The 113480-nt window shown below is 59.1% G+C and carries 108 protein-coding genes, 1 tRNA gene, 1 other RNA gene and 2 pseudogenes (2 of these 112 cut by a window edge); 50 read left to right on the top strand and 62 right to left on the bottom strand.

The window, feature by feature from the left end:
- The 3 genes from ACXHRN_RS20085 to ACXHRN_RS20075 form a co-directional block, all read left to right on the top strand.
- Positions 1–78 carry the 3' portion of an adenylate/guanylate cyclase domain-containing protein gene (locus ACXHRN_RS20085; RefSeq protein WP_488638069.1) on the top strand. The gene continues 1761 nt to the left of window position 1, outside the view, so the window shows 78 of its 1839 coding nt (coding positions 1762–1839); the start codon falls outside the window, past its left edge; the stop codon is at positions 76–78.
- Between the two features lie 323 nt (positions 79–401).
- Complete coding sequence (locus ACXHRN_RS20080; protein WP_488638068.1) at positions 402–1169, top strand: tetratricopeptide repeat protein; 768 nt, start codon at positions 402–404, stop codon at positions 1167–1169.
- Positions 1170–1177: 8 nt separating this feature from the next.
- Positions 1178–2179 carry a D-alanine--D-alanine ligase family protein gene (locus ACXHRN_RS20075; protein WP_488638067.1) on the top strand — a complete coding sequence of 334 codons (1002 nt, stop codon included), beginning with the start codon at positions 1178–1180 and terminating at the stop codon, positions 2177–2179.
- A 113-nt stretch (positions 2180–2292) separates the two neighbouring features.
- On the opposite strand, the gene ACXHRN_RS20070 is transcribed toward ACXHRN_RS20075, so the two are convergent.
- Complete coding sequence (locus ACXHRN_RS20070; protein ID WP_488638066.1) at positions 2293–2886, bottom strand: TetR/AcrR family transcriptional regulator; 594 nt, start codon at positions 2884–2886, stop codon at positions 2293–2295.
- 110 nt (positions 2887–2996) lie between these two features.
- On the opposite strand from ACXHRN_RS20070, the gene ACXHRN_RS20065 reads away from it, so the two are divergent.
- The 3 genes from ACXHRN_RS20065 (at position 2997) to ACXHRN_RS20055 (ending at position 7482) form a co-directional block, all read left to right on the top strand.
- Positions 2997–3683 (top strand): PspA/IM30 family protein, encoded by a 687-nt coding sequence (locus ACXHRN_RS20065; RefSeq protein WP_488638065.1) that lies wholly within the window; start codon positions 2997–2999, stop codon positions 3681–3683.
- Between the two features lie 32 nt (positions 3684–3715).
- A complete protein-coding gene (locus ACXHRN_RS20060; RefSeq protein WP_488638064.1) occupies positions 3716–3997 on the top strand; it encodes a YiaA/YiaB family inner membrane protein in 282 nt (93 codons plus the stop codon).
- Between the two features lie 95 nt (positions 3998–4092).
- Entirely contained in the window at positions 4093–7482 is a 3390-nt protein-coding gene (locus tag ACXHRN_RS20055) for an acyl-[ACP]--phospholipid O-acyltransferase (RefSeq protein WP_488638063.1), read from the top strand.
- Positions 7483–7724: 242 nt separating this feature from the next.
- Here the strand turns inward: ACXHRN_RS20055 and ACXHRN_RS20050 are convergent, their stop codons facing one another.
- The gene (locus tag ACXHRN_RS20050) at positions 7725–8768 is read right to left on the bottom strand and encodes a zinc-dependent alcohol dehydrogenase family protein (protein ID WP_488638062.1); all 1044 of its coding nucleotides are present in this window, start codon (positions 8766–8768) and stop codon (positions 7725–7727) included.
- Positions 8769–9013: 245 nt separating this feature from the next.
- On the opposite strand from ACXHRN_RS20050, the gene ACXHRN_RS20045 reads away from it, so the two are divergent.
- Positions 9014–10603, top strand: coding sequence for an EAL domain-containing protein (locus tag ACXHRN_RS20045; RefSeq protein ID WP_488638061.1), 1590 nt, complete (start codon positions 9014–9016; stop codon positions 10601–10603).
- On the opposite strand, the gene ACXHRN_RS20040 is transcribed toward ACXHRN_RS20045, so the two are convergent.
- Positions 10600–10941, bottom strand: a complete 342-nt coding sequence (locus tag ACXHRN_RS20040; RefSeq protein ID WP_488638060.1) for a hypothetical protein — start codon at positions 10939–10941, stop codon at positions 10600–10602. The genes ACXHRN_RS20045 and ACXHRN_RS20040 overlap by 4 nt on opposite strands.
- Positions 10942–11146: 205 nt before the next feature.
- Entirely contained in the window at positions 11147–13195 is a 2049-nt protein-coding gene (locus ACXHRN_RS20035; RefSeq protein WP_488638059.1) for a hypothetical protein, read from the bottom strand.
- 228 nt (positions 13196–13423) lie between these two features.
- Between ACXHRN_RS20035 and ACXHRN_RS20030 the strand changes: the two genes are divergently transcribed.
- From ACXHRN_RS20030 to ACXHRN_RS20020, 3 genes are all read left to right on the top strand, one after another.
- Complete coding sequence (locus ACXHRN_RS20030; protein ID WP_488638058.1) at positions 13424–14614, top strand: TMEM43 family protein; 1191 nt, start codon at positions 13424–13426, stop codon at positions 14612–14614.
- Positions 14615–14669: 55 nt separating this feature from the next.
- On the top strand, positions 14670–15455 hold the full coding sequence (locus tag ACXHRN_RS20025; RefSeq protein WP_488638057.1) for a YdcF family protein: 786 nt from the start codon (positions 14670–14672) through the stop codon (positions 15453–15455).
- A gap of 72 nt (positions 15456–15527) precedes the next feature.
- Positions 15528–16160, top strand: coding sequence for a trimeric intracellular cation channel family protein (locus ACXHRN_RS20020; protein ID WP_488638056.1), 633 nt, complete (start codon positions 15528–15530; stop codon positions 16158–16160).
- A 4-nt stretch (positions 16161–16164) separates the two neighbouring features.
- Here ACXHRN_RS20020 and irrA read toward each other — a convergent pair whose 3' ends face one another.
- Positions 16165–16584 (bottom strand): iron response transcriptional regulator IrrA, encoded by a 420-nt coding sequence (gene irrA / locus ACXHRN_RS20015; RefSeq protein WP_488638055.1) that lies wholly within the window; start codon positions 16582–16584, stop codon positions 16165–16167.
- Positions 16585–16806: 222 nt separating this feature from the next.
- Here irrA and fabA point away from each other — a divergent pair, with 222 nt between their 5' ends.
- Genes fabA through fabI form a run of 3 tightly spaced genes read left to right on the top strand, consistent with a single transcriptional unit; the run spans position 16807 to position 19401 of the window.
- Positions 16807–17322, top strand: coding sequence for a 3-hydroxyacyl-[acyl-carrier-protein] dehydratase FabA (gene fabA, locus ACXHRN_RS20010; protein ID WP_488638054.1), 516 nt, complete (start codon positions 16807–16809; stop codon positions 17320–17322).
- Between the two features lie 47 nt (positions 17323–17369).
- Complete coding sequence (gene fabB / locus ACXHRN_RS20005) at positions 17370–18590, top strand: beta-ketoacyl-ACP synthase I (RefSeq protein ID WP_488638053.1); 1221 nt, start codon at positions 17370–17372, stop codon at positions 18588–18590.
- A 4-nt stretch (positions 18591–18594) separates the two neighbouring features.
- Entirely contained in the window at positions 18595–19401 is an 807-nt protein-coding gene (fabI, locus tag ACXHRN_RS20000; protein ID WP_488638052.1) for an enoyl-ACP reductase FabI, read from the top strand.
- Between the two features lie 612 nt (positions 19402–20013).
- Here fabI and ACXHRN_RS19995 read toward each other — a convergent pair.
- From ACXHRN_RS19995 to rbfA, 7 genes are all read right to left on the bottom strand, one after another.
- A complete protein-coding gene (locus tag ACXHRN_RS19995; RefSeq protein ID WP_488638051.1) occupies positions 20014–20295 on the bottom strand; it encodes a response regulator transcription factor in 282 nt (93 codons plus the stop codon).
- Between the two features lie 282 nt (positions 20296–20577).
- Positions 20578–21606: a helix-turn-helix domain-containing protein gene (locus ACXHRN_RS19990; RefSeq protein ID WP_488638050.1), complete on the bottom strand. Its 1029-nt coding sequence runs from the start codon at positions 21604–21606 to the stop codon at positions 20578–20580.
- Positions 21607–21940: 334 nt separating this feature from the next.
- Entirely contained in the window at positions 21941–22957 is a 1017-nt protein-coding gene (locus tag ACXHRN_RS19985) for a class I SAM-dependent methyltransferase (protein WP_488638049.1), read from the bottom strand.
- A 104-nt stretch (positions 22958–23061) separates the two neighbouring features.
- A complete protein-coding gene (pnp, locus tag ACXHRN_RS19980) occupies positions 23062–25197 on the bottom strand; it encodes a polyribonucleotide nucleotidyltransferase (protein ID WP_488638048.1) in 2136 nt (711 codons plus the stop codon).
- Between the two features lie 260 nt (positions 25198–25457).
- Positions 25458–25727, bottom strand: coding sequence for a 30S ribosomal protein S15 (gene rpsO, locus ACXHRN_RS19975; RefSeq protein ID WP_488638047.1), 270 nt, complete (start codon positions 25725–25727; stop codon positions 25458–25460).
- A gap of 211 nt (positions 25728–25938) precedes the next feature.
- Positions 25939–26868, bottom strand: a complete 930-nt coding sequence (gene truB, locus ACXHRN_RS19970) for a tRNA pseudouridine(55) synthase TruB (protein ID WP_488638046.1) — start codon at positions 26866–26868, stop codon at positions 25939–25941.
- A 2-nt stretch (positions 26869–26870) separates the two neighbouring features.
- Positions 26871–27281, bottom strand: coding sequence for a 30S ribosome-binding factor RbfA (rbfA, locus tag ACXHRN_RS19965; protein ID WP_488638045.1), 411 nt, complete (start codon positions 27279–27281; stop codon positions 26871–26873).
- 230 nt (positions 27282–27511) lie between these two features.
- Here rbfA and ACXHRN_RS19960 point away from each other — a divergent pair, with 230 nt between their 5' ends.
- Genes ACXHRN_RS19960 through ACXHRN_RS19950 form a run of 3 tightly spaced genes read left to right on the top strand, consistent with a single transcriptional unit; the run spans position 27512 to position 30102 of the window.
- On the top strand, positions 27512–28477 hold the full coding sequence (locus tag ACXHRN_RS19960; protein ID WP_488638044.1) for an aliphatic sulfonate ABC transporter substrate-binding protein: 966 nt from the start codon (positions 27512–27514) through the stop codon (positions 28475–28477).
- 11 nt (positions 28478–28488) lie between these two features.
- Positions 28489–29331 carry an ABC transporter permease gene (locus ACXHRN_RS19955; protein ID WP_488638043.1) on the top strand — a complete coding sequence of 281 codons (843 nt, stop codon included), beginning with the start codon at positions 28489–28491 and terminating at the stop codon, positions 29329–29331.
- A 3-nt stretch (positions 29332–29334) separates the two neighbouring features.
- A complete protein-coding gene (locus tag ACXHRN_RS19950) occupies positions 29335–30102 on the top strand; it encodes an ABC transporter ATP-binding protein (RefSeq protein ID WP_488638042.1) in 768 nt (255 codons plus the stop codon).
- Positions 30103–30105: 3 nt separating this feature from the next.
- Here the strand turns inward: ACXHRN_RS19950 and ACXHRN_RS19945 are convergent, their stop codons facing one another.
- The 5 genes from ACXHRN_RS19945 to rimP form a co-directional block, all read right to left on the bottom strand.
- Positions 30106–30777 (bottom strand): hypothetical protein, encoded by a 672-nt coding sequence (locus ACXHRN_RS19945; RefSeq protein WP_488638041.1) that lies wholly within the window; start codon positions 30775–30777, stop codon positions 30106–30108.
- A 251-nt stretch (positions 30778–31028) separates the two neighbouring features.
- A complete protein-coding gene (gene infB / locus ACXHRN_RS19940; RefSeq protein ID WP_488638040.1) occupies positions 31029–33758 on the bottom strand; it encodes a translation initiation factor IF-2 in 2730 nt (909 codons plus the stop codon).
- 69 nt (positions 33759–33827) lie between these two features.
- Positions 33828–34478: an RNA-binding protein gene (locus ACXHRN_RS19935; protein WP_488638039.1), complete on the bottom strand. Its 651-nt coding sequence runs from the start codon at positions 34476–34478 to the stop codon at positions 33828–33830.
- A 20-nt stretch (positions 34479–34498) separates the two neighbouring features.
- Positions 34499–36127 (bottom strand): transcription termination factor NusA, encoded by a 1629-nt coding sequence (nusA, locus tag ACXHRN_RS19930; RefSeq protein ID WP_488638038.1) that lies wholly within the window; start codon positions 36125–36127, stop codon positions 34499–34501.
- 62 nt (positions 36128–36189) lie between these two features.
- Positions 36190–36783, bottom strand: a complete 594-nt coding sequence (gene rimP / locus ACXHRN_RS19925; protein ID WP_488638037.1) for a ribosome maturation factor RimP — start codon at positions 36781–36783, stop codon at positions 36190–36192.
- Positions 36784–37027: 244 nt separating this feature from the next.
- Here rimP and ACXHRN_RS19920 point away from each other — a divergent pair, with 244 nt between their 5' ends.
- Complete coding sequence (locus tag ACXHRN_RS19920; protein ID WP_488638036.1) at positions 37028–37363, top strand: ArsR/SmtB family transcription factor; 336 nt, start codon at positions 37028–37030, stop codon at positions 37361–37363.
- Entirely contained in the window at positions 37356–37802 is a 447-nt protein-coding gene (locus tag ACXHRN_RS19915) for an SRPBCC family protein (protein WP_488638035.1), read from the top strand. The genes ACXHRN_RS19920 and ACXHRN_RS19915 overlap by 8 nt, the downstream gene beginning before the upstream one ends.
- A 452-nt stretch (positions 37803–38254) precedes the next feature.
- Here ACXHRN_RS19915 and ACXHRN_RS19910 read toward each other — a convergent pair whose 3' ends face one another.
- The 3 genes from ACXHRN_RS19910 to ACXHRN_RS19900 form a co-directional block, all read right to left on the bottom strand.
- Complete coding sequence (locus tag ACXHRN_RS19910; protein WP_488638034.1) at positions 38255–39496, bottom strand: lytic murein transglycosylase; 1242 nt, start codon at positions 39494–39496, stop codon at positions 38255–38257.
- 26 nt (positions 39497–39522) lie between these two features.
- Positions 39523–40128 carry a recombination mediator RecR gene (gene recR / locus ACXHRN_RS19905; protein ID WP_488638033.1) on the bottom strand — a complete coding sequence of 202 codons (606 nt, stop codon included), beginning with the start codon at positions 40126–40128 and terminating at the stop codon, positions 39523–39525.
- 161 nt (positions 40129–40289) lie between these two features.
- The gene (locus ACXHRN_RS19900) at positions 40290–40901 is read right to left on the bottom strand and encodes a LysE family translocator (protein ID WP_488638032.1); all 612 of its coding nucleotides are present in this window, start codon (positions 40899–40901) and stop codon (positions 40290–40292) included.
- A 260-nt stretch (positions 40902–41161) separates the two neighbouring features.
- On the opposite strand from ACXHRN_RS19900, the gene ACXHRN_RS19895 reads away from it, so the two are divergent.
- Positions 41162–43189 carry a mechanosensitive ion channel family protein gene (locus tag ACXHRN_RS19895; RefSeq protein WP_488638031.1) on the top strand — a complete coding sequence of 676 codons (2028 nt, stop codon included), beginning with the start codon at positions 41162–41164 and terminating at the stop codon, positions 43187–43189.
- Between the two features lie 16 nt (positions 43190–43205).
- Here ACXHRN_RS19895 and ACXHRN_RS19890 read toward each other — a convergent pair.
- From ACXHRN_RS19890 to ffs, 5 genes and pseudogenes are all read right to left on the bottom strand, one after another.
- Positions 43206–43395 (bottom strand): annotated as a pseudogene (locus tag ACXHRN_RS19890) (hypothetical protein); the annotation flags it as partial.
- A gap of 48 nt (positions 43396–43443) precedes the next feature.
- Positions 43444–43866 (bottom strand): YciI family protein, encoded by a 423-nt coding sequence (locus tag ACXHRN_RS19885; protein WP_488638030.1) that lies wholly within the window; start codon positions 43864–43866, stop codon positions 43444–43446.
- Between the two features lie 140 nt (positions 43867–44006).
- On the bottom strand, positions 44007–44330 hold the full coding sequence (locus ACXHRN_RS19880) for a YbaB/EbfC family nucleoid-associated protein (protein ID WP_488638029.1): 324 nt from the start codon (positions 44328–44330) through the stop codon (positions 44007–44009).
- Between the two features lie 18 nt (positions 44331–44348).
- Positions 44349–46211, bottom strand: a complete 1863-nt coding sequence (locus ACXHRN_RS19875) for a DNA polymerase III subunit gamma/tau (protein ID WP_488638028.1) — start codon at positions 46209–46211, stop codon at positions 44349–44351.
- Positions 46212–46334: 123 nt separating this feature from the next.
- An RNA gene (gene ffs / locus ACXHRN_RS19870) (signal recognition particle sRNA small type) lies at positions 46335–46432 on the bottom strand.
- An 80-nt stretch (positions 46433–46512) separates the two neighbouring features.
- Here ffs and ACXHRN_RS19865 point away from each other — a divergent pair.
- From ACXHRN_RS19865 to ACXHRN_RS19855, 3 genes are read left to right on the top strand one after another with little or no spacing between them, the layout of a single operon-like run.
- Entirely contained in the window at positions 46513–46965 is a 453-nt protein-coding gene (locus ACXHRN_RS19865) for an HIT domain-containing protein (RefSeq protein ID WP_488638027.1), read from the top strand.
- Positions 46958–47932 carry an NAD(+) diphosphatase gene (gene nudC / locus ACXHRN_RS19860; RefSeq protein ID WP_488638026.1) on the top strand — a complete coding sequence of 325 codons (975 nt, stop codon included), beginning with the start codon at positions 46958–46960 and terminating at the stop codon, positions 47930–47932. Before ACXHRN_RS19865 ends, nudC begins: the two co-directional genes overlap by 8 nt.
- A 1-nt stretch (position 47933) precedes the next feature.
- Positions 47934–48431, top strand: a complete 498-nt coding sequence (locus ACXHRN_RS19855) for a heme-degrading domain-containing protein (protein WP_488638025.1) — start codon at positions 47934–47936, stop codon at positions 48429–48431.
- A gap of 6 nt (positions 48432–48437) precedes the next feature.
- Here ACXHRN_RS19855 and ACXHRN_RS19850 read toward each other — a convergent pair whose 3' ends face one another.
- The 4 genes from ACXHRN_RS19850 to ACXHRN_RS19835 all read right to left on the bottom strand — a co-directional run bounded on the left by ACXHRN_RS19850 (position 48438) and on the right by ACXHRN_RS19835 (position 51242).
- Positions 48438–48683, bottom strand: coding sequence for a DUF982 domain-containing protein (locus ACXHRN_RS19850; RefSeq protein WP_488638024.1), 246 nt, complete (start codon positions 48681–48683; stop codon positions 48438–48440).
- Positions 48664–48963, bottom strand: a complete 300-nt coding sequence (locus tag ACXHRN_RS19845) for a hypothetical protein (protein ID WP_488638023.1) — start codon at positions 48961–48963, stop codon at positions 48664–48666. Before ACXHRN_RS19845 ends, ACXHRN_RS19850 begins: the two co-directional genes overlap by 20 nt.
- Positions 48964–49695: 732 nt before the next feature.
- Positions 49696–50694, bottom strand: a complete 999-nt coding sequence (locus ACXHRN_RS19840; protein WP_488638022.1) for a DUF4062 domain-containing protein — start codon at positions 50692–50694, stop codon at positions 49696–49698.
- Positions 50691–51242, bottom strand: a complete 552-nt coding sequence (locus ACXHRN_RS19835; RefSeq protein ID WP_488638021.1) for a recombinase family protein — start codon at positions 51240–51242, stop codon at positions 50691–50693. Before ACXHRN_RS19835 ends, ACXHRN_RS19840 begins: the two co-directional genes overlap by 4 nt.
- 194 nt (positions 51243–51436) lie before the next feature.
- Between ACXHRN_RS19835 and ACXHRN_RS19830 the strand changes: the two genes are divergently transcribed.
- Positions 51437–52384, top strand: a complete 948-nt coding sequence (locus tag ACXHRN_RS19830; RefSeq protein ID WP_488638020.1) for a lysozyme inhibitor LprI family protein — start codon at positions 51437–51439, stop codon at positions 52382–52384.
- A 237-nt stretch (positions 52385–52621) separates the two neighbouring features.
- On the opposite strand, the gene ACXHRN_RS19825 is transcribed toward ACXHRN_RS19830, so the two are convergent.
- The gene (locus ACXHRN_RS19825; protein ID WP_488638019.1) at positions 52622–52954 is read right to left on the bottom strand and encodes a hypothetical protein; all 333 of its coding nucleotides are present in this window, start codon (positions 52952–52954) and stop codon (positions 52622–52624) included.
- A 95-nt stretch (positions 52955–53049) separates the two neighbouring features.
- Positions 53050–53559 carry a hypothetical protein gene (locus ACXHRN_RS19820; protein WP_488638018.1) on the bottom strand — a complete coding sequence of 170 codons (510 nt, stop codon included), beginning with the start codon at positions 53557–53559 and terminating at the stop codon, positions 53050–53052.
- A gap of 882 nt (positions 53560–54441) precedes the next feature.
- Here ACXHRN_RS19820 and ACXHRN_RS19815 point away from each other — a divergent pair.
- Positions 54442–54657: a helix-turn-helix domain-containing protein gene (locus ACXHRN_RS19815; protein ID WP_488641957.1), complete on the top strand. Its 216-nt coding sequence runs from the start codon at positions 54442–54444 to the stop codon at positions 54655–54657.
- Here ACXHRN_RS19815 and ACXHRN_RS19810 read toward each other — a convergent pair.
- Positions 54596–55345 carry a Rha family transcriptional regulator gene (locus tag ACXHRN_RS19810; protein ID WP_488638017.1) on the bottom strand — a complete coding sequence of 250 codons (750 nt, stop codon included), beginning with the start codon at positions 55343–55345 and terminating at the stop codon, positions 54596–54598. The two genes, ACXHRN_RS19815 and ACXHRN_RS19810, sit on opposite strands and share 62 nt — an antisense overlap.
- A 193-nt stretch (positions 55346–55538) precedes the next feature.
- Between ACXHRN_RS19810 and ACXHRN_RS19805 the strand changes: the two genes are divergently transcribed.
- Together ACXHRN_RS19805 and ACXHRN_RS19800 are read left to right on the top strand one after the other, a co-directional pair.
- The gene (locus ACXHRN_RS19805) at positions 55539–56072 is read left to right on the top strand and encodes a hypothetical protein (protein ID WP_488638016.1); all 534 of its coding nucleotides are present in this window, start codon (positions 55539–55541) and stop codon (positions 56070–56072) included.
- 126 nt (positions 56073–56198) lie between these two features.
- Positions 56199–56438 (top strand): hypothetical protein, encoded by a 240-nt coding sequence (locus ACXHRN_RS19800; protein WP_488638015.1) that lies wholly within the window; start codon positions 56199–56201, stop codon positions 56436–56438.
- Between the two features lie 675 nt (positions 56439–57113).
- Here the strand turns inward: ACXHRN_RS19800 and ACXHRN_RS19795 are convergent.
- The 3 genes from ACXHRN_RS19795 to ACXHRN_RS19785 all read right to left on the bottom strand — a co-directional run bounded on the left by ACXHRN_RS19795 (position 57114) and on the right by ACXHRN_RS19785 (position 59165).
- Positions 57114–57476 carry a hypothetical protein gene (locus tag ACXHRN_RS19795; protein WP_488638014.1) on the bottom strand — a complete coding sequence of 121 codons (363 nt, stop codon included), beginning with the start codon at positions 57474–57476 and terminating at the stop codon, positions 57114–57116.
- A 112-nt stretch (positions 57477–57588) separates the two neighbouring features.
- Complete coding sequence (locus tag ACXHRN_RS19790; protein ID WP_488638013.1) at positions 57589–58989, bottom strand: site-specific integrase; 1401 nt, start codon at positions 58987–58989, stop codon at positions 57589–57591.
- A gap of 89 nt (positions 58990–59078) precedes the next feature.
- A tRNA-Leu gene (locus ACXHRN_RS19785) sits at positions 59079–59165 on the bottom strand.
- Positions 59166–59562: 397 nt separating this feature from the next.
- Between ACXHRN_RS19785 and ACXHRN_RS19780 the strand changes: the two genes are divergently transcribed.
- Positions 59563–59970, top strand: coding sequence for a BA14K family protein (locus ACXHRN_RS19780; protein WP_488638012.1), 408 nt, complete (start codon positions 59563–59565; stop codon positions 59968–59970).
- Positions 59971–60031: 61 nt separating this feature from the next.
- On the opposite strand, the gene ACXHRN_RS19775 is transcribed toward ACXHRN_RS19780, so the two are convergent.
- Positions 60032–60340, bottom strand: coding sequence for an Rdx family protein (locus tag ACXHRN_RS19775; protein WP_488638011.1), 309 nt, complete (start codon positions 60338–60340; stop codon positions 60032–60034).
- An 82-nt stretch (positions 60341–60422) separates the two neighbouring features.
- On the opposite strand from ACXHRN_RS19775, the gene ACXHRN_RS19770 reads away from it, so the two are divergent.
- Positions 60423–61154, top strand: a complete 732-nt coding sequence (locus tag ACXHRN_RS19770) for a sulfate transporter family protein (protein ID WP_488638010.1) — start codon at positions 60423–60425, stop codon at positions 61152–61154.
- On the opposite strand, the gene nth is transcribed toward ACXHRN_RS19770, so the two are convergent.
- Positions 61126–61878 (bottom strand): endonuclease III, encoded by a 753-nt coding sequence (gene nth, locus ACXHRN_RS19765; RefSeq protein ID WP_488638009.1) that lies wholly within the window; start codon positions 61876–61878, stop codon positions 61126–61128. The two genes, ACXHRN_RS19770 and nth, sit on opposite strands and share 29 nt — an antisense overlap.
- A gap of 21 nt (positions 61879–61899) precedes the next feature.
- On the opposite strand from nth, the gene ACXHRN_RS19760 reads away from it, so the two are divergent.
- From ACXHRN_RS19760 to ACXHRN_RS19750, 3 genes are all read left to right on the top strand, one after another.
- A complete protein-coding gene (locus ACXHRN_RS19760; protein ID WP_488638008.1) occupies positions 61900–62400 on the top strand; it encodes a DUF2244 domain-containing protein in 501 nt (166 codons plus the stop codon).
- A 91-nt stretch (positions 62401–62491) separates the two neighbouring features.
- The gene (locus ACXHRN_RS19755) at positions 62492–63370 is read left to right on the top strand and encodes a methylated-DNA--[protein]-cysteine S-methyltransferase (RefSeq protein ID WP_488638007.1); all 879 of its coding nucleotides are present in this window, start codon (positions 62492–62494) and stop codon (positions 63368–63370) included.
- 96 nt (positions 63371–63466) lie between these two features.
- Positions 63467–63826, top strand: coding sequence for a hypothetical protein (locus ACXHRN_RS19750; RefSeq protein ID WP_488638006.1), 360 nt, complete (start codon positions 63467–63469; stop codon positions 63824–63826).
- A gap of 50 nt (positions 63827–63876) precedes the next feature.
- On the opposite strand, the gene ACXHRN_RS19745 is transcribed toward ACXHRN_RS19750, so the two are convergent.
- The 5 genes from ACXHRN_RS19745 to ACXHRN_RS19725 form a co-directional block, all read right to left on the bottom strand.
- Positions 63877–64512 (bottom strand): 2,3-bisphosphoglycerate-dependent phosphoglycerate mutase, encoded by a 636-nt coding sequence (locus ACXHRN_RS19745; RefSeq protein WP_488638005.1) that lies wholly within the window; start codon positions 64510–64512, stop codon positions 63877–63879.
- A gap of 29 nt (positions 64513–64541) precedes the next feature.
- Positions 64542–65366, bottom strand: a complete 825-nt coding sequence (dapB, locus tag ACXHRN_RS19740) for a 4-hydroxy-tetrahydrodipicolinate reductase (protein ID WP_488638004.1) — start codon at positions 65364–65366, stop codon at positions 64542–64544.
- Positions 65363–67093, bottom strand: coding sequence for an ABC transporter ATP-binding protein (locus ACXHRN_RS19735; RefSeq protein WP_488641956.1), 1731 nt, complete (start codon positions 67091–67093; stop codon positions 65363–65365). Before ACXHRN_RS19735 ends, dapB begins: the two co-directional genes overlap by 4 nt.
- Positions 67094–67225: 132 nt before the next feature.
- Positions 67226–68242, bottom strand: coding sequence for a glucokinase (locus tag ACXHRN_RS19730; protein WP_488638003.1), 1017 nt, complete (start codon positions 68240–68242; stop codon positions 67226–67228).
- A 30-nt stretch (positions 68243–68272) separates the two neighbouring features.
- Positions 68273–68653: a methylglyoxal synthase gene (locus ACXHRN_RS19725; protein WP_488638002.1), complete on the bottom strand. Its 381-nt coding sequence runs from the start codon at positions 68651–68653 to the stop codon at positions 68273–68275.
- Between the two features lie 208 nt (positions 68654–68861).
- Here ACXHRN_RS19725 and ACXHRN_RS19720 point away from each other — a divergent pair, with 208 nt between their 5' ends.
- The 6 genes from ACXHRN_RS19720 to ACXHRN_RS19695 all read left to right on the top strand — a co-directional run bounded on the left by ACXHRN_RS19720 (position 68862) and on the right by ACXHRN_RS19695 (position 81076).
- Positions 68862–70250 (top strand): M20/M25/M40 family metallo-hydrolase, encoded by a 1389-nt coding sequence (locus ACXHRN_RS19720; protein WP_488638001.1) that lies wholly within the window; start codon positions 68862–68864, stop codon positions 70248–70250.
- A gap of 335 nt (positions 70251–70585) precedes the next feature.
- Positions 70586–72913: a transglycosylase domain-containing protein gene (locus ACXHRN_RS19715; RefSeq protein WP_488638000.1), complete on the top strand. Its 2328-nt coding sequence runs from the start codon at positions 70586–70588 to the stop codon at positions 72911–72913.
- A gap of 269 nt (positions 72914–73182) precedes the next feature.
- Positions 73183–75093 (top strand): molecular chaperone DnaK, encoded by a 1911-nt coding sequence (dnaK, locus tag ACXHRN_RS19710; RefSeq protein ID WP_488637999.1) that lies wholly within the window; start codon positions 73183–73185, stop codon positions 75091–75093.
- Between the two features lie 151 nt (positions 75094–75244).
- On the top strand, positions 75245–76390 hold the full coding sequence (gene dnaJ / locus ACXHRN_RS19705) for a molecular chaperone DnaJ (RefSeq protein ID WP_488637998.1): 1146 nt from the start codon (positions 75245–75247) through the stop codon (positions 76388–76390).
- 172 nt (positions 76391–76562) lie between these two features.
- Positions 76563–77735 carry a glycosyltransferase family 4 protein gene (locus ACXHRN_RS19700; RefSeq protein ID WP_488637997.1) on the top strand — a complete coding sequence of 391 codons (1173 nt, stop codon included), beginning with the start codon at positions 76563–76565 and terminating at the stop codon, positions 77733–77735.
- 29 nt (positions 77736–77764) lie between these two features.
- Positions 77765–81076 (top strand): oligosaccharide flippase family protein, encoded by a 3312-nt coding sequence (locus tag ACXHRN_RS19695; protein ID WP_488637996.1) that lies wholly within the window; start codon positions 77765–77767, stop codon positions 81074–81076.
- Between the two features lie 236 nt (positions 81077–81312).
- On the opposite strand, the gene ACXHRN_RS19690 is transcribed toward ACXHRN_RS19695, so the two are convergent.
- Positions 81313–82476: a glycosyltransferase family 4 protein gene (locus ACXHRN_RS19690; RefSeq protein ID WP_488637995.1), complete on the bottom strand. Its 1164-nt coding sequence runs from the start codon at positions 82474–82476 to the stop codon at positions 81313–81315.
- 248 nt (positions 82477–82724) lie between these two features.
- Here ACXHRN_RS19690 and ACXHRN_RS19685 point away from each other — a divergent pair, with 248 nt between their 5' ends.
- A complete protein-coding gene (locus tag ACXHRN_RS19685; protein ID WP_488637994.1) occupies positions 82725–84620 on the top strand; it encodes a GumC family protein in 1896 nt (631 codons plus the stop codon).
- A gap of 16 nt (positions 84621–84636) precedes the next feature.
- On the top strand, positions 84637–85908 hold the full coding sequence (locus tag ACXHRN_RS19680; protein WP_488637993.1) for a hypothetical protein: 1272 nt from the start codon (positions 84637–84639) through the stop codon (positions 85906–85908).
- A gap of 211 nt (positions 85909–86119) precedes the next feature.
- Here the strand turns inward: ACXHRN_RS19680 and ACXHRN_RS19675 are convergent, their stop codons facing one another.
- From ACXHRN_RS19675 to ACXHRN_RS19645, 7 genes are all read right to left on the bottom strand, one after another.
- Positions 86120–87169, bottom strand: a complete 1050-nt coding sequence (locus ACXHRN_RS19675) for a glycoside hydrolase family 5 protein (protein ID WP_488637992.1) — start codon at positions 87167–87169, stop codon at positions 86120–86122.
- A 107-nt stretch (positions 87170–87276) separates the two neighbouring features.
- Positions 87277–89745 (bottom strand): beta-mannosidase, encoded by a 2469-nt coding sequence (locus ACXHRN_RS19670; RefSeq protein ID WP_488637991.1) that lies wholly within the window; start codon positions 89743–89745, stop codon positions 87277–87279.
- A 68-nt stretch (positions 89746–89813) separates the two neighbouring features.
- Positions 89814–90782: a DUF1839 family protein gene (locus ACXHRN_RS19665; RefSeq protein ID WP_488637990.1), complete on the bottom strand. Its 969-nt coding sequence runs from the start codon at positions 90780–90782 to the stop codon at positions 89814–89816.
- A gap of 7 nt (positions 90783–90789) precedes the next feature.
- Positions 90790–91698, bottom strand: coding sequence for an amino acid--[acyl-carrier-protein] ligase (locus tag ACXHRN_RS19660; protein WP_488637989.1), 909 nt, complete (start codon positions 91696–91698; stop codon positions 90790–90792).
- A gap of 6 nt (positions 91699–91704) precedes the next feature.
- A complete protein-coding gene (locus ACXHRN_RS19655; RefSeq protein WP_488637988.1) occupies positions 91705–92886 on the bottom strand; it encodes an acyl-CoA dehydrogenase family protein in 1182 nt (393 codons plus the stop codon).
- A complete protein-coding gene (locus tag ACXHRN_RS19650) occupies positions 92886–93137 on the bottom strand; it encodes an acyl carrier protein (protein WP_488637987.1) in 252 nt (83 codons plus the stop codon). The genes ACXHRN_RS19655 and ACXHRN_RS19650 overlap by 1 nt, the downstream gene beginning before the upstream one ends.
- A gap of 173 nt (positions 93138–93310) precedes the next feature.
- The gene (locus ACXHRN_RS19645; protein ID WP_488637986.1) at positions 93311–94678 is read right to left on the bottom strand and encodes an energy transducer TonB family protein; all 1368 of its coding nucleotides are present in this window, start codon (positions 94676–94678) and stop codon (positions 93311–93313) included.
- A 176-nt stretch (positions 94679–94854) separates the two neighbouring features.
- On the opposite strand from ACXHRN_RS19645, the gene ACXHRN_RS19640 reads away from it, so the two are divergent.
- Genes ACXHRN_RS19640 through ACXHRN_RS19620 form a run of 5 tightly spaced genes read left to right on the top strand, consistent with a single transcriptional unit; the run spans position 94855 to position 98958 of the window.
- The gene (locus ACXHRN_RS19640) at positions 94855–95061 is read left to right on the top strand and encodes a hemin uptake protein HemP (RefSeq protein ID WP_488637985.1); all 207 of its coding nucleotides are present in this window, start codon (positions 94855–94857) and stop codon (positions 95059–95061) included.
- 37 nt (positions 95062–95098) lie between these two features.
- On the top strand, positions 95099–96145 hold the full coding sequence (locus tag ACXHRN_RS19635; RefSeq protein WP_488637984.1) for a hemin-degrading factor: 1047 nt from the start codon (positions 95099–95101) through the stop codon (positions 96143–96145).
- A gap of 8 nt (positions 96146–96153) precedes the next feature.
- Positions 96154–97035: a heme/hemin ABC transporter substrate-binding protein gene (locus tag ACXHRN_RS19630; protein WP_488637983.1), complete on the top strand. Its 882-nt coding sequence runs from the start codon at positions 96154–96156 to the stop codon at positions 97033–97035.
- 53 nt (positions 97036–97088) lie between these two features.
- Positions 97089–98162, top strand: a complete 1074-nt coding sequence (locus ACXHRN_RS19625) for a FecCD family ABC transporter permease (protein WP_488641955.1) — start codon at positions 97089–97091, stop codon at positions 98160–98162.
- A 7-nt stretch (positions 98163–98169) separates the two neighbouring features.
- Positions 98170–98958 (top strand): heme ABC transporter ATP-binding protein, encoded by a 789-nt coding sequence (locus ACXHRN_RS19620; protein WP_488637982.1) that lies wholly within the window; start codon positions 98170–98172, stop codon positions 98956–98958.
- Between the two features lie 73 nt (positions 98959–99031).
- Here the strand turns inward: ACXHRN_RS19620 and ACXHRN_RS19615 are convergent, their stop codons facing one another.
- The 9 genes from ACXHRN_RS19615 to ACXHRN_RS19575 form a co-directional block, all read right to left on the bottom strand.
- Positions 99032–99907: a calcium-binding protein gene (locus tag ACXHRN_RS19615; protein WP_488637981.1), complete on the bottom strand. Its 876-nt coding sequence runs from the start codon at positions 99905–99907 to the stop codon at positions 99032–99034.
- Positions 99908–100062: 155 nt separating this feature from the next.
- Entirely contained in the window at positions 100063–100641 is a 579-nt protein-coding gene (locus tag ACXHRN_RS19610; protein ID WP_488637980.1) for a hypothetical protein, read from the bottom strand.
- An 80-nt stretch (positions 100642–100721) separates the two neighbouring features.
- The gene (locus tag ACXHRN_RS19605) at positions 100722–101348 is read right to left on the bottom strand and encodes a sugar transferase (protein ID WP_488641954.1); all 627 of its coding nucleotides are present in this window, start codon (positions 101346–101348) and stop codon (positions 100722–100724) included.
- 538 nt (positions 101349–101886) lie between these two features.
- Positions 101887–102735: a DUF937 domain-containing protein gene (locus tag ACXHRN_RS19600; protein ID WP_488637979.1), complete on the bottom strand. Its 849-nt coding sequence runs from the start codon at positions 102733–102735 to the stop codon at positions 101887–101889.
- 119 nt (positions 102736–102854) lie between these two features.
- Positions 102855–104228: a glutamate--cysteine ligase gene (locus ACXHRN_RS19595; protein ID WP_488637978.1), complete on the bottom strand. Its 1374-nt coding sequence runs from the start codon at positions 104226–104228 to the stop codon at positions 102855–102857.
- 120 nt (positions 104229–104348) lie between these two features.
- Positions 104349–105086: a 16S rRNA (uracil(1498)-N(3))-methyltransferase gene (locus ACXHRN_RS19590; protein ID WP_488637977.1), complete on the bottom strand. Its 738-nt coding sequence runs from the start codon at positions 105084–105086 to the stop codon at positions 104349–104351.
- A gap of 9 nt (positions 105087–105095) precedes the next feature.
- Complete coding sequence (locus ACXHRN_RS19585; protein WP_488637976.1) at positions 105096–106652, bottom strand: inorganic phosphate transporter; 1557 nt, start codon at positions 106650–106652, stop codon at positions 105096–105098.
- Positions 106653–106715: 63 nt separating this feature from the next.
- Entirely contained in the window at positions 106716–107159 is a 444-nt protein-coding gene (locus ACXHRN_RS19580) for an NUDIX hydrolase (protein WP_488641953.1), read from the bottom strand.
- A gap of 192 nt (positions 107160–107351) precedes the next feature.
- Positions 107352–107750: a DUF930 domain-containing protein gene (locus ACXHRN_RS19575; protein ID WP_488637975.1), complete on the bottom strand. Its 399-nt coding sequence runs from the start codon at positions 107748–107750 to the stop codon at positions 107352–107354.
- 275 nt (positions 107751–108025) lie between these two features.
- Here ACXHRN_RS19575 and ACXHRN_RS19570 point away from each other — a divergent pair, with 275 nt between their 5' ends.
- Positions 108026–108646 (top strand): hypothetical protein, encoded by a 621-nt coding sequence (locus ACXHRN_RS19570; RefSeq protein ID WP_488637974.1) that lies wholly within the window; start codon positions 108026–108028, stop codon positions 108644–108646.
- A 171-nt stretch (positions 108647–108817) separates the two neighbouring features.
- Here the strand turns inward: ACXHRN_RS19570 and ACXHRN_RS19565 are convergent, their stop codons facing one another.
- Positions 108818–110176, bottom strand: a complete 1359-nt coding sequence (locus ACXHRN_RS19565; protein WP_488637973.1) for a sensor histidine kinase — start codon at positions 110174–110176, stop codon at positions 108818–108820.
- Positions 110163–110840, bottom strand: a complete 678-nt coding sequence (locus ACXHRN_RS19560; protein ID WP_488641952.1) for a response regulator — start codon at positions 110838–110840, stop codon at positions 110163–110165. The genes ACXHRN_RS19565 and ACXHRN_RS19560 overlap by 14 nt, the downstream gene beginning before the upstream one ends.
- Before the next feature lie 215 nt (positions 110841–111055).
- On the opposite strand from ACXHRN_RS19560, the gene ACXHRN_RS19555 reads away from it, so the two are divergent.
- The 3 genes from ACXHRN_RS19555 to ACXHRN_RS19545 are packed head-to-tail and all read left to right on the top strand — an operon-like array spanning position 111056 to position 112517.
- Positions 111056–111415 (top strand): hypothetical protein, encoded by a 360-nt coding sequence (locus ACXHRN_RS19555; protein WP_488637972.1) that lies wholly within the window; start codon positions 111056–111058, stop codon positions 111413–111415.
- Between the two features lie 45 nt (positions 111416–111460).
- Positions 111461–111712: a hypothetical protein gene (locus tag ACXHRN_RS19550; protein WP_488637971.1), complete on the top strand. Its 252-nt coding sequence runs from the start codon at positions 111461–111463 to the stop codon at positions 111710–111712.
- Positions 111713–111725: 13 nt separating this feature from the next.
- A complete protein-coding gene (locus tag ACXHRN_RS19545) occupies positions 111726–112517 on the top strand; it encodes a COG4705 family protein (protein WP_488637970.1) in 792 nt (263 codons plus the stop codon).
- Here ACXHRN_RS19545 and ACXHRN_RS19540 read toward each other — a convergent pair.
- Positions 112504–112702: pseudogene (locus ACXHRN_RS19540) on the bottom strand (NADPH-dependent FMN reductase); the annotation flags it as partial. The gene ACXHRN_RS19545 and the pseudogene ACXHRN_RS19540 sit on opposite strands and share 14 nt — an antisense overlap.
- Positions 112703–112912: 210 nt before the next feature.
- On the opposite strand from ACXHRN_RS19540, the gene ACXHRN_RS19535 reads away from it, so the two are divergent.
- Positions 112913–113059 carry a DUF1127 domain-containing protein gene (locus ACXHRN_RS19535; RefSeq protein WP_488637969.1) on the top strand — a complete coding sequence of 49 codons (147 nt, stop codon included), beginning with the start codon at positions 112913–112915 and terminating at the stop codon, positions 113057–113059.
- Between the two features lie 206 nt (positions 113060–113265).
- Positions 113266–113480, top strand: partial view of a hypothetical protein gene (locus ACXHRN_RS19530; protein ID WP_488637968.1) — the 5' portion only. It continues 70 nt past the right edge of the window; only the first 215 of its 285 coding nucleotides appear in the window; it begins with the start codon at positions 113266–113268; its stop codon lies beyond the right edge, outside the window.

The raw sequence follows: 113480 nt of genomic DNA, 5'->3' as shown, positions 1-113480 counted from the left end.
GGATACTATTACCGGCGGGACAGTGATCGCCAGCAATGGTTGAAGGGGCTGCGAATGGCCGGCCTGCGAGAGAAATGAGATCTGGCAGCCAAAGTCGATAAACGCCGCGCGTTCCGTTGCTATTGCGGTATTCTTGACAAAAATGCCAATTTTATTGACTTTTTGAAATATTCAGGCAAAATTTGAGAAGCTTCAGGTAGATTTGTTGCGGAAATTGGTGCGCCACAATCATTCGTGCTGCGGTGTGCTGAGGCGTTTACATATATCCAGGTCGCCGATCATTGTGGCCCGCTGGCGAGATACTGTTCGAATTCAGTGTCGCCCTGCTTAAGCCGGCAGCTTTTTTTGTCGTGCGCTTTCAAGCGATGTAATTCCAATCGTGTGGACCAAGGGAGGATATCATGCCAACCGCTCGTGATATGTGCCGTGAGGGGCGTCAGCAGCCGTTGACGCGCGCTGGAAACGATACCGCCAAGAACTGGTATGAGCAGGCGAAGTCGGCCGAAAACGTCTACATGCCGGCCTATGCGGAATATTCGTATGTCTTTGTGCGCGAATATCAGAATGCTTGGGGCAGCGATCGGGCCACGTCTCTCGCCAAGGCGCTGGATCTGGCAGAGGAAGCCGTGACCCTGGCCGGGCAGTCGAGCAACAGCTTTTATCAAGACTTCAGGGCGCGCTGGTATCGCGCGATTGTTTACTGGAACCAGGGGGACTTTCAGAAGAGTTTCCAAGAGTATGAAGTAGCGCGAGGGCTGATCTCGAAAGAAAGATATGAGGTCGATACCGCCGATCTCGACGCCGATCTCGCCGAAGCTTACATCTATTTTGGTGACCCACAGAAGGCAATCAAGCTGATCATCGACGCGATGAAGCTCCATCCCGAGCCTCCTTACTGGTATAAGTGGAATCTCGCCCGGGCCTACTACATGGCCGGGCAGTACCAGGCCGCGATCGATACAGTCAACGAGATCAAGGACCCGCCTAACGATGTCCGGTTGATCCTCGCTGCGAGCATGGCGCGACGTGCCGAAGAGGTTATGCAGGCGTTCATGAACGAGGACCCGGATTGGACTGTCCAAAAGTCGGAGCAATACCATTACGGCAACAATACCCAGAAGCAGCATTGGCTTACGGGATTGCGAAAAGCGGGGCTAAGGGAAAGTTAGGGCCGGCGATGAAAATCGGCCTGACATTCGATTTGCGCCAGGATTATGCGGATGCGGGCTACGACGAAGAGCAGACGGCAGAATTCGACGAGCTCGAAACGATCGTAGCCATTGATGATGCCCTGCAATCGCTCGGGTACACAACCGAACGCATTGGAAATGCGCGCGCTCTTTTAGGTCAGCTTGCTGATGGCGCGCGCTGGGAACTGGTCTTCAACATCGCCGAGGGAATGTACGGCTTCGGTCGTCAGTCTCTGGTTCCTGCACTCCTCGAAAACTATCGGATTCCCTATACATTTTCTGATCCGCTTGCTCTCGCGGTCACGCTGCACAAGGCAGCGGCGAAACGCGTTCTTCGCGATCACGGCATGCAAACGGCCGATTTTGCAGTCGTCGAATCCGATCGGGATATCCTCGATGTAGCGCTGCCTTTTCCGTTGTTTGCCAAGCCGGTTGCGGAAGGCACGAGCAAGGGGATCTCTGTGGCATCGATCATCATCGATCCGCAGCAACTGGCCTGTAAATGCAGGCGCTTGCTGCTGCGCTACCGGCAGCCGGTGCTTTTGGAAACATATTTGCCGGGCCGGGAATTTACAGTCGGGATTCTGGGCACCGGCAACACGGCTCGTGCATTGGGCGTCTTGGAAATGACTGTACGCAGCGGCCCGGAACCGACGGTCTACTCCTACGACAACAAGAAGAACTTTGACGAACGCATGTCTGCCAGCCTCGCGACTGACGACCAGGCAAGCGAAGCGATGACGTTCGCCCTGGCAGCATGGCGACACCTTGGCGGCCGGGATGCAGGGCGTATCGATCTGCGATGCGATGACAAGGGGTGTCTGAATTTCCTCGAGGCCAATCCTCTCGCGGGTCTGCATCCTAGAAACTCGGACCTGCCACTTCTGGCGCGCCTGAAGGGAATGGGCTACGTCGAACTCATGGAGCAGATTGTCGCATCGGCATGCGACCGTCTGGCGAATGGCCCGGACAGCCACGTTCCGCGGTGATCGCTGCCAGTCCGAAATTTTGATGGGTTCGGGCCGCTTGCATCAATGCTCACGTACCGGCGTTTTGTCATGCCAATTGCTAGTCGTTCCGCGATGCAGTCAGCACCCGGACGTCAGGCCGTGCCCGCGCCCCGCGCGATCAGCATGACAAAATCATCAATCTCCTGCTCCAGCCTTTCGAGCGGTAGCCCGACGAAGCGGCCTTCGAGACTGATCGAGATCACGCCATGCACCGCGCCGAACAGGGTGCGAGCGCGGATCAGCCGATCTTCAACGGCAAGCGCCGGCTGAAGCTCGGCAAGCGGGGTGGCTATCAAGCCGATCAGGAAAAGGTGCTCGTTGAGGTGCCATTCCGGCGTCGTTGGTCGCTGATGCTCGAACAGCGCCCGCCAGAGATTGCGGTTGGCGACCGCAAAGGCGAGGTATCCGCGCGCCAGATGCCGCAAGGCGTCGGCCGGGCCGTCTATTTCAGCTGCAGTTTCCTCCAGCGATTGTTCCAGTGCCGCCAGCGTCGAGGAATTCACATATATGATCAGCTCGTCAAGGTCGGCAAAGGCCGTGTAGAGTCCGCCCAGCGCACAGCCGGCATCCTGCGTCACATCGCGCGCGCGCAGATTGGCGAGGCCATCTGCCGCGATGCGGTTGCGCGCCGCCTCGATCAATCGCGCCTTCAGGTCTTCGCGCTTTTCTTCCCGTTTCCCGGCCATTAACCATTCCGTTTCAATTTATGAACGCCGTTCAAAATAATTCTTGAACAATGTTCATGATTCTGGCATAACTCATTTCATGAACAACGTTCATAAACGGGAGAAAGCAAATGTTCAAACAAATTCTAACATTGCTGCGGGGCAGGGCATATGACGCGGAGCAGGCGTTTGCCGACCGCAACGCCGTTCCCCTACTCAATCAGCAGATACGAGATGCGGCTCAGGCTATTCAATCTGCTCGCCGGGCCGTGGCTGTTGCCATTGCCCAGAACGAACAGGAAAAGGGCCAGCATGCAACGATCGTCGGCCGCCTCGCCGATCTCGAAATCCGCGCCATGGTGGCGCTTGAGAAAGGCAATGAGGGCCTTGCACGAGAGGCCGCCGACGCGATCGCCTTCCTGGAAGCCGAGCGCGATGCATCGCAGGCGGCACAGGCGCAATTCACCACCGCAATCGACAAGCTGAAGACTGTTGTTCGCACCGCGGAAGCCCGGTTGCGCGACCTGCAGCGTGGCGAACGGCTTGCCCGCGCCACCGAAGAGGCCCAACGGCTCGACGTTTCGGTTGCAGGGCCGGGCCTCGCCACGCTCGACGACGCCGAGGAGACGCTCGCCCGTCTTCGCATTCGCCAGAGCCAGAATGAAACGACCGCTGCGGTGCTCAAGGAGATGGAGCATGGCTCCCGCCCCGTGGGCATAGTCGAGAAGCTTGCCAATGCCAGCTGTGGTGCGCCGCTTAGATCGTCCGCCGACGATGTGCTTGCGCGCCTCAAGAGCCGGATGAACACGCCAGCCTGAACCGTATAACCATTTAACGAGGGATCACGACAATGAACGACAGTTTCCAGAAGCATTCATCGAGCTGGGTTAGCTTCTCCTACCTCTCCTTTGGCGCAGCCGCCGTCATGCTCGCCGGCGGGCTGTACATGATGCCACTCGATCTCTGGGGGAAGGGCTATCTCGCCATGGGCATCGTGATGCTCGTGCAGACCACCGTCAACATCACCAAGACCCTGCGCGACAATGCGGAATCCGAAAAACTCATTCGCAAGGTCGAGGATGCCAAGACTGAAAAGCTACTCGTCAACTTCAATCGCAGTTCTGATAGCTAAGATTTCTTAACCACACCATAGGGTTGTTTTTGCGCATTCAACCATTGCGTAACAACTCTATGGCTTGCTCTTCCGCACACGAGAGGGAAGCCGCCATGTCACGCAATCTGATGACGACGAAGAAATTCGCGCCGCTGTTCTGGACCCAGTTCCTCAGCGCGTTCAACGACAATTTCCTCAAGAATACGCTGATCTTCCTGATCATGGCGCAAATGGCGGCCGAGGGCGGAACCCTGGTGACCGTCGCGGGCGGTATTTTCATCCTGCCGTTCCTGCTGCTTTCGGCCATCGGCGGCGAACTCGCTGACAAGCATGACAAGGCGAAAATGGCGGAGATCTTGAAGCGCTCCGAGATCGGCGTCGCGGCGATCGCAGTCCTCGGCATCGGTTTCTCCTCCATCTGGATCCTGATGCTGGCGCTGTTCGGCTTCGGCGTCGTCTCGGCGCTGTTCGGACCGATCAAATACGGCATCCTGCCTGACCATCTCGAACGCAAGGAACTGCCGCAGGCCAATGCCTGGATCGAGGGCGGCACCTTCATCGCCATCCTTACCGGCACCATCGTCGCAGCATTGGCCTTCAGCAAGGGCGACAATGTCTGGGTCTTCGGTCCGATGATGATGGGCCTGGCCGTGCTCTGCTGGCTGGCAAGCCGCATGATCCCGCCCACAGGCTCCAAGGCGCCCGATCTGATCGTCGACAAGAATGTCTTCCGTTCGAGCTATACGCTGGTCAACGAAATCCGCGCCGACAAGCGCATCTGGCGCTCGGCGCTGATGAACTGCTGGTTCTGGTTCGTCGGCGCCTTTGTCATGACGATGCTGCCGATCATGGTCAACGAGATCCTCGGCGGCTCGGAAATCGTCGTGCCCGCCTATCTCGCCATTTTCGCGATTTCAATTGCGGTGGGTTCTGCCATTGCCGGCTGGATGTCGGCCGGCCGCGTCGTGCTGCTGCCGGCGCCGGTGGGCACTGCCATCATCGCGCTTTTCGGCCTGCATCTCGGCTGGAATCTCTGGGGTCTTGAGTCCACCACACGTGCGACGACGATCACCGGCTTCTTCGCCGGCCCCAATACCATTCGCGTCGCCATCGACCTCGCCGGCATGGCCATCGGCGGCGCCTTCCTTGCCGTGCCCACCTTTGCCGCCATGCAGACCTGGGCGCATGAGGATCGGCGTGCCCGCGTCATCGGTGCCGCCAACGTGCTCTCGGCGCTGTTCATCACCGTTGGCCTTGCTTCGGTCGCCATCCTGCAGGCGGTCGGCGTTTCCATCCCGATGATCATCCTTGGCTTGTCGGTGATCAATCTCGGTATCGCCTGGCTGATGTTGAAGACGCTGCCGACCAATCCATTCCGCGATTTCGTCTCCGTCCTCTTCCGCGCCTTCATGCGGCTTGAAGTCGATGGTCTAGAGAACATGAAGAAGGCGGGCCATGCGCCGATCATCGCGCTCAACCATGTCAGCTTCCTCGACGGTGCGCTGGCACTCGCCATCACCGAGGAAGAGCCGGTCTTCGCGGTCGACTACAAGATTGCCCAGGCATGGTGGGTCAGGCCGTTCCTGAAAATGTGCAAGTTCCTGCCGCTCGATCCGACCAAGCCCATGGCGACCCGTTCGCTGATCAAACTGGTCCAGGACGGCAATCCGATCGGCATCTTTCCGGAAGGCCGTATCTCGGTGACCGGTACGCTGATGAAGGTCTATGACGGCGCCGCAATGGTCGCCGACAAGACCGGCTCCATGGTCGTGCCCGTCCGCATCGACGGCTTGGAAAAGAGCTACTTCTCGCGGCTCTCCGGTGGCCAGGTGCGTCGCCGGCTGTTTCCCAAGGTCAAGGTGACTATTCTTGAGCCGGTGAAGCTCGATGTACCTGCTGAGCTCAAGGGTCGCAAGCGCCGCGTTGCTGCCGGTGCAGCGCTCTACCAGGTGATGTCGAGCCTGATGTTCCGGACGACTGACACGTCAACGACTTTGCTCGAGAAAATCATTGTCACCGCCAAGGAGCGGGGCATGGGCAAGCTCGCGGTCGAGGATCCGGTCACCGGTGCGCTTTCCTATGGCAAGTTGCTGACCGGTGCTGCCGTGCTGGGCGCCAGGTTCCGGACGATGTTTCCGGAGAAAAATCTCGGCGTCATGCTGCCCAACGCCAATGGCGCTGCCGTGACCCTTCTTGCCGTGATGACGGCGGGCAAGGTGCCGGCGATGCTGAACTTCACCGCAGGCGCGGCCAATATTCTCTCTGCCTGCAAGGCGGCCGAGGTCAAGCATGTGCTGACGTCGCGCGCCTTCGTAGCACAAGGAAAGCTTGGCCCGGTTATCGAGGAGATGGAAAAGCACGTCAAGATCGTCTGGCTGGACGACCTCCGCACGCAGATCGGCCTCATGGACAAGCTCAAGGGCTACCTGCACAAGGCAAAGCCGCTTACCAAGCGTGTGGCTGATGATCCGGCGGTGATCCTGTTTACCTCCGGCTCGGAAGGATCGCCCAAGGGTGTGGTGCTGACACATCGCAACATCCTGTCGAATGCCGCCCAGGCCGCCTCGCGCATCGATTTTCACTCGGGCGACAAGGTATTCAACATCCTGCCGGTGTTCCATTCCTTCGGGCTGACCGCAGGCACTGTGCTGCCGCTGATCTCGGGCGTGCCGGTCTATTTCTACCCGTCGCCACTGCACTATCGCATCGTGCCGGAATTGATCTATGCCTCTAATGCCACGATCATCTTCGGCACCGACACCTTCCTCAGCGGCTATGCCCGGACGGCCCATCCCTACGACTTCCGCTCGATCCGCTACATCTTCTCCGGCGCCGAGCCGGTCAAGGCCTCGACCCGCGAGACCTATATGGAGAAATTCGGACTGCGCATTCTCGAGGGCTATGGTGTCACCGAGACGGCTCCCGTCGTGTCGATCAACACGCCGATGTTCAACAAGTCGGGCACTGTCGGCAAGATCATGCCGGATATGGAGTGGAAGCTCGAGCCGGTACCGGGCATCGATGAAGGCGGCCGCCTCTATCTGCGTGGACCCAATGTCATGGCCGGCTATCTGCGCGCCGAAAATCCGGGCGTGCTGGAAACGCTCCCCGACGGCTGGCACGACACCGGCGATATCGTCACTATCGACGATGAAGGCTTCGTCAAGATCCGCGGCCGCGCCAAGCGCTTCGCCAAGATCGGCGGCGAGATGGTGTCGCTGGCAGCGGTCGAGGCATTGGCAGGCCAGCTCTGGCCCGCCCAGCTATCCGTCGTCTCGTCGGTACCGGATGCCAAGAAGGGTGAACGGCTCGTGCTGCTAACCGACGCACCGGGTGCCACGCGCGCCGAGTTCCTGGCCTTTGCCAAATCCAGGGGCGCCATGGACATGATGGTGCCGGCGGATGTCGTGATCGGCAAGGTGCCGGTGCTCGGCTCGGGCAAGGTGGATTTTGTTGCGGCGCGGAACTTGGCGTTGGAGGCAGATAAAGCCAAAGCAGCGTAAGGCTGTTTTTAGCCTGAAGGAGGATCGACATCAGGGCCGGTCCTCTTCCCTCAAAAAGCCCCCTCATCCGCCCTTCGGGCACCTTCTCCCCGCTGGGGAGAAGAGGAAACGCGCTGCACCGGCGGCGCAGGTTCAGCAGTCGAACATGTGGCGAGCTGGCATCGTCGAATTCCCCTCTTCTCCCCAGCGGGGAGAAGGTGGCCGCAGGCCGGATGAGGGGGTCTTCGCCACAAGCACGAAGCCTACGCGAACTTCGTAATCACATTAATCCCGATGTCGCTCGATCCATCCATTGCCATCAGCGCCGGAACGGCCTCCTCAAGGCTGACATGCTTGCCGATCAGCTTCTGCGGAACGAGTTTGCCGGTCTCCAGCATTTCCATCATCGCGCTGTAGCGCCAGGCCTGCATGCCGTGGCTGCCATAAATCTCCAGCTCGTGGCTGATGACCGGACCCATCGGAATGTTGGGCGTTGCGTGCTTGCCGAGCATCAGGCCGACCTGCACATGCCGGCCGCGGCGCCGAAGATTGAGGATCGAGTTGACACAGGTCACCTCATGACCGAGCGCATCGATCGACACATGCGCGCCGCCCTTGGTGATTTCCTTCACCGCCTCAGCGACATTAGCAACCCGGGCGCCGTTGATCGCGGCTACCGCGCCAATCGACTTGGCAAATTCCAACTTGTCGTCGGCGACATCGATGGCGATGACATTGGCGCCGAGTGCGGTGGCAATCATGATAGCCGACAGGCCGACGCCACCGCAGCCATGCACCGCCACCCATTCGCCGGCGCGCGTCTTGCCCTGGTCGACGATGGCGCGGAACGACGTGGCGAACCGGCATCCCAAGCTGGCGGCGGTGGCGAAATCCAGGCTGTCGGGAAGATGAACGAGGTTGGTGTCGGCGTAATCAATCGCCACATATTCGGCAAATGAGCCCCAATGGGTGAAGCCCGGCTGCATCTGGTGCGAGCAGACATGCTGGTGGCCTGAATGGCATTCCTCGCAACGGCCGCAGCCCGATACGAACGGCACCGTGACGCGTTGCCCGACCTTGAAGCGCCGAACGTCCTTGCCGACTGCCGCAATCACGCCCGCGAGCTCATGCCCCGGCACATGCGGCAGCACGATATCGGCATCATGACCCATCCAGCCGTGCCAGTCGCTGCGGCAAAGACCGGACGCCTCGACCTTGATCACCACGCCGTCATTGCCCGGTGTCGGATCGGCGACCATGCGGATTTCAGGGGTTTCGCCGAAGCGCTCGTAATACATCGCCTTCATGATCGTCACCTTTCATTGCGGCACCCACACCGCTTTCTACCCCAGACATGCCACGGCCCACTCGGTCGATAAAGGAGGCGAGAACATGATTTTTGCTGATGCACCGATCAGGCTGATCCATTCCCGGTCATTTGGGCGGCGCTTGCGAACAAATGCGAACATTTATGTTAGGGAATCTTAATGCAAGCATTGCATGTTGCCTTGGGTAAAGCAGGCAGTTCGGCTCACGTCAAAAGGGCAGGTATTTGAGGCGTTCCCGCATCATCGTCCTCGGCATAATACTGGCAAGCATCGGCGCGATCATTCCGATTGTCGCGGTGCTTTACGTCTCATGGATGCTGGCCGTGCAGAAGGAGCAGGACCGGCTCTCTGCCTTTGCCGAGCGCGTCATCATCCGTGCCAATATCTCCGTAGCGGGTGCGGCCGATGCCTTGAAGCAGATCGCGACGTCGAAGGCAGCGCCTTGCTCGGATGAACATATCAGCGAGATGCGCAGGCTGGTGATCGATGCGCCGACGGTCGAGGAAATGGGCTATTTCGAGCACGGCCTGCTGAAATGCACCTCGTGGGGAAGGGTCGATCTACCGATCAGGCGCGTTTCCGGCGACTACGTTACAGACGATCGCATGGAAGTCACGGTCAGCATGCGGCCGATGGTCACCAAGGGCAGGCCGAAAATGGCGCTGCAACTTGGCTCCTATAACGCATTGGTCGAGCCGTCCCGCTTCGTGGATGTGATCGCCGACGAGGGGATAGGTTTTGCTATCGCCGGCCAAAACGGGGCGCTCATCAGCCAGAAGGATATCAGCGATCCAGAATTGCTGGCGAGTTTTCAGACCAAGCCGAAAACCGGCCTTGATCAGAACAATCTCTTCGCGGTCGCGCGTGGCAACGGATGGACCGCGCTGGCCGCCGAGCCGCGCGAAGACATGCTCTCCAATCTTCGCCGCGAGCAGATGCTGCTGTTGCCGGTCGGTCTTTTCATTGCGGCCTTCATTGTTGGCCTCGTCATCTGGGCGTCGCGAAAGCGGCTGTCGCCGCTGGCCGAACTGTCGCTGGCGGTACAGAAGCGCGAATTCATCGTCCACTATCAGCCTATCGTCGAACTGAAGACGGGGATCTGCATCGGCGCCGAAGCACTTGTGCGCTGGCGGCGGCCGGATGGATCGCTGGTGCGACCCGACCTGTTCATTCCACTCGCCGAGGAAAGTGGACTGATCATGCCGATCACCGATCAGGTCATCGAATGCGTCATCCGTGACCTCGGGGAGACACTGGTTGCCGACCGCTCGCTGCATATCGCAATCAATCTCGCAGCTGAAGATATCAAGAGCGCACGCATTCTTCCCGTCGTGAGCCGGATGCTGCTTGGCACGGGCATTCAAACGAACCAGATATGGCTTGAGGCCACCGAACGCGGTTTCATGGATATCGAGTCTGCGCGCGCGACGATTATCCAGGCCCGCGAAATGGGACATGCCGTTGCGATCGACGATTTCGGCACCGGCTACTCCAGTCTGCAATATCTGCAAGGCCTGCCGCTCGACGCCTTGAAGATCGACAAATCGTTCATCGATACGATCGGTCGGGACACGGCAAAAGGCCTTGTAGTGCCGCACATCATCGGCATGGCAAAAGAGCTCAATCTCTTCATCGTGGCGGAGGGTGTCGAAACCCCGGAACAGGCGAGCTATCTCGCCGACCACGACGTCGAATTCGGCCAGGGATGGCATTTCTCCAAGGCGCTGCCCACGGAAGAATTCATCACTTTCCAGCGCGAGCGCCGGGCGAAGTATGGTGCCGCGACGGAAATTCTGAAACGGGTGGCAGCCTAGAAACCGCGCTTGGACTTCTTCTCCAGCACGACCGAGATGTCCTTCCAGCCGTCATCAAGCCTGTTGTAGGCCGCCTGGACGATATCGACATCATTGGCAAGGCCGACGCCAGCGAGGCTGTTCATCACGTCGCCGATCTCGACAACCACTTCACCAGCCGGCTTGGCATACACCTCCACCGTCTTGGCGCGAATCGTCTCGACGGGGCCGCCCATGGCGCGAAACAGTTCCAGCGCTTCTTGCAGGAAATGGCTCCGGCGCTTGTCCTTGTCCATGACCGACTGCTCACCGTAGCGAGCATACAGCAGTTCAAGTGCTCTATTTTGAAATTCACTCATAATAACCTCAAGCTAAAACTTGCCGAAGGGGCAGTGCGGTCACGTTTACAATCATCATCAAAGGCTACGATTCTCGGGAGATGTGTACGCGTATTTAGTCGCAAGTTTCTTAACATTTGACTTAATCGGCCACCTGAAAAATGTCCTGATTTCATAGCATTTGCTGCATCTTCAGGATCCAGCAGATTTTCGCCAGCAGTGCAAATCAATAAGGCCTGACGTCTTCCGGCTTGCCATCGCGGATATGGTCGTCGTCTTCCGGCTTGTCGTCCTCGAATTGCGGCTCGCGGCGTTCCGCTGGCTTTTGTTCGGCGATGACATCATCGCGCATTGGACGTTCGACGACGGGCTCGGGCTCGAATTCATCCTTGCTGTCGATGAGGTCGTCGAGGTCGTTCCGCACCGGATCGACTGGTTCGAATGGCTCTGCCGCCCGCACCGGTTCTACGGGCGTCGCGGCGCGAGCGGGCTCGGCCGCACGACGGATGGCGGGCGCAGGCTCCGGCTCATCGACGGGAGCCCATTTCTCCAAGCGCTTGGCCCAGAAATTGTCCCAGGCGCGCCCGAGCCGCGTGCGGCTGCGCGGGAACGGCGCCAGCAGCGCAAACAGCAGGCCCAGCACGGCAGGCGAGAAATCGAGCGCCAGCTGCAGCGCGATGTAACCCATTAGGCTGCCAGCATAGGAAACCACCGCCCAGAAGGGGCGCAACGGCACGAACACCGGCACGCTGTTGGCATCCTGCGCCTGTTCGGCCGAAGCCAACGGCGACTGCCGTTCGCCATGGAAATAGCGATCGATGAAGGGAATGGTCTCGATGCGGTTTTCGACCGGAATTCGGAATTCGGGGCTGTTCTTCTTGGCGTTGATATCGACCTCCGCGCTTTCGGCGGCGTCGTCGATCGAGGCGACCAGCGTGTTGATCTGGGTGAGGATGACATCCTTCTTGGAGAGCGTGCAGGCAGACCAGCCGGAGAAGAACGCATCGGAATTGACCGTGGCGCTGGTTTCCTTGACGAAGGTCTTGACGCTCGGAAGCGCCGAGGAATTGTCCGTCTCGACGATCTTGCGGCGGATCTGGTCCGCTTGTGCTGCGAGTTCCGGCTGGATGTCCTCGAGTTTGCCCTCCGGCTTGCGGATGCGCGCACGCAGTTGCTCGATCTCGGACTTGATGTCCTGGTTGGCGTTCTTGCGCGTCGTGACAATGTCGAGAATCGTCGCCGTACGGGATGCCGAATCGGTATAGAAGGTCCAGAGCGAGCCTTTGCCAGCGCCGCAGCCCTGGCCGGTCTTTTCCTCGCTCAGCGCCGCAGCATTCAATTGATTGGACATATATTGCAGCGCGCCGGAAAGCCGGTTCGCCTCGATCGCACGGATACCGTCGACACGGCGCTCATAGGCGTCGAGAACGTCGGCATACCAGAGATTATGGGCGCGGATGCCCTCGGTACCGCCGACGCCGATGATGCCGAACACGGTGTGGATGGCGAGCGTCAGCGGCACAAGCACGATCAGGCCGGCGATGAAGCCGAACAGCCGTGAGATCATGTTCGTTGCAAGCCGGATGCGCAGGAAGACGAAGTTCCAGCCCGCCCAGATGATCAGTGCTGCCAGCGCCGAAAGCCCGATCGGAACGCCGTATTGTACCAGCGGCGGATCGAGCGGATCGACGATCTCATGATGAAAGCCGATGGCCGTGGTGGCAAATGAACCGACCATCGCGGCACCGGTGACGAAGGAGGCAATCTGGTACCAGCCGTGCGAGGGCAGGCTGCGGAGTTCGGCCTTGCGATGGGTGGCCGCCGCGCGCACCTCGAGATAATCCAGCCGTTCTTCCGGCGTCATGCCCTCGAGGCGCTTGTAGGGCGAAAACCAGACCATCAGGGCGCGATAAAGCGCTAGAAAGATCGCGGTGAAGATCAGCCAGACCTGCCACTCGGCGATCGCATTGTCCTCACCCTTGATCGTGTCGTAAATGGCGACTGCGGCAGCAAAGCCGCCGGCATACATGCCGAGAATGGTGAGCACGTTCAGCAGACGCATTTCGCCGCCGCGCATCCACAGCCCGATTGCCAGACCGGCGAGGCAGAGGATGATCAGCAGGATCTGAATGGTCGCCAGCGGGGTCACGAGCGACAGGACGTGCCATGCGATGAAAACGCCGAGAACGAAAGCGCAGACTGCATAGATGCGCCCGTGCCAGGCTGCCAGGAATCCTCCGGCTGCCTCGAACCAAGTTTCGATCGTATTTTTCATGGATTTCCCGTCTCTTTGACCCTGATTCGGCGTCCCCACGCTGAATCTCTCGACTATTTGTGGGTCTTTCCCTGCAATGCAAGGGTTTTCGCTTGCGCGCGGCATGCGACTCCCAAATATCTCTGCTGCAGCGCCGAATAACCAATAGTTCATCCACGTTTTGTAAGAACAATAAGACCGGCTTTGTGCTATTTCGGCTGCAAACAGGGCACGCTTGGGGAGAGGGACATGAGCTACACAGAAACGACAACGACATCCTGGTTCACGCGCATCAAGAACGCGCTGGTCGGTATCCTGATCGGGATCGTCCTGATCCTGGCTGCCATCTATTTCCTGTTCTGGAATGAGGGCCGGGCGATCCAGACATACCGGGCGCTGGTCGAAGGTGCCGGGCTCGTCGTCTCTGTCGACAGCGCCAAGGTCGATCCGGCCAATGAAGGCAAGGAAATTCACATCACCGGGCCTGTGAAGGCGCAGGGCACGATCGCCGACGACCAGTTCGGCATCCAGGCCGATGGCGCGCTGGCGATCAGCCGCGACGTCGAGATGTACCAGTGGGTGGAAAAATCCGAGAGCAAGACCGAGAAGAATCTCGGCGGCAGCGAAGAAACAACCACGACCTACTCCTATTCCAAGGAGTGGAGTTCCCGCCAGGTCGATTCGTCTGATTTCAAGGTACCGGGCGGTCACGAAAATCCCGGCTTCGTTGTCGACGCCTCGCGATACGTCGTTGATTCAGCCACTGTTGGCGCCTTCACCCTGCCGGGCAACCGCGTTGCCAATCTCGGCGATGAAAAGCAGATCCGCCTGAGCGATGCCGATGTCTCGCGCATTTCCGGCAACATTGCCACCGGCAAGCCGGTCAAGCTCAACCAGGGCGACATCTATCTCGGCTCTTCCGCGACCTCGCCACAGATCGGCGACATGAAGATCCGCTTCGAACGTACCGACCTTGCCGAAGCAAGCTTCGTCGGCGCCCAGAAGGGCGATATGATTGTCGCCTTCACGACCAGCAACGGTCGGGAAGTCTTCCTTGGCGCTGCCGGCAAGCAGGACGCGGATGCGATGTTCAAGCAGGCACAGCTGGAAAACACCATCATCACCTGGCTGATCCGTGCCGGCGGCCTGCTTGGCCTGTTCATCGGCTTCAAGCTGATGACGATGATCCTTCCCGTGCTGGGCGACGTCATCCCTTTCATCGGCTCGATCGTTGGATTCGGCACGACGGTTCTGGCGCTGATCTTTACTGTCATCGTCGGCCCGGTCGTTATCGCCATCGGCTGGTTCGCCTACAGGCCTTTGCTGGCGATCTCGATCATTGGGGTGGGCGTCTTGCTGGCAGTGGCTTTCATCTACCTCCGGCGCAAGTCGCTGTCGGCAGCCGCGCCGACGCAGCCGACACTCGGCCGAGCAGGTTAGAAACTGGAAGGCCGGATGACCCCATCCGGCCTTTTCGATTGAGCGAGAGGCGCATTTGACATTCTTTGCGGGTAAGCTGATCTGGTTGGTACTCCAGCCATTGTCGCTGGTATTTTTCCTCCTCATCGTCGCAGCGTTCGTACGGTTCATCGGGCGGCGAAAGCTTGCGGCGGCAATGTCCTTGCTGGCTACATTGCTCCTGTTTGTGACGTTGTTCACGTCAACCGGTGCCTGGGCGCTGCAGGTGCTGGAGGACCGACACACCCGCCCGGCAATGCCGGAAAGGCTCACTTGCATGGTCGTCCTCGGCGGCGCCTTCGATCTCGAAGTGACGGCCGGCCGCGGTGGCATGGAGATGAACCAGTCCGCCGATCGCTTCATTGAGGCAGCGCGGCTCGCCCGGCTCTATCCGGACGCCAAGATCCTTGTCTCAGGCGGCGATGGCTCGTTCTCGGGCGACTACAAGGGCGATGCCGAGCTTGCCGGCGATTTCTTCTCGGCAATGGGCGTCGATCCCAACCGCGTCATCCGCGAGACGGCATCGCGCAACACGGCGGAAAATGTCTCCGAGACCAAGGCGCTACTCGAAAAGAACGGCTTGGCGGATTGCCTGTTGATCACCTCGGCCTATCATATGCCTCGCGCCAGGGCTCTGTTCGACGCGGCGGGCGTGACGACGAGCCCGTGGCCTGCCGATTACAGATCGAGCGGCAAGATCAAGCTCGGCCTCGATTTTACCCAACCGACGCTCAACAGCCAGCTGATCTCGACCGCCGCGCGCGAATGGCTGGCACTGCTCAATTCATATCTGACAGGCAAGACGTCCCGGCTGGTGCCGTAGCGGAACGTTTCCGACTGGCATGCGATTGACAAGCCTGCCGATGCGGCGTTGCCTGACGGAAGGGGGAATGCCATGACGATTCGCGAGTATCTTGACTACCTGGCCATTTTTTTCTTTGCCTGTACGGGTGCGCTGTCGGCAAGCCGCAAGCAACTTGACCTGATTGGCTTCATATTTCTTGGCGCGATAACAGGCATAGGCGGCGGCACCCTGCGCGACGTACTCTTGGACCAGCCGGTCTTCTGGGTGAAGAACACCAACTACATTGTCCTCTGCGTCATCGCCGGCGTCGTCGTCTTCTTCACGGCGCACCGTTTCGAGTCGCGATACAGGCTGCTGCTGTGGCTCGATGCGATAGGGATGTCGGCTTACGCCGCACTCGGGGCATTCAAGGGGTTGACGGCGACGGGTTCGCCCGTAGTTGCCATCGTCACCGGCGTGCTGACAGCAACTTTCGGCGGCATCCTGCGCGATATCGTGGCAGGAGAGCCTTCCGTGCTGCTGCGTCCGGAAATCTATGTCTCGGCGGCGCTGGCCGGTGCGGCAGTCTACACGGCGGCGGACTCGCTCGGGCTGAGCCAGCCGGTCTGCTTTGCGCTCGCTATGTTGACGGCATTCATCATCCGCGGCGGCGCGTTGCGCTATGGCTGGACATTCCCGGTCTACAAGGGCAGGCCGGGGAGGGATCCCAAGGATATTCGTTGACGTTTCAGCGCTTTTCGCGCAGCCGGATCACCACGTCGACATGGGAGATTTCCATTCCTTTGGGCGGTTCCGGCAGGTTCTCGATGGTGATGTTCGAAAGCGGAATATCGAGGACCTCGTTGCGGCCTTCGATGAAGAAGTGGTGATGGTCGGACACGTTGGTGTCGAAATAGGTGCGGTTGCCTTCGACGGCAAGCACGCGGATCATCCGGGCTTCAGTGAACTGGTGCAACGTGTTGTAGACGGTGGCAAGCGACACATCGATGCCGGCATCCGCCGCTTCTTCGTGCAGCTCTTCCACGGTCAGGTGGCGATCACCCTTGGCATAGAGCAGGCTCGCAAGCGCCATGCGCTGGCGCGTCGGCCGCAATCCTGCGTGCCGCAATCTTGCCTCGGTCTTTGTCGAATGTTCACCAGCCGTCAATGCTGAGCTCCACGTCCATAAAATAGGAGTATTTTGGTCAACGATATATAGGCTGCCGCCAGCGCTTTCAACAGATTTTCGCCTTTCGCGCGATTGCAGGCGCTTGAAAACACCGATTTGAGTTGGCTTTTTGCAGACGCATCCTATATTGGCGGCACTGAGATGCCTCGGCATGGCCGCCGGAGCGATAAAAAATTTCAAGAAAAGGGGGGATAGCCTTTTATGGCCGTTCAACAATCAAGCTACTCCTATGATGAGATTCTAACCTGTTCTCATGGGAAAATGTTTGGACCGGGCAATGCGCAGCTACCATTGCCGCCGATGCTGATGTTCAACCGGATCACCGAAATCTCCGAAACCGGAGGCCCCAATGACAAGGGTCTGATCCGCGCCGAATTCGACATCACCCCTGATCTCTGGTTCTTCGCGTGCCATTTCGAAGGCGATCCCGTCATGCCCGGCTGCCTCGGCCTCGATGCCATGTGGCAGCTGACTGGCTTCTATCTGGGCTGGCTGAACGAGCCCGGCAAGGGCCGCGCCATCTCCACCGGCGAAGTCAAGTTCACCGGCATGGTGACGCCCAAGACCAAGCTCGTCGAATACGGCATCGATTTCAAGCGCGTCATGCGCGGCCGTCTCGTGCTCGGTATTGCCGACGGCTGGATGAAGGCCGACGGCGAAGTCATCTACAAGGCAACCGACCTCAAGGTCGGACTGTTCCAGGAAAAGGCGGCCTGAGGCACAACAGCCTCGGCCCAAATTCTAACCATTGAAGGTCTGATATCATGAGACGTGTCGTCGTCACCGGTCTGGGGATCGTGTCTTCCATCGGCAATGATGCCGCCGAGGTCACCGAATCCCTGCGCAACGCCAAATCCGGCATCTCGCGTTCCGAGGATTTCGCAGAGCATGGCTTCAAGTGCCAGGTCTGGGGTTCGCCCAAGCTCGACGTGACGGGCATGGTCGATCGCCGCGCCACGCGGTTCCTGTCACAGGGCGGCCAGTGGAACCACATTGCCATGCTGCAGGCGATTGCCGATTCCGGCGTCGAGGAGAGCGATATCTCCAACGAACGTACCGGTATCATCATGGGCTCCGGCGGACCGTCCACCCGGCAGATCGTCGAGGCCGCCGACCTTACCCGGCAGAACAGCAGCCCAAAGCGGATCGGCCCGTTCGCTGTACCGAAGGCGATGTCTTCGACGGCATCGGCGACCCTTGCCACCTGGTTCAAGATCCACGGCGTCAACTATTCCATCTCGTCGGCCTGCTCGACTTCGGCCCATTGCATCGGCAACGCAGCCGAAATGATCCAGTGGGGCAAGCAGGATATGATGTTCGCCGGCGGCCATGAGGACCTCGACTGGACGATGTCGAACCTCTTCGACGCCATGGGCGCCATGTCCTCGAAGTACAACGATACGCCATCGACCGCTTCGCGCGCCTATGATGTCAGCCGCGACGGCTTCGTCATCGCCGGCGGCGCGGGCGTCGTCATTCTCGAAGAATTGGAACACGCCAAGGCGCGTGGTGCCAAGATCTATTGTGAACTGACCGGCTATGGCGCGACCTCCGACGGCTACGACATGGTGGCTCCGTCCGGCGAAGGCGCCATCCGCTGCATGCGTCAGGCACTGTCGACCGTCAAGACCAAGGTCGACTACGTCAACACCCATGGCACATCGACACCGGTGGGCGACTCCAAGGAAATCGGCGCGATCCGCGAAGTGTTCGGCGCTGAGATGCCGCATATCCAGTCGACCAAGTCGCTGACCGGCCATTCGCTGGGCGCGGCCGGCGTTCAGGAAGCCATCTACTCGATCCTGATGATGCAGAACAAGTTCATCGGCGAAAGCGCCCACATTGAAACGCTCGATCCGGAATTCGAGGGCGTGCCGATCGTTCGCAAGCGCGTCGACAATGCCAAGATCGACACCGCGCTTTCGAATTCCTTCGGCTTCGGCGGCACCAACGCCACGCTCGTGTTCGAGCGCCTTAATGGGTAACGCAATGACGGGCATCATGCAGGGAAAACGCGGCCTGATCATGGGGGTCGCCAACAACCACTCTATCGCCTGGGGCATTGCCAAGACGCTTGCCGCCCAGGGTGCCGAACTTGCCTTCACCTATCAGGGCGATGCTCTGGAAAAGCGGGTGCGGCCGCTGGCGGCCGAGGCCAACTCGGATTTCCTCCTCGAATGCGACGTCGAGAATCTCCAGTCGGTCGATAACGTTTTCTCGTCGCTTGAGGCGCGTTGGGGTGGCTTGGATTTCGTCGTCCATGCCATCGGTTTTTCCGACAAGAACGAGCTCAAGGGTCTCTATGCAGACACCACGCGCGACAACTTCACGCGTACCATGGTGATCTCCTGCTTCTCGTTTACCGAAGTTGCCAAGCGCGCGGCCAACCTGATGGGCGAGGGCGGCTCGATGCTGACGCTCACCTATGGTGGTGCCGTTCGCCTGATGCCGAACTACAATGTCATGGGTGTCGCCAAGGCGGCGCTCGAGGCTTCGGTGCGCTATCTCGCCGGCGATTACGGCCCGCGCGGAATTCGCGTCAACGCTATCTCGGCAGGCCCGATCCGTACCTTGGCCGGCGCCGGTATTTCGGATGCCCGCGCCATGCTCAATTGGCAGCAGAAAAACTCGCCGCTGCGTCGCACGGTGACGATCGACGATGTCGGCAATTCCGCCCTTTACCTGCTGTCCGGCATGTCGGCCGGCGTGACCGGCGAGATCCATTACGTGGATTCGGGCTACAACATCACCTCGATGCCGACGCTGGAATCGCTCGGCAAGGGTGACGCCGACTAAGGTTTTCGACCGACATTTGAAGATAGAAAAACCCGGCAGACGTTACCGTCGCCGGGTTTTTTAATGGTGGTGCCGCAAGTGGTCCGCCGCCTTCTTGTATTGCCCCAGCGCCGGAAGGCGGCGCATAGAATTCCTTTAGAAGGCACCTGCGGCACCTGGCCGGAAACGGCCCTGCAAGGAACCAAGCGGCTCCTAACGTTCCCGGCCAAGTGCGCTTGCCCAATGGATGCGGGCAAGTGTGCGTTCCAACTGGCGACAGGCGGAGGTCGGAGGTGACCGCCGCACGTCGTCGCGCTGTGGTGAGAAAAGTACCGGGTGCTGCAAATCGTCCGTCGCCTCGGATGCCATCGGATACACGCGCCGGGAGGGAGTGGCGCAAAAACAATTCCTGGCTTCGATCTGCAGCACCCTATCGAGGTCAGCACATCATGTGCGACCCCGATAAAGCATTTCCGGTTTGGAGTTTCCGCCTGCTCGAAAGCCACGGAACCACCGGAGATAAAATGGGTGCTGCAAGCAATCCGCCGCCCACGGACATCCGGAATTTTCTGCGTCGGGAGGGAGAAGACGCATCGAACCCCGTAAACACTTGCAGCACCTAACCGGGAAGGACTATTTACCTTCGATCCCGATCAGGCCTTGCGAGACTGCGATGCCGATCGCATGCAGCCTGTTGCGCGCACCAAGCTTGCGCTCGGCGCAGTAGAGGAGAATTTCGATTTCTTTCTCGCTGACGCTCAATTCCTGGCCGATATGGGTCGACCGGTGGCCATTTGCGGCGAGCTTCAGGCAATCAATTTCCATACTTGTGAGTTCAATTTCATCGTCGGTGGAACTCAGCTTCAGGCCATTCTGGTTCATCGTCATACCGTTTCGTGTTGCGTACAGCGCCATTCCTCCTTGGACTGCGGATATATTTGAAATGCACTTCATTATTCCGGTATGAAACGTTTACGGGCTTCCGTCAGATATCGCCGCTTCGGAGAAAGTCCTCTCGAAGCGGTTTACAATAACCAGTCTCATTGCGGATTGACGCTGTAATAGATTGAAAGATGTTGCAGCGCATTCACCGGGGGCGCCATTATTTTGAACAGATGCTAAAAGTTTTGGCGTCAAATGTGAATTTGACTGGACAAGCGGGTGCGTCCGTCAGCCATTCTGACGCAAATTTGATCGTTAGACCGCTGTCTTGCGATAATCCCGCGGTGTCTTTCCGAACCACCGGACAGTGGAGCGCGTAAAGGCGCTGGAGGCAGAATATCCCAGGCGTTGGGCAATTTCTCCGGCACTCAGGTCGGTTTCGCTCAATAGCTTGTCGGCGAGATCACGGCGCACTTCGTCGCGCAGATCGTTGAGGCTCGTGCCTGCGTCCGCCAGCCTTCGCTGCAGGGTGCGTTCGGAAACCCTAAAGTATTCAGCAGCTTCGGTTAGATTGACATTGTTGGCGGCGACGTGAAGCAGCAGGTACTCCTTCAGATCGTCGGAGAAATTGCGGTCCTGGGGCAGTTCCGAGCGCAGCGACCGGCATTGCAGGTCCATGAGCCGGAACAGCCGAGCATCGCCGCGCGGATTGCGCACCGAGTAGAGTTCGGGCGGCAAGCGAACGCTGTTGACGTTGCGGTCGAAGCTGATCTTGCGCGAGATCTTCTCGCGATAAAGCGTGGGATTCTTCGGCTTGGGCCGCTCCAGGCCAATGTCGACAAGGTCGATCTGGCTGCCGAGAATGACGCGAAGGGTTTTCATGAGCAAGCCCGCGCCCATATCAATGTACTGATTACGCTTAACAATCAGTGGAGAGTAGGAGAAGAACACCTCAATGCCGTTCTCGTTGATGGTGAACTTGCTGTAGCTTTTGGCGGACACATATTGCTGGTGTTCGCCGAAGAACTGGAAGAAGTCGAATGCTGTGGGCGCCGTCATCAGCCCATATCCATAAGGACCCGTCGATCCAGATTTGAAGTAGTCGCAACTCTTCAGGCCGAACGTATCATCGTTGGCTATCAGCGCGCAGGTCTCAAGCAGCCGGCACAGCCGCTCAAGCGCGATGCGGCCGGTCAGGTCGCTGAAGGTGGTGGGGTCAATATCCAGCGCCCGACAGATCGGCACTATGTCGATACCGTAGCCAGCCGCACACTCACCTATCGCGGATGCCAGTCCGGAAGGCGCGGTATAGCGGTCAACTTCGGTTTCTCGTCGGACGGGCATTGGCGGCCAAGGGTAAGATTATGGCATGGAATGTTAACACGGATTTTCTGAAATGTCTTGCTTGTAACAAGTCTAAGATTTTTTAAGCTTAAAATACATGGTAATATACTGAATTAATAGAGAAAAATTCATTTTTCCTGTGAAAAGACTTGGCGATCTTAAAGATCGAAATCAGGTTTTCTGGAACGAACCGTACAACTTCTGCGGCAGAAATCATGCCTCTATGCAGAATCTTCACGCCAGCCTTGCGGAACTGAACGGCCTGTTTCACTGCTGCCATATTCCCCGCGACGCAAAGTGGCGTCGCATCGCCAGGATAACTTCTCGCCGCCGATTACTTCTTGCCCGACAGCACTTTATAACGTGCGTTGCGGGCAACTTCGCCGCTGGTCTTGAAGTGTTCTTTCAGGAATGGTTCGTAGGGCAGGCCGCGATTGGCGACCAGCAGCAGCTCTCCACCTGACTTAAGCGCGTTGGAGGCGGTCTTGATCATTGCCTGGCCAAGCTGCGGTTCAGCGGCGTGGCCCTCGTGAAAGGGCGGGTTCATGACGATGAGATCATACTTGTTCTTGACCTCTTCTCGTGCCAGATCCTGCCAGAAATACCGGGCGCTGAGTTTTGGCGCCAGGCGGTTGATATTGGCGCGGGCGGCCTCCATCGAGGCGTGGTCGGCTTCATAGAGGTCGATACCCTCGATCTCGGGAGACGCAGCATGGAGTTCGGCTGTCAGGAAGCCCCAGCCGGCACCGAAATCGGCCGCCAGCTTCTTGAAACCCTTGGGAAGGTAGCGCGCCAGAAACACCGAGCCGGCATCGGCTTCGCCATGTGAGAACATGCCTGGATTGGTCAGGAACTTGCCGGCCACGGATTCGGCCGGATTGCTCAACGCCTTGATAGCATCGCCGGCGTCCGACGGATGGGTGAACCAGAAGACCTGCGCATGATACTTGGCGAGGTGCTCGGTCTCGAGACCGAGCGCGCCGACCCGCTTGCGCAGCGACTGAATGCCGTCTTCCTTGGAGCCGGCGATCAGGATCCGCGCGCCGACCTTGGTGCGCTTGATCGCATCGGCAATGAAATTCTCGTTCTGGCCGCGGTGACGCGTGAGCATGATCAGCGCCATGTCGTAGTCATCGCCCTCGACGAAAGGCTGGGCCTCGATGCCGCGACGGACCAGGCCGTTATAGAGCGGACGGAACGCCTGCACTGCCGTGATCGCGCCCTCGAAACCCTCCGGCAGATCATAGCCTGCCTCGGCGCCGAGAAAGAGCACGCGCTCGTCCTTGGGGGGCGGGGTGAGCTCCATCGTCACGAAGGGATGAAAAAGGGTCTTTACGGCGTCGCGGGTCATGGTGCGGTCTTTTCTAACGGAACTTCGATCAAATAGAAGATTTGAAGGAATGAAAAAAGGCGCGGGATTTTCTCCCGCGCCTCATATTGATGGAGCGAGAAGGCTTATTCGCCGTCGTCGTTCTTCTTGTCCTGGGCAATTTCCTTGCCGGTGGCCTGGTCGATGATCTTCATCGACAGGCGAACCTTGCCGCGCTCGTCGAAGCCGAGCAGCTTGACCCAGACCTTCTGGCCTTCCTTGACAACATCACCGGTCTTGGCGACGCGCTCGGAAGCCAGCTGCGAGATGTGCACAAGGCCATCGCGCGGGCCGAAGAAGTTCACGAAAGCGCCGAAATCGGCGATCTTGACGACCGTGCCTTCATAGATCTGGCCGATTTCCGGCTCGGCGACGATCGAATGGATCCACTTGCGGGCCGCTTCGATTTCCTTGCCCGAGGCCGAGGCGATCTTGATCGTGCCGTCGTCTTCGATGTTGATCTTGGCGCCGGTCTTTTCGACGATCTCACGGATCACCTTGCCGCCCGAACCGATGACTTCACGGATCTTGTCGACCGGGATCTGCATGGTTTCGATGCGCGGGGCAAATTCGCCGAGCTGGCCACGGCTCTCGGAGAGCGCCTTGGCCATCTCGCCGAGAATGTGCAGGCGGCCGTCCTTGGCCTGGCTCAGCGCCACCTTCATGATCTCTTCGGTGATGCCTTCGATCTTGATGTCCATCTGCAGCGCAGTGATGCCGCCATCGGTACCGGCCACCTTGAAGTCCATGTCGCCGAGATGATCTTCGTCGCCGAGGATGTCAGAAAGAACGGCAAAGCGTGCATCTTCCTTGATCAGGCCCATGGCAATGCCAGCAACCGGCTTGGCAAGCGGAACGCCGGCATCCATCAGAGCGAGCGAGGTGCCGCAGACGGTTGCCATCGAGGACGAGCCGTTGGACTCGGTGATCTCGGAGACGACACGCAGCGTGTAAGGGAAGGCTTCAGCGGTCGGCAGCATCGGGTGCACAGCGCGCCATGCGAGCTTGCCATGGCCGATTTCACGACGACCCGGGGAACCCATGCGTCCGGTTTCGCCAACCGAGTAGGGAGGGAAGTTGTAATGCAGCATGAACTTTTCTTTGTACATGCCGGTCAGGGAATCGACATACTGTTCGTCGTCGCCGGTGCCGAGCGTAGCAACCACGATCGCCTGGGTCTCGCCGCGCGTGAACAGCGCCGAACCATGGGTACGCGGCAGGATGCCGACTTCGGAAACAATCGGGCGAACCGTTTCCAGATCGCGACCGTCGATGCGGCTCTTGGTGTCGAGGATGTTCCAGCGAACGATCTTGGCCTGCAGTTCCTTGAATACGGAGCCGATAACGTCGGACGGATAGGTGCTGACACCTTCGGCATCGACGAAATGCGCCTTGACCTTGGCCTTGACGGCATCGACAGCAGCGTAGCGAACAGCCTTTTCGGTGTTCTTGTAGGCGGCGCGCAACTCGGTCTCGGAGATCTTCAGCATTTCAGCTTCGAGAGCCGAATGGTCCGGAGCAGTGAAGTCACGCGGCTCCTTGGCGGCAGCTTCGGCAAGCTTGATGATCGCGTCGATCACCGGCTGGAAACCACGATGGCCGAACATGACGGCGCCGAGCATGACTTCTTCGTTCAGTTCCTTGGCTTCGGATTCGACCATCAGAACGGCTTCGGATGTGCCGGCGACGACGAGGTCGAGGACGCTTTCGTCCATCTCGTCGTGATGCGGGTTGAGCACGTATTCGCCGTTGATGTAGCCGACGCGCGCGCCACCGATCGGGCCCATGAACGGAACACCGGAAAGGGTCAGAGCTGCGGAAGCGGCTACCATCGACAGCACGTCCGGATCGTTCTCGAGGTCATGCTGCATGACGGTGACGACGACCTGGGTGTCGTTCTTGTAGCCGTCCGGGAACAGCGGGCGGATCGGGCGGTCGATCAGGCGGGAAACCAGCGTTTCCTTTTCCGACGGACGGCCTTCGCGCTTGAAGTAGCCGCCCGGGATCTTGCCGGCGGCATAGGTCTTTTCCTGGTAGTTGACGGTCAGCGGGAAGAAATCCTGGCCGGCCTTCGGCTCCTTGGCGGAGACGACAGTGGCGAGCACGACGGTTTCGCCATAGGTGGCGAGCACGGCGCCGTCAGCCTGGCGGGCGATCTTGCCCGTTTCCAGGATGAGCGGGCGGCCGGCCCATTCGATTTCGACCTTGTGGGTTTCAAACATGTTTTGTCCTTTGTGTGCGCGAATATGCGATCGCAAGGCGATCCACATCCGCTTTCATTTGGGCACATCACGGGCAAGACAGCGGGATGTTTCATTGACGGTCCGGCCAAAGCCTGCCGGGAAACATTCTGCAATCCTGCCCCATGATGAGCGGGTGGCAGTTCCTGAAAATGCCGGCCTATCCGGCTCTCAGGTTTCCGGCGAGATGCCGGAGAAATGAAAACGGCGGAAAGGCCCGAGGCCCTTCCGCCGAAGAGTTTTTAGCGGCGAATGCCAAGAGCACCGATCAACTTGGTGTAACGGCTTTCGTCCTTCTTCTTGAGATAATCAAGAAGCGAACGACGGCTCGAAACCATCTTGAGAAGGCCACGGCGGGAATGGTTGTCCTTTTTGTGGGCCTTGAAGTGATCGGTCAGGGTGTTGATCCGCTCGGTCAAAATCGCGACCTGCACTTCCGGAGAACCAGTGTCACCGGAAACGGTTGCGAATTGGGCGATGAGTTCAGCTTTACGCTCTGTAGTCAGCGACATCGAGCAATCCTTTCGAATTTTGGATTTTTAAGACGCCCAAAGCCGGGATGTCGTCCAGCTCTGGCCAGTGAAAGCAACGAGTAATCGTGTGCTGGCGCGGCCTATAGACGAATTTTAGACAAAAGGGAAGGGGCGGGGGGATTTAACCAAAGTGCAGGCTTTCACGGTGTGTAATGCCAGACCGATATCCATCGGCCCGGCGCCTCGCGCCTCAACCAAACACCCGTCTCGGCCGGAATTCGCCTTCCTCGATCGCGCCGATGGCGATCAACTCGCCCTTGGCGGTCGCATAGGCTTCCGGCGCAGGCAGCGGGGCATCGCGGCCGCGCAGGATGATCGGGTTGCCCGAACGCAGGCGCTGGGCCTGGTCGTCGCTGATGGCGAGATGCGGCAGTGCCGACAGCGCTTCCGACGTGCCGATCAGGAATGCGTCGAGCGCAGCGAGCCGTTCATCCATATCCTCGATAGCTTCCAAGGCCACCAGGTCAGAAAGCGGCACCATCTTGTCTTCGTCGAACGGCGCAACGAAGGAGCGGCGCAGCTCAGAGATATGGCCGTAGCAGCCGAGTTCGCGGCCGAAATCGCGGGCCAGCGACCGGACATAGGTTCCCTTGCCGCATTCCACCGCAAACCAGGCGCGATCGGGCTCGGTCTTGAGCAGCATCAGGCTATGGATTTCCACTTCACGGGCAGGGATCTCGACGGTCTCGCCGGCGCGCGCCATGTCATAGGCGCGCTCGCCAGCGATCTTGATCGCCGAGAACTGCGGCGGGATCTGCTCGATCACCCCGGTATAGTTCGGAAGCAAGTTCCGGATCGCTTGTTCGGTGGGACGATTCTCGGTGGACTGGGTGACTTCGCCCTCGAGGTCGTCGGTCGACCGTTCTTCGCCCCAGGCGACGGTGAATTCATAGATCTTGCGGCCGTCCATGACGTAGGGCACGGTCTTGGTGGCATCGCCAAGTGCGATCGGCAGCATGCCGGAGGCCAGCGGATCGAGCGTGCCGGCATGTCCTGCCTTCTGCGCCTTGAACAGCCACTTGATCTTGGAGACGGCTTCCGTCGAGCCGAAATCCACCGGCTTGTCGAGAATGAGCCAGCCTGAAATCGGCCGGCCTTTGGGTTTTCTGGGCTTCGACATGCTCAGTCTTGGTCTTCCTGTTCGTCGCGCACGAGGTCGCGCTGGACTTCCGGCGATTTCAGCAATTCGTCGATCTTGCGGAAATTCTCGAAGCTGGTGTCGTCCTTGAAACGCACTTCCGGCATGTACTTCATCTGGCGCAGCGCGCCGCCGATCCTGCCGCGGATGAATTTCGTGTGGCGGTTAAGCGCCTTGACGATCTCGTCGTGGTTTGTCGCACCGAGCGGGGTGACATAGGCGGTGGCCACCTTGAGATCCGTCGACATGCGCACTTCCGAAATCGATACGACAGCGCTCTCGAGCACGGGATCGTTGATCTCGCGGCGCTGCAGCACCTGTGTGACTGCGGAACGGACTTGCTCGCCCACCCGCAGCATGCGCTGCGACGGAGCGGAATTTGTTGGTTTAGACATGGTGTTTCCAATGGGCCGAAACGGCCGACAATCAAGCGCGGTCCAATGAACCTTTTGCGGCCAAAGGTCAAGTCCGGAGCGGAAAACGGCGGAAGAAGCCGAGCCGTCCGAAATTAAAATCTATTATATCCATATACAATATGATAATTGTTGTTTACCTGCCTTTGTTCGCTGCTAGGATGCTGTCGATTTCAAACACGGGGCCACCCCGATACTGAGGAGATATAGTGATGACCCTGTTTCGCCGCACATTTCTCGGCCTTGCCGCTGCGCTGACACTCGCCGTGCCGGCCTTTGCCGCTGATCTCTCCGAGATCCGCATCGATTTCGCCACCTATAATCCCGTCAGCCTGCTGCTCAAGAAGCAGGGCCTGCTGGAGAAGGAATTCGCCAAGGACGGCATTTCGATCCGCTGGGTGCAGTCGGCCGGTTCCAACAAGGCGCTGGAGTATCTCAAGTCCAACTCGATCGATTTCGGTTCGACCGCCGGTGCCGCTGCTCTCATCGGCCGCGTCAACGGCAATCCCATCAAATCGATCTACACCTATTCGCGGCCGGAATGGACGGCACTTGTGACACGCGCCGACACCGGCATCACCAAGGTCGCCGATCTCAAGGGCAAGACCGTCGCGGTGACCCGTGGTACCGACCCGCACATTTTCCTTGTCCGCGCGCTCGCCGATGCCGGCCTGACGGAGAAGGACGTGACGCTGGTCCTCCTGCAGCACGCCGATGGCAAGCTGGCGCTGTTGCGCGGCGATGTCGATGCATGGGCAGGCCTTGATCCGCTGATGGCGTCCGCCGAAGTCGAATCCGGCGCCAAACTCTTCTACCGCAAACCTGAGAACAACAGCTGGGGCATCCTCAACACCCGCGAGGATTTCGCCGCCGCCCATCCCGATATCATCCGCCGTGTCCTGGCGACCTATGAAAAGGCTCGCGCCGAGGCGCTCAAGGATCCAGCAGCCCTTCAGACCGCCTTGGAAGAGGTGGCCAAGCTGCCGGCGCCGGTAATCGCCAAGCAGCTTGAGCGCACCGATCTCTCCTATTCCAAGATCGGCGATGAGCAGAAGGCGACCATCCTTGCGGCAGGCCTTGCATTGCAGAAGGCCGGCGTGTTTCCGCCGGAGACGGATGTGAAGGGAACTGTCGATCAATTGGTTGACCCGTCCTTCTCGCAGGACCTCGGGCAGTAAGGTTATCGTCGATGGCCGTCGCGGATACGCCGTCAAAAGCTGAACAGGGTGCGCGCGTAGCAAGCGTGAGGCGCGGTGGAACCAACGCCGCGCTCTCGTGGATACCGCGATCTCTGATCGTCCCGGTGATTCTCATCGCACTGTGGGAACTGGCGGTCCGCCTCGGCATCGCATCGGGCGAATTGATGCCGCCGCCCTCGGCCGTGCTCAAATCGGTGTGGTCGCTTGCCAAGTCGGGCGACCTCACCACGCATATATCAGCGACTTCGATCCGGGTGTTTGCCGGCTTTCTGTTCGGCGCCGCTGCCGGTACAGTTCTAGGTGCGCTGACCGGTTACTTCCGGCCGCTGCGTGACCTGCTTGACCCGTCTATCCAGGCACTGCGCTCCATCCCCTCAATCGCATGGGTGCCGCTGTTCATCCTGTGGCTTGGCATCTTCGAGGCGTCGAAAGTGACCTTGATTGCCGTCGGCGTATTCTTCCCGGTCTATCTCGGCGTCTCCACCGGCGTTATCGCCGCTGATCGCAAACTGGTCGAAGTCGGTCGCATCTTCAATCTCTCCGGCTTCCAGCTCGTGCGGCGCATCCTGCTGCCGTCGATGATCCCAGGCTATGTCGTGGCGCTGCGCAGCGGCCTCGGCCTTGGTTGGATGTTTGTCGTCGCGGCCGAGTTCATGGGCGCATCCGAGGGACTGGGTTACCTGCTGGTCGATGGCCAGCAACTCGGCAAGCCCGACCAGATTCTTGCCGCAATCCTGATCTTCGCCATTATCGGCAAGCTCAGCGATGCGGCGCTGGTCGCCATATCAGCACCCTTCCTGCGTTGGCAGGACAACTTTCAGCCGGGAGCCTGACCGATGCTGAACCTCAAACACGTCGGCAAGCATTTCGGCAACGGCACGCGCGCACTCGACAATTTCTCGCTGAATATCGGCGACGGTGAAATCGTCGTGCTGATTGGCGCTTCGGGGTGTGGCAAGAGCACGCTGCTCCGGCTTACCAGTGGTCTCGACAGACCGAGCGAAGGCGAGATCCTGATCGATGGCGATCTGGTCAGGGGACCGGATTCGCGCATCAACCTGATCTTTCAGGAGCCGCGACTGTTTCCTTGGCTCAAGGTGCGCGACAATGTCGGCTTCGGGCTTGATACACAAGACCGCTGGGACAAGGTCGCGCGCGTCGATGAGGTGCTGGCGAAGGTCGGACTGGAAGGGCTGGGCGGTCGCTGGCCCAAGGAACTCTCCGGCGGACAGGCGCAACGCGTGGCGATCGCCCGGGCTCTGGTCACCAATCCGGAAGTCATCCTGCTCGACGAGCCCTTCTCGGCGCTCGATGCCTTCACCCGTCGCGACCTGCAGCAACATCTGCTGGCGCTATGGCAGGAAAGTCGGCCGACCATGCTGATGGTCACCCACGACATCGACGAGGCATTGATCCTTGCAGACCGTGTCGTCGTCATGAAGCCGTGGCCGGGACGCATCCTTGAGGAATTCACCATCGATCTCAAGCGCGACCGCGATCCCGCGTCACCTGAATTCGAGGTGTTGAAGCGCAGGCTGCACGCCTCGCTGGGAAGCTCCATCGCACCCCAGCCGGCCACCGCCTGCCAGCAGACCGCCGCCTGACCCTTACGCTGCCAGCAGATCGGGGTTCAGGTCTTCGATCGCGTCGATTATCCGGCTCTGGCGCTTGAGTTCGGCCAGCCGGATTCCTGCCTTGTGGAAGATCTCCTTGTCGGGAAAGGCCCGCTCCGGGAGGTAGGCGACGAAGGCGTCGCCGAGGATCTCGATGCGTTTGTTGGCAACCACGACGTCCCGGACCGTGTGCCAGGGCATCCAGACAGTGACGTCGCCGGACGTCGTCTCGATACCGTTCTGATAAATGTCGGTATCGATGAACTGGCGTCTCGCAAGCTGCCCTGCAAAGGCCTTACGCCGGAGGCGCTCAAGCGTGCGTGCGCGGGTGAGGATCAGACCCCCAATCAGCAATACGAATGGCAGGAACTGGAAAAGCACCATCGACAGCGTCGGCACATTGTCCACTCCGAGCACGAAGGGCAGCACATAGCGCCGGTAGACCTCCATGACGAAGCCGATGGCAGCGCCGGACATGATGGCGCCGATGAGAATCAGCCAAGTGTAGCGCGGCCGCGACGTTGCCATGAACCGGCGATTGGCCGAAAGGACGACATCGACATGTTCCTCGGGGTCACGTTCAAAAGAAATGGAAAGGATCCGGTTGACTGCTTCATAGCGATTGGTCTTCGCGGAGAGAGAAGGTGGCACTGCAATTCGGAGCATCTATCAATCCGTCTGTCGGAGAGTATGGAGCGTTTCAAACACTGCCGTTTCTATAGGTGCAGGCTTGTTAGAAACTTACGCCTCGAACGAAAAAATGCAAAAAATTCAATAGCCTCCGACTAAACCTTGTTGAAGTCTAAATCACCCGATTCATGTTCTTCACCGTAGAAGCATCGATCGATGCAAGTGGAGCCCAAATAAAAATGGCGGCCGAAGCCGCCATTTCAGAGATTAGGATGGTACGTTGCGCATCAAAGCGTGCGCGTGATCATCTCAACGCGGAAGCATTCGATGACATCGCCTGCGCGGATGTCTTCATAGTTCTCGAACGCCATACCGCATTCCTGGCCAACCTGCACTTCGGAGACTTCGTCCTTGAAGCGCTTGAGGGTCTTGAGCTTGCCTTCGTGGATGACCACGTTGTCGCGCAACAGGCGAACGCCGACGCCGCGTTCGACCTTGCCGTCGGTGACACGGCAACCGGCGACCTTGCCGACCTTGGTGATGTTGAAGACTTCCTGGATCGATGCGTAACCGATGAAGGTTTCGCGGCGCTCCGGCGGAAGCAGACCCGACATCGCTGCCTTCACGTCATCCGTGAGGTCATAGATAATGTTGTAGTAGCGGATCTCGATGCCATCGCGCTCGGCGGCTTCACGGGCCTGCGGATTGGCACGCACGTTGAAGCCGATGATAGCGGCATTCGACGCTTCGGCGAGCGAAATGTCCGATTCGGTGATCGCGCCGGCACCCGAGTGCACGATGCGAGCCCGGACTTCGTCGGTCGAGATCTTGTCGAGCGCGCCGGCAATGGCTTCGATGGAGCCCTGCACGTCGCCCTTGATGACCAGCGGGAATTCCTTGACGCCGGCAGAAGTCAGCTGCGTCATCATCTGTTCCAGCGAACCGCGCTGGCCAGCATGACGGGCAACAGCCTTCTCGCGGGTCAGGCGCTGACGGTATTCAGCGATTTCGCGAGCACGGCTCTCATTCTCGGCAACAGCAAAGCGGTCGCCTGCCTGGGGAGTGCCCTGCAGGCCGAGGATTTCGACCGGAGTCGCAGGACCCGCTTCCTTGATGTGTTCGCCGCGATCATTGACCAGGGCGCGCACGCGGCCCCACTGGTCGCCGGCAACGATGATCTGGCCGGGACGAAGCGTACCCTTCTGGACGAGAACGGTGGCGACGGAACCGCGACCGCGGTCGAGCTTGGCTTCAATGACCGAGCCTTCGGCCGTCCGGTTCGGATTGGCCTTGAGGTCGAGGATTTCGGCCTGCAGATTGATCGCTTCCAGCAGCTTTTCGAGGCCGACGCCGGTCTTTGCGGAGACTTCGACGTCGAGGACTTCACCGCCCATCGATTCGACGAACACCTCATGCTGCAAGAGTTCGGTGCGGACCTTCTGCGGATTGGCAGACGGCTTGTCGACCTTGTTGATCGCCACGATGATCGGCACGCCGGCCGCTTTGGCGTGGTTGATCGATTCGATTGTCTGCGGCATGACGCTGTCGTCAGCGGCAACCACCAGGATGGCAATGTCGGTCACCTGCGCACCACGGGCACGCATGGCTGTGAACGCCGCGTGGCCTGGTGTGTCGATGAAGGTGATCTTGTGACCGTCCTGCTCGACCTGGTAGGCGCCGATGTGCTGGGTGATGCCACCGGCTTCGCCGGACACCACGTTGGCATGGCGGATGGCGTCGAGCAGCGAGGTCTTGCCGTGGTCGACGTGGCCCATGATGGTCACGACCGGTGCACGCGGCAGCAGTTCCTCATCTTCGTCATTGCGGTTGAAGATGCCGATTTCGACGTCGGATTCCGAAACGCGCTTGACGGTGTGGCCGAATTCGACGGCGATGAGTTCAGCGAGGTCGGCATCGATGATGTCGCCCGCCTTCATCATCTGGCCTTCCTTCATCAGGAACTTGATGACGTCGACCGAACGCTCGGACATACGCTGCGAAAGTTCCTGGATCGAGATGGTCTCGGGCAGAACGACTTCGCGCAGAACCTTTTCGCGCACTTCCTGCATCTGGCTGCGGCGGAATTTTTCCTGCCGGCGGCGCATGGCCGAAAGCGACCGGCCGCGACCGGGATTGCCGTCATCGTCGCCATCGGTCACGACGACCTTGGCAGGAGCACGACGGTTGTCCTCGACCTTGCGCACGGGCTTTGCGACTTCGACGCGGGCGCCGACCTTGCCACGTGCAGGGCCGCCACGACGATCGCTTTCTTCTTCCTGTTCGGTGCGACGGCGGCCTGGCGGCACGAGGCCGGGCTTGCCCGGCGCTGCCGGCTGTGCGGCGGGAGCAGGGCGGCCATCGGGACGGCGTGCCTGCGGTGCACCTGCATCAGCACGGCGAACAAGTTCCGCCGGTGCCGCAACGGGGCGCTCAACAACGGGTTCGGGCGTTGCTTCAGCGACAACGGGTTCGACGACGACGACGGCCGGGCCGTGGATGGCTTCATGTGCTTTGCGCTCAGCCTCTTCGGCGGCGCGGCGCACAGCTTCTTCGGCCATTGCCTTTTCGCGGCGCACAGCTTCTTCTGCGCGCGCCTTGGCTTCGGCTGCGTCACGTACCTGCGCTTCGGCAAGTGCACGGCGGCGAGCTTCCATTTCTCCAGCGGAAAGGTCGTTCAGCACAGCCGATTGGCGCTGCGGCTCGGGACGACGCTGTGGCTGCTGCGGCTCGGGGCGACGTGGCTGCTGCTCGGGTCGGCGTTGCGGTTCCGGCTGATGGATACGCGGCTGCTGCTGAACCGGCTGCTGCGGCTTGGCAACCACCGGCGTCACGATAGCCGTGATCGGTTTTTCATCATGACCTGAAGGGCGGCGCTTCCGGGTCTCCACGACAACAGCCTTCGTGCGGCCGCGCCCCATATCCTGGCGCACCGTGCCCTGTGCAAGGCCCGACGGCTTAAGCGTCAGCGTCTTCTTGCCTGATACATGCAGTGTCTTGTCGTCGTTGTTGTCCGTCATTCCGGTCCCGTTTTTCCAGAGCTTCCTACATCATCAGCAGGCGCCCTTCGCCTTCAAAAAATCGCGGCATCAGTTGCCTGATGCCTTATTTGCGTTGCCGCCACGATAGCTCTCAAGCAGTTTCGCGCGCTTCACTACACCCTCACCGGCCTGCCCTGCAAGCGCTACAGCGTGGATAAATGCATTATCGCCCATCAGTTCCTGCATTTCCTCGTAGGAAAGCAGCTGGAACGCGGGCACCTCTTCCGGCTCTTCCATGGCCATGGCCCAGGCCTTGCGAGCCTGGCTCACCTTGCGCACGCCATCTGGTGCCGCATCGGTGGCATGGAAGACTGCGAGCGCTCCGCCGGAGCGAACCGCACTGTCGACTTTGGTGCTGCCTGAGACGAATTGCCCGGCCTTGCGGGCCATGTTCATCATCCCGGTCATATTGACGACCAGCAGACGATCAACCTGAGCGCCAAGATCTGGCGCCGGCTTCACGTCTTTTTTAAGGGCTCGTGCATATATGTTCTTTTGCACGGCTTTTTCAATAAGCTGGCGTTCGGCCTTTACCGAACATCCTCTTCCCGGCAACACGCGCTTCAGGTCCGGCACCACCGAACCGTCGGGGCCGGCGACGAAACGGATCATTTCGTCCGCCGCCAGCGTTTCGCGCGTCACGATGCACATGCGCTCATTCATCAGTTCGTCCTGATCCGTGTCGTCTTCGGACTGCATGAATGACCGCCGTTCCTGCCTCAGGCTTCTTCAGCTTCGCCGGCTTCGTCAGCCTCGTCGCTGCTTTCTGCCGCCAATGCAGCGGCTTCCTTGGCGAGATCCTCTTCGGTGATCCAGCCGGCGGAGAGACGTGCCTGCACGATCATCGCTTCGGCATCGGTGCGCGAAATGTCGAACTTCTGCAGAAGACCTTCGAAACGCTTGGTCTCGCCGTTCTTCTTTTCGGTCCAGCCGACGAGATCGTCGGAAGCGCAACCGGCAAAGTCTTCGATCGTCTTGATGCCGTCTTCGCCGAGCGCTACCAGCATGCCGGCCGTCAGGCCTTCGATCTGGTAGAGTTCGTCCTCGACGCCTAGTTCCTTGCGCTTGGCATCCATCTCGGCTTCGAGCTTTTCGAGATAGTCCTTGGCGCGGGTCTGGATTTCGAGGGCGGTTTCGTCGTCGAAGCCGTCGATCGAGGAAATTTCGGAAGCATCGACATAGGCGAGCTCTTCGACCTGTGCAAAGCCTTCCGAAGCCAGCACCTGGCCGACCATTTCGTCGACGTCGAGCGCATCCATGAACAGCTTGGTGCGTTCGTTGAATTCCTTCTGGCGGCGTTCCGATTCCTCGGCTTCCGTCAGGATGTCGATATCCCAGCCGGTCAGCTGCGAGGCGAGGCGGACATTCTGGCCGCGGCGGCCGATGGCCAGCGATAGCTGCTCGTCCGGAACCACGACTTCGATGCGTTCTGCATCTTCATCGAGCACCACCTTGGCGACTTCAGCCGGCTGCAAGGCATTGACGATGAAGTTTGCCGGATCGTTGGACCACGGAATGATGTCGATCTTTTCACCCTGCAATTCGGCCACGACGGCCTGAACGCGGCTACCGCGCATACCGACGCAGGCGCCGACCGGATCGATTGACGAATCGTTGGAGATGACAGCGATCTTGGCGCGCGAACCCGGATCGCGGGCAACCGAGCGGATCTCGATGATGCCGTCATAGATTTCCGGAACTTCCATGGTGAAGAGCTTGACCATGAACTGCGGATGGGTGCGCGACAGGAAGATCTGCGGGCCGCGCTGTTCGCGGCGGACGTCGTAGACGAAGGCGCGAACTCGGTCGCCGGGACGCATGGCTTCACGCGGGATCATTTCGTCACGGCGGATGATGCCTTCGCCACGGCCGAGATCGACGATGACATTGCCATATTCGACGCGCTTGACGGTGCCGTTGATGATTTCGCCGATACGATCCTTGTATTCGTCGAACTGCCGGTCACGCTCGGCTTCGCGCACCTTCTGTACGATAACTTGCTTGGCCGACTGCGCGGCGATGCGGCCGAAATCCATCGGCGGCAGCGGATCGGCAATGAAATCACCGATCTGCGCATCGGGGTTGCGGTCGCGGGCCAGCAGAAGCGGGATCTCGCGGGAATAATCTTCCGCGTGATCGACCACTTCGAGCAGCCGCTGCAGCTTCATCTCACCCGTCTTCGGGTTGATGTCGGCCTTGATGTTGGACTCGGTGCCATAGCGCGAGCGTGCGGCCTTCTGGATCGCATCGGCCATCGCGGCGAGCACGATCTCGCGGTCGATGGACTTTTCGCGGGCAACCGCATCGGCGATCTGGAGAAGTTCCAGCCTGTTTGCACTCACTACCATCGTCTTAAGTCTCCATTCTGATGGTCAAGTCATATGAGAATGAACTGATGCCTCCCGGGCAATCAGCCTTCATCCTCGTCCTCATTGTTCTGGTTTGCCGCGGCGGCGCGCGCATCCTTGTCGGCCTTCAGCGCATCGCGGATCAGGTCGTCGGTCAGGATCAGCCGTCCCTCGGCCAGTGCCGCAAACGGGATCGCCACCTGCGGCTCCTCGCCATAGGCCGGCGCATCGCGCTCAAGGATAAAGCCTTCTTCGGTGACGCCGAGAATCTTGCCGCGAAAACGCTTGCGGCCATCCACCATCACCGATGTCTCGCATTTCAGCAGATGTCCACTCCAGCGCGAGAAATCTCCCTTGCGCACCATCGGCCGGTCGATGCCGGGCGAAGACATTTCCAGGTGATACATCTTGTCGATCGGGTCCTCGACATCGAGCACCGGCGAAATCGCCGTCGACAGAATCTCGCAATCCTGGACCGTCATCGTGCCATCGGGACGCTCGGCCATGATCTGCAGTGTCAGGCCGTTCTGGCCGGAAAGCTTGACGCGCACCAGCTGGTAGCCCAGGCCGTTGATAACCGGCTCGACAATCGCGGCGACGCGGGCGTCGATGCCTGTTTCGGTAATCAGTCTCGGTTCGATAACCGTATCGTTCATCGTCTCTCGTTTCGTTCCAGCTGTGCTGGAGGTAACAAAAAAGAGCGGGTCCTTGCGGCCCCACCCTTCATCAAATGATCAAGAATTTGGAAAGCTATATACGCCGCCCGGTGGCAAATAGCAAGCTTGCAGCAAAACGCCTGTGGAAGTTTCAGTGGAAGGCCCAGTCTGTGTCTTTGAAAACATTCACCCATATGGTTGACTAATGGCGCAAGATGAGATATTCAACCATCCAGGTGAATAAATGGAAGACAATGCGCTGTCACGTATCCTGAAGGCCGTTGGCGACACGACCCGACGCCATATCCTGACGCTTCTCGTCCAGGAGGGGCCGCTGAGAGTGACAGCGCTCGCCGCCCATTTCGACATGTCCCTGAACTCCGTTTCCAAGCACATCAAGGTGCTGGAGGAGGCGGGACTCGTCACTCGCCGGACTTTGGGCCGCGAGCACTTTATCGCAGCCGAGTTCGAACCGTTGAGACATACCGAGAAATGGTTCGGGCAACTGAAGTCGATCTGGGAACTGCGCCTCATGGCGCTCGATCAACTGCTTGCCGCAAAGGAAGACGATCATGAGTGACGCCGATACGATGAATCAATTGGAACTGACGCTGAACCGGCGCTTTGCCGCCTCCCGCGAGCGGGTTTTCAAGGCTTGGCTGGAGCCCAGGACGCTTGCCAAATTCATGAAGCCTACCGATCTTGAGCACTTGGATGCCGTGGTCGCCACTGACCCGGTGAAGGGCGGCCGCTTCTCCATCCTGATGAAGATGGAAGCTACGGAAATCCCGCATGAGGGGACCTATCTCGAAATAGACCCCTATTCGCGCCTGCAATTCACGTGGGAATCGGACAATTCGCTGGATGACAGCGTCGTGACGATCGACTTTGTCGAGGTCGACGCCAACACCACCGACCTCACGCTTCACCAGGTCAAGTTCAAGGACGAGAGCAAGCGAGACGGTCATATCATGGGCTGGACGCGCATGCTCGACGTGCTCGCCAGAGTGCTCGTCTGATAGGATTGCTGAAGGCCGGGTGGCCAACCGCCCGGCCTTCACAACTGCTGAGGGGAGGCGTCGATCATCTTTGAATCGCGCCCGAGAATTTCAGCGCTTTTTCAGAACTTGCTCATGACCCGATCCGGGATAAGGCGCAATATCGAACTCAACATACGTGTGATGACAGCAGCGTCCGAAAATTCAACGCGAACTGGAGTCTGGCGATGAGATTCGATCTTTTGGACGAGTTTGCCTCGGTTTATGCGCCATTTGACCGGGCAGGCCCCCCTCGCCACTCTCAAGAGCAGGGTGAGGACATGGCCGCAACACCTGACGAACTACGCCCGCCGCGTTTCGCCGTTCGTCGGCCTCCCGTTGTCCTCGTGCTTGGGCTTTTTGCACTGGCGACCGTGGTTACGTCCTCCTTGCTCGCTTACGCGTAAGGGTGCAGCAGGCCGAGGTTGGGTTTCTCAAATCTTGCCGAGCAGCGCCTCATCCGGATAGCAGGTCGGCTTCATGCTGTTCTTTTCCTGCCAGCGGCCGATTGAACGCCGGGTCTTGTAGCCGGGCAACCCGTCGATCTTGCCGACGTCGTGTCCCATCTTGCTGAGCCGCTTCTGCATCGCCTCGACATCCGAGCGCAGCATATGGCCGACCTGGCCCCACTGCGCTCTGAATGGCCCCGATCCATAGGTAATGCGGTCGGCGAGATTGCCGATGAACAGCGCGTAGAGATCGGAGTTGTTGTACTCCTTGATCACATAGAAATTCGGGCTGACGATGAACTCAGGACCATGACGGCCAGCCGGCACCAACATCATGCTGTCGGCCTTCAATTCGTCGGACGGAAACGCCTTGCCGGAAATACGGGTGATTCCGAGCGCCGCCCATTTCTTCAGTGGTTGGGCGAGATCCGGCCCCTCCTGTGTGCAGGAAACATTGTCCGGAATCATCGCCTCGTAGCCCCAGCCGCGGCCGCGCTGCCAGCCCTTGGCGACGAGATAATTGGCGATCGATCCCAGCGCATCCGGCACCGAATTCCAGATGTCCTTCGTGCCGTCGCCGTCGAAATCGACGGCGTATTTCAGATAGGACGATGGCATGAATTGCGGTTGGCCCATGGCGCCGGCCCATGAGCCCTTCATCGCCTTGGGGTCGATGCCGCTTTCGACCATCTGCAGGGCTGCCAGCAATTCCTTGTGGAAGAGTTCCTTGCGGTCGCCCATGAACGCCATGGTGGCGAGCACGTCCATCTCGGACGAGGTGATCTTCGCCTGCCCGTAACCGGTCTCGCGGCCCCAGATGGCGAGTACTATCTCGCCGGGAACGCCGAATCGCTTCTCGATATTCTTGAGCAACCGCGCATGCGACGATGCGTAAGCCTTGCCGGTAGCCGCCAGCCCCGCCAGCCGCTTCTCTGCGAAATATGGGCCGGGCGTGGAAAACTCCGCCTGGCTCTGCTTCTTCTTTTTCTTCGGCTTCTCGCCGGGGGCAACGAGATCGGGAAGTTTCCAGTTGATCGCGACATCGGCAAAGGCCCGGTCGAACGCCTTGCGCGAGATCCCGTTGGCCTGTGCTGCCGGCCAGATGTCACTCTCTATCCAGGCATGGAACTGCTTTTCGACCGCCGCTTGCGATGCGGCATGGGCGGGCAGGGCGAGTGTCAGGAGCATCGCGATTGCACACAGGAAAGAGAGTGGTGAATTCCGCATGAATGCTCCCAGAAAATAGCTTAAACTCAAATCGCCGTCCTGGCGCGCATCGCGGCCGTCAGCGTCCCCTCGTCGAGATAGTCGAGTTCGCCGCCGACCGGGACGCCATGTGCCAGACGCGTAATCTTGACGTCGAGGCCCTGCAATTGCCCTGTGATGTAGTGCGCGGTTGTCTGGCCCTCGACTGTGGCGTTGACCGCAATGATCAGCTCGCGCACATTGCCTTGCGTCACCCGCTCGATCAGCCCCTTGATGTTCAGGTCGTCGGGGCCGACGCCATCGAGCGGCGACAATGTGCCGCCCAGCACATGATAGGCGGCATTCATCGCGCCGGCGCGTTCGAGTGCCCAGAGATCGGAGACATCCTCGACGACGATGATGGTGGAATGGTCGCGCCGATCGTCAGTGCAGACGGTGCAGGGATCGATCGTATCGACATTGCCGCAATTGGAGCAGACCCGCACCTTCTGGTGCGCTTCCGACATCGCAGATGCCAGCGGGCCGAGAAGCTGTTCCTTCTTCTTGACCAGATGCAGTGCCGCGCGCCGCGCCGAACGAGGCCCGAGACCGGGAACCTTCGCCAGCAGCTGGATGAGTTTTTCGATTTCTGGGCCGGTGACTCGTTTTGCCATGTCGTGCTTTTATCTCATGTTCCTCCTATTTGTGAATCACATGATGACAAAGAAAGGCCCACGCATGAAACTTTTGGCGGTTTGTATCGGCGCAGAGCGCCCGACACCGGGACGCATCTCGTCAAAAACCGGCATCTACAAGCAGCCGGCCGTCGGTAAGCTTACTTCGCTGCGATTGCCGCCGCGGCACCAGCCATCAGTCCAGCGCTGGTGCGGTTGGCAATCATCATCGCCCGGCTGCTTTTGAGAAACAGTCTGGCCCTTGACGCCGCCAGCACCCATGCAAGATCGATGGCGACAAGCACGGCAAACATGACGGCGACGAGTTCGGCCCAGCCGGCAACATTGACGGCATTCAGATCGATGATCGTCGGCAGCAGCGCCACGTAGAACATCATGATTTTCGGGTTGCCGAGCGTCACGGTCATGCCGGCAAAAAACAGTTTTGGTGCCGAGCCCGCTTCGGGCAGGGTGCTGCCTTCGGTACCGACCGGCGCAGACCACATTTTCCAGGCGAGATAGAGCAGATATGCAACGCCGACCCATTTGATCGCCACGAAGACATAGTGGAAAGACTCGGCGATCGCGGCCAGTCCAAGCACAGCAAAAGAAAGCCAGATCGCCTCGCCGATCCACATGGCTGCGAGGAAAGGCAACACCTCGCGCGCGCCACGTGTCAGCACGCGGGCGATCAGTGCGGCGACGCTCGGACCTGGTGAACCAGCCGCGATTGCCAGCGCCCCTGCGAAGATGGCAAGTGATGCAAGTGTCATGTGGTCCCTCCCATGGATTTTTTGATCATACATACACGATCTCTTTCGGCAACATGCCTGGATGTTCGCTTTTGTCGAGTAACATTGTCGAACTGGGATTTTTGTGGTTGACTGCTATTGTCCGGCGTGCGGGGGGAAATTGCACCACGGTTGTAGGCGATGTCCAACGCCAACGGGGGAACACTGGCTCTTGCCCAGTTTTCGAGATTGACTGAACGTCCTTTATCAATTGCCAAAACCACATTCTTTGGATGATCGCGATGTTCCGCACTAGCTTCGTTGTCCTCGTTGTATCTCTCATACTGGGCTTGTCGGGCACGGTTGCCCTGGCGCAGCAGGCTCCTGCACCCGCACCTCCACCCGAGAAAATCTCGGAACTCATCCGGATACTGGATGATCCAGCGGTCCGCGAATGGCTGAAAGGCGCGGAAAAGACCCAAGCCAAGCCTGCGGCAACGGCTGTCGAGGCCGGTGTCCAGCAGTGGGAGGCCAATGCGAGATCAAATTTTCGGAAATTGTTAAGGGCGATCCCGACAGTGCCCGCCGAGCTTGCCGCGGCTACCGAACGTGTCCGCAGTGAAGCCAGAGCGAGCGGGTTCATGCCGGTTGGCATTTTCATAGCCATCGTAATGCTGGTAAGCCTCGTTGGCGAATGGGTCGTACGCAAGATTATCCATCGCACGCTGCCCGAAAACATGTTGTTGAAACGGACGATGCTGGAGGTCGTGCCGCTCGTGGCCTTCACGCTCGTAGCTGCAGCGGCCTTTTTCGCCATAGACTGGCCACCACTGCTTCATTTCGCCATTCTCTATTATCTTCTTGCGGCAGTTGCCTTCAGACTTGTTGTCGCAATGTCAGCCATGGCGCTTTCTGCTGGCAGCCTGTCGCGCTTCGTGTTTCGAAGAATACTCGTGTTCAGCGCGATCCTGGCGCTCTCGATCGCGACCGTCGCGCTCGCTGGCCCGCTATCCATGTCTCCTGATGCAGGCCGAGCATTGTCCTTTCTTGTTTCGATTGTGCTTTTGGCGATCTGTCTCGAGGCAGTCTGGCGCCAACCTGATGCGACAGACCGGTCATTCCGCACCAGGATGCTTCACACCGCGTATTTCGTCTTGTTGTGGCTGCTCTGGTCCATGGGCCTTCGGGTCGCGTTCTGGATTGGGCTCTATGTCGTTGCATTTCCGAAAATCATGCCGGCAGTGGATCGGTTTGCGAAAGCCTTCGCCGCGACCCGCTGGCCAGATGAGCCGGAGACCAACCTGCGCACGGTTCTCTTGATACGCGGTGTCAGGGCGGTGATTATTGCCGCCGCCATCGCTTGGCTTGCCGTCGTCTGGGAATACAATCCCAACAGTCTCGCCCGTTCGAATTCAATGCTCGATTCGCTGACCCGCGGCCTCTTCAAGAGCCTCATCGTGCTCTTGGTCTTTGATCTGGGCTGGAGCCTTGCCAAAGCGCTGATCGACCGCAAACTTGCATCCGTCAGGGAAGAAGCCGGCCCTCAGCCGCCTGTAGAGTTAGCTCGCAGGGCCAGACTCAGGACGCTTCTGCCAATTTTCCGCAACGGGCTTGCTGCGCTCGTTCTCGTGATGGCCGGCCTTATGGTCCTCTCCGAGTTGGGGGTCCAGATCGGACCGCTGATTGCCGGGGCGGGGATCTTCGGTGTTGCGATCGGCTTCGGTTCGCAGACCCTGGTCAAGGATGTGATCAGTGGTGTCTTCTACCTGATGGATGATGCCTTCCGCGTTGGAGAATATATCCAGAGTGGCAGCTACAAGGGAACAGTGGAGTCCTTCAGTCTGCGTTCCATCAAGCTTCGCCACCATCGCGGTCCGGTCTTCACCGTCCCGTTCGGCGAACTCGGCGCGGTGCAGAACATGAGCCGCGACTGGGCAATCGACAAGTTCCTGCTGCGCGTCACCTTCGACGCCGACATCGCCAAGGCAAAGAAACTTACGAAGGCGGTAGGTGCAGAATTGAAGCAAGACGAGGAGATCGGGCGCTACATTATCGAGAACCTGAAGATGAAAGGCGTCGAGCAGATCAGCGACTATGGTGTCGAGCTGGCCTTCGCCTTTACCACCACCCCGGGCTGGCAATCAGTCGTTCGCAGGCGTGCCTATGTGATGCTGCGCAAAACGTTTCAGGAGAACGGCATCAACTTTGCACAGCCCACGGTTCATGTTGGTGGCGACGAAAAAACCGACTCTGCCGCTGCGGCGTTGTCCATAATGGCGCAAAGGAAACAGGCAGAGGCGGCGGCGGCCGCCGCTCCGCCAGAAGAATGACACGTGAAGTCAGTCGTCACAGCCAGGAGCACCGTCCGGATGCTTGAAACCTGATTGTTCGCAGACCCTGGAACGGGAACTTCATGCCCGGGGGCAGCGGCAGGCCCGCGGTCAGCGCCGGCGTTTTTTCGGCGGCCTGGACCTACCCCGTCCTTGGCGTCCCTGTGGGCAGCGACCGTCAGGCCGAGGATCTCTACATCGCCTTCCTGACGACTGAAGGATTGGCGACGTGTCGCCCCAATAGAGCCTCGACCCTAGGACTCGCCAAGCTTTTCCCGGGTGCGCTGTTCGAGTTCCGAAACCTCAGGTGTGAGTGCATCGCCGAAATCCTCGGCCTCGAAGAGGGGGCGGATTTCGATTTCGCTCGGTCCAAGCATCGGATTGGGGCAGCGTTTCACCCACTCCACAGCCTCGGCCATATCCTTGACTTGCCAAATCCAGAAACCGGCGACGACTTCCTTCGTCTCGGCGAAAGGGCCGTCGATGACTATTCGGCCCGGTCCATCGAAGGCAATGCGTTTGCCGCGCGACGAAGGGTGCAATCCATCGCCTGATAGCATGATGCCCGCATCAACGAGGGCCTCGTTATACTTGCCCATCGCCAGCAGAAGCTCGGTGGAGGGCATGATACCCGCTTCGCTGTCTTTGGTCGCCTTGACCATAACCATTACACGCATCGTATCTCTCCTTTGATTGCCAAGGGCGTTTCAACCCTCTGAGGTAACGACGCCCGAAGGGTATCAAAGCCGACATGTCAGCCAAGATTTTTTTCAGCGGCCGCGAAAGGGAGGGAGATCATCCGAAATGAAGGATGTCCTCAGAACGGGAACTTCATGCCTGGAGGCAGCGGCAGGCCCGCTGTCAGCGCCGACATCTTTTCGGCGGCCTGGGCCTCGCCCTTGTCCTTGGCGTCCTTATGGGCGGCAACGATCAGGTCTTCAAGGATCTCGACATCGTCTTCCTTGAAAAGCGATGGATCGATCTTGATCGAGTTCATCTGGCCCTTGCCGTCGAGCACGACGGTCACGAGCCCGCCACCGGAACGGCCTTCGATGCTCAGCGCGGCGATCTCGGCCTGGGCCTTTTCCATCTTGGCCTGCATTTCCTTGACCTTGCCCATCATGCCCATGAGGTCTTTCATCGCAGTACTCCTTGAACCTTACTCGTTGTCTTCGCCGATATCGGCTTCGATGGTCGTCTCGTCGGCCTCATCGCTGTCGGCCTCAGTTGCGCTGATCCGCACGTCGATGATCTTGGCGCCGGGAAAGCGAGAAAGAATTGCAGCCACATCCGGGTCGGCGCGGGCGTCAGCGACGCGGTCGTCGCGCTCCTTGGCATCGTTCTCAATCAGCGTCAGGCCGCCGGCTTCGCGGCTGACGATGACCAGCCAGTTGATACCGGTCCATTCCTTGAGGCGGGTCGACAGATCGGTCACGAGCGACTTCGGCGCATCGGGCGACAGCGCGATTTCGAGCTTGCCCGGTTCGATGCGCACCGGCCGCACGAACTGGCGGATCTGCGCCTTGAGCTTCATGTCACGCTTTTCGCCGGCCAGATTGGCGACATCGGCGAGCGAGCGGATATTGACGCTGGGCTCCGGCTTCTGCTCGACCTTGGGCACGAGAACGGGCGAAGCAGACGGCACGGCAATGGGTGAAGCCGACGGAGCGACATCGGGTACCGCGCGCAGCATCGCGCTCGGGCCGCCCTGCGGCCGGCCGGTCGGCATGTCATAGCCGCGTGCCTCTGTGCTTCCTTGCGGCGCATAGGAGGAGCCATTGCCGTTTCCGGAGCGCCCGCCGCTATTCGATGGGCCGGCATCCTCGCCATTCAGCAGCGAAGCCATACGCCGTGCTGCATCTTCCGGCGAAGGCAAGCTGCCTGCATGACCCAGACGGATCAGCACCATTTCGGCGGCGCCGACCGGGCGTGACGCGTTCTCGGTTTCGGGAATACCCTTCAGCAGCATCTGCCAGATGCGCGACAGCGTGGTGACTGCGATCGAGCTTGCAAATTCCGCGCCCTGCACGCGCTCGATCTCGCTGAGCGAAGGGTCATTCGCCGATTCCGGAATATACTTCAGCCGTGTCACCAGATGGGTGAAATCGGCGAGGTCGGTCAACACAACGACTGGATTGGCGCCGGCCTCGTACTGTGCTGCGAATTCCTTGAGCGCCGAACTGACGTCCCCCTTGGCGATATGCCGGAAGAGATCTGCAATGCGAGCGCGGTCGGCCAGACCCAGCATGCCGCGCACGGCATCGGTCTCGACATGGCCGCTGCCATGCGCGATCGCCTGATCGAGCAAAGAGAGGCCGTCGCGAGCCGAACCTTCGGCCGCGCGCGCGATCAACGCCAACGCCTCGGGGTCGGCAGTGATGCCTTCCTTCTCGGAGATTGTGGTGAACAGGCCGGTGAGATCGGCAGCCGAAATGCGACGGAGATCGAAGCGCTGGCAGCGTGACAGGACGGTCACCGGCACCTTGCGGATTTCGGTCGTGGCAAAGATGAACTTCACATGTTCCGGCGGCTCTTCCAGCGTCTTCAGGAGGCCGTTGAACGCAGCCGTCGACAGCATATGCACTTCGTCGATGATGTAGACCTTGTAGCGAGCCGAGGCCGGCTTGTAGCGGACCTGCTCGATGATTTCTCGGATGTCGTCGATGCCGGTATGGCTGGCGGCGTCCATCTCGATGACGTCGACATGCCTTCCGTCCATGATCGCCTGGCAGTGAATGCCAAGCTCGCGAAGCTCGATGGTCGGCTTGTCTGTTGTGTCGGTCTTGTAGTTGAGCGCGCGGGCAAGGATGCGGGCGGTCGTCGTCTTGCCAACCCCGCGGACGCCGGTCAGCATATAGGCCTGGGCGATGCGGCCGGTCTCGAAAGCATTGGTCAGCGTACGGACCATGGCTTCCTGGCCGACCATCAGGTCGGAGAAATCCTTCGGCCGATACTTGCGCGCAAGCACGCGGTAACCGGTCTTGTCGGTCTTCTCTCCGGATGGAATGAGCTCGTCTGCCATCGTACCTGCTGTCAACTGGACCTTCGTCGCGGCCAAACTATCCGTTCCGGCCGGAAATGGAAATTCCGACCCACGAGAAATAATTTCAGTCCACGGGAAAAGCGAGCCTAGCGAGGCTCTGGGGTGGGAGGCCGGCACGATGACCCGTACCGAAGCTCGTTGGGGCTGCTTCCTTCCGGACCTGACCCGGTTGGCGAGTGGCGCGTCCACCACCAGCCTCCCACTGTCCATATCGTCAATATCGCTTGCGATTGCAAGCCAAACTTCAAATAATCTGGTATGAAAAATAAAAAGCGGCAGAATGAAAAAGCGCACGCGAAAAATCAGTTGGGGGAGGCACGCCTTGGGTCCATTCAAACTCGATGACCGGCTGGAGCGGGATTCGGTCCTCGTCACGCGGATCGGCCTTTGCCAGCTGCGCCTGATGAACGACAGCCGCTGGCCGTGGCTGATTCTCGTGCCGCAGCGTCCAGATGTTGAAGAAATGTTTGATCTGCGGCCGCTCGATCAGGCGATGCTGACCTTCGAGACCAATCTGGTTGCCGACCTGTTCAAAAGGCTGAAGGGGGCAGACAAGATCAACATTGCCGCCATCGGAAACATTGTTCGCCAGTTGCATGTGCATATCATTGCCCGCTATGAAAACGATGCCAACTGGCCCGGCCCCGTCTGGGGATTCGGCGAACGGCAGCCTTATTCGGAGGCCGACAGGAAGGCGCTTGTGAAATTGATACTGGATGCCCTGAATGGCTGAACATTCCATTTTCGACGTGCTCGCCCCCCATCCGGAAGCATCGAGCCTCGTCGCCTTCGCGAGTAACCGGCTGGACCGGCAATCCGAAAACAGGCCGGCCGATTGCCTGGAAAAAGCATTCAAGCACGACGGCGTGCATCTCTATGCCTTCGCCCGCGGCAAACTGGTGCTGAAGCATGAGGAGCAATTGCTCGACCCGCTATTCGCACCCTATGAGCTCGAAGACCTCGAGCCGGACTACGACAACGCCATCCTGCTGGGCTTTGAAAGCACCGGCGAGCCGCGTATCGCGGTGCCGGTCGGCATCGATCCGGAAATCGCCGTCGATCATCTGAAATTTGCCGATGGCAGGTCGCTGATGCGCGAGGCGCTGATCGGCGAGGAACTGCTCGGCGAATTCGCCCAGGCCTCCTCTCTGATGACCTGGAACCTCTCGTCACGCTTCTGCGGCAAATGCGCCGCACCGACTCTGAGCGAGGCTGGCGGCTATCGGCGCAAATGCACCGCCTGCGGAACTCTTTATTTCCCACGCACCGATCCGGTGGTGATCATGCTGACCATTGATGTCGCCGGCGATCGCTGTCTGATGGGGCGCTCGCCGCACTTCAACGAGGGCATGTATTCGTGCCTGGCGGGTTTTGTGGAGCCCGGCGAAACGATCGAAAACGCTGTCCGCCGCGAGACGTTCGAGGAATCGGGCATCGAGACCAGCGCGGTCCACTATCATGCCAGCCAGCCATGGCCGATGCCGCATTCGCTGATGATCGGCTGCTACGCAAAGGCCGAGTCTGCGACCGTGAAAATGGACGAAAGCGAACTCGAGGATTGCCGTTGGTTCACCCGTGCCGAGGTGCAGGCGATGGTCGAGGGCGTGCATCCCGATGGAATTTATGTGCCGGTCGGCGGCGCGGTGGCCTACCGGCTGATCCGCGACTGGCTCGATTGGCCCGAAGCAGAGGAAAAGTGAGATGAGCGAACTGGAAACAGACCGCGAGGGCCGCGTCGCCATCGTCAAGAAACAGGAATCGCTTGCGCAATTCCAGATGTTTGCCGAGGAAACTGCATTCGATCTGGGTTCGGCGCTCTATGGTATTGCCCGCGCCAAGCGCGCCCCCGTCGCCGTCGATATCCGCACGCCGGATCGCATCCTGTTTCATGCGGCCATGCCCGGCGCCACGCCCGACAACGACAACTGGATCCGCCGCAAGAGCAATGTCGTGCTGCGCTATCACCAGTCCTCGCTGCTGTTCGGCGATTCGCTCGCGCTCAAGGGCCGTGCGATCAACCCCGACATGGGCATCGGATTTGAGGACTATGCCAGCCATGGCGGCAGCTTCCCGATCCGCATCAAGAAATCCGGCGTCATCGGGGCGATTACCGTCTCCGGCTTGCCGCAGCTCGACGATCATCGCATGGTCATCGAGGCGCTAGCGCAGTTCCTGAAGATTGATCTGCCGCAGTTCTGAGATCCATCAGTCCTTGACGTGGATGCCCGCTTCGGCGGCTGCGTACAAGAACGCTCGGCGCGCATCCTCGGCAGACTTCTTGCCAATGGCGACGGCTGCACAGACTTCGAGCGCACGGTCGAGCGCCGTGCCGTCTTCTTCCGGCCAATCCTCGATCATCGCCCAGGAGGCTTCCTGCGGCGTCGAGATCGTCGTGTATTTGCCCGGCGCCTCCAACGCGAGGACCACCGGCTTACTCCAGGGCTTGTCCATCGTCGCCGCCTTCGGTTTGCTTGTTGGACCCGCTCTGCTTCGCAAGACGCTCTGCCGCATCGATCAGCATCCGCGTCTTGTCCGAGCCATAGGCAATGTCTTCACGCGGCAGATGCACGGTGATTTCCACGTCGGTCCACTTGCCGCCCTGCTCCTTGGCGTAGGCGACAGCGTCCCGCAGCGAGCGAAATTGCACCGCCGGAGCGTCCGCGACCCACATCTGCACGGAACATTCCGTGTTGGCATAGGTGGTTAGTGTCTTGATCGGATCGAAGGCCATGCAGAGTTCCTCATTCGATTCGATGAAGATCAGACATTGAACGCAGAGGCAAGCGCGGCGTGACGCCGACAAGGAGGCCGCGTCCAGCCGCTAGCGTCGTCGCGGCGGAAATAGTCATCGGGGCGGCCCAAAGTATAGGCTTGTTTCGAGGTTCGTCCAGTCCGGTCGCTCAGTTCCGCGCCGCTGTCGAACGCATGCCGAAGCCGAGGACGGCGATAAAGGCGAATGTTACGAGGATGGTCATGGCACTTGCTCCCGATTATGCGGGTGTTGTGCCATGGGTAGGTCGATCGGGATGTTTCGGAGGGAACAGCCGCAAGATCCGTTGCGAACGGACGTGGTGCCAACGGCGGGCGCACCTTCCCGAGATACAATCAAGTATCTGAACTTACATCACTATAAGTGGGAATGGTGCCCAGAAGAGGCGAGGCCAGTTCGCTTTGGGCATCTTTTTTACTTGCAATGTATCGCGATTTCAATGGCTTGGGTTGTCAGTCATTCGCAGGCACTTCACGTCTTGTGTACCACGACGAGGTGGATTTGTGTACCGGAAATTTGGCTGCGGCAGAAACGGTATAAGAAATCTTATCAGGGCCGTGAGACTAGGCGATGGATCAAAGGCCCGCTGTGCACAGGAAGGTGGTTTCCACGTTCAAATAAAGGGGATGACACTGCTGCGAAAAAGTCGAAAGTCATCCCTTTTTGAAACCGGTCAGATTAAGGTCTGTTGTCCTAGGAATTTCCATCCCTCGAAGGTGCCAACGTTTGTGTAAGCCCGAACAAGGCGGCAACGGCCCCCAGCTTTTTCTTTGAGAAGCACCACGCATAGAACCCGTACCTAGTTTTCGTCCAGCTCGCACCGATGCCCTTTATCTCGTCCTTCCAAGCGAGCGTATTGCCAACCGCTATGAACGATCTCTCGGTATAGTCCTCAAGAGAGACCGGCTTGTCCGTTTCGATAACACTTTCAGTTGCATCCGCCGCCTTGATTGCATCCTTTACAGCTTTAGGATCGACGACCGAGGTGACGTTTATCTCCCGCATCATGATCGTTACCTGTCGGGTAAGCTTCTGGGTCAGGTCATTGGGATCAAGGTACTGTTCTAGCAACCCTTTTGCCTTAAGGCTCTCTCGGAACTTTTTTAGCTCTTCCCATTGATCCATGTCGAGAGCATCTGGGTCCACCTTTTCCTTTGAGAAGTAGAGCATCACTGGCTTCTTCTGCTTTAGGAACCAATTGATTTCTTCGACAGTGCCGCTCGCTGCTCTACCAGTAGGCGAGCCGAGGCGCGTCCAGAACGCTCCAATCAGCATGTCACAGCCACGAACGAGCTGCTCGTTGATCACACCCTGAGGCCGGTCCCCCATGGAGGGAGCGCTGTGAGACTCCCACATTACCGGCAGCAGAACCTTGCCAGTGTCTTTGGAATTGAGTGCGTTCCACGAATGAAGGCTTTCCGCAATCGCCGCACGTTCTTTGGGAACATCAGATGGTGAAGCTATCAGTACGTTAAAGACCGTGGCTGGAAATGACATTTGCTCGCTACAATTGAGGGTGATGGAAACTCCGGGCTTTCGAAGATAGCCGAAGTGGTGTTCGCTTATCAACTCAAATTTGGATTGTATCGACGTGCATCGTGCGCCCAACCCGAAAGCGCCGTTGTGGTGCCGCGAAAAGACATAATCAGTGACGGAGACAGACGCAGAAACACCCGCAAACCTAATGCTCATTGTCTCTCAAGGTGCCGATACACACTGGCACGTCCAATGCCCAACTCCTTGGCAATCTCAGAGGCACCCTTACCGGCAGCCGCAAGGGCCTTCACGTGATCAGCGCTAATCGAAACCTTGCGGCCCTTATAGACGCCCTCCTTCTTGGCCTTGGCGATACCGTCCAACTGTCGCTCCTTCCTGATCGCCGTCTCGAACTCAGCGAACACACCTAGCATCTGGAGGAAGGCGCGGCCTGCTGGCGATGAGGTGTCGATGGGCTGCTCAGTAACCTTCAGTGCAACGCCCTTTTCCACGAGCTGATTGACGATAGTGAGGAGGTCACCTAGTGAGCGGGCGAGGCGGTCAATACGGGTAATCATGATCGTGTCCCCCTCGCGAATGAAATCGAGGAGGTTCTGTAGCTCGGTGCGTCCCTTAGTCGTAGTGCCGGACTTCTTCTCGGCAACCACGCGGGTACAGCCAGCGGCGATCAGCGCTGCCTCTTGAATGGCGGTATCCTGATCAGTGGTCGATACCCGTGCATAGCCGAAAATCTGGTTGCCCATGTCGCTCTCCTGTGTCTCATTTGGCTCTAGACCCTTCCTCCTTACTGTCTCGTAATTCAGAAAGCAATCCTAATAAGACGAGAAAAGTGTCTCAGGGCAACGTCTCGCTCCCGTATACCGAAACGAGGCGGTGCTCACGTCTCGACTTATCACGGTCGGCGCGCCAATGTGTTTTCTCTCAGCCGGGGGCTTAGATGGCAAATCACCGCATCGCACTAATCACTGACACGAAGATGAGGCAGGGCAGGTTCCCTCCCACATTTCACTATCCCAGCCTTATCCAACACCTGTTCCAAGGCTGGGCAAGAATGGGCGAAGGGGAAAGGCAGGTCTTTGTAAACTTCCTGCCTATGCGGTTGGTGACACTGATTGAGGTTTGTAGCCGCGATTGGATGAAGATGCTCGTCGACTTTAATGACGAACTCACACGATCGGCAAAGAAGGTTTTGAAGGAGACGCCCTTTGATTACGACACGGTCATAGGCTTGGTGGGGCGCGCAATCACTATAGGTGACCTAGCGTCCCGTTCGATGTCCGTGAACACGCCCGGTAGAATAGTGAGCGCCTTTGACGGCGTACAGGAGACCTTCAGTCAGAAGCTTAAGCTAGCGCACCCACGGTGGATTGAGGAGCGGGAAGCGTGGCCCATCCCGCCACTGATGGACCCTTACGACGAGACCTTCGCCACCCTGCAGCGGATGTTTGAAGCGAGGCATGTTGTGACGCATGAACTTCCTGCGGAACAGCCCTTCGCTGCAGATGACATAGAGCGGTTCTTTTCAGCCACCCACGCGTTCTTGGATGCTATAAACTGGACGGTGGTGGAGCTGACCTCGGGACATCTCGCCGCTACCCAAACCGAAATGACAATGGCGGCGGTAGGAGAAGCGCGTCACTTGGAGGACGGCCTCTATGAGATGTTGGCAGCAATAAGCAGGCTGGAAGAGGTCGATGTTGACAAGCTGACAAATAGTCAGGACGCATGGGACCAATATGCGGACATGCAGTCAAGGCTCCACGCCTCAGTGGTAGAAGGTGGTTCGCTCTACCCAATGGTCCAAGCTTCTGAAAAGGCAAGACTTCTGAAACTGCGAATGGAGGAGCTTCGATGGTGGCTAACGCGAAAGGAAGGCGACGTCTAACCCCGCCGTCGCGAACGAAGCGTCCTTGGCCCGCGTGAGGGGCCACGGGGGGATGCCCAGCTTTCCCTATATATGATTGCCGTCTCGGATTTTTGCTACAGATTATTCCTGGGGCCTCCGGGAAGGTGGCAGCCATAGAGAGTCGTTCAGGTCAGGTTGATGTACGACACCGGCCAAACCCCAAATGCTCCTCCACGGCCACCACCTCACACGGCAAACGCATATCTAGGGGCTGCCTTACGCCGCTTCTTGCGTCTCACGATAGAGCGCCGTTTCATTGAACGGGACGTAGCGACGGAAGCGGGCGCTCGTTGAGGCGTTCTCCTCGACGGTCCACCTAGCGGCCTTCTCGATATCCCTTACACGCAGGCGCGGGCTGACTTCCCCGACAGCCCAGACCTCAAGCGAACCGGCATAGCCATGTTCAACCAGATAGCGGCAGGCATCGTGAGAAGGCACGAAGGCCTTGGCGATGATGGTCTGGCCTTGGAAGGACACGGAATAAGGCTGCCCCCGATTGGTGGCCTTCAGGGGAGCGATGGTAATTTTGTGGGTAGTTCTATTGGTCATGGATGATCCTTCACGCCTTGCTGCCGAAAATTCAGCCACAAGCGCCTGCTGTTTTTGATGGTGATGTCAGGTAGTTGGGACTGAGGGACGACGGCTCAGGACTTGGTGCCGATCTTGAACAGGCCCCCGAGGCCGAACGGGCCAACCTTCTTCTTCGGCTTGGTGTCGGTGACAGTGATCGGCTTCTTCTTCGGCGCGACATAAGCCGAGGGGGAGTATTCAGCGGCAGTCATGTTGCGGCCCGTGCTCTTCGAGGTGACCGCCTCATAGGCGTTGCCGAGGGCACGTTTGACGCGGGGAATAGCAACCTTGCGGTCGGGCAGTGTCGTGGTGGTGCTGCTGACAGGAACGCTTCGTTCAGCGGCCCTCGCTGCGGCCATGTCGGCATTCGTTGCGGCAACACGATCACGCTGCGTAGTGGCGACCTCACTGGAAGGACGCTGGCCGGGAACGGGGACGTTCTTGGGGTTCTTGGCGTAGGACGTGGACGAGGCCTTGGCCTTCGTCTCTTCCTTCAGCTTGGTCGTGTAGAGCTTGCCTTGAAAGCTGAAGGTCTTCTTGCCAGCGGCGCGGGCTGCTCTGAAGGCTTTACCAAATTCGGTCATGGGTGTTCCTTTCGATGCTGGAGAGGTCAAGCTCCAGTCGGTCTGTTCTGTCGTTGGTGATGATGATGGATGTGGACTGTGGACCAGCTCTGATCAGACGAAAAACCCCAGCCACCTGTCATGAGGACAAGGACCGGGGTGATCGACGACTGAACAGAGAAGGAATGTCATCCACGAACATTCTCGATAGTCGAGCGCCAAGAAGGCCATGTTCGGGGGAGACGGTAGGGCAGCCCTATAGGTTATCGTTAAGGGGCTACCTTAAGGGGGATATGAAGGTGATACTGATGATGATTATCACCATCAATCCATCATAGAGATTTCTTCCTTCAGTGGTCTCCTTCAAAGGGGATTTTGAAGTCTCCCTGAAGTCCACCTCTATTCCCCTTTATCCTAAGGTGGGGGGTAATTCCTTGTTCTCCCTTAGGTGTGGGGTAATTCCTCGGGTCTTTACATAAGGGGGTGGTAATTCCAAACTTCTCTTTTCATAAGGGAGGGGTAATTCGTGGTTGTCTATTCAGGCGCACACACCCTATCCATTTTCTTGTCCAAGCACCAATGACGGTCCTTCCCACTCCCGCCCTCAAACCACCATTCGCGGCTATAGAAGAACTCGTGTCTGTTGGTCTCGATGTAGATATGGCTCGGTCCAACGGCTTCAATGAATAGCTTGAACCCCATGATGTTCATGTTCAGTCGCAATGATCGTCTCCCTATGGTGCTGACGTTCAGACAAACCTTCGGCGGTTGCCAGAACGGGTTCGTTTGGCATATTCTGAACACTGTAATGATTTCGTAACGGGATAACTGTTAGCGAAGCAGGACGATATCTGTCAACCATTTTCGTAACGAGGTTATGATTTGAACGCGATCCAAAGTAAGATGGCCCGTGCAGCACTGGGGCTGGGGGTGCGTGATCTAGCCGCCCTCGCTAAAACATCGCCCGACACGATTGCACGTCTTGAGAGAGGCGAGGAGCTGAAGGAACGGACCATCGACGCAATCCGCACCGCTCTTGAGGATGCAGGCGTGATCTTCATTGCGGAGAACGGCGAGGGGCCGGGGGTGCGACTTCGGAAGGACCATCAATCTCTCTGATCACCTTCCTGCCAAGGAGCGCGTTCAGGCCCTTCGATGGGGTCGATGTAGCGGAACACCGAGAAACGCGCCGTAGGGCCGATACGCGCACGAAGACAGACAGCACCTTCAAGCCCTTGAAGGCACTCGGCTGAATTTTCAGCTCAGTGCTCGCGGCGGGACCTTCGAGTTCCTTCGCCTTGGCCTCGGCGGCGAGACGCTGTTCGAACTGCTCAGCCCACGCACGGGCAGCGGTAGCGGGGTTCGAGAAGTCGGGCAGAGCGGTCACCTTCACCTGTTCTTCAAGTTCCATCCAGCGGCCCACGATGCGGGCGCGGAGTTCGACCGAGTAGCCTGAGACGAGGATGGTGGTCTCCCGCTTCGGCAAGAGGTACTCTGTTTGCTTGCGGTTCAGGGAGTCACGATAGATATGAGCAAATCTGCTCACATCGATTTCAAGCTGGTCGAGCATGCCTTCAATGTCTCGCGTCACATCAGGGTGGCGCTTACTGGTCAGCTGTGCGATCTCGCGGCTGGACATGGTGATCGTGGAGGAGGCGTTGAGGTTGGTCAGTGCGGCAAACCGGCAGGAACGGGGGAAGGGGCAGCCAAGGAGCGCGTTTTGGTGACGAACTGGGGTAACGCAGCCGGGGCCGAGAAAAGCGCTGTATGGTGGTTTTTGGGGCCACACCTTCAGTGTCGCTTCCATCTCATTGCACTGACGATGTAGTCGAGCTTGAAAAGCAACGCCTTCTTTTCGGTGAAGCTCCTCGGAGGTTTCCTCCAACGGAAGGCGCGTAGTGTTGGTCTGAGAGATTATTGACGGTGTCCTGCAATTGGCCGCGATTGACTCTTGTGAGCATCTGCGATTTCAGTTGCTAGTTGTATTGGGGGGAGAGGTTATGCGGGCTATGACTACAGCGGACTGGGCGCTTATGATTAGCATATGCTCAGCCTTTGTTTCGCTTGCTGGTTTTGTCTGGAATGTTTGGTCGAAATTCATCTATCCAAAGGCGAAACTGCGAGCACGTCTCGTTATCCGTCAGCGGGCCGGTAACGGAGAGATATCGCCGCCGTTCATCTCATTTGAAGCTTCTAATCACGGCCCGGGAAGCGTGGTCCTAATCAACGTGATAGGCCATGCGCGAAAGCACTTCCTAAGTCGCAGGGTGCAGATGATCTTCCTCACTACCAGCAACATCGATCACGCATTAAACCCTGCACCGGGCTTCGCGCAGGCGATGCCAAGAAAATTGGACGTTGGGGAGCAATTTAGTTGCTACTCTTCGTTACGTAACGAAGGGTTCCGAGACAACAAGATCTACGCCGTAGGGCTGGCCGACTCGTTCGGGCGTATTCATTGGGTGCCTCGCAAGGAAGTGAGGGAGGTCCGAAAGCATGTGCTTGAGGAATATGCTGATCGACCTCGTGGATAAGTAAAGAAACCCAGCCGCTTAGCCATATCAGTGCCGAGAAAGTGGCCTTCGTTGGCGGCGGTGCCGGGGCAACCGCCCTCGACTTTTCAGATAGCCTTGGTAATCTCGCGCAAATGGGGGGATCAAATGCGCATTGCAATCGTGATTTTCATGGGACTGTTGGTATCAGCCTGCAACAGTGCATCATCCGGCAAGTGGCATAAGGCCTCGTCGAGCGAGCAGTCACAGCTTCAGCGGGCGCAGGCCATTTGCAAAGGTCGTTCAGCTGAAACAGAGGTGGCGGCAGGTCGTCTTTGGATCATGGGAGCGATTGAGGCGGACAGCACGTTTAAAGCGTGTATGGCGGAACAAGGATACGTCCAATAACTTGATCCGCCTCTTTCTTTTCAGGCCTCGGCTCGGGGCAATGTAGGTTGCAGGGAGATGAACACTAGACGGACACCTCGCGGCTGCTTGCAACATCGATGGTGTTCTTGAGGGTGACGACAGGGGTGGACGAAGGGGTCTCCCGACAATCCGTGACACCCTGCTTAATTTTCAGCAGGGGTCTGTCCAAACTTGGAGACACCCTACCGCCCCCTCCTCTTCAGCCGCCCTTAATGGCAGACTTCAGGAGCGCCTCACCGAAGGCGTTCAGAGGGTGATCACTAATGCCAACCAAGAGGGGTTCAGTGCGGCTGAGACTTTGGCTATCCTTCGTCAGGTGGTCGAGGGCGAGGAGGACCCGCTTGCCGCTGACTCCGGTCCACCTAATGCCCCCTCGAATAGCTCCCCCTAAGCGCCACATAGACCAGCTTGATCGTCACATTGAAGGACAACAGGCGCTGGCTGAAGTGGTGTCTCGGCTCATTGACGACGCAGGGAAAGCAGGCTGGTCGCGACAGGAGGCACTTGCCGCCGTGATCGCCCTGGCTGAGAACATGGCGCTACAGGAGGCGGACATACGCGAACTTAATGGCCTGATAGGCTCGTATCTCACCCGACGCTAGACCAGCCTGAGTTTCGGCCTATGCCCCGCAAGTGGCTTGCTCAGGTCTACAGTCAAGAGTTCGTCGGTGGAACTCGTAGTTCCTCGACTTCACCCTCTTCGATGTCGGGCGCGGCGAGCGTGGCAAGCGCGGCAGTCGCCTGATCAATGCCCTGCCTAAGGGTCGAACTGATGCCCGAGCCGGTGTTTCGGTCGCGGCAGTTGGTGAAGACGTAATCAGTGAAGCCGCTCAGCTCGTTAACGGCATCCTTGATCTTGTCCGGTAGCTCATCCCGAAAGGTCACCTCGGAGGCCACCAGCTCGGGCATCAGGTCATAGTCGAAGTTGGCCGACTTGATGGTGTAGCCTCTCAGCAGCGCATTGGCTTGCTCATCGCCCTGATCGGCACGTTCCGTCACAAACCGCAACGCGGCCACGATTTCCCGTGTGCCGGTGTGAGCAAGGAACGCGTTTACAGGACCGGAGGCTCTACCGATGCCTGAATGAATAGACAGTCGCTGTAGGTGCGAATTGGCACCAACGGCTATTCTATTCCACCGTGAGACCGAAAGCCTTCTTCATCGCAATCGTGGTCACGATTAGCTTAGCTGGTGTACCACCGTAGGTCCGGTTTCCCACGCCACCGAGCGAGTGCCCAAGGATGATGTTCTGATCCAACTCGGGAACTCCTGCAATTAGAAGTCTGTCCTTCAAGTTGTGTCTAAGAGAATGCACTACCAGCCGGGGATTATCGGTGATATCACGAACACGCTTCATCAGCATCTGAGAGACGTTTGTAGGCCCATTCTCGTTGCCGTATTGACTGAACAGCATGAACCCTTTCCCCGCGACTGTGAGGGCTTCCTTAGCCGCAGTCAGAGCGTCACCGACGAGCGGCACATACCGTTTCGAAGCGGTCGTCTTGATCCGCCTGTCTTCGTGCCACGTCACACGAACGTTTGGGGTGTCCCCATCAATAGTCACGTCTTCGACGCGGAGGCCTGAGACCTCAGCGACCCGGCATCCTGTGCCTTCCAGCAGTCGCCAGATAAGCTGCAGTTCCGGGATGGCATGGCTGAAGACATTGGCCCTGACCCTTCCAAGCATATCATCCGGGAACGGGTCACGCTTGTCAGCTTCGCTATCTTCATCAAGCCCGTCGATGTCCAGCTTCCTGAAGGGGTTGTTGCAGCCTCCTAGCTCGAACTCTGTGATCGCATGAGTGATGATTGCCTTCACGATGTTCAGCTCACGCTTGACCGAAGCAGGGGACAAACTCGGAAGCTCCAGCATGAAGTCGCGAACCTTCCTCGCGTCCTCGCGTGTGATCTTGTCAATCTGAGGTGTCTTCCCTAAGGCCTTCTTAAGGCGCGCAACGACGCGCTTCACCCGCTGGGTCTTCTTCTTCACCTCCAAGGCTCCGCCTGTAACCTTGTCCTTGAGGTAAACCTTGACGGCATCGTCAAGCGACGGTGTGGGCTTTGCGGGAGCCTTGGCCGTAAGTGCCCTGATAAGGAAGGCGTCGGCCTTGTCGGTGATGATCGGGTTCCCCGTGTGGGCGTCCTCAGGGTACCTGGAGGCAATCCCCTCAGCGATAACGCCCCGCTGGAATGCCTCGTGGTCGTTAGAGGCGACAGAGGATGGATCATCGACACCCATCTCTTTCAAGCGCGCAATGAGAAGCTCATAACGTTCTCGCTCGGACAACTCGCTGAAGGGGCGCTTCGTTTGGTCGGCCTTCAGCGCCTTGCGGGCAAGTTCAAGCTCTTTCTCAAAGCCGTCATGAATGCGGGGGTACGCCTTGAGGGCTTCGCCTCGCGACTCACCCAGAGCAGCAATGAGTTCACCCTTGCCTGTATACGGCTTGAGTTCAGCGGGCACTCTACGACGATACCGATATTGATCACGGTCTTTCGTCGGCTCTTGGACGTACTTCAACACTAGCCCCATAAATGTACCTTCCTATGTACCGATCTGTGTACCGGTCGAAAGGCTAACATCCTGAGAACATTGATAATGTTCAGCATTATAAGTGGGAATGGTGCCCAGAAGAGGACTCGAACCTCCACTCCCTTTCGGGAACCAGCACCTGAAGCTGGCGCGTCTACCAATTCCGCCATCTGGGCAGCGAGGGTGCATGTAAGTGGGTCGCCGTTTCCTGTCAACAGGCTTTTTGAAAAATCGGAGTGAAAAGCTGGGGATCGTCATATGAGCGTCGCGAAGCGAATGCCCGAGCGCCACGGAACCTTGACGTCCTTGGTCTGCTTAACAGAATGAACGGAGTAATGTCGGAAACGGCGATACAGAAGTCACTGCAAGATCAAGAGCAAGCAGGCCTTCATTTTGCCCAAAAAGCAAGAAATTGCTGACACCGATGAGTTCAGCCAAGCATCTCGACAATTTTTAAGTTGCAGAAAGTCGGATGGATGTGGTTACTCCAATGAATAAGAACAAAAGATAATACGTCTAGCGCAAGGGACACCGTCGGGCGAAAGCCCTGGATAACTTGAGAGGATTAGAAGAATGTCGAGAATTCGCAGCTACATCATGGCCGGTGCGCTTGCATTTGCCACTGTTGTACCGGTTACGATGGCGGAAGCTGGCCCGATGGCGCCTGCACCGATCAAGATAGAGAAAAGCTCGGATGTCACCCAGGTTCGCTGCGGTCGCTGGGGTTGCCGTGGTCGCTACTATGGTCGTGGTCGCTATTGGGGGCCGCGCTATGGGCGCTACTGGGGCCCGCGCTATCGCTATTGGGGTCCACGCCGTGTCTGGGTCGCCCCGGTCATCATCGCGCCGCGCGTGGTCGTCCGTCGTGGCTACAATGCCCACGTCAATTGGTGCCTGAACCGCTACGGCTCATACAATCCGCGCACCAACACGTTCCTGTCCTATGACGGCTATTACAAGCGTTGTGTCTCGCCGTACTGATCGGCAGGACGATTCCAGGATCATCAAGGGCAGGCTGCATCCGCAGCCTGCTTTTTTGTTGTCAGGGTTCGGACGAACCGCGATCGGTGTGGCCGAGATCGCGGTCGGGCTCGATGATGTCGCGCACCCGCTGCTTCAGCTCCTTGGGGCCGGGAAAGCCGCCATCGCGCTTTCGCTCCCAGATGAGTTCGCCATCGACGCGAATCTCGAAATTGCCGCCGGTGCCGGGCAGCAACGCCACCTCGCCAAGCGTCTGGCCGAATGTCTGCAGCAGCTCTTGCGCCATCCAGCCGGCGCGCAGCAGCCAGTTGCACTGGGTGCAATAAAGAATGGTGATGCGGGGTTTTGTCTCAGGGATTTTTTCGCTCATGTGGCCAATTATCACTCTGCTTCGATCTTGCAAAGGGCGCTGGCCGCGCCGACATGCGCCATGACCGCTTTTGGAGAACCTGATGATTGTTGACGCTGCGTCGCGTGCCCTCGGTGAAATCTTTTCTCCGTCCATTCGCTCGGTGTTCTGGAAAGTGCTTGGGCTGACGCTGCTGGCGCTCGCGGCCCTGTGGCTTGCCGTGCGCGAAGCATTCTTTGCCTGGGTGATGCCTTGGATCTCGGGCTACATTCCCGACCTGCCGGATTGGGCGGGATGGCTGACCGTGGTGGCGATGTTGCTTTCGGCGGTCGGTCTTGCCGCGGCGCTCGCCATGCTGATTGCACCGGTCAGCGCTGTGGTCGCAGGGTTCTTCCTCGACGATGCCGCCGATATTATCGAAAAGACCGATTATCCCGGGGACGTACCAGGCACTGCGCTGCCGCTCGGCCAGTCCCTGATGTCGAGCCTGCGATTCTTCCTGGTGGTGATAGCAGCCAATCTCGTCGCGCTGCTGTTCCTGCTGGTGCCGGGCGTCAACCTGGTCATCTTCTTCGTCGTCAACGGCTACCTGCTCGGCCGTGAATATTTCGAGTTCGCCGCCAGCCGCCATCTGGGTGTTCAAGGCGCCCGAGCCTATCGTCGCGCCAATCAAGGCAAGGTGACATTGGCCGGGCTGCTGATCGCGCTCTTCCTGTTCGTGCCCATTCTCAACCTGCTGACGCCGCTGTTTGCCGCCGTGACTATGATCCATCTGTTCAAGGGACTGCGGAACAGGGAACTGGGCGTTAGAACACCTGCGCGGGCAACTCCTTGAGCTCTGCCGGCATTTCAGCAGTTTTTTCCGGCGATTTGCAGATATCGGCAATCACGCAATGCTCGCATTCCGGACGCCGCGCCTTGCAGGTATAGCGCCCGTGCAGGATCAGCCAGTGATGGGCGTGGTAGAGATAATGCGGCGGAATGATCTCGAGGAAATGATCCTCGACCTCGTCGGTCGTCTTGCCTGGCGCGATCTTTAGCCGGTTGCCGATGCGGAAGATATGCGTGTCAACTGCCAGCGCCGCGATGCCGAAGGCCATCGACATCACGACATTGGCGGTCTTGCGGCCGACGCCGGGCAGCGTCACGAGCTCCTCGCGGGTTCGAGGCACTTCGCCGCCGAAATCGGTGATCAGCTTCTGTGAGAGCGCGATGACGTTCTTGGCCTTGTTGCGATAAAGGCCAATCGTCTTGATGTAGTCGCGAACGGTGTCTTCCCCGAGTTCGAGCATCTTCTCCGGCGTGTCGGCGATGGCAAACAGCGGCCGCGTCGCCTTGTTGACCCCGACATCTGTCGCCTGGGCCGAAAGCGCCACCGCCACCAGCAGCGTATAGGGATTGGTGTGGAAAAGCTCGCCCTTGGGCTCCGGCCGTTGCACCGAGAATCGCCGGAAGATCTCCTCGATCTCCTCAGTGGAGTAGGGACAGCGGAAGGATGGTTTCCGGCGGGGGCTTTTTGTCGCTGCAGGCTTGGCGGCGGAAATATTGCGCTTTGTCATGATTGTCCTATAGTTCGTGGCATGACGATAGGGAACGATCACGATGCGATCAACAGCCGGCCCGTTTTCACGGCGGAGCTGAAACCTTATCGTTCGCTTGGTCGCACAGGCTTTCGCGTGCTGATGGCGCTGACCTTCGTTTTCTGCTTCTTCAATGCCATCTTCTTCGTGATAACCGGCGCGCTGCCGGTGGCGATGTTCTTCGGTGCGGATTTCGTGCTGCTCTATGGTGCCTTCTGGCTGAGTTACCGGTCGGCCAGGGCCCGCGAGGAGATCACTCTGTCGCGAACGGAGCTGCAGATCCGCAAGGTGTCGCCGGCCGGCCGCGTCCGCCAGAGCCGCTACAATCCGTTCTGGACGCGCTTCGATGTCGCCCGTCACGAGGAATTCGGCATCACCGGGATGGCCGTCGTGGGCGAGGGGCATCGCACGCAGCTCGGCATGTTCCTTGGCAGGGAAGAACGAGAGAGTTTTGCTAGCGCATTTACGTCGGCGCTCGCCACCGTCAGGCGACGGCTGTGATACTTCGTCGGCAGGACACCGGGTCGGCAGGAATCGGGTGGCGGCCCCACGTCTTTCATGCGACTCTCCCTGACAATCAAGGATCAGACGTATGACCATTTCACTCAATCATGCAAAAGACATCACACCTGCCGGCGAAGACTACGCCGTCGTCTCGGGCGTCATCGAGCTGTTGACCGAAGACTACCAGAACCAGCCCTCGCTCGACCGCATCGCCGGCGAGATGGGCCGCGACCCGCTCGAGCTGCAAAAGACGTTCACGCGCTGGGCCGGCCTGTCGCCCAAGGCGTTCCTGCAGGCGGTGACGCTCGATCACGCCAAGCGGCTGCTGGGCGAGGAGCGGCTGCCGCTGCTCGAAACCTCGCTCGAACTTGGGCTATCCGGACCCGGCCGCCTGCACGATCTTTTCGTGACGCATGAGGCGATGTCGCCCGGCGAATGGAAGGAGAAGGGCAGGGGCTTGGCGATCCGCTACGGATTCCACGATTCGCCGTTTGGTCGGTCGCTGCTGATGGTCACCGAGCGCGGCCTGTGCGGCCTTGCCTTCTCGGATGAGGCCAAGGGCGGTGATACCTTTGCGCTCCAGGACATGACCCAGCGCTGGCCCGAGGCGGTCTATACGCGCGATGACGAGGCGGTTCGACCTCTTGCCGACCGCATCTTCGATCCGGAACGCTGGAATGCCAATGAGCCGCTGAGGGTCGTGCTGATCGGCACCGATTTCCAGATCAGGGTCTGGGAGCAGTTGTTGGAAATCCCAGTCGGTAAGCTCTGCTCTTACTCGGACATCGCCCGCAAGATCGAGGCACCAAAGGCCTCGCGCGCCGTTGGTGCTGCGGTCGGCCGCAACCCGGTGTCCTTTGTGGTGCCCTGCCACCGCGCCATCGGCAAGTCCGGCGCGCTCACGGGCTATCACTGGGGCCTGACCCGCAAGCGGGCCATGCTGGGCTGGGAAGCGGCGAAGGCTTAGGCCGACAAACCGTCTTAACCAAGCGCTCTTATCGTGGTTGCAGCGCGCTTCGTCCTAAACTAACGATGGTGCCATGAAGGCAGCGCGGGACGGAGCATGTTCGAACATCCCTATTCTTCTCTCGAAAAAATGAGTTTCGGGAAGCTTCCAACTCCACCGTTGTTTTCTCATCCTTTAAGTCAAATCGGCTATTGGCTTGCCGGAGCCTATTTGATTATTGCGATGCTATCGCAGATGTTTTTCGTTTTCTTTTTGATTTTCATGTGCTTCAGCATGCCTGACTTGTTTTTCTATAGCCGCGGTAGTTACGGACCGCCACTGGCTTTGAGCGCTGCGGTGGTACTTATTCTTCTGGGTATCAGCATCCGCGCTGGCCAATCCCTTTACGGGTGCCTCAAGAAACGCACTGACGTGTCGCCTGCCTGTGGGGAGGAAAATCGAGATGTCGGGCGATAGCAACCGTCTATTCAGAAAGGCGGGTTTGCACCCGCAATTCTGACTTTTCCTCAATGAGCGCCCGACATATCGCCGAGCACTTCCTTCGACTTGACCGTGGAATCCGCATTCAGCTTGTAGACCATCGGCACGCCGGTCGCGAGGTTGAGCGCGAGGATCTGCTCCTTGGAGAGCTTGTCGAGCACCATCACCAGCGAGCGCAGCGAGTTGCCGTGGGCAGCCACCAGGACATTCTTGCCCGACAGCACCTGCGGCAGGATATCGGTGAGGTAGTAGGGCCAGACGCGGGCACCGGTGTCGCGCAAGCTCTCGCCGCCCGGCGGTGGGATGTCGTAGGAGCGGCGCCAGATATGCACCTGCTCCTCGCCCCACTTGGCGCGGGCATCGTCCTTGTTCAGACCTGAAAGATCGCCGTAGTCGCGCTCGTTGAGCGCCTGGTCGCGGATCGTCTTGAGTTCCTGCTGGCCGACGCAATCGAGGATGATCTTCAGCGTATTCTGCGCGCGGACCAGTACCGACGTATAGGCGATATCGAACTTGATGCCGTAATCCTTCAGCGCCTCGCCGCCGGTCTTGGCTTCGGTGATGCCGAGTTCGGTGAGGTCAGGGTCTTTCCAGCCCGTGAACAGGTTCTTGAGATTCCATTCACTCTGGCCATGACGAACCAGCACCAACGTTCCGCTCATATTGCATCTCCTGATATAAGATCAAAGTGTCAATCGTTCAGCCCGAGCACGTCGAGCATGCTGTAAAAGCCGGGCTTCTTGTCGAATGCCCAGCGGGCGGCCGTCAGCGCCCCCTTGGCAAACAGCGACCGGTCCATGGCCCGGTGCGAAAGCGTGATCATTTCCTCGTCGCTGGCGAAGGTCACCGAATGATCGCCGATCACACCGCCGCCACGCAGGGTGGCAAAGCCGATCGAGCCCGGCTCACGTGCGCCAGTATGGCCGTCGCGCACCTTGACCGCATTGGCCAACAGGTCGATCGCACGTCCCTTGGCGGCTTCGTTGCCGAGCAGCAAAGCTGTGCCCGACGGCGCATCGACTTTTTTGTTGTGGTGCATTTCCAGCACCTCGATATCCCAGTTCGCAGCGTCAAGCGCCGCCGCTGCTTGGCGCACCAGCACGCTGAGCAAATTGACGCCCAGGCTCATATTGCCGGACATGACGATGCGCGCATGCCGGCCGGCGGCCTTGATCTTTTCGACATCCTCGGGCGAGCAGCCGGTCGTGCCGATGATATGGACGATGCGGGCCTGCGCGGCAAGCGCCGCAAACTGGATCGTCGAAGCCGGCGACGTGAAATCGATCACCGCATCGGCCTTGACGAAGGCCTCGAGCGGATCTGACGTGATCGGCACGCCGATGGGACCGATGCCGCAGATCTCGCCGGCATCCTTGCCGATGGTCGGCGAGCCCTCGCGTTCGATCGCAGCATGGATGGACATGCCGGGCGCGGCGTGGATAGCTTTCAACAGTGTCTGGCCCATGCGACCGGCGGCTCCGGCCACCACAACCATCTTCATATCACTATCCGTCATTGTCCCGCTCCCATCGAGGAGATGTCGTCTTTTTTGATCTGCAACCGGTTTAGGCGAGCGTAGAGTCCGCCTTCTTCCTGTGCAAGCATTTCGTGGGTGCCTTCCTCGGCGATCAGACCGTCCTCGATGACGATGATCTTGTCGGCCTCGGCGATGGTCGACAGCCTATGTGCGATCACAACAACGGTGCGGCCCTTCATGGCATTGGCGAATGCCTTCTGCACGGCCGCCTCGGATTCCGTATCCAGTGCAGAGGTTGCCTCGTCGAGCAGCAGGATCGGCGCATTGCGCACCAGCGCACGCGCGATCGACAGCCGTTGCTTCTGGCCGCCGGAGAGATTGGCGCCGTTTTCGCCGACCGGCGTGTCGTAGCCCATCGGCAGGCTGAGGATGAAATCATGGGCATAGGCGAGCCGCGCCGCGTCCTCGATCTCACCGTCAGTCGCCTCCGGGCGGCCGTAGCGGATGTTGTCGCGGACGCTACCCTCGAACAGCAGCGGCGCCTGCGAGACATAGGCAAGCTTTTCTCGCAAGGACTGCTTGGTGACGAAATGCAGATCCTGGCCATCGACCAGCACTTCGCCTTCGTTGGGATCGTAGAAGCGCGGGATCAGACTGATGATCGTCGACTTTCCGGCGCCGGATGGCCCCGCGATCGCCGTCGTGTCGCCGCCCTCGGCGATAAAGCTGACGCCCTTGAGGATCGGCTCGGTGCCATAGCCGAAATGTACGTTGCGGAATTCGATCTTGCCTTCGGTGACTTCTAACGGCTTTGCGTCGGACGCCTCGCGCATCGGGATCGGCGTGTCGAGGATGTCATAGATCATCTTCGCGTTCACATAGGCGCGTTCCATCTGCACCTGCAGCTTGGTCAGGCGCCGTGCCGGATCGTATGCGAGCAGCATGGAGGCGATGAAGGCGATGAATGCACCCGGCAACTGGCCGTTATAGATCGACTGATAGGCGGCATAGCCGACGACGATGGCGATGGTCGCGCCGGCGAAAGTCTCGGTCAAGGGCGCCGTGCGCTCCGAAAGCCGGGCGATACGGTTGGCGCGCTTTTCCGCCATGTCGATCAGGCCTTCGACACGGCTACGCAACTGGCTCTCCATGGTGAAGGCCTTGACGATCGGCAGTCCCAGGATGGTTTCCTGCATCGCGCCGCTGACATGGGCGTTGAACTCGACGGATTCCCGTGACGCGACGCGCAACTTCTTGGCCATGGCGCGCATGGCGAGCAACAAAGGTGGCGCGGCCACCAGGACGATCAGCGACAGGAGCGGATCCTTGGAAAACATCACCCCGACCAGCGCCACAAATGTCAATGCGTCGCGGGCAAGCGAGGTGATCGTCAGGTTCAGCGTATCGCGAATGCCGTTGACGTTCTGTGAGATCGTGGCAGTGATGCGTGCCGAGCGGGCCTCGGAGAAGTAGCCGAGATTAAGCGCCATCAGATGGTTGAACAGCCGCTTCTGGTAACGAGCGACAATCGAATTGCCGATCTTGGTCAGTGCCACCGCCTGCCCGTAGGAGGCAAGCCCCTTGAGCGTGAAGGCAAAGAAGATTGCCAGGCAGATGATCCATACGAGGTCGGCGCGCTTGTTGGAGAAGGTCTCGTTGATAACCGATTCCATGATCCAGGCGGTAAAGGCCGTCGAGGCCGCGACCACAACGAGGCAGGCAATGGCGAATGCATAGCCCTTCGCGTGTTCACGCGCGTTTTCCATGAAGACGCGCTTGATCACGGGAAAGATCGCGGTGCGATCGATTTCCAGCTTTTTCGGGCGGGGTGCGCTCAATTGATGTCTCTCGTTATCACCTGATATGGCCTCTTAGCCGCCGGCGGTGCGCTTGAACAGTTATTTCCGCCAGCGACGGCCGTCTGTCGCCACGCCAAAACGGGTTGGCGTCCGGGCATAGGTCGAAAGCCCGGCCAGTGCTGCCAGCGGATGCGTCATTACATAGGTCGGAATCGTCGACATCAAAGCCGTATGCGGCGCTTTATCCTCGAAAGCCGCACGGAATTCGGGGCGTTTGAGCGCCGGCAGGATTTTTTGCGGGATGCCACCTGCGAGATAGACGCCGCCGCGCGCCATGAAGATGCAGGCCATGTCGCCCGCAATACGTCCAAGATAGGTGGCGAATAGCGACACCGCTTCGGCTGCTTGCGCATCCTCGCCGGACAATCCCTTGGTGGATACATCAGCGGGATCCGTAAATACCGATCCGACCCTGTCAGTGATGCAGATGGCGTTGTAAAGATTGACGAGCCCGCGCCCGCATAGGATCTGTTCGGCCGAAACCCGGCCTTCGATCCGCTCGATATGCTCGAAGATCTCGAGGTCGCGATCGCTGCGCGGCCCGAGGTCGACATGGCCGCCTTCGCCGGGAACCGGAATCCACGCATGCAGCGCATGCACCAGGCCGGCGACACCGAGGCCTGTACCTGGGCCGAGAACCACCTTGGAATGACCTTCTAGCTGCGTGCCGCGGCCAAGTTGGATCTGGTGCTCTTCCGACAGGGAAGCGACGGCGAGTGCCTGTGCTTCAAAGTCATTGACGACGGTAACGTCATCGAAACCGAGATTGGCGAGCATGTTATTGGGCCGGACTACCCAGGGGCAGTTTGTCAGCGGAATCTCATCGCCGTTGATGGGGCCGGCGATCGCAAGAATCGCCGAACGCGGCTGCCATGAGGTTTGGTCTAGCACGACCTTCTGGATGGCATCGTCGATCGTCGGATAGTTGGCGGTACGGACGATCGGAAATTCCTTCGGCTCGGCAAAGGCGTCGGTAATCAGCGAAAAGCGGGCATTGGTGCCGCCGATATCGCCGATCAGGATCGGAAAGGGAAAGTGATTGTCTTTGTCTGCCATGGGAGAGTCCTGCCCGGGTATCTTTTATCGTTATGGCTCGAACCGGCCGATGACCATTTCGGCCGTAGCGCGATTGAGTGCCATGGGAATATCATAGACCGTTGCCAGCCGCATCAGCGCCTTGACATCGACATCGTGCGGCATCGCCGTTAGTGGATCGGTGAAGAAAATCAGCATCTTGACCGTGCCCTCGGCGATCATCGCACCGATCTGCTGGTCGCCACCCAGCGGACCGCTTTTCATGCGCCGCACGGCAAGCGAAGGGCAGGCCTCGATGATCCGGCCGCCGGTCGTGCCTGTGGCGACGATATCGAATTGCGACAGCGCAACTTCGTGATTGCGCGCGAAATCGGCGAGGTCGTCCTTTTTCTGGTCATGCGCAATCAGCGCGATCGTTTCCCGCTCGGCCAAGACTTGCCCCACCTTTCAGCAGTCGCATTAGATAGATCGGCTATAGCGGATTTTTCCAACGGATCAAAGCAATTCAATCGATTTGAAATTGCGATCGCGACGCCCGGTCGTGTCCCCGCAAAAAGACCAAAATGCGAGGCGAATTTTGATTGTGAATCCGTTATGTTCGCCGCCAAATCATCCCGGAATGCCCAAGCGAGGATTACCCATGACTGCTCTCGACACCGCTCTTGCCAAGGCCGATGCCAATCTCGACTCCAGCCTGGAGAAGATGTTTGCGCTTTGCCGCATCAAGTCGATCTCGACCGACCCGGCCTACAAGGAAGAGTGCAAGCGTGCTGCCACCTGGCTCAGCGATTATCTCATCAGCCTCGGCTTTACATCGTCGGTACGGCCCACACCCGGCCACCCGATGGTGGTTGCCCATCACGACGGCGCCAGTGCCGATGCCCCGCATGTGCTGTTTTACGGCCATTATGATGTCCAGCCGGTCGATCCGATCAATCTCTGGGAAACCGATCCGTTCGAGCCGGGCATCAAGGAGGGCGCAAACGGTCGCAAGATCATTACCGGCCGTGGCACCTCCGACGACAAGGGCCAGTTGCTGACCTTCGTCGAGGCCTGCCGTGCCTACAAGGAAACCCATGGCGCGCTGCCGGTGAAGGTTTCCATCCTGTTCGAGGGCGAGGAAGAATCCGGATCGCCGTCGCTCAAGCCGTTTCTCGAAGCCAATGCCGCAGAACTCAAGGCGGATTTTGCGCTGGTTTGCGATACCAATATGTGGGACGCCCAAACACCGGCGATCTCGGCAGGTCTGCGTGGCCTCGTCGGCGAGGAAATCAAGATCAAGGCCGCCGACCGCGACCTGCATTCCGGCTATTTCGGTGGTGCCGCAGCCAACCCGATCCATATCCTGGTGAAAATCCTCGACGGCCTGCACGACGAAAACGGTGCCGTGACGCTGCCGGGTTTCTACGACGGCGTCGAGGAAACACCTGAACACATCAAGAAGTCCTGGGAAACGCTCGGCCTGACGACGGAACAGTTCCTTGGCGAAGTCGGTCTTTCCATCACGTCGGGTGAGAAGGGTCGTGGCGCTCTCGAACTCACCTGGGCGCGGCCGACAGCTGAGGTCAACGGCATCGTCGGTGGCTATACCGGCGACGGCTTCAAGACCGTGATTGCAGCCGAGGCATCGGCCAAGATCTCGTTCCGACTGGTGGGCAAACAGGATCCGGACAAGATTCGCGCTGCCTTCCGCGCCTATGTCGAGTCGAAAATTCCAGTGGATTGCTCGGTTGAGTTCCTCAAGCATGGCGGCTCGCCGGCAATCCAGCTGCCGTATGATTCGGCACTGCTCAACAAGGCCAAGGACGCTTTGTCGGCGGAATGGCCGAAGCCGGCCGTCATGATCGGCATGGGCGGCTCGATCCCGATTGTCGGTGATTTCCAGAAGATGCTGGGCATGGAGTCGCTGCTCGCGGGCTTCGGCCTGTCGGATGATCGCATCCATTCGCCGAACGAGAAATACGAGCTGAACTCCTATCACAAGGGCATCCGCTCGTGGATCCGCATCATGGCGGCCTTGGCTGAATAAGGGCCACAAATAAGGCGCCTCCCGGGAGGAGGGAGGCGTCTTGGATTTTCAGATGCTGTTGCGGTCAGCGCATCCGCGGATAGCCGGGATCGACAACCCATCGACGACCAAAAGGTTGCGCAACTTCACGGTTTTTTGAACGGATGCGCGTCCTGTTGCAGGCAAACGAGCTGTGGCAAACCGACAGCACCAACCGTGAAATTTTGCCCTGCGGTAAGCGATTGAAGAAATTAAGCATTCGTAAACCTAATCTTCATTCCCCGTTAATTCGCCACATTTAGAGTCCATCGGGTCCAATATTCCAGAGGTGGGCAAAAGGCGGAAAATAGAGGCGTATGGCGGGAAAATCGAAGTCGGGCAAAAGGATCGAACCTTCTTTTGAAGGGGGAAAGCGGGCGCGTGATGGCGACCTGCGTGCTGATCCGCGCGACAGGGTAAGCCGTACTGCGTCCAAGTCCAGCCGCTCGACCAAAGCCCCTGCCAAGCCGCGTTCATCGCGCCGTTCACGCGGTTCCGGTGGTGGCATCATCGGTTTCATGCGCCGGGCGATCTATTGGGTTCTCGTGCTGGGCCTGTGGGGCGCGATCGGCGTTGCCGGCATCGTTCTCTATTACGGTTCACGCATGCCGAGCGCCGAAAGCTGGGCGATGCCCGATCGGCCACCGAACATCAAGATCGTTGACGTCAACGGCCAACTGCTCGCCAACCGCGGCTCGACGGGTGGCGAGGCGGTGCCGCTCGATGCCATGTCGCCCTACATTCCGCAGGCGGTGATGGCGATCGAGGACCGTCGCTTCTATTCACATTTCGGCGTCGACCCCATCGGCCTGGCGCGCGCCATGACCCGCAACGCCATGTCCGGGCGGATGGTGCAGGGCGGCTCGACCATCACCCAGCAGCTTGCAAAGAACATGTTCCTGACGCCCGACCGGACGCTCGAGCGCAAAGTCCAGGAAGTGCTGCTCGCCTTCTGGCTGGAGAGCAAATACTCCAAGGACCAGATCCTGGCGATGTATCTGAACCGGGTGTTCTTCGGCTCCAACTCTTATGGCGTCGAAGCGGCCTCCCGCCGCTACTTCAATAAATCGGCGCGTGACGTGACGCTCACCGAAGCCGCGATCCTTGCCGGCCTGCTGAAGGCACCATCGGCGCTGTCGCCCGCCAAGAACCCGGAAGGGGCGATGGAGCGCGCCAAGCTCGTGCTCGCCGCCATGGAAGAACAGGGCTACATCAGCCCCGACGAATTGACCGCCGCCGTGGACCAGAAGGCACAGAAGGCCAAAAGCTACTGGTCAGGCGCCGAGCACTACGCCGCTGACATGGTCATGGACGAATTGCCGGGCCTGATCGGCGACGTCAAGGAAGATATCATCGTCGACACCACCATTGACCGGACACTGGAAAAAGCGGGCGAGAAGGCGATCCAGTCGGCGCTCAACAAGGACGGCAAGCGCCTCAACGTCTCGCAGGCGGCGCTGGTTTCGATCGACGGCACGGGTGCCATCCGCGCGGTTGTCGGCGGCCGCGAATATGCCCAGAGCCAGTTCAACCGCGCCTTCAAGGCCAAGCGGCAGCCGGGTTCGGCCTTCAAGCCGTTCGTCTATGCCACAGCCCTGGAGCAGGGCCTCACCCCCGGCTCGATCCGCAACGACGCGCCGGTGCGCATCGGCAAATGGACGCCGGAGAACTACGACAACAAATATCGCGGCCCGGTGACCCTCGCCAATGCGCTCGCCAACTCGCTCAACACCATTGCCGCTCAGTTGGTGATGGAGGCCGGTCCGCAGAATGTCTCCAAGCTCGCCCACCGCATGGGCATTGATTCGGAGCTGCAGGAAAATGCCTCGATCGCGCTTGGCACGTCGGAAGTGTCTCTGGTCGAGCTGACCTCCGCCTATGCGCCCTTCATGAATGGCGGCTTCAAGGCAACGCCGCATATCATCAAGCGCATCACCACCGTCTCCGGCAAGGTGCTCTATGAGAATACCTACGACACGCCGCCCAAGGTGATCTCCGAAAAGATCGCCGCCGAGATGAACCAGATGCTGTCGGGCGTCATCACCCATGGCACCGGCAAGAAAGCCAAGCTGCCAGGCTGGCAGGCCGCCGGCAAGTCTGGCACGACACAGTCGTTCCGCGACGCCCTGTTCGTGGGCTATACGGCCAATCTCACCACCGGCGTCTGGTTCGGCAATGACGACGGCACCTCGATGAAGAAGGTCACGGGCGGTGGTTTGCCGGCCCAGACCTGGAGCGAGTTCATGATCGCGGCTCATAAGGGCCTGGCGCCTGCGCCGCTCTTCGGCCTTGGCGGCGTCCAGCCGCAGCCTGACATGGTGTCAACCGATCCGCAGGCCACGACGTCGGACCAGGGCGACGGCAATCTGTTTGATATGATCAGTCATGCTCTCGGCGGCAGCGACAAGCCCAAGCCTGCCGTCCGCAGGGATGACAGCGCGGCCGGCAGGAATACGACGGTTAAGAAGAACGCTGGAGCCGAACAGGCAGAGCTGCCGACGGCCGAAATCGAGGACGTATTGCGCAAATCACAAGGCGATCAGGACCCCGCTCTCGTACCGCCGATGGATGTCGGCCAGACAGGTTCGACAGTCCAGCGAAAGAAGGCAAACTCCACGCTTCTTGATGTCATTATGCAGCAATAGGTGTAGACCTTGTCAGGTCCGCAGCGTCCAAATGATATTGGACTACTGCAAACAACCAGATCGAAGCCAAATTTCTTGTAGCAAACAATGAATTTTGAGGGGTTTGGGCTGCAATAACGCCTTGCAGAGGCAAAATTGCCTCCTTATATACCCGGCATGAGCATGGGCAGATGATGCCCGGACAATCGCAATGAACCCATTCCAGAGGGGTTGCGCGGGAATGCCTGACGATAGGGTCCCTGCAGCCTGCTAAAAGGAGAGAAGTGAAAATGGCAAAAGTAATTGGTATCGACCTTGGAACCACCAACTCCTGCGTCGCCATCATGGATGGTAAAGACGCCAAGGTAATCGAAAACTCCGAAGGCGCACGTACCACGCCGTCGATGGTGGCCTTCACCGAAGAAGGCGAGCGCCTTGTCGGTCAGCCGGCCAAGCGCCAGGCTGTTACCAATCCCGAAAATACAGTTTTTGCGGTCAAGCGCCTCATCGGCCGCCGCTTTGAAGACCCGACCGTCGAAAAGGACAAGGGTCTCGTCCCCTACAAGATCGTCAAGGCCGGCAACGGCGATGCCTGGGTGGAAGCCCGCGGCACCGGTTATTCCCCTTCGCAGATCTCTGCCATGATCCTGCAGAAGATGAAGGAAACCGCGGAAGCCTATCTCGGCGAAAAGGTCGAAAAGGCCGTCATCACCGTTCCGGCTTACTTCAATGACGCCCAGCGTCAGGCCACCAAGGACGCCGGCAAGATCGCCGGTCTCGAAGTCCTGCGCATCATCAACGAGCCGACTGCTGCTGCCCTTGCCTACGGCATGGACAAGCGCGAAGGCAAGACGATCGCTGTCTATGACCTGGGTGGTGGTACCTTCGATATCTCGGTTCTCGAAATCGGCGACGGCGTCTTCGAAGTGAAGTCGACCAACGGCGACACCTTCCTCGGTGGTGAAGACTTCGACATGCGTCTCGTCGAATATCTCGCAGCCGAGTTCAAGAAGGAGCAGGGCATCGAGCTCAAGAACGACAAGCTTGCCCTGCAGCGCCTCAAGGAAGCTGCTGAAAAGGCCAAGATCGAACTGTCGTCCTCGCAGCAGACCGAAATCAACCTGCCGTTCATCACCGCCGATGCGACCGGTCCGAAGCATCTGACGATGAAGCTGACCCGCGCCAAGTTCGAAAGTCTGGTGGACGATCTCGTGCAGCGCACGGTCGCTCCCTGCAAGGCAGCGCTCAAGGATGCCGGCGTCTCGGCAGCCGAAATCGACGAAGTGGTTCTGGTCGGCGGCATGAGCCGCATGCCCAAGGTCCAGGAAGTCGTCAAGCAGCTGTTCGGCAAGGAACCCCACAAGGGCGTCAACCCGGATGAAGTGGTCGCCATGGGCGCCGCCATCCAGGCCGGCGTTCTGCAGGGCGACGTCAAGGACGTGCTGCTTCTCGACGTGACCCCGCTGTCGCTCGGCATCGAAACGCTCGGTGGCGTCTTCACCCGCCTGATCGATCGCAACACGACGATCCCGACCAAGAAGAGCCAGGTCTTCTCGACCGCCGAAGATGCACAGCAGGCCGTCACCATCCGCGTCGCCCAGGGCGAGCGCGAAATGGCCCAGGACAACAAGCTGCTCGGCCAGTTCGACCTCGTCGGCATTCCGCCGGCACCGCGCGGCGTTCCGCAGATCGAAGTCACCTTCGATATCGACGCCAACGGCATCGTCCAGGTTTCGGCCAAGGACAAGGGCACCGGCAAGGAACACCAGATCCGCATCCAGGCTTCTGGTGGTCTCTCCGACGCCGACATCGAAAAGATGGTCAAGGACGCCGAAGCCAATGCTGAAGGCGACAAGAAGCGCCGCGAAAGCGTCGAGGCCCGCAACCAGGCCGAAAGCCTGATCCACTCGACCGAAAAGTCCCTCAAGGACTTCGGCGACAAGGTGACCGAAGACGACCGCACGGCGATCTCCGCTGCGATCGAAACGCTGAAAGCTGCGACCGCATCGGAAGACGCCGATGCCGAAGACATCAAGGCCAAGACCCAGGCGCTTCTCGAAGCCTCCATGAAGCTCGGCCAGGCGATGTATGAAGCCCAGGCTGCCGATGGCGGCGCGGGCGCCGAAGCTGCTGACGCCGACGACAACATCGTCGACGCCGACTTCGAAGACGTCAGCGACGACAAGAAAAAGTCGGCCTAAGCTGATCGGAAAAAAGGCCTGCAAGCTCGCTTGCAGGCCTTCTCGATTGACCACCCTTTCATGCCTTGCAGGAAATGATCCGACGAAATCGGAAGAGAGGTTGGACACCATATTCATGTGTAGAGCGCCGGTACGGCTGGTATAGCAAAAAATGGCAAAACCCGATTTTTATGAAACGCTCGGTGTCGGCAAGACGGCGGATGAAAAGGAGCTCAAGGCTGCCTTCCGCAAGCTCGCCATGAAGTGGCACCCCGACAAGAATCCGGGTGATCATACCGCCGAAGTGAAATTCAAGGAACTCAACGAAGCCTATGAGACGCTGAAGGATCCCCAGAAGCGCGCGGCCTATGATCGTTTCGGTCATGCAGCGTTTGAGCAGGGCGGTCCCGGCGGGCCGGGTGCAGGTTTCTCGGGAGCCGCTGGCGGTTTCTCCGACATTTTCGAAGACATTTTCGGCGAGATGATGGGCGGCCGTCGCCGCGGTGGTGGAGCGCAGTCGCAGGGCCGCGAGCGCGGTGAAGACCTGCGCTACAACATGGAAATCTCGCTCGAGGAAGCATTTAGCGGTAAGGTCGCGCAGATCCGGGTTCCTTCGTCGATCACCTGTGACCTGTGTCATGGCTCGGGCGCCAAGCCCGGCACCAAGCCTACGACCTGTGCGACCTGCCATGGTTCGGGCCGGGTGCGCGCGACGCAGGGCTTCTTCTCGATCGAACGCACCTGCCCGACCTGTCAGGGCAAGGGCCAGACGATTTCCGATCCTTGCACCAAGTGCCACGGCCAGGGCCGGGTGACCGAGGAGCGTTCGCTCCAGGTCAATATCCCGGAAGGCATCGAGGACGGCACGCGCATTCGCCTGCAAGGCGAGGGCGAGGCCGGCTTGCGCGGTGGCCCGTCGGGTGACCTCTACATCTTCATGTCGGTCCGCCCGCATTCCTTCTACAAGCGTGATGGTGCTGACCTCTATTGCATGGTCACGATCCCGATGGTGACGGCGGCCCTCGGCGGCAAATTCGAGATCTCGACGCTCGATGGCACCAAGTCGCGGGTGACGGTGCCGGAGGGCACGCCGACCGGCAAGCAGTTCCGCCTCAAGGGCAAGGGCATGCCGGTGCTGCGCTCGCACCAGACCGGCGATCTCTATGTGCAGATCGCGGTCGAGACGCCGCAGAAGCTGACCAAGCGTCAGCGCGAGTTGCTGGATGAGTTCCAGAAGATCTCGTCGAAGGAAAACAACCCGGAATCGACCGGTTTCTTCGCCAAGATGAAGGACTTCTTCGACACGCTGAGCGACTGATCTGTCACCACATTGAATCTCTGGACGCCCGTTTCTCCCGAAGCGGGCGTTTATAGTTTCTTGAGGATGATTTTATCAATCCGGCACATCGACGGTCCGCACCTCGCAATTTCAGATTTCCATAATATCTCTTGGCTATTCCTGAACCTGATCAATTAGGGAAGCTTTGAAGGTGCGCCAGTATTACCGGATGTTCCGAAGCCATGTGCTGCAGCGGGTGATCCCCCGTTCGCGGGCGGACTTCGATTCTGCCCGCCCTGTGGAAGTCGATGGCTACTTCTCGATGACAGCAGGGATTGGCGAATCCGCCCGCCTTTGCGCCGACGCACTGGCCGATGATGGCATCCAGCTCAAGATCCTCGATGTCAGCACCCATCCCGAAGAAAAGCGCGACGTTGAATGGACGTGGCCAAAGCAGGCATCCGTTGAGCCTGCCAGCCGCATCCTGCATCTCAATCCGCCGATGTTGCCGCGCGGCATTCTCAAAGTGGGCTTGGGCAACTTCAACCGGACGTTCAACATCGGCTATTGGGCCTGGGAACTCGAAGTGATCCCCGACGAATGGAAGCGCGGCCTGCGCTACATGAATGCTGTTTTTGTGCCTTCGGAATTCACCCGTGCGGCCATCGCCAGGAACACCTCGATCCCCGTCGTCGTCGTTCCACATCCCGTAGCGGAAAAATCGGCTGCGCCGGGCATGCGCCAAAAATTCGGCATTCCGGAGGACGCCTTTCTCGTCAGCACCATTTTCAGCGCCGGCTCCTCGATCAATCGCAAGAACCCGCAGGCGGTGCTCACGGCATTCCGTGCCTTCGCGAAAGATTATCCCCACGCCCATCTGCTGATGAAGGCCAATGGCAATCCAGATCGCGACGAAGGCCTCCGTGCCCTGATCGCCCAGGCAAGGGAGATCGGCAACGTCAAAATCGTCACCGACCTGATGCCGTCGTCGCACGTCAATGGCATCATTGCCGCATCCGACGCCTACATCTCGCTGCACCGCTCGGAGGGCTTCGGGTTGACCGTAGCCGAGGCGATCCTGGCTGGAACTCCGGTCGTCTCGACCAACTGGTCCGGAACGGTGGATTTCTGCGATCCGGACAATGTCTGGAACACCGATTACGCATTGATCCCGGTGGTCGATAGTCATCCGGAGTTTGTCGGGCTTTCCGACGCCGTCTGGGCGGATGCGGATGCTGCGCATGCGGCACGCCAGCTCACCGAGATTGCGGCATCAGCGGAGCTGGCCAGAACAAGGGCGGCGCGTGCGAAGGATTACCTCCTGCGCTATCTCGCCGACCGCACCTATGGCAAGGCGTTGGCCCAGCTGGCGCGCGCGGCATGAGCAAGAAGAACAACAAGAAGAGCGGATGAATGGCAAACGGGATTGTTGCAAATTCGATCGTCAATGCGCTGGCCGGGCTGATGCTGCTGGTCACGGGCTTTGCGTCGGCAATCATCACCGCACGATTGCTGGGGCCTGAGGCCAACGGCATCATCGCGTTTTCGCTGTGGCTGGTGGTTTCGGGCGCGTCGATCGCCGAACTTGGCTCCAGCGTGTTGCTGCTCAAGATGTTGCCGCAGCTCAAGGCGGACGGATATAGCGAGCATCGCCGCAAGGGCTTCGCGGCTATCCTGATCACACCGACTCTCTATGCCACATTCGTGCTGCTGGCGCTCTATGCGGCCTTCTTCCTGACATCAGAGAGATTTCACTGGGCCTCGACCGCGCCGACGGTGGCGCTGGTCACCGGGGTACTGTTCGTCATTCAGGCCATCGGCTCGTTCTCGAAATTCTACCTGATTGGCGAAAAGCGCCTCGGCAGCTTCTTCAAGCTCACGGTGCTTGTTTCAGTGGTGCAGATGGCAGGCGTGTTGCTGGGTGCCATCTATTATGGCGTCCAGGGCGCCCTGGTCGGCTATGCCCTTGGGCAATTGGTGCTGTTCGTCGCCACCGCGCCGATCATCTTCTCGCATCGCGACTGGTGCGATGTGCCTAAAACCTATCTAACCACCTCGTCTCTGTTCATCTCGCTGGAATTCATCGTCGAGGCTATCTTCCTCAACCGCGTCGAGCTGCTGTTCCTGCAGCAGTTCTGGTCGGTGAAGATGGTTGGTTTTTACGCGGTAGGCCTGTCGATCGCCAATATGGCGCTGCAGGTGCCGATCCAACTGACCGGCAGCCTGCTGCCTTATTATTCAGAGCGACGCCACGAAAGCGGCGGCGGCGGTCTGTCGGCCGATGTCATCGCCGGCGTCACGCGCAGTCTGTCCTACATAACTCTGCCGATGAGCATCGGACTGGCGGCGATCTCGCAGGAGCTGGTCACCGCTGTGTTTGGCGAGCCTTTCCGCGAAGCCGGATTGATGGTCGCGTTGCTGGCGCTTGCCGCTCCCGGTGCTGCCTTCATGCAGACGCTCAGCCTCTATCTGCTGTCGCAGGATCGCGCCAAGGAACGTCTTTGGATTGGCCTGCTGGCCGGCGTCATCATGGTCGGTGGTTGCCTGGCGCTGGTTCCGCACTTCGGCGGCGAGGGGGCCGCGGCGACGCGCATCATCGTCTTCATCGCCATGTGCGCGATGATCATCAGGATGCTGTCGTTCGGGCCTGCATTCCGCAGCCTTTACGTCACGCTGATCAAGGTGGGATTTGCCTCGCTTGCATGCGGGCTGGCCGCCTTCGGCGTGCTGCAACTGCATGGCGGTGCGATCGGTCTGGTGCTGGCAGTCGTCGCCGGTGCGGTCGTCTACATTCCAGCGCTGCGCCTGTTTCGTGCCGTGCCCGGCGAGGATGCCGGATTGATGCGCCAATATGCAGAACGCGTGCCGGGCCGCTTCCGCGGGATCGGCATGGCCATCGTCAATTTCATAACGCCTCATTCCGATGATGGCCTTGCGGATAACTTTTCCGCCGATGTGGCTGCCATGACGGTGGAAGGTGCGGGCCGCGAGGCAGCACTTCCCGTCGTGTTCGCCGGCACGATCGGTCATTTCCTGCCTGAGGACTCCGATGCGGAGAAGAGGGACGTTGCCGTCCTGCTGCTTGGTCCCTGGGGCTATGACGAGATGTGCGTCCGCAAATCCTATCGCATCCTGGCAGAGCGTTACGCGCAACGTGGTATTCCGAGCCTGCGCTTCGACTATCCCGGCACGGGCGACGCGATCGACGGCACTGATTTCAGCGCTGGCCTCGCCGTCTGGGAGGATGCAGTCCTCAAGGCCGCCGAAGAACTCAAGACGTTGAGCCATGCCAAGCGCATCGTGCTGGTGGGGCAGGGCATTGGCGCGACGCTTGCTCACCGCGTCGCCCAGCGGATCGGCGGTGTCGAGGCCATCGCCATGCTGGCTCCGGTGCTGAACGGACGAAGCTATCTGCGCGAAGTCGCCTTCCGCGCCAAGTTCATCTACGAGGATCTCGGCCTCAACGATGCCGAACGTGACATGACGGGTGTCTCGGTCGCAGGCCTCCGCATGCCCGAAGAGATCGCCGCCGAAATCAAGACGATCAATTATTCCGGCCCGCAGGCGCCCGCCGCTGCGCATTATCTGATCGTTGAGCGCCCGGTCAAATCAGCGGATACCGAGTTCGTCGGTGCCTTGATCGCCGCCGGTACCGATGCGAGCCAGAAGGAATATCATGGCTACGAAGAGCTGATGACCATGCCGCTGACCGCCCGCGAACCGGTCGAGATGATGGACATGCTGATCGACTGGACTGTTGCGTTGGCAACTTCCGGCCTCTCGTCGCAGGATTCGGAGCGTCCGGCTGCGGATCAATTCCTCCACGGCGAAGGATATCGCGAATACCCGGTGCGCTTCGGCGCTCATAATAATCTCGTCGGCATCGTCGCAACGCCGGATGGCGGCCCGACCACCGGCGCTTCTGTCTTGCTGCTAACCACCGCCTATGATCGTCATTCCGGCTGGGGCGGCACAGCGGTCAACCTGGCGCGCGAGCTTGCCCGCAAGGGCATCGCTTCGATGCGCTACGACTCCGCCAACATCGCCGACAGCCCACCACATCCGCAGGCGCCGGAACGGGTGCTCTATAACGAATCCCAGAACCGCGACGCCATCGATGCGCTCGATGTGCTGGAGGCGCACCAACCCGGCCCATTGATGGTGGCCGGTCGCTGCAGCGGCGGCTACGTCGCCTTCCGCACCGGGCTTGCCGACAAGCGGCTTTCCGCTGTGGTTGCCGTCAATCCATTCGTGTTCTACTGGAATCCGCTGGAAAAGGTGCCCGAGGACATCTCCATTGTGCCGCGTAGCCTCGAAGACTACGGCAAGCGCTTCGCGCGAATGGAGACACTGAAGCGGCTGTCCTCCGGCCAGGTCAACATAAAGGCCGCGTTGCGCAACATGATCGTGGCGATGAGCCGCCGGCTGTCATTCAGGATTGCACCGCTGCTGATGCATCTGCCCGGTCGCCGCACGGTTGCCAGGGAAGTGAAGCGTTCGTTTGCCCACTACCAGCAAAGCAAGATCCCGTTGACGGTGATCTACAGCGAGCGCGATGTCGGGCTGGAGCATCTCTACTTCCACTTCGGCGCCAACGGAGAGAGGCTGTCGCGCTACGACAATGTCGAACTGATCATGATGCCCGAGACCGATCACAACCTGACGCCGCTGCGCGCTAGGCATCGGTTGTTCGACGAGATCTTCAAACTGGCTAAGAGGGCTTGAGGGTTTCGTGGTCGTTAGTGTAGGCGGCCCCCTCATCCGGCCTTCGGCCACCTTCTCCCCAAGGGGAGAAGAGGGAGTTCGCTATTATCGCACGATGAAATTGGCCCGCTGAGCCATCGCCATTGCACGTTGAGACAGGTGACGACGGTAGCTTTCCTCTTCTCCCCTTGGGGAGAAGGTGGCGCGTCGCGCCGGATGAGGGGGTGACCGGGATCAGCCGCCAATCGAGGCGAACGCTACGCCAGCACCTTCTCATAAAGCCTGAAATAACTCTCCGCGACGCTGTCCCAGGAGTAGGCCTCGGCCTCCGACATCAGTCCGGTACGCAAACCAACGGCATCAACCGCGAGCACCGCGTAAGCGCGGATGATGGCTTCGGCGGCTCGTTCCGTCGCCGCAAAATCCGTGAGCGCCAATATCTCATGCTTGCCGGCAAGCGCGCGATAGGCGTCGTTGTCCTGCAGTACAGGCAGCAGTCCTGCACTCATCGCCTCGATGGCGACAAGGCCGAAGCCTTCATATTCCGAAGCCGAGACAAATAGGCTGGACTGACCAATGATCGCACCTATCTGCTCATTGGGCAGCCCGACATGCAGGCTGATGTGATTGCCAAGCCCGCGCTCGGTAATCAGCCGCTCGACATCATCCTTAGACAGATCCGATCCCACGCCGACAATATCCAGATGCCAGGCCGCATCGCGCGCGACCAGCGCCTGCATTGTTGATATCAAGTTGTCGAGCCGCTTGTTGATCGAGAACCGGCCGATGGTGATCAGCCGTTTGGTCGGCATGCGCGCGGCGAGGTTGTGAAATTTCCCCGTATCTGCCCCATTGCCGATCAGGCTGAGATTGGACCCGGCGATCGGAGTGAATGTCTCCATGTCCGACGCGCTGCAGCCGACGAGCCGCGTGTAGCGGCTGGCCGAAAACCGAGTCAAAGTCTTGAACCATAGGGCCTTGATCGCCGCGAAACGCCTTGTGTGGAAGAATCCGCCATGGGTGGTGGCGATCATCTTGCGGCGGTGAATGGGTCTGGTCAGCGCCAGGAAATCGAAGAAGAAATCCACGGCGTGCACATGTACGAGGTCTGCATCGCCGATATATTTCAGAACCGACGGCGCCACTGGATAACGGCTCGAGCCGTGCCAGGGTATCCTGATGATCTGGATGCCGGACATGAACTCCCGGTCGGCAAGCACGAGCTCCGGATCGGAAAACAGCGAGTTGAGCGTTACGACGCGCACGCGATAGCCGCGCTCGACGGCGCGGCGCGCGAGATTGAGCACGACGTCCTCCAGTCCTCCCTTATTGGGGTGGAACTGGCGCACGACATGCACGATCAGCGGTGCCTTTTGGATATCGGGCGTCGCGGCCGAATTGCGGTCAACTGTCGTGTCCATGAAAATCCCGGCTGGCTGGCGCGCAAATATTGCACTTTTCGCTCGACGATCATGCGCCAGAGCCCGTTAAAAAGCCGTTTAGTTCCCTCCGTAACCGTCGGACGGAATTCGGTTTTCGGTGTTCTAGGGAGGCATAAATTCATCTCGTATTAACCATGATCTGCAACATTGAGGCCGAAACGTACGACCTCCGAAGCGCTCGGTCGTACCAGAAGAATTCAAGAACGATTTGACCGCAGGGCCCGCGAATGGATGTCTTTCAGCTGCCAGGCATATTGAGGAAGCGCTGGATCTATGTCCTGGTGCCGATGCTGGCGTTTGTCGGCCTCGCCGCAGCCTATGTCGTCGTGGTCAAGCCGACCGTTCCGGTGACCGCCGAAATCTTTCTTGATACGCAAGGCCTGGTCGCCGAACAAAGCGATCTCGTGCCGCAAATCGCGGCGCAAAATCAAGACAGCGCGATCCTCGAAAGCCAGATCTATGTGATGCAGTCGAGCGAAATCCTCTCGGATGTCGTCGACAAGCTCGACCTGACAAAGGATACGTTCCTCTACAGGGGCAAGCTGCCGAAGGACCTCGCCAAGGCAGCAACGATCACGGCCATCCAGAAACATCTGACGATCGAACGCGCCGGCCAGTCCTTCATCCTCGACATGACCTTCAAGCATGTCGACCCAGCCAAGGGCGCTGAGATCGTCAACACCATTGCTGCAGTCTACTTGAAGAAGATTCACGAAGCCCGTAGCGATGCATCCAATCGCGCCAGCGGTGCCTTCGAAATGCAGGCGACCGCGCTCGCCGCCCGCGTCCGCAAGGCCGAAACCGAACTCGAAGCCTTCAAGGCCGCACACGACCTCGTCTCGACCGGCCAGCAGGGCCTGGTGATCGACCAGCAGGTCGAGGGCGTCAACAAGCAGCTCATCGCCGCCCGCACCGATCTTGGCATCAAGCGTGCCAGTTATGAGCAGGCCCGTTCGCTGACCGCCGGCTCGGTCATGGATGGCGCAATCCCAGAAGCACTGGCTTCGACTGCACTCGGCAGCATGCGTGCCCGCTACGCCGACCTTGTCGCCAACATGAACGAGCTTTCCTCCGCGCTTGGCGCCAACCATCCACAGATGAAGGCTGCGCGTTCTCAGGTTGCGGCCATGCGCCTGTCGATTGAGCAGGAAATCGCCCGTATCCGCCAGTCGCTGCAAAGCGGCATGGAGCGTAGCGAATCCAGTGTTAAGTCGCTCGAAAGCCGGCTGACGGAACTCACAAAATCCAGCCTCGACACGTCGGAGGCGGGTATCAAGGCGCGTGAATTGCAAAGCGAAGTCGACACGCTGCGAGCGCTCTACAAGGCGTTCCTCTCCCGCTCGCAGGAACTCGGCCAGCGCGACACCGTCAACATCAACAATTCCCGCATTATCTCCAAGGCGATCGGTGTCGGCTCCTCGTCGATGCTTGCCAAGCTGATGATCATCATCGCTGCCACCCTGTTCGGTGTCGCGGCTGGAAGCGGCATCGCCGTGCTCCGCGAACTCGCGGGACGCATGCTCACCCGGCCGACAGCCGAAGGCACTGACGTCGAGGATGAGACAATAGCGACGCCGCTTGCTGCCGCCAATCAGCCGCGCCTGGCGCCGATGCGCGGCGTTTCCAATGCGGTGGACAAGCTGCTGGAAATGCACCGGCCCTCGGAAACCTCGACTATCATTCTGCTGTCGCCCGACAACGACAATTCGTCGCCGAACATTCTTCCACAGATTGCCAATGCGCTCTATCGCCATTCCAAGGATGTGCTTTACTCCTCGGGCGAGGGCGCCGGTATCAGCGATCGCAACGAAGCCGCCGATGCGGTGCTTGGCGACATCCTGAAATTCATCAGGCTCTCGCCGACCCCGAGCCGGGTAACCGATCGCAGCGGCCCGACCTTCCGCAATTTCGCCCACCGCCACAAGAAGGCCGACTACGTGATCATCGATGCGCGCGGCCACGCGGCCAAGCGCTATCTCGCCGAGTTGCTCGCTGAGGCCAATGGCATCCTGGTGCTGGCTGACGACAGCGACGGCGAGAAGAAGATCGATCGTTTCGTCAAATCGCTCGATCCCTTCAAGGACCGCATGCTCGGAACATTGATCGTCGGCAGCGCCGCCTAAGGCACGGGGTGATCAGATGGCGCTGACTTACGAAAACTACGCCGAGACCAAGCCGGAGACGAATAATAGCTCACTCGCCGGCTTCCTGCGGTTTGCGGCCATCACCTCGGTGCTTGGTGGCCTGACGTTCAATCTCTTCCTCTGCTTCGTCAACACGCGGGTGATGGGCATCAGCGACACGCATGTGATGCTGATGGAAATGGCGGTGACGGGCACGGCATTTCTCGCCGCGATGGATCGAAGGGCAGGGCTCTACCTGTTCCTGGCGATCTTCCTGACCTACATGATCCTGCTGTTCCAGCTTCGCCACGAGAACGATATCAAGGCGATCCGCGACGTCCTCAATCCTGTGATCTTCTACGCGCTGGGCTCGCGCATCAAGGATATCAGACTGGCCGACAAGCTGGCGCTGATCTCGGCGATCATTGCGCTGGTCTTCGCCTTTTTCGAATATTTCCTGCTCGAGATCTATCTCGATTGGTTCAACGTGCTGGGCTACTACATCTCGCGCGGCACCGTGACCCTGCAGGAAAGCTATGGCGCGACCAGGGGTCTGTTCATTTCGGGCAATCGCCCCGAGCCGAGAACGCTGCTGCCCTTCCTCGGCCAGCAGCGCGTCTCCTCGGTCTTTCTCGAACCGGTGTCGATGGGCAATTTCGGCGCCATCCTCTATGCTTGGGGCCTGTTCCGCCGGGAGTTCAAATATCGCTGGTTCCTGATGATCGCGGCGCTGACGCTGATCACCTTCGCTGATGCGCGGTTTGGCCTCTCCACCTGCATCATGATGACTATCCTCGGCCCGTTCTTCCGCTTCATCCCGCGACCGGTCTGGCTGGTCATGCCCTTCCTGTCGCTGTCGATCTTTGCGGCTTACGGCCTGATCACCGGCACCAATAGCGGACCCAACGACATCGCCGGCCGGTTCGCCTCGACCGCACATATCATGACCAGCCTGCCGATGGGCGTCGTCTTCGGCTACGAGGCCTATGACAAGTTCACCGCCGACTCCGGTTTTGCCTATACGCTGACCAAATTCGGAATCTGGGGATTCGTCGGCCTCTGGGCCACATTCGTGATGCTGCCGTTCAAGAGTGCGCGCGCCTGGCAATTCCATTCGATGATGATCATCTATCTCTTGCTGATCCTGATCATCTCCAATTCGTTCTATTCGGTGAAGACAGCCGCACTGATGTTCTTCCTGCTCGGCACGGCAAGCGCGGTGGATTTTCCGGACAGTAAGGGATGGTGGGCGCGGATGTTTGGGAAGAAGGACGCGGAAGCTCAGTAGTCGAAGGCAAGCGCCCCCTCATCCGGCGCTACGCGCCACCTTCTCCCCGCTGGGGAGAAGACACATCCGCTAATGTCGTCTGCCAAATGTTGGTATTAAAAGACCTGTGTCGCGGCTGCGGCGGTATCCCTCTTCTCCCCAGCGGGGAGAAGGTGGCCCGAAGGGCCGGATGAGGGGGTGGTCAACGCAAGTGACACAGCGCCGATATCGCTCAATTCAGCGACGGACAGTCCTTTCCCTCAGCCGAAAAATCCGCAAGCGTTGGCTCCAACGCCTTGAGCTGCGGGCGGTCGCCCTCGGGTGTTGGCTGGATGTTCATTGGCTCGCTGGCGGGCCACCAGTCGCCGGCGACCCAGTAGGTCCAGCCCGTCCAGACATCCTTGTTGGCTTCCGTCACCTCGACCATGCTCTTGATAGCGTCGATGCAGCGGACCTTGCCGGCCGGCGCGCCGAATTCGCCGAGGAAGCCGCGGAAGCCATGCTCCTTCAGCCACGCCGTAAAGCTCTTGATAGCATCGACGGCGTTGTCGGCGCCGGAGCAGTCCTCCGTGGTGCCGGACGAATCGGAGTCGAGATATTGATGCACCTCGAAGGCGAAGTTCTTGCCGGGATCGACGAAACGGGCCATGGCGACGCCGTTCGGTTCGCCGTCGATTGGCTTCATCCAGCTGTGGGCGCCGCTCCAGGCGGTGCCGGGCACCAGGATCAGGTTGTTGGCACCGGCTTCGCCGCGGATCGCGGCGGTGGCGGTGTTGGCAGCATCCAGCCACTGGGTGATCGGCATCCGGTAGGGTTCGTTCATCAGACCGAAGACGACGTCCTGCTCGTTGGCATAGAGCTTGGCGAGCCGGGTCCAGAAATCGCCGAAGGCCGCACTCGGCACGGCTTCGCTGCCGATGACCTGATCGTTGTAGCGGGCGTAATTGTGCGGATCGAGGATGACGCGCATGCGGTGCGAGCGAATGATCTCGACGGCTTCCTTGAGGCGGTCGACTTCGTCCTCGTCGAGCGGCTTCATCAGCTTGGGCTGCATGCGTTCCCACATGAAGGGCAGGCGCACCGTATCGAAGCCCTTGGAGGCGAAATAGGCGACGGTCTGCTCGGACGGCCAGGTGTAATCCTTGTGGATCACGCCGCCGGGCTTTCCGAATTCCGCGCCGGAAAGATTTATGCCGCGAAAACAGGGCGTCGAGGCGTTGGCATTTGACACGACAGCCACCGTCAGCGCGAGCCCCAGTGCTATTCTTGCGGCGACCTTCATCCAGTTTCCAATCGACAGATACGCGGTGCTTTTAGCAGAGACGGGTGAGAAGCGGAAATATGCTGAAAAATAAATGAGAAGCGTTAATTTCCCGCTTCTGCCCTGGTTTACACGTTAACCACTTGAGCCGCTCCAAGATGACGCACCGTACCGACTGGTTTGCCTGCCGTCGATCCATTGTGGATAGGGGACAGCCTTACAGTCTTCGTCAGCCCCGGCGACAGATGAAACCAGTTGTCGCTCACAGCCCAGCCGTCGAATGCGAGGCTGACGGATTGCGCAAGGCGATCCGTGCGTAAGTCGAGCACATAGCCATCTCGTTCCTCTCGCAGCGCCGCTTCGATCTTTGCCGAATGCATTGCCGCCATCCTCCCCCGCGGAAAATGAAAGGCCGTGGCGATCTCGACGGATGTTTCTCCGTCGACGAGCCGCGCCACAGTGACATCATGCGAGGGCGGGCCGAACCGGAAAGCATAGGTCGTATCGAAGAATGCGCCGAACAGGTCGGTGGCGGCAAAGCTGTCGGATGCGCGTGCCAGCAGTTCAATCTCGCGCGAACCGGAGACGACAGGCGTTTCGCCCTCGCGCAGGCAGCTGAGTTCAAGCTTCAAGGCAAGATCGTCGCCGCTTTCATTGATGACATGAACCATAAGGCCGTTAGTGCCTTCGTCACTCAGCACCACCTGCACGGGCCGGAAGGCGCGGCGCATCCCGTGCCAGACCGGCTTTGGCAGGCCGGTGGAATCGATCACGCCCCAGCCTGCGCCGGGCAGCAGGTCCTGTAGCGTCCAGACCAGCGCGCCGGACGTTGGCGAACCCGGTCGGCGCCATTCCGCAAACGTCGCTTCCACGACTTCCACCGTCACGGCGCGTGAGAAATCCAGATAGCGGGCCGGGTCCTCTCGCCTTAGGCGGGAGGGATCGAAACCGTAGAGCTCGGTGAAATAGTGCTCACGGATATCCTCGAAATCCCAGGATGCCGAGCGGTCGCGTGGCACGCGCGCCTTCCATTTGGGATCATGAACCGCCGGCACCGGCAGATGCGCATCGAGTGTCACCTGCTCCGGCACATGAGCAAAGGCCAGGCTTTCGGCGGCGAAGCGTACCTCGGCGCGCCGTGCGTCCTCGAGTGGCCGGCAATAGGCGCCGACACCGTAATAGTGGGTGACCGCCTCGTTGGGCGAAAACGGCATCGCGCCACCAAACGGCGAATTGGGAATATAGATCACGTCGGGCCGATGCGCTTCATAGGCATCTGGCAGGATCTGGTCGGTCAGCGGGCCAGTCCAGAATTTGCGGGGCAGTCCGAGCATCGCCGCCTGCTGGAACATTTCCGATCCGCCGCAGAGCACGGTGAGCGACGGCGAATCCTGAATCGACTTCAGAAAATCCGCCGCCTCCTGTTTCACGAGATCGGCAAAGCCGGGATCGGAGACCGGATAGTCGAAATTGGCGAACATGAAGTCCTGCCAGACCATCAGCCCGAACTCGTCGCAGAGGTCGAAGAATTCGGGCGATTCATAGGTCATGGTGCCGCCGATGCGGATCATGTTCATGCCGGCATCGCGCGCGGCTTCCAGCCAGGGCCGATAGTCCTCGCGGGCGCCCGGCAGCCGGACGATATCGGCATTGGTCCAGACTGCTCCACGACAAAACACCGGTGCGGCGTTGATCTCGACGGTAAAACCCTTGCCGTCGGCGCCCTGATCGAGCGAGATATTGCGGAAACCGATGCGGCCGATCACGTGGCTTGCGCCATCCACCAAGAGCGCGACGGCATGCAGGGTCGGCTCACCATGCGTATGCGGCCACCAGGGCCGGACATCCGGGATTGCGAGATGGGCATTCAGCCGCCCTTCGGCGATCGTCACCGGCACCGTGCGTCCGCCGCAGGCGATCTTCAGGTCGAGCGCCTTGCCCGAAAAGCCGAAGGAGATATCGAGGATGCCATTTCCCTCCGCATCGAGTGCCGCGCGGATGGTGAGATCGTCGATCTGTATCTCACCTGACCGAACGATGTGGATCGGTCGGAATGGGCCGACGGCATGCACGTCTGGGCACCAGCCGGGCATATGGCCGAGCAATGTGGAGCGCACCAGCCGCATGCCGGGCGGCGTGATCATCTGCGGTCGCCAGCGGGCGCGGGGTCCCTGGGCGGAAAGATGTGGATTGAGCGCACGAAAGCAGATCGCCAGTTGATCGTCGCCGGTGAAAGTCACCGGCACCTCATGGCTGATGAATTGGCTGCGGCTTTCAAGGATTCTCTCGCCATTGAGATAGACCTCGGCTATGGTGGCCAAGCCGTCGAAGATCAGCCCGGCAGGGCCGGCGGGCTCACCTTCTATGGCGGCGAGATACCAGAAGTCGCGATCGTTGAGCGGAACGGGATCGGTGCGGTCGAACTTGCCTGCTTTTTCAAGTGCTTCGGCGACCGTGCCCGGAACCGGAGCGGGGATCGACCGGGCATTGGCCGGGATATCGCCGGGCATGGCGTAGACGTTCGCGTCGGAAACAACGAGCGCCCATTCTCCAGCGAGAGAACGCCTCTTTTCCAGCCCAGCCAATCTCGCGCTCATGCCGATCTTTCTCTCATGAAAACGCTGCCCCCGATTGCTCGGGGATGCCGCGAAAGGCCGAGCTTGGCTCAGCTGATTCGACTTTTCAGAATCCCCGTCATTTGATCCCACCCTTCCACGGCCGGATCAAGCACAACAGCAAGCGGTTCGAACTTCTTGCGGGTCAGCGCACGAGCGAGCTGAAACTGCGCTGTCTTGGCGGTGGTGGCGATTTGAAGCGCAGCCTCTGTGGCCGCCGCCATCTCGCCGTCCGGCGACAGCCACTTGAAATGGCTGGCTGCAAGCTCGAAATTCGCGCCCAATTGCCTCAGCGTGTTGAAGGCATATTTGTGGAAATACTCGAACGGCCGCTCGGCGAGTGCTTCTGCCTGCGCTGGAAACGACCGGGCAAAGGCTGCCACCGGATTTTCGTCCGGCATCCGCCTGATATGGCGTTCCAGCAATTCCTCGGCGCGTGACCGCAAGGCGTCGGGACCGCTGGCCTGTTCCGGAAACTTGGCAAACTCGGTATAGGGCAGGAAGGGTGGCGCGCCCTCGGGGATCATCTTGCCGAACAAGCCGTCGAAATCCTCGCCCGTAAGCTGGAAGAAACCGCCATTGTGGAAATAGTCCACCTCGCGGTCGCCCAGCGACAGCCTGTTGATGCCGATCGTCGTCTTGCCATGCTCGGTGCGATAGGCGACGCCCTGCGTGTCGGGCATGTAGAAACTGTCCATCTCGACCAGGCAAAGGCGGCCGCGGGCGATCTGCTCGGCGACATGGGCCTCGATCTTGTCGAAGATGGCGAGTTCCGTCACGCGGATGCCGTAGAGCGTTTCGAGATCTTCCAGCGGCACCTTGAAGAAGGTGAACTGGTCGCCCTCGAAATCCTGCGTGATGGTGAAACCCAGCATCGCCTCGGGATCGAGGTTCCTGGCGTTCAGGACCTCGATCCAGAGATCGACATAGCAATTGGTTTCCGGCCAGATCCGCTCGGGATTATGCAAGCCATGCGGCTGATAATCCCTGACATCGAGAAGAGGAAATACGGCTGACATGTCTGGATCAGCCCCAGAGCACTTTCTTCACCGCATCCGGCCAGACCTTGGTGTCGAGGCCGTGATGGGCAAACAGCGCCAGCGCGATGCGCTCAAGGCCGAAGCCGACGCAGGCTGTGTGCGCCACACTGCCATCTGCCAGGTTCAGGCCCCACTTGGTGCCGAATGCGTCCTGATGATAGTTGAAGCTCATGCAGGCAGTCTTGTTGGCGGCGGAATTGACCGGGATCAGCAGCTCGAACTTGAGGTTCTGGTCGCGCTGGTTGTTGGCCATCATCCGGCCGGCGCGGCCGAAGAAGGGGTCGTTGGCAATGTCGATCTCGACATCGAGGCCAAGCGATTTCAACATCTCGACGCCGCGGTCCATCCAGATCTGGCGGAAATCCGTCACATGAGCTTCCGTGCCCATGCAGACATATTCGCGCATACGGAACATCTGCTGGCGGGTCGGCTCTTTCGACGGTTCATGCCGGAAGCAATAGGATTGCAGGTCGTAGAGACCGCCGGTCGCCGGCAGTGCGCCGCGCTTGGCGATGGTCGGATAGAGCGGGTAGCAGGCAGCCGGCGTCAGCGCGATGTCGGTCGCCTTCTGCTCCTTGGTCCAGTCGCCGCCTTCTTCCATGCAACGCAGCAGGCTCATATGGTCATGGTCGTTGCCGCAGAAGGAATGCACGGTGCCGGCGAGCTGCGGAAAGCTCTTCATGTAGCCGGCCTTTTCGAAATAGGCCATGCTCATGCCGGGCGGGAAGCGGATGGCTTCTGCGCCATCAGCGCCGCCGACACGATCGATCAGGCGCTCGAAGGCTGCAATGACGTCTTCGAATTGACCCGAACGGCCATAAAGTCCGTCAACGCCGGTTTCGATCAGCAGGCCGGATTCAAACAGGCGGTCGAGCAGAGAAACTTGCATATCCATAACGAATTACCCCAATAGGCTGGTGTCCTGCTTGTGGATCAGGAGCATGTTGGAAGTGTTACCGAGAATTCGGTCGTTCGAAATCATGAGCTGGGCGGAATGCGCGTCGCGCAGGTGCCGCCCGAGGCTGAACGGCGTGCCGTTCTTGTATCCCATGATGCCGCAGATCAGCATCGCATGGTTGATGATCGTCAGGATCGTCTCCGAAGAGGCGATCTTGACGTTGTTCATGGCCACCGCGAAGGCAACCGAGGACAGCTTGTCCTCGTCGCGGCGCGCTTCGTCGTAGGACTTGATCGCCGCCACGACATTCGACTTCATCATCTGCAAAAGGTTTGACACCTCAGCCAGACGAATGGCGCCGGGCGGTACCGTGCCCGGCTGCTTGCGGGCCGCCGCGCGGACAAAAGCCTGGGCGCGATTGACGGCATCAACTGCGATCCCATACCAGACGCCGCTCCACAGAATGTGGCTGTTGGCGAGCATGGATTGCGCGGCGATTTCTGCAAACGGTTTCGGGAAGATCTGTTCCTTGCCGGCTTCGCCCTTGAACAGATAGCCCTCGGAGCAGGTGCCGCGCATGCCGAGCGTGTCCCAATCCTGGGTCTTGTCGATCGTGTACTGATTGCGCAGGAACACGGTCATCACCTGGTCGCTCGGCGCGGCATCAGCATGCGCCCGCGAGGTGATCAGGATCGCATCGGCCCGCGAGCCATAGGAAATGACTGTGGCATCCTTGGTCAGGCGGCAGGTGTCGCCATCGATCTCGATCGCGCAGATGGAATTACGCAGATTGCCGCCGATGCCGCCTTCGGTGGTCGCCGAAGCGATTAACAGCTGGTCGGAGACGATTTTCTTCATGAAACCGCGATGCCAGTCGCTGTTCGTCACATGCTCTACCAGGCTCGAAAGCTTGATGTGATGCATGGCAAAGATCATCGCGCTCGATGCGCAGCTCTGGCCGATGATCGAGCAAAGCTCGGCGATCTCGCCGGTCGAAGCGCCTTCGCCGCCGAGTTCAATCGGAACCTGAATCGACAGCAGCCGCTCGGCCTTCATCGCGTTGACGGCTTCCTCGGGAAAGCAGCCCTTCTGGTCCACGCAATCGGCATAGGCTTTCGCCACCGAAGCGACGCGCAGGGCACGGTCGGCGAGCGAACCGGTTGCCAGATTGACGGGGATGTTCATCAGGCGACCTTTCTGTCCTGGATGATGGAATTGACCGTGCGTTCAATGGCTTCGATGCTCTGGAACGACTTGCGGTTCAGCAGGCTGTCGGGGAACTCCATGTCGAATTTCTCCTCAAGCGCCAGCATCAGCTGCACCGAGGCAAAAGACGAAAGGCCAGCGGCGTAGAGGTCGGCGCCATCGGCAAGTTCATCGACATTGACCGGCAGGCCGGCGTGTTTCTTCAAAAGATCACGGACAGCAGTGCTCATCCCCATACTCCTTCATCTGCCTGTATTATTTATCTGTTTACGGATATTCATTCCGGATTGGCACAGACTATAGGCAAAAGGATATAAGAATTAACTAAATCGCTTAGTTAACTCGGAATAATATTCTACAATGCAATTTTATGCTTGTGGTTAATCTTGTATTTACCATGCGTTCACTTGAATTGGATCGGCACCGACATTGGCCAGCTCTTGCGTCCGGCTTCGGCGGGAATCGCGGGGAAGGGGGCGGCGCTGTTGACGATCTTCAAGGCCGCGGCGTCGATCTTTTCGCTGCCAGAGCTTCTGGATAGGCGAAGGCCCGACACATCGCCACCGGCCGTGATCGTAAATGACACCACGACGCTGCCCTTGCCTGGATTGCGGACCCGGCCTTTGGCGCGCTGCAGCTTCTTCTGCACCAGACCCTTGTAGTTCGAACGTGCCGCGTTGCCGATCTCACGGTTGTTTGAGACGCCGCGCGAGTCGTCATTGCTCGTGTCGCCCTTCCGTTTGGACTCATCAGCGCCCTTGCGGCTGCTTATCTCGGCATTGGCTTGGTTACCCTTTTTCCGGCGCTTCTCAACCGGTTTTTCCTTCTTCTCAGGCTTCTTTTTCGGCTCTTCCTTCTTCGGCTCCGGCTGCTTTTCCTCGGCCTTTTTCTCTTCGGGTTTTGGTATCTCTTTGACGACCGGCTCGATCTCGCGCGGCTTGGAAACCGGATGCGGCAAAGGATTGGCAGTCTTGAGTACGGGCTCCGGCTTGACCTCCAGCTCGATTTTCTCCGGCATGGCCGCGGCCACTTTTTCTATCGGCTGCTCTTCAATGAGCTTTTGTTCGACAACCGGCTGCGGCGCGACTTCGGTCTTGGGCTCAGCCTTATCGAGCGCCGTCAGGATTTCCGGCGCGTTTGACGTCAAGGCCGGCATCGGAACATCCTTGAGGATTTCCTCGGTCCTGGCCTGAACCGGTTCAGGCTGCTTTATCGGCTCGACGGGTTTCTCTATCGGCTTTTCGACCGGTTTCCTGATCTCGACTTCCACCGGTTCTTCGATGGGCTCATCGGGAGTGTCCTTATCACCTGCGGAGACCTGCTCGGCCTCGGCTCCTTCGACCACCAGGCTGACGACGGTCACTCCCTCCACCATCGCATCGTCGGCTGGCAAGGTTACTTTGACAAAGAGGATTGCGAAGGCGGCAAGCGCATGCAGCACCAGCGCCGCGGCGAACGCATCCCGCAGCAGCCTGAAGCGCGACTTCTTCGAATAGTCGCCGACCTCGGTGGCAATTGCCGGTACGTCGTCATGCAGCGCGATGTGATTGTGGGGTGAGGTTGGTGCGGCATCCATGCCGGTTTCGGAGCTGATATATTGCGAGATGCCGTCGTCCTTGGCGAAGGAGCATTTCGGAACCTGGGAGAAGTGATGTGAAAGCACAGCACGCGCAGCGTCATTGGAATTGGCCGGCTTGAACCGCAATTCCGTCAGCCGGATGACCTTTTCGTCGGCGGGCTTCAATGCCGCCCCTCGTTCGCTGCTGCGCATCGCTTCTGAATTTTCTTCGGGTGCCGCATGAAAACGGCTCCTTTCGCATCGCATTCATCCAGCCGCATGTCGCATTTGAAAATTTAAAGTTGACTTTAACAGACTGGTATTGCGTCATTAAAGAAATATGAGTAACGAAGTCAACAATCAATTCAGCCTTTGAATAGGGAAACCGTATGATCGCGGCGGAAGATAAGTCCGTGCCCGAGCACGAAAAGACCGAAAGCGGCGAGGCGCATGGCGCGCCGAGAACGGTCGCTCACCTGCCGGAATACGATACCCGCACTCTTTTTGAAGGCGGTCGCGAAATCGTTATCCACCACGCCGGGGCGGCGTATCGGATGAAGATCACCAAACAGGGAAAACTCATTCTCAACAAATAACCCAGGTAAATAACCAAGGGAAAAGGGACATATTAAGATGACTGCAAAGACACCGGCCGAAATCCGCGCCTACCACGCAGAAAACCCAAAACTGCGCGAGCGCGATATCGCCGCCAATCTGGGCATCTCGGAAGCAGCGCTCGTGGCCGCCGAAGTCGGCATTTCCGCGATCCGCATCGATGCCAACCCCAATCGCCTGCTCGAGCGTGCGCCCGAAATGGGCGAGGTCATGGCACTCAGCCGCAATGAGAGCGCCGTGCATGAGAAGATCGGTGTCTACGAGAATATCCAGATCGGCGAAAAGACCTCGCTGACCCTTGGCGCCAATATCGACCTGCGTATTTTCAACTGGGTCTGGGCGCACGCTTTTGCTGTTACCAAGACCGATGGCGAAACGGTCCGTCGTAGCCTGCAATATTTCGACAAGACAGGCGAAGCGATTCACAAGGTTCATCTTCGCCCAGATTCCAATCTGGAAGCCTATGAGAAGATCGTTGCCGATTTCCGCCTCGACGACCAGAGCCAGGAATTCGGCGCCGAGCCTTTCACCAAGCTCGCTTCCGGACGCAAGGAAGGCTTCGACGTCGAGGCGTTGCGCGACTCCTGGAGCAAGATGACCGATACGCATGAGTTCTTCGGCATGCTGAAGAAACTCGATATCGACCGCCAGGCGGCTGTACAGAATGTCGGCGAAGACTATGCCTGGAAACTCGCCGATGGCGCTGCCGAGGAGTTCTTCCGCAAGTCGGCCGAAGCCCAGATCAACCTGATGTGCTTTGTCGCCAACAAGGGCATCGTGCAAATCCACACCGGCCCGGTCAGCAACATCCAGGCAATGGGGCCGTGGCTGAATGTCATGGACCCGACCTTCCACCTGCATCTGCGCGCCGATCACATCGCCGAGGCCTGGGCCGTTCGCAAGCCGACCAAGGACGGTCACGTTACGTCGGTCGAAGCTTACGACAAGGACGGCGAAATGATCATCCAGTTCTTCGGCAAGCGCAAGGAAGGCAATGTCGAGATGGTCGAATGGCGTTCGCTCGTCGAGGGCCTTGCAACAACCAAAACTGCCGAAGCCGCTTGAAGGGTTAGATGATGACTGGAATGACAATCGCGCGCCGCGCGCTGCTGGCACTAGCGGCAGTTGCCTCGATCGGCTTTGGCCCCGCGCGGGCGGAAGACGCCAAGCCGCTGGACACGTCAAGACTGGTCTCGATCGGCGGTGCGGTGACGGAGATCGTCTACGCACTCGGCCAAGGCGACAGGCTTGTGGCGCGCGATTCGACCAGCTTCTACCCCAAAGCCGCGATGGCGTTGAAAGACGTTGGCTATATGCGGGCGCTTTCTCCGGAAGGCGTCCTGTCCGTCAATCCGTCGGCGATCCTGATGATCGACGGCAGCGGCCCCAAGGAGGCGGTCGACGTCCTCTCCAAGGCGTCCGTGCCGATCGTCAAGATCCCCGAGGGTTATGATCGTGACGGCATTGTCAACAAGATCAAGGCGGTCGGCAAGGCGCTGAATGCCGAGGGCAAAGCCGACGAACTGGCGGCAAACGTGGGCGCCGATGTCGATGCCGCCAGTGCCGCTGTCGCCAACATCCCGGAAGACAAGCGCAAGCGGGTTCTCTTCGTGCTCACCCTGCAGAACGGCAAGATCATGGCGGCCGGCCAGCACACCGCGGCGGACGGCATTTTGAAGCTTTCCGGCGCCATCAATGCGACGGCTGATTTCCACGGCTATAAGGCGCTCAACGATGAAGCGATCGTGTCAGCCAAGCCGGATGTCATCCTGATGATGAGCGATGGTGGGCCCGGCGCATCCGACGAGGACGTACTCGCCAATCCGGCGATCGCGTTGACGCCGGCCGGCCAGAACAAGGCCTTGATTCGCCAGGGCGGAATGACCATGCTGGGCTTCGGTCCTCGCACGGCCGAGGCGATCCGCGAGCTGTCCAAAGCACTCTACGGCAGCTGATCGGAACCGGAATGACATTGCAGATGGATGCAAAAGGGAGCGGCGCCGCACCGATGACGCTGGGTATCGGCAAATCTCCGAGTTCATCCGATCGCATGACGATTGGCCTTATCCTGCTCGGCCTTTTGTCAATCGCCATCCTTGCCGCCTCGGTCATGACCGGGGCGAGCACGGCATCGGTCCTGAATGTCCTCGGCGCAATGGTGCGCGACGGCTCGGCCGATGACGCCTCAATGCTGCTTCGCGATCAGGTGGTGATCATCGACATCCGCCTGCCCCGTGCTGTGCTCGGGTTCCTCACCGGCGCCGCACTGGCTGTCTCGGGCGCGGTCATGCAGGGCCTGTTCCGCAATCCGCTCGCCGATCCGGGCGTCGTCGGCGTCTCTTCTGGCGCCAGCCTCGGTGCGGTCAGCTGCATCGTCTTCGGTCCCACGTTGCTCGCGCCATTCATGGCCCTCTTTGGCATCTTCGCGCTGCCGGTTGCTGCCTTTGGTGGCGGGCTTGTCGTGACATTCGTCCTCTACAAGATCGCCTCGCGAGACGGCGAAACCCAGATCGGCACGTTGCTGATTGCCGGCATTGCAGTGTCGGCGCTGGCAATGGCGCTGACCGGGCTGCTGATCTACATGGCCGACGATCGGCAATTGCGCGACATCACCTTCTGGAGCCTCGGCTCTCTGGCGGGGTCGACCTGGCAGAAGGCCGGTGTCGCGGCGCTGGTCATCGTTCCCGCACTCAGTGTCGTTCCCTTCCTTGGACGCGGCCTCAATGCCTTTACTCTTGGCGAGGCCGCGGCGTTCCACATGGGCGTACCGGTCGAACGCTTCAAGCGTATCGCCATCCTGCTCGTCGCGGCCGCCACGGGCGTCGCTGTCGCCTTCAGTGGCGGCATCGTGTTTGTCGGCATCATCGTGCCGCACCTGATTCGCCTGACGACCGGGCCCGACCATCGCTTCCTGCTGCCCGCCTCCGTGCTGCTTGGCGGCAGCCTGCTGCTGGTGGCCGACATGATTGCCCGCACCATCGTCGCGCCCGCCGAACTGCCGATCGGCATCCTGACCGCGCTGATCGGTTCGCCATTCTTTCTGTGGATCCTGTTCAAGGGTCGCTCCGGCCGGATCATGTGAGGTTGAGATGATTGACGTCGACAACATATCCGTCTCGCTGGCCGGCCGTGAGGTCATCCGGGGCCTCTCCTTCAGCGCCCGTCCGGGCGAACTGACCGCCATCATCGGCCCCAATGGCTCGGGCAAGACGACGACGCTACGGGCGCTCTCGGGCGAGCGCGACTATGCCGGCCGCATTCGGTTTGGCAACCGCGACCTCAAGTCGATGAGCGCTCATGAAATGGCCATGGATCGCGGCGTACTGGCGCAGTCGATCAGTCTCGGCTTTCCCTTCAAGGTGCGTGAGATTCTCGAAATGGGAGTTGTCGCAGGCGACGTCCACAGCCGCCTGGAGGCTGAGCAGGTCATGGCGCGGGCGCTTGCGGCGGTCGACCTTTCCGGCTTCGAGAACCGTGTCGCCACGGCGCTGTCAGGCGGTGAGCAGGCGCGCATGCATATGGCGCGGGTGCTCTGCCAGATCTCGTCGCCCGTGCGTGACGGCCGGCCACGCTGGCTCTATCTGGATGAGCCCGTCGCCAGCCTGGACGTGAAGCATCAACTGGCGATCATGACCTTGGCGCGTGCCTTTGCGCGCGACGGCGGCGGCGTGCTTGCCGTGATGCACGACCTCAATCTGACGGCTATGTTCGCCGACAAGGTGGTGATGCTCAAGGATGGTCGCAAGCATGTCGAGGGGACACCCGCAGAGGTGTTCACGGAGACCCATCTCGAGGCCGTCTATGGATGCCCGCTGTCGGTGTCCCGCGATCCTAGCACCGGACAGCTCCGGATTTTCCCACTACTGGCCGCAGCCTGATCAACGAGAATCGGCACGAAGAAAACCCGCGGCACAGGCCGCGGGTTTTCAGTATCCGGATCGTGACGCCGACTCAGAGCAGATGGAAATCGCTCTTGTGGAGGTCGGCCAGCAGCACATCGACCAGCGTCACCTTGCCGCCGTCATAGGTGATGATCGTGTTGCCACTCTTCTGCACCGCATGCTCGATAATGTCGGCGTAGTTGTCGAACAGCCCTTTCTGGAACTCGATAACGTCCTTGCCGGCCTTGCCTTCCTGGAAGTCGGCGATCTTGTCGTTGCCGTCGCCCTTGGCGAAGTAGAACGTGTCCGCGCCCGAGCCGCCATTGTGCTTGTCACTGCCCGTGTCGCCATTGAGCTTGTCATTGCCGCCGGCGCCACTGAGCGTGTCATTGCCAGCGCCGCCATTGAGCTTGTCATTGTGGTTATAGCCGCTGAAGACATCCTTGCCGGTCGATCCCTTGAAGACGATCGAATCGCTTGCCAGCAAGTCCGTCAGGCTGTCGGTGATGCCATCCATGATGTCACCCATGATCATGCCCTTGCCCGACTCCGATGTTGTGGTGATGCCGCCAAATCCTGAAATGGTGATGTCGCCGCTATTGGTGTACTTCACGTCGTCGCCGGTCAGCGCGGTAGTCTGGGTATCGCCGCCGAAAACCAGCGAGGTTAAATTGCCCGAGATCACGTGACCATTGTAGAAATCGTAGATGAACTTGCCCGAAGCGTTGAATATGACGCTGTCACCGCCGTCGGTATCCGAATTGGTGGTCACGTAGGATTTGGCGCCGAGCGGGTTGTCGGCGTCGTAGACATCGCCGGAGGTCTTGCCGCTGAAGCCGCCATAGCCGGTCGATACGAAAGTCTTTTCGAAGTGCTTGAGATAGGCAGTGAAATTGATGCCCGTGCCATCGTTGTTGTAATCGCTGACACTGATCGTGATTGCCATGGAACCATTCCTTCATCGAAAACTTGAGTATTTCGGTGAGGTATTAAACATGACAAAAGGTGTCAAGATAAATCCACCTTATCTCGACAAAAACAATCAGGAATACTGAGCGCTGAAATCACGCGCTTTTTGGAAAGGCATCAGAGCGCAAGTTCTCAGCATTTATCGAAATCAAGCTTGCAGTCTGGATCGCGCCAGAGTCCGGTGCCGTTCTTCTGGCCTTCGGCCTGGAAGGGCAAAAGCGGACTATCGTCATTCACGCGGCCAAAACCCTTGCCGAGGATTTCCGCTGCCACATCTTTGTTGCCCGATGCGCAACGATTGAGCACGATTTCCTTGTCACCGGCAATGACATCGCAGAGTAGTTTCTTGTCACGCACCAGATTGCCAAGCAGGATTGCCGCGATGCGTCCACAGCCCCAGCGTCCGCCGCCCTGCATGCTTTTGCAAAGCCGCGTCGGCTGCACCGGATGAATGTCGGCGATGTGGTAGATCTTGCCGTCAGCTGTGAAACGGGCGCTGTCGAGCACCATGATCCGCGGCGGCACGACGAGCCAGGTGCGGCGGTCGATGGCGACCTGAACAGCCGGCAGCCGTTGATAGTGCTGTTTGGACTTGTCGATGCGAATGGGGGTTTGCGACCAGAGAATGTTCTCGTCGGCACGGCCGGAGGAGATCGATAAGAGTGTGACGGCGCAAGCAACACTGCAGAGGAAAGGTGATCGGCCCGTCATCACGCCTCATCTCGCCAAAAACAAAAACCGGAAGATCTTCATCTTCCGGTTCAGCCTAGCAGAATTCGTCGTCAGTTCTATCAGAAACCCGTGCCGCCCCGGAATTCCTGGACAAAGGTTTTGACCATGATCTTGATGTCGGCGAAGAAGGAGAAATTGCGGACATATTCCAGATCGTGGGCGATACGGCCGCGTGCAAGATCTTCGCGATCGGTCGGGCCACGCAGGCCGTTGACCTGTGCAAGCCCGGTAAGGCCAGGACGCACGAGATGACGCAGGTGATACTCGTGCACCAGGTCCTCATAAAGACGACCAGCGGCCAGCATGCCCGGCACGTGGCAGCGAGGGCCAACCAGCGACATGTCGCCCACCAGGATGTTGAACAGCTGCGGCAACTCGTCGAGGTTGGTCTTGCGCAGGAAAGCACCGATGCGGGTGACGCGCGGATCGTTTTCAGTGGTTTGCGCAACGCCCGTGACATCGCACATGTCGGAGCGCATCGAGCGGAACTTGAAAATACGGATCAGCTTGCCACCACGGCCCCAGCGCTGCTGGGTGAAAAATACAGGTCCACGATTCTCGATGACGATCGCAGCAGCGATCGCGAGGAAAAACGGCAGGAGAACGAGAAGAGCCACACCGGCAACGGCGATATCGGTCGCGCGCTTGACGGCGAATTGCACCGGCTTGTCCAGCGCGGCGCGCATCCAGCTTTCGTCCTTGATGCCCGGTAAGGCATGGCTTGCGTTCGTCATCGCGCCGCTGTTGACGGCGACCGGGAGGGCGATCGTGTTGCTGATGGTGCCAGGATGCATAACTGATTGCCTGAATTGATTATTTCTTTGCAGGTGCGTTACTCGTTAGACCAAACACGGTTGAATGTCACCAGCTATTAACGGACGTTTGACCATGTCAGTTCCATGCCGCATTGGCGCGACAGATGCTATTGATGCGAGAAAGAGCACATAAATAAGGCAGAAACAGCTGAATCTACGATAGAATTTGCTAGTGGGCATTGTTTTTAAGCAAAAAAATCCAAGAATGGGCCTTGCAGTCATGCATATTTGCATTGCTGCCATGCGTCTGCTGCATTTCGAAATTCTCGCCCTTTCGCGATCTGTCTTGGAATGGCACAGAGATGCTCGATGAAATCGAGAAAAATTGAAGTATTCTAGAATAGATGTTGTATGATGGCAGTGTAAGATAAGTATGTTAGCAGCAACGAATGTTGCAAAACCGGGTTTTCTATTTCGAGTTGGTCGGCTTGAAGCCCGCCAGATAAGTATCGAAGATGCTATCCATGCTTTTCTGATAGTTCTTCTGCACTTCGATACCGCTGTCGAACATCTGGTTAACCATATCGGAGAATGCCGAACTCGCCGCAGCATCGGGCGCGGTAGCGGTTTTTTCGGGCTCTGCCGCGTTTGGCGGGGTCATCATCGTCTGGAACATCTGGAAGAATGGATTGTTGGCAAAGGCATTGTTGGCATTCGCCGCCGGCTGCGCCGACGAGGGGCCGTTGAACATTGTCTGCAGTGCTTGGGTGAACGGGTTGTCGAAGAAATTGGCGGCTTGCGGCTTGGGCTTGTGGGCAAGGCCGGAAGCCTGCATCCACTGGTCGAATGCGCCGGTGGGATTGCCCGAGGCAATCGCTTCGCCGGTGGCCTGGAACTGTTCGGCGATCTGCTTGAAGAAGCCGCCCACCATGGTGTTGGCGACGATCGGCAGCATCTGCTTGTAGACGTCCTGGCCGATGCCGGACATTTGCGCGGCCTGCGCGGCCACAGCGCGCGACACATCCTTGGAGCCGAAGATCTGCCCGAGGATATTGTTGCCGTCGGCAACGCCCTGCGGTGTGAACGCTTTTGCCATATCCTCGAAATATTGGGCGTAATTGCCTGACATTGCCGAGGACATCAGCGACGAGAAGTCATATGGGCTGGTCGCCGTCCGTTTGAAGCCGGTGGAAAAGGCGGGCATCAGCGCCGCCATGGCTTCCTTCATCTGCTCCTGCGCCAAGCCGAATTGCTTGGACATCGCCTCTACGGCATGGCCATCCTGCGCTTTCATCATCAGGTCGAACAGGGGAAGCATGACGATCCTTTCGTGGGCGCAGCAGTACAGTGCCCACTATAACGGGAATTTGTGATTATCAAACAGGATTTTAAAGGCAGCGGGAAGGCTGCGCTTACATCTGCCCGATCGCGAAGGCGTCAGTACTTGTAGTCTTCGAACACCTGTTCGATGTCACCCTGCCAGCGGCCCTTCCAGAGCGACAGCATGTCGTCGGCCAGCGTCGACTTCTTGGCGAGAATTTCGTCGAGCGGCGCGAGGTAGATGCTCTCGTCCTGGCCGGAAGAATTCCTGTTGGCTCGGGCAACGAGCCCCTGGCGGGAAATCTCGACGACTTCCTTGGCGATTTCGAACAGATCGCGGTTGCCCATCCTGGCATTCAGTGCCTCGGCAGGCACTGCATTGCGCAGCGCCAGCACGTCTTCGTAGCTCCAGTCCTTGGTCAAAGCCTCTGCGGCGTCGAGCGCTGCCCCGTCATAAAGCAGGCCCACCCAGAAGGCGGGCAGGGCACAGATGCGGCGCCACGGGCCGCCATCGGCGCCGCGCATTTCCAGGAAACGCTTCAGGCGCACGTCCGGGAAGAGGGTGGAGAGATGGTTGGTCCAGTCGCCCATGTTGGGCTGCCAATCGGCAACTTCGCCCTTCAAGGCGCCAGCCATGAACTGCCGGAAGGTCACATGCGTACAGTCATAATAGGCGCCATCGCGGACGATGAAGTACATCGGCACGTCGAGCGCCCATTCGACATAATCGATATAGCCGAAATCCGGCTTGAACGCGAACGGAATGAGGCCGGCGCGCTGGTTGTCGGTGTCGCGCCAGATGTCGCCGCGCCAGGATTTCAGGCCATTCGGCTTGGCTTCCGTGAATGGCGAGCTTGCAAACAGCGCCGTGGCAAGCGGCTGCAGCTTCAGGCCAACCTGCATCTTGCGGCGCATGTCGATCTCGGAGGAGAAGTCGAGATTTACCTGGATCGTGCAGGTGCGGTACATCATGTCGAGGCCCTGGCTGCCGACCTTCGGCATGTAGCGGGACATGATGCCGTAGCGTGATTTCGGCATGCGTGGCGTCTCTTCGAACGTCCATTTCGGGCTGCCGCCGATGCCGAGGAAGGCAATGCCAAGCGGCTCGCCGATTTCGCGCATCAGCGTAAGATGCTGGCCGGTTTCCTTGCAGGTCTCGTGCAGCGTCAGCAGCGGCGCGCCGGACAGTTCGAACTGGCCGCCGGGCTCGAGCGAGATTGCGCCCATGCCGTGGGGTTCGGCAAGGCCGATGATGTTGCCGGCATCGATGATCGGCTCCCAGCCGAGCCGCGTCTGCATCGTGTCGAGCAGCGTCTTGATGCTGGCCTCGCCGTGATAGGGAACGGGCGAATTGTCCTTGGTGAAGAACACGAATTTCTCGTGCTCCGTGCCGATCCGGAACCCGGATTCCGGCTTTTCACCGGCAGCAATATAGTCGGTCAAATCGTCGATCGAGGAGACAAATGTGCTGTCGGTGGTATCACGGGCCATGTCGAATTCTTCATCAATGGAGAGGGCTTGCAGGTCCGCAGGCCGCCGGGAGATTTGCTTGTACCGTCTTCAGATGTTTTGCAAGTGAAAAGGATTCAAGCCCCGGTCAAATTTTGCTGATCATTCCCAGTCGCCGACGGTGGCCTGGATCAGTGCAAAAGCCGCCACAGCCGCGGTGTCTGCCCTGAGGATCCGTGGGCCGAGCGGGATCGCGGTGACGAAATCGAGACCACGCAAGGTCAGCTGTTCGTCTTCCGAAAACCCGCCTTCGGGGCCGATCAGCAAGGCATGGTGCTCCTCGGTGATCGCCTTCAGCGCAGCGACGGGATTGTTGGTCTCCGCGCCCTCGTCGCAGTAGATGATCCGCCGCTCTTTTGGCCAAGTCTCCAGCAGCGCAGTCAGCCGCACCGGCTCGCGCACGTCGGGAATGGCGAGGATGCCGCATTGCTCTGCCGCCTCGATTGCATTTGCCCGCAATCGATCGATGGAGGTGATCTTGCCCTGGACATGCTGGGTCATCACCGGCTGGATGACGCCGGCGCCCATCTCCACCGCCTTCTGGACGATATAATCGAGCCGCCCGACCTTCAGCGGGGCGAAGAGATAGTGAAGATCCGATGCCGGCGGCTGCGGACGGGTAACCTCCACGGGCACGAGCGCGATCTTTTTCTTCGACGGGAAGGCAACGCGCGCCAGCCATTCGCCATCTCGCCCGTTGAAGACCAGCAACTCGGCGCCGTCTTCCATCCTCAGCACATTGGCGAGGTAGTTGAACTGATCACTATCGGCGGGAACAGCTTGGCCCGCGATCAGATCGTGCTCCACATACAGCCGCTGCATACGGAAATTGGCGCGCATTGTCATTCCTCAGAAATTGAATTGCGAGAGCAGCAAGGAAAGCGCCGCGGCCAGCAGGCCAGAGATCGGCACAGTGATTACCCAGGCAGCAAGAATGGAACTGAGATAGGAGCGGCGGACCAGATAGCGGTAGTGGTGATGCTCCGCGCTGCCAGCATCGTCATCCTCGTCGGCGTCCGGATCCGTCTTTTTTGCCTTGGCCACGGTCTTGACCGCAGACACATCGCCGAGCTCAGCCTTGCGCTCGATATAATCGCGACGGCGTGCGGAATTGGCGGTATACCACTCGCGGAACAGCCCGACGCCGAATACGGAGCCGACGGCGATATGGGTCGTACTGACCGGCAGGCCGAGAGCAGAGGCAATGGTCACCGTCACGGCCGTCGACGTCGCCACACAATAGGCACGCACCGGATTAAGGCGGGTGATCTGGACGCCGACGATGCGGATCAATCGAGGCCCAAACAACAGTAGCCCAACGGAGATGCCGAAGGCGCCGATCGCGGTGACCCAATAAGGTGCGTCGCCGTTGCGCGCGAAGGTCTGGATGCCGCTGGCTTCGACAATCGCCGCCAGCGGACCGATCGCGTTGGAGACGTCGTTGGCGCCGTGGGCGAAAGAAAGCAGCGCCGCCGAGAAGACCAGCGGCAGGCGGAATAGCACCTTGAGTGACTGGTTGCGATTCTCAAGTTCGGCGGAAGCTCTGGCGACGAAGTAGCGGTAGCAGAAATGGCTCGCCACACCGAGAGCTACACCGATTACAATGGCATGCCAGACTTGAAAGCGCTCCACGGTCTCAGCCAGGATCAACAGCAGATAGGATGCGAACGATCCTGTCATGAAGGACAGCAGAAACGGCACCCACCGTCGTGCAGCGACGATCTTGTCGATGCGGTAGATGATCGTTTCCTTGATGAACCAGAGAAGAGCGATTGCGATTGCCGCGCCAAGAATAGGCGAGACGACCCAACTCAGTGCAATGCCTGCCAGCAGCGACCAATGCACGGCGCCAAGCCCGGCGACCGCCGCGCCTGCACCCATGATGCCGCCGACGATCGAATGGGTGGTCGAAACCGGGGCATTGGTCCAGGTGGCGATATTGATCCAGAGCGCCGCCGACAACAATGCGCTCAGCATGATGACGATCATCTCGTCAGCATTCGGCACCAGCGACGGGCTGACGATGCCTGCCTTGATGGTTTCCACCACCGAGCCCCCGGCGATCATTGCGCCGGCGATTTCGAAGATCGCTGCAATGATCAGCGCGCCGGCCATGCTGATGGCCTTTGCCCCGACCGCTGCGCCGACATTGTTGGTCACGTCGTTGGCGCCGATATTCATGGCCATGTAGGCCGCGAAAATGACGGCGACCACGATGACGATCCCACCGGGATTGGAAGAAACGAATGCGCCGGCAAACAGCGCCGCAGCGGCGACGAATATCAGTCCCAGGCCGGGTGCCGCCGCCCGCAACAGCACGAACTGGGTCGCGGTCTCGATGAAGCCCAGCTTCTCGAGATCCTTGTCCAGCGTCGGCTTTTCAAACGGGGATTGCGGCTCGCTCATTTCGTCTTCCGGTTAACGCCGCATAATGCCAATCGGAATTGGCGGCAACTGGAAATGAGACCGTCAGCCGGTGGCAGCGCCGAAGCGCTCGGAAAAGCGGTGGATTAGCTGTTTCAACTCGGGTTCCTGCACGCGCCGCTCGGCGATCTTGGGGCTGACCCACTCGATCTTGCGCTTGCCCTTTTCCTTGAATTCCTTGAGCACGTCGGTCACCTCTATCGCATGCACCTGCACGCGGCATGGCACCTTCACGCCATGGTCCAGGTACTTGTCGTAAGTATAGTATCCCGCCGGCTGCTGCTCAGCCTCGCCGACCACCCCGGCTTCTTCACAGGCTTCCTGCTTGGCGACTTCGTAGCCGGGCTTGTCGCCCATCGGCCAGCCCTTGGGTATGACCCAGCGGCCGGTATCGCGGCTTGTCAGTACGAGAATTTCCGGGGTCTTGCCGCCCTTGGCGATCCGGTAGCACAGGGCCGCGAACTGTTCCCGGCGCGGACGCCGGAACATCAGATGAACGGATTCCGCAATACCCGACATAATGTTCAAATCAGTTTACCGCCTTTGCGCATCTGAGAATCACTGAAATACACTAACCTTTAGTGTAGCAGACTATTTGCAGCTTTTTGATGAATTTGTTTCGCCTTTCCCCGGTCAATACACAGAAAGAGTCAAAACCTGTCCCAAAACTGGTACCTTTTTTCAATCGTATAAGTAGTATTTGTCCCAATTTGAATGCGAGACCTTGTCGCCGATCTTGAGCGTCAGCTTTTGCACGCTGAGATTTTCGGCATCGGTATGGCACTTGTAGGAAAGGTGGTACCATTCGCCCTTGCTGCGAAAGACTGCGCCGGGCGCATTGAGCGAGTTCGCCCCGTAGGTCGGATCTCTGAACGTATAGGCGATCACCTTGTCGGGACGGTAAGGATTGTCGTCCTTCTTGATCCGCACCATGGCCTCAGTGTCGCAGGCCTGTTCGAGCCGGGTCTTCGGATCGAGCTTCAGGAGTTGGGCCTTGAGCTCGGCATCGAGCGCATGGCTCGGTGAGGGCAAAAAGGCCAACAGTAGCGACGCGGTGGCCGCACTTACGGATTTCAACACTCTGGTCTTTCCTCGTTCAAATCTTATGGTTCTCACTGTGAAAGCGAGGACCATGTAGACCCCATGAGAGTCTCTGGCAATCAACCAAGGGTCGGATGATGTGCGCCGCACTGCGCCGCTCCAGGGTTTCGCCCAGGAAGCGCGACGTGTGCAATAAGGCGGAAATTCCACCAGAATGTGACGGTGGAGCGCCGCAATTGCCCCGTCGAAATAAACCGTGGTCCTGCCGCGTCTTAAGCTGTGGATGAAGAATTCCGGTGGCAGGCAGTGGCGCGATGACAGAGGTCCGAAACAAACCCAACCCGCGCCTCTGTCGCCCGATCGTTATCGGTCTCTGGTGGCTAGCGCTGTTTCTGCTGGTGCTGGCCATCGATGTCAGCGACGATTTTCTCTTCGCCCTCGTCGTAACGATCTATCCCGCCATATTGCTTGCGGTCTTTATCCTCGGCGTCCTGATCTGGGTGATTGGTGCCGCGATCTACGCGGCTGTCCGAAAGCGCTGGAAGGCGACGTTCCATTGGCTCGCTGTTCCGCTCATTGGCGTGGCGCTGATATCAGCTGGAAGGTTTGTCGGTGACGAATGGCAGATCCACGTCATCGGCAAGGATCTGGCCGGCGCTGCCGAGCAGGCAAAACAGGGCATTGCTGTTGCCGCGCCACTCCAAGCAACAGCTGCAGGCGCGTATCTTGCAATTGGCCCGTTCTTTGACGTGGAACAGGGCATCGCCTACGATACATCGGATCGCCTGGGGGAAATGCTGGCGCTGGAAATTGGCGAACGCCCCGATGATTGGCTCGACAAGATGCCCAAGGCCTTTTCATGCCTCGGCGGTGCCCGCCATCTGGGCGGACACTATTGGAAGACCAATCTCGATCGCAATGTATGCGCCAGATAACGCACTCCCAGGTAAAGTGTGAAGCGGTTCGCCGTCCGGGAATGCGCTGATGAGAAGCCTGCTTAGAAGAGTCACGCTTGGTGGATGGAGTGTGGGATCGGCTTGGGCATGCCTGTGCTGGTTGCTTGGGAAGTGGCTAATACCCAAATCCGAACGTCCCTTGGCGATTGTCTAGGCAAGTGGCAATCTCACGTCCGCGCGGAGACCGGGACCGTTGTCCTGGAGTTCAACGCTTCCACCGTGCAGGTCAACGATCGCCTTGACGAGGCTGAGACCGAGCCCGCTGCCTGCTGTCGTGCGGCTCTTGTCGAGGCGATAAAGTCTACGGAAGACCTTCTCTCGTTCCTCCGCTGGGATGCCCGGTCCATTATCGCCAATCGAAGCGACCGCATGACCACTCTGTCTGTCGATAGCGATGCTGATCCCGGTACCAGGCGGACAATGTCGGATTGCATTTTCGACTAGATTGACGAACATCTGTGTCAGTAGTTCGCGATCCCCATGGACGGGCACTTCGTCGTGCCCATCGACCCTGTCCACGAGAAAAAGGCCTGCATCTTCCGCGACGTCAGCATAGATTTCTCCCACGGTGATTAAAACCTGGACAAGGTCTACTTGCCGGAATCGCGTCTTCCGCGCTCCCGCCTCGATCTGGGAAATCCTAAGCAATGCTTCAAAGGTTGCGTTGATTTGATCCGCTTCGTCGCGAGCATTCTGCAAGCTCTCGGCGACGTTTCTCCCGTGTTCGCCACCATCGACGGCATCCTCGATATGCATTTTCAGGCGATTGAGGGGAGTCTTTAATTCGTGAGCGATGTCAGAACTTACCTGCCGCATGGTCTCAACGAGTGTCGAGAGGCGATCAAGTGCTTCATTTATCTGGTGGGAAACGACGTCGATATCGTCGCTGTTGCCCTTCAGCGGGACCCGAGTGTTCAACTCGCCGTGCGAAACGGCCGTCATAGCATTCGCAATGCCATCGAGACGGCGCTGAGCACGGACAGCTACCAACAATCCGCCGACTACAGCTAGGACTACGACGCCGATTGTTGCCCAGATAAAGCTTCGCAAAGCGATATCTTCCAAGTGATCAGTTTCATTGAAACTCTGGCCAATGATCAACCGGTTGCCCCCAACCGGTCCTGACATCAAACGATAGTCACCAGAATAACCAAGGCCTAGCGTGGTTCCGCGTTCGGTTGACACCCCTTCGCTTACTGCCTCGGGTTGGAAATTCCCAGCAAGCAGGTTTCCTGACTGATCGATCAAAGCGAAGACGCGGTCCCGAGATTTGGTCAGCTTCGAATAGGTGTCCACAGTTCCGGTGAGGTCTTCGAGATCGTTTGTGCCGTAGGTCGACGCCACCAGTGTATGCAACTCAGTAATGGAGCGATCCAGGTTGGCAAGCAGCTCTTGCTTAAACAGCTGATAGGTGACAACGCCAGTCAGAAGGAAGGCGGCCACGAATATCGCGGCGAAGGTGACGGCCAAGCGGAATGGCGTTGATCGCCACAGACTACCGAGGCGCATGGAGGCTATATCCAGTATTGCGCACAGTGTGGAGCAGCGGAACGGCAAATGGCTTGTCGATCTTGGTCCTAAGGCGGCTAATATGGGTTTCGACAACGCTGGTCTTGGGATCGAAATGGAACTCCCAGACCAGTTCCAAAAGCATCGTTCGCGTCAATACCCGACCTTCACCGCGCATAAGAACTTCGAGAAGGGTGAACTCTCGCGGTTGGAGATCGATTGTCTGACCGCCCCGAGTCACCTTTCGCCTCACGAGGTCGAGTTCCAAGTCGGCGACCCGGAGGATAGTTTTCTGTTCGGTCACAGGCGGTCGACGGGCGAGCGCGTTCACACGCGCCATTAGCTCCGAAAAGGCGAAGGGTTTGACGAGGTAATCATCGCCGCCGGCTTCAAGCCCCTCGACCCGGTCGTCGACACCCCCAACGGAGGTGAGGAAGATCACGGGGACCTTCACCCGAGCCGCGCGAATAGCCTTAACAACGGAAAGACCATCGAGGCCGGGGATCATACGGTCGACGACGAGGACATCATAGGGTTCGCGTGTCGCCTGGAAGAGCGCATCTTGCCCGTTATCGATGATATCACAAGCGTGGCCCGCCTCAGAGAAGCCCTTGGTGACATACTCTGCGATCTTTCGGTCGTCTTCAATCAGTAGGATGCGCATGTGGTGCCCTGTTTGCGGATCGCAGTAATCTACGATCATGGTCACGCTTAGGCCATCCACTTTTCCGAAACCTTGGGAAAGCCTTACATTTTCGTAAGTTATGAAAAAGCGTGCATCTTACCAATCCGTATGTTTCCGGCAATGCGGCAGTAAAATCGCACCAGCATCGTCTTCGTTATCGGGTTCATCGATCCCACTCGAAACGGAGACAATACATGAAAACCTGGCTCATCCCCTTTGCGGTCATCATCCCCTTGGCTGCGGGAACATTCGCCATGGCGGCATCTATGAAACTTGGAGACATGGCGTCGTTTGAAGCCATTGCCTCCGAAACGCTTCTGCTCGTCGACAAAGGTGAGATGAAGGCTGCCGAAAAACGGATCACCGATTTTGAAACGGCATGGGACGACGCCGAGTCGGCACTTTACCCCAAGGACAAGAGCGTCTGGAGCACGATTGATGATGCGGCAGACGCTGCAATCGCGTCGCTCCGGGCCGGGAGCCCTAGTGCCGTTGAGGCTCAGAAGACCGTGTCGGCTCTAATCGACACTCTGAAGGACCCCTCTGCCCAATGAGGGCGTCCATCCTCCAACAGCACAAACACACAAAAGGAGAATCCCATGAAGGAAATCTTGCTCTCTGCCGCTGTCGCCTGCGGCGTCTCTCTCTTTGCACCGGCAGCCTATGCCAAGGTTCCCTGCGAGGAAACACTCAAGGAAGTCCGCACGACACGCGCCGCCGCCACACTCGCAGGCGCTGATGCGACGAAGGTCGATGATCTCATCAGCAAAGGGATCGAGCGCTGCAACGCGGATGACGACAACCGCTCGAACGAATTCTTCAACCAGGCCCTCGCGGCCATGAGCAAATAGGCGGAGCGGATCAATGTCCCAACAGACGATTCCGGTTGAGGGGGCGTTGAACCGCGTTCCCCGCGTCACCACTGACTTTTGGCTTATCAAACTGACCGCCGTGACCATGGGTGAGACGGCGGCAGACTATCTCGCCGTCAACATGGGTTTCGGGCTTACCGCCACGTCAATCTTCATGTCGGCAGTTCTCATCGCTGCCCTCGTGCTTCAGTTCTGGCAGAAGCGATACGTTCCATGGAGCTATTGGCTGGCCGTGGTGCTGATCAGCGTCGTCGGCACGCTCGTGACCGACAACCTGGTCGACAATTTCGGTGTCGCTCTAGAGACCACGACCATCGTCTTCACCATCGCTCTAGTTGCCACTTTCGCTGTCTGGTACGCTTTCGAAGGCACGCTTTCCATCCACTCGATCTTCACCTTTCGGCGTGAAGCCTTCTATTGGCTGGCTATCCTTTTCACCTTCGCGCTCGGCACGGCTGCTGGCGACCTCGTGGCTGAAGTCTTCGGTTTTGGTTATCTCACCACCGCCATCATCTTTGGGGCAGTGATCGCTGTGATCGCGGCGGGCTACTACCTCCTGAACGTCAATGCGATCCTTGCATTTTGGCTCGCCTATATCTTCACTCGTCCGCTCGGAGCCTCCATCGGCGACCTGCTTTCGCAGCCGGTCGAATACAGTGGCTTTGGGCTCGGGACCACCGTGACCAGCCTCATCTTCCTCGCCATCATCGTTGCTACCGTCATCTACATGACGATGCGTTACGAACCGGAAGCCGCCGAACTCCCGGTGGGCGAGGCTCCTTGACCTTGGGATGCGTCACTGGCGCTCCATCCGGCAACGGCAGGTCCGTTTGGATCGAACACTCGGACTTCGGCTCCATAATGTTCGAGCAGGCGACGCGCATGAGCAAGCAGACGGCTATAGGAAACGGGGCGTAGGGAACCGCAGAGGATCAGAACACGCGGCCTATGCGTTGAGAATGCGCCGATGACTTGGAATTCTGCAACATTAGCGGCCCGTCAACACCGAGGATACGCCCCGCGTCCGGAGAATTAAACCACTATGCAAGTGCTGCATGGGTGGGATGATGCAACGGCCCCTACTGCAAGTTCGATGAAATCCTACATCAGTGTCATCGAAACGACGCCGGGACCAAGCGAGGTTGCTGACGTCACAAGCCCTCATGAAAGGGGATTATCATGGCCGTCGCACGCACTCTTAGAAACCTTATCGCTTACCGTCAGACCGTCTCTCAGCTTGGCCGCATGAACGCCCGCCAGCTTGACGACATCGGCATCATCCAGTCCGAAATCCACGATGTGGCCCGAGGCGTTTTCGCCCGTTAAATCGATACGTCGATCACCGACTACTACACGCCCGCAAAGTAGCGGGCGTTTTTATATTCTTGAAGATACAGGCACGCGCTACGCGGACGATGTTCGCTCGTTTTGCTTCAGAAAAATCTCAGAATAACTTCCCTTAAACTAAAGGACATTCAGCATCAGCTGGCCGACATTCTTACCATCCACACAGCTTATGGATGGAGGCAGAAATGTTGGATACTGCAATAGAGACATCCCCGCGTCAGTCACCCCGCCGCCGCGCTATGCTGGTGACGGTTTTCAAATCTCTCTTCACCCGTTGGCATGATCAGCGCGTCACTGACGCCCTGGATGTCAAAGGGTCTTTGACTTACCCCCAGCGCTCCGATCTGGGCTTCGAGAATCCTCCTTTGCGTCCCGTTTCGAAATTTCAGGACTTTGAACT

It is taken from the genome of Shinella sp. OV683 (assembly GCF_057787725.1).
Note: the sequence above shows the minus strand (reverse complement) of the source record. Positions and strands in the feature narration are given on the sequence as shown.

Coding starts and splice junctions, on each gene's coding strand:
- ACXHRN_RS20050 (WP_488638062.1), bottom strand. CDS start 8,768: ATGAAGGCGATGTATTACGAGCGCTTCGGCGAAACCCCTGAAATCCGC.
- ACXHRN_RS19690 (WP_488637995.1), bottom strand. CDS start 82,476: ATGGACACGACAGTTGACCGCAATTCGGCCGCGACGCCCGATATCCAA.
- ACXHRN_RS19755 (WP_488638007.1), top strand. CDS start 62,492: ATGACCATTTCACTCAATCATGCAAAAGACATCACACCTGCCGGCGAA.
- ACXHRN_RS19775 (WP_488638011.1), bottom strand. CDS start 60,340: ATGAGCGAAAAAATCCCTGAGACAAAACCCCGCATCACCATTCTTTAT.
- ACXHRN_RS20065 (WP_488638065.1), top strand. CDS start 2,997: ATGTTCAAACAAATTCTAACATTGCTGCGGGGCAGGGCATATGACGCG.
- dnaJ (WP_488637998.1), top strand. CDS start 75,245: ATGGCAAAACCCGATTTTTATGAAACGCTCGGTGTCGGCAAGACGGCG.
- rimP (WP_488638037.1), bottom strand. CDS start 36,783: ATGAACGATACGGTTATCGAACCGAGACTGATTACCGAAACAGGCATC.
- ACXHRN_RS19820 (WP_488638018.1), bottom strand. CDS start 53,559: ATGACCGAATTTGGTAAAGCCTTCAGAGCAGCCCGCGCCGCTGGCAAG.
- ACXHRN_RS19660 (WP_488637989.1), bottom strand. CDS start 91,698: ATGGATATGCAAGTTTCTCTGCTCGACCGCCTGTTTGAATCCGGCCTG.
- ACXHRN_RS19750 (WP_488638006.1), top strand. CDS start 63,467: ATGTTCGAACATCCCTATTCTTCTCTCGAAAAAATGAGTTTCGGGAAG.
- fabI (WP_488638052.1), top strand. CDS start 18,595: ATGACGGGCATCATGCAGGGAAAACGCGGCCTGATCATGGGGGTCGCC.
- ACXHRN_RS19655 (WP_488637988.1), bottom strand. CDS start 92,886: ATGAACATCCCCGTCAATCTGGCAACCGGTTCGCTCGCCGACCGTGCC.
- ACXHRN_RS20020 (WP_488638056.1), top strand. CDS start 15,528: ATGACGATTCGCGAGTATCTTGACTACCTGGCCATTTTTTTCTTTGCC.
- ACXHRN_RS19800 (WP_488638015.1), top strand. CDS start 56,199: ATGCGCATTGCAATCGTGATTTTCATGGGACTGTTGGTATCAGCCTGC.
- ACXHRN_RS19640 (WP_488637985.1), top strand. CDS start 94,855: ATGATCGCGGCGGAAGATAAGTCCGTGCCCGAGCACGAAAAGACCGAA.
- recR (WP_488638033.1), bottom strand. CDS start 40,128: ATGGCAAAACGAGTCACCGGCCCAGAAATCGAAAAACTCATCCAGCTG.
- ACXHRN_RS20080 (WP_488638068.1), top strand. CDS start 402: ATGCCAACCGCTCGTGATATGTGCCGTGAGGGGCGTCAGCAGCCGTTG.
- ACXHRN_RS19830 (WP_488638020.1), top strand. CDS start 51,437: ATGGCAAATCACCGCATCGCACTAATCACTGACACGAAGATGAGGCAG.
- ACXHRN_RS19590 (WP_488637977.1), bottom strand. CDS start 105,086: ATGCGCGCCAATTTCCGTATGCAGCGGCTGTATGTGGAGCACGATCTG.
- ACXHRN_RS20075 (WP_488638067.1), top strand. CDS start 1,178: ATGAAAATCGGCCTGACATTCGATTTGCGCCAGGATTATGCGGATGCG.
- ACXHRN_RS19685 (WP_488637994.1), top strand. CDS start 82,725: ATGGATGTCTTTCAGCTGCCAGGCATATTGAGGAAGCGCTGGATCTAT.
- ACXHRN_RS19620 (WP_488637982.1), top strand. CDS start 98,170: ATGATTGACGTCGACAACATATCCGTCTCGCTGGCCGGCCGTGAGGTC.
- nudC (WP_488638026.1), top strand. CDS start 46,958: ATGGCTGAACATTCCATTTTCGACGTGCTCGCCCCCCATCCGGAAGCA.
- ACXHRN_RS19550 (WP_488637971.1), top strand. CDS start 111,461: ATGAAGGAAATCTTGCTCTCTGCCGCTGTCGCCTGCGGCGTCTCTCTC.
- ACXHRN_RS19730 (WP_488638003.1), bottom strand. CDS start 68,242: ATGGCAGACAAAGACAATCACTTTCCCTTTCCGATCCTGATCGGCGAT.
- ACXHRN_RS19915 (WP_488638035.1), top strand. CDS start 37,356: ATGAGTGACGCCGATACGATGAATCAATTGGAACTGACGCTGAACCGG.
- rpsO (WP_488638047.1), bottom strand. CDS start 25,727: ATGTCGCTGACTACAGAGCGTAAAGCTGAACTCATCGCCCAATTCGCA.
- ACXHRN_RS19835 (WP_488638021.1), bottom strand. CDS start 51,242: ATGGGCAACCAGATTTTCGGCTATGCACGGGTATCGACCACTGATCAG.
- ACXHRN_RS19610 (WP_488637980.1), bottom strand. CDS start 100,641: ATGACGGGCCGATCACCTTTCCTCTGCAGTGTTGCTTGCGCCGTCACA.
- ACXHRN_RS19665 (WP_488637990.1), bottom strand. CDS start 90,782: ATGTCAGCCGTATTTCCTCTTCTCGATGTCAGGGATTATCAGCCGCAT.
- ACXHRN_RS19840 (WP_488638022.1), bottom strand. CDS start 50,694: ATGAGCATTAGGTTTGCGGGTGTTTCTGCGTCTGTCTCCGTCACTGAT.
- ACXHRN_RS19635 (WP_488637984.1), top strand. CDS start 95,099: ATGACTGCAAAGACACCGGCCGAAATCCGCGCCTACCACGCAGAAAAC.
- ACXHRN_RS20035 (WP_488638059.1), bottom strand. CDS start 13,195: ATGAAAAATACGATCGAAACTTGGTTCGAGGCAGCCGGAGGATTCCTG.
- ACXHRN_RS19895 (WP_488638031.1), top strand. CDS start 41,162: ATGTTCCGCACTAGCTTCGTTGTCCTCGTTGTATCTCTCATACTGGGC.
- ACXHRN_RS19955 (WP_488638043.1), top strand. CDS start 28,489: ATGGCCGTCGCGGATACGCCGTCAAAAGCTGAACAGGGTGCGCGCGTA.
- ACXHRN_RS19595 (WP_488637978.1), bottom strand. CDS start 104,228: ATGGCCCGTGATACCACCGACAGCACATTTGTCTCCTCGATCGACGAT.
- nusA (WP_488638038.1), bottom strand. CDS start 36,127: ATGGTAGTGAGTGCAAACAGGCTGGAACTTCTCCAGATCGCCGATGCG.
- ACXHRN_RS19945 (WP_488638041.1), bottom strand. CDS start 30,777: ATGCTCCGAATTGCAGTGCCACCTTCTCTCTCCGCGAAGACCAATCGC.
- ACXHRN_RS20070 (WP_488638066.1), bottom strand. CDS start 2,886: ATGGCCGGGAAACGGGAAGAAAAGCGCGAAGACCTGAAGGCGCGATTG.
- ACXHRN_RS19650 (WP_488637987.1), bottom strand. CDS start 93,137: ATGAGCACTGCTGTCCGTGATCTTTTGAAGAAACACGCCGGCCTGCCG.
- ACXHRN_RS19580 (WP_488641953.1), bottom strand. CDS start 107,159: ATGTTCCGGCGTCCGCGCCGGGAACAGTTCGCGGCCCTGTGCTACCGG.
- ACXHRN_RS19715 (WP_488638000.1), top strand. CDS start 70,586: ATGGCGGGAAAATCGAAGTCGGGCAAAAGGATCGAACCTTCTTTTGAA.
- ACXHRN_RS19990 (WP_488638050.1), bottom strand. CDS start 21,606: ATGCCCGTCCGACGAGAAACCGAAGTTGACCGCTATACCGCGCCTTCC.
- ACXHRN_RS19570 (WP_488637974.1), top strand. CDS start 108,026: ATGACAGAGGTCCGAAACAAACCCAACCCGCGCCTCTGTCGCCCGATC.
- ACXHRN_RS19960 (WP_488638044.1), top strand. CDS start 27,512: ATGACCCTGTTTCGCCGCACATTTCTCGGCCTTGCCGCTGCGCTGACA.
- ACXHRN_RS19615 (WP_488637981.1), bottom strand. CDS start 99,907: ATGGCAATCACGATCAGTGTCAGCGATTACAACAACGATGGCACGGGC.
- ACXHRN_RS19985 (WP_488638049.1), bottom strand. CDS start 22,957: ATGACCCGCGACGCCGTAAAGACCCTTTTTCATCCCTTCGTGACGATG.
- ACXHRN_RS19565 (WP_488637973.1), bottom strand. CDS start 110,176: ATGCGCCTCGGTAGTCTGTGGCGATCAACGCCATTCCGCTTGGCCGTC.
- ACXHRN_RS19555 (WP_488637972.1), top strand. CDS start 111,056: ATGAAAACCTGGCTCATCCCCTTTGCGGTCATCATCCCCTTGGCTGCG.
- ACXHRN_RS19855 (WP_488638025.1), top strand. CDS start 47,934: ATGAGCGAACTGGAAACAGACCGCGAGGGCCGCGTCGCCATCGTCAAG.
- ACXHRN_RS19680 (WP_488637993.1), top strand. CDS start 84,637: ATGGCGCTGACTTACGAAAACTACGCCGAGACCAAGCCGGAGACGAAT.
- ACXHRN_RS19545 (WP_488637970.1), top strand. CDS start 111,726: ATGTCCCAACAGACGATTCCGGTTGAGGGGGCGTTGAACCGCGTTCCC.
- truB (WP_488638046.1), bottom strand. CDS start 26,868: ATGTCGAAGCCCAGAAAACCCAAAGGCCGGCCGATTTCAGGCTGGCTC.
- ACXHRN_RS19645 (WP_488637986.1), bottom strand. CDS start 94,678: ATGCGCAGCAGCGAACGAGGGGCGGCATTGAAGCCCGCCGACGAAAAG.
- dapB (WP_488638004.1), bottom strand. CDS start 65,366: ATGACGGATAGTGATATGAAGATGGTTGTGGTGGCCGGAGCCGCCGGT.
- ACXHRN_RS19910 (WP_488638034.1), bottom strand. CDS start 39,496: ATGCGGAATTCACCACTCTCTTTCCTGTGTGCAATCGCGATGCTCCTG.
- ACXHRN_RS20055 (WP_488638063.1), top strand. CDS start 4,093: ATGTCACGCAATCTGATGACGACGAAGAAATTCGCGCCGCTGTTCTGG.
- ACXHRN_RS19865 (WP_488638027.1), top strand. CDS start 46,513: ATGAAAAAGCGCACGCGAAAAATCAGTTGGGGGAGGCACGCCTTGGGT.
- ACXHRN_RS19780 (WP_488638012.1), top strand. CDS start 59,563: ATGTCGAGAATTCGCAGCTACATCATGGCCGGTGCGCTTGCATTTGCC.
- fabA (WP_488638054.1), top strand. CDS start 16,807: ATGGCCGTTCAACAATCAAGCTACTCCTATGATGAGATTCTAACCTGT.
- ACXHRN_RS19745 (WP_488638005.1), bottom strand. CDS start 64,512: ATGAGCGGAACGTTGGTGCTGGTTCGTCATGGCCAGAGTGAATGGAAT.
- pnp (WP_488638048.1), bottom strand. CDS start 25,197: ATGTTTGAAACCCACAAGGTCGAAATCGAATGGGCCGGCCGCCCGCTC.
- ACXHRN_RS19885 (WP_488638030.1), bottom strand. CDS start 43,866: ATGCGTGTAATGGTTATGGTCAAGGCGACCAAAGACAGCGAAGCGGGT.
- ACXHRN_RS19585 (WP_488637976.1), bottom strand. CDS start 106,652: ATGAGCGAGCCGCAATCCCCGTTTGAAAAGCCGACGCTGGACAAGGAT.
- ACXHRN_RS19805 (WP_488638016.1), top strand. CDS start 55,539: ATGCGGGCTATGACTACAGCGGACTGGGCGCTTATGATTAGCATATGC.
- ACXHRN_RS20040 (WP_488638060.1), bottom strand. CDS start 10,941: ATGAGTGAATTTCAAAATAGAGCACTTGAACTGCTGTATGCTCGCTAC.
- dnaK (WP_488637999.1), top strand. CDS start 73,183: ATGGCAAAAGTAATTGGTATCGACCTTGGAACCACCAACTCCTGCGTC.
- ACXHRN_RS20030 (WP_488638058.1), top strand. CDS start 13,424: ATGAGCTACACAGAAACGACAACGACATCCTGGTTCACGCGCATCAAG.
- ACXHRN_RS19935 (WP_488638039.1), bottom strand. CDS start 34,478: ATGCAGTCCGAAGACGACACGGATCAGGACGAACTGATGAATGAGCGC.
- nth (WP_488638009.1), bottom strand. CDS start 61,878: ATGACAAAGCGCAATATTTCCGCCGCCAAGCCTGCAGCGACAAAAAGC.
- ACXHRN_RS19950 (WP_488638042.1), top strand. CDS start 29,335: ATGCTGAACCTCAAACACGTCGGCAAGCATTTCGGCAACGGCACGCGC.
- ACXHRN_RS19605 (WP_488641954.1), bottom strand. CDS start 101,348: ATGCGCGCCGCGCTGGACAAGCCGGTGCAATTCGCCGTCAAGCGCGCG.
- ACXHRN_RS19625 (WP_488641955.1), top strand. CDS start 97,089: ATGACGCTGGGTATCGGCAAATCTCCGAGTTCATCCGATCGCATGACG.
- ACXHRN_RS19815 (WP_488641957.1), top strand. CDS start 54,442: ATGGCCCGTGCAGCACTGGGGCTGGGGGTGCGTGATCTAGCCGCCCTC.
- ACXHRN_RS19995 (WP_488638051.1), bottom strand. CDS start 20,295: ATGGCGCTGTACGCAACACGAAACGGTATGACGATGAACCAGAATGGC.
- ACXHRN_RS19720 (WP_488638001.1), top strand. CDS start 68,862: ATGACTGCTCTCGACACCGCTCTTGCCAAGGCCGATGCCAATCTCGAC.
- infB (WP_488638040.1), bottom strand. CDS start 33,758: ATGACGGACAACAACGACGACAAGACACTGCATGTATCAGGCAAGAAG.
- ACXHRN_RS19600 (WP_488637979.1), bottom strand. CDS start 102,735: ATGCTTCCCCTGTTCGACCTGATGATGAAAGCGCAGGATGGCCATGCC.
- ACXHRN_RS19560 (WP_488641952.1), bottom strand. CDS start 110,840: ATGCGCATCCTACTGATTGAAGACGACCGAAAGATCGCAGAGTATGTC.
- ACXHRN_RS19760 (WP_488638008.1), top strand. CDS start 61,900: ATGACGATAGGGAACGATCACGATGCGATCAACAGCCGGCCCGTTTTC.
- ACXHRN_RS19675 (WP_488637992.1), bottom strand. CDS start 87,169: ATGAAGGTCGCCGCAAGAATAGCACTGGGGCTCGCGCTGACGGTGGCT.
- ACXHRN_RS19880 (WP_488638029.1), bottom strand. CDS start 44,330: ATGAAAGACCTCATGGGCATGATGGGCAAGGTCAAGGAAATGCAGGCC.
- ACXHRN_RS20060 (WP_488638064.1), top strand. CDS start 3,716: ATGAACGACAGTTTCCAGAAGCATTCATCGAGCTGGGTTAGCTTCTCC.
- rbfA (WP_488638045.1), bottom strand. CDS start 27,281: ATGTCTAAACCAACAAATTCCGCTCCGTCGCAGCGCATGCTGCGGGTG.
- ACXHRN_RS19670 (WP_488637991.1), bottom strand. CDS start 89,745: ATGAGCGCGAGATTGGCTGGGCTGGAAAAGAGGCGTTCTCTCGCTGGA.
- fabB (WP_488638053.1), top strand. CDS start 17,370: ATGAGACGTGTCGTCGTCACCGGTCTGGGGATCGTGTCTTCCATCGGC.
- ACXHRN_RS19695 (WP_488637996.1), top strand. CDS start 77,765: ATGGCAAACGGGATTGTTGCAAATTCGATCGTCAATGCGCTGGCCGGG.
- ACXHRN_RS19790 (WP_488638013.1), bottom strand. CDS start 58,989: ATGGGGCTAGTGTTGAAGTACGTCCAAGAGCCGACGAAAGACCGTGAT.
- ACXHRN_RS19810 (WP_488638017.1), bottom strand. CDS start 55,345: ATGGAAGCGACACTGAAGGTGTGGCCCCAAAAACCACCATACAGCGCT.
- ACXHRN_RS19630 (WP_488637983.1), top strand. CDS start 96,154: ATGATGACTGGAATGACAATCGCGCGCCGCGCGCTGCTGGCACTAGCG.
- ACXHRN_RS19875 (WP_488638028.1), bottom strand. CDS start 46,211: ATGGCAGACGAGCTCATTCCATCCGGAGAGAAGACCGACAAGACCGGT.
- ACXHRN_RS19920 (WP_488638036.1), top strand. CDS start 37,028: ATGGAAGACAATGCGCTGTCACGTATCCTGAAGGCCGTTGGCGACACG.
- ACXHRN_RS19535 (WP_488637969.1), top strand. CDS start 112,913: ATGGCCGTCGCACGCACTCTTAGAAACCTTATCGCTTACCGTCAGACC.
- ACXHRN_RS19770 (WP_488638010.1), top strand. CDS start 60,423: ATGATTGTTGACGCTGCGTCGCGTGCCCTCGGTGAAATCTTTTCTCCG.
- ACXHRN_RS19850 (WP_488638024.1), bottom strand. CDS start 48,683: ATGGACAAGCCCTGGAGTAAGCCGGTGGTCCTCGCGTTGGAGGCGCCG.
- ACXHRN_RS19900 (WP_488638032.1), bottom strand. CDS start 40,901: ATGACACTTGCATCACTTGCCATCTTCGCAGGGGCGCTGGCAATCGCG.
- ACXHRN_RS19825 (WP_488638019.1), bottom strand. CDS start 52,954: ATGACCAATAGAACTACCCACAAAATTACCATCGCTCCCCTGAAGGCC.
- ACXHRN_RS19845 (WP_488638023.1), bottom strand. CDS start 48,963: ATGGCCTTCGATCCGATCAAGACACTAACCACCTATGCCAACACGGAA.
- ACXHRN_RS19735 (WP_488641956.1), bottom strand. CDS start 67,093: ATGGAAAACGCGCGTGAACACGCGAAGGGCTATGCATTCGCCATTGCC.